A 113,413-nucleotide genomic window follows, 5' to 3' on the forward strand; every position below is an offset into this window, starting at 1 on the left:
GCGAGCCCCGCAACGACATACAGCAGGGGGCGTCGAATGTCCTGCACGCCGCGCATCCATCCGTTGCCCGCCATCGAGATCAGGATCAGCGGCACACCCAGCACCGCGACGCGCAGCCAAGGCAGCGCCTGGTCCGCGATATCGCCACCACCGGAAATCGCGTTGGTCAACGGCACGGCGAGCGCCTGCACGACTACCACGGTCAGCACCCCGACCGCCACCGCGATCCAGGTCGCCTGGATTCCCTCGGCCACCGCGCCCCGGTCGTCACCCGCACCGTGCCGTCGCGCGGCCCGCGCCGTGGTCCCGTAGGACAGGAACGTCAGTTGCGAACTGACCTGCACCAGAATCAATCCGCCCACCGCCAGCCCCGCCAGCGCCAACGCCCCGAGCCGCCCGACCACCGCCATATCGAAAAGTAGATAGATCGGCTCGGCGACAAGCACCCCGAGCGCAGGCAACGCCAACCCGAGTATCCGCCGCGGCCCCGCCACCACCGTCGCCATCCACCACCTCACCCACTACTCGACCGTCTCCACTGCATACAACACCACCCCACCGACAATTCCGCCTCCGTCGGCCACGAGGAACGCCGATGTCGACGAACCCCGAATCGGATCGGGAGCGCAGGGCCGACAGAAGCGCGCATTTCGCCGGTCACTGTGCTGCGCTGTCGGTGACTCCACACATGCGTTTGCGTGTGGGATGTCGCGAATCGACCTGTCAGGCGGGGTGGTGATCAGGGACGGCGTCGAGGTCGAGGTCGTGTTCGAGCAGGGCCTTCAGGGAGCACAGGACGGTGGTGAAGCCGCCGACTGTGTCGTTGACCCAGCGCAGGAGATCGTCGCCGGAGCCTTCGAAACCGCTTTCGGTGATCTCGACGAAAGTGCCGTCGGGGCGGGTGGTGAATTGCAGCTCGACCGTGGTCGGCTGGGTGGCGTTGCCCCAGAGGAAGCGGATCGATCGGCCGGGCCGGGCGGCCAGCACCTTGACATCGACACCGACGCCGTAGGTTTCCCACTCCCAGCGCAATTCGGCGTCCGGCACCATCGGACCGCTGCTGCGGCTGTACCAGAAACGGCTGGTGACGGCCGGATCGGCGAAAGCGCGGTACACCTCGTCGGTGGGTTTGCGCACCAGCATGCAGGCGTAGGCCGCGGGCGCGTGCGTGAGCTGGAAGGTGGGCATGGATCCGATCATGCACCGTTCGGCGCGGAATCCGGGTCAGCCGTGGGGGAGTGGCGCGATACCGCAGGTGAATTCGGCGGCGGCGAACAGATCGGGTGTCACCGCGACACCGCTGACGCGGTGGGCCAGAGCGAACGTGGCCTCGGTGTGCGCCTCGTAGTCACGATCGTCGCTGTCGCTGAGGTCGAAGCCGGACTCGAGCATCTGCGGGACCAGTTCGTCCGGATGACTCCCGTCCCGGCCGTTCGGGAACAGGGGCTCGAAATGCACGCGCAGCGTGCCGTTCTCATAGCAGTAGAAGTGATCGACCGCGTTGACATTCCGGAAGTGCGACACCACTGTGCGCCCACGTGACAGCGGCTGCGCGACCGCGCCGCTGACCCCGATGTATCCGTTGAACTCGACCATCAGCGCCCACTCGCCGACGGCGGTGACGCCGACGAACAGTTTGTCGCCCGCGTAGTCGTCCCACGCGTCGTAGCTCGGCTCGCGCAGGGCGGCCACACCGCGCAGGGTGGGCGCGGGCATCGCGTCCAGCTCGGAAAGCAGTGCGGCCGGAGTGATTCCACGCACCAGCGTGAGGCAGTACGCCTCCATCAGATGCGGATACTGCTCTTCCACCCACGTGTAGTCGGCTGCGGTCGGATTCTCGCTCACGCCTCCAGCCTCGCACGAGATACCGACAATGCGGTGCCTGTAGGAGCGGTCGGGCCACCATGCCTGTGTGGAAGAGGGCGAGGCTGGCCGCCACGACGGAGTAGGACTTACCTGGAAACGATATTCATCACTGGCAAGATGGGGGAATGCTGGAGAAACAGCCGGTGCGAGACCGGGTGTCGTCGACCTATCTGCTGGTCGGGTTGCTGGTTCTGGGTGTGCTCGTCCAGGCATGGCTCGCTTCGGCAGTCAGCGCGACCGCTCGATTGCAGACCGCGGTCACGGTGTTCACCGGAGTGTTCGTGCAGGCGGTGCCGTTCCTGGTGCTCGGCGTGCTGGTGAGTGGTGCGATCGCGGCCTTCGTCTCACCGGCGCTGCTCCGAAAGGTGCTGCCACGCAACGAACCCGCGGCCATCGGGGTCGCCGGGCTGGCGGGCATGGCGCTGCCGGGCTGCGAATGCGGCGCGGTGCCGGTGGCGCGCCGGCTCATGGACCAGGGCGCCCCGAGCTCGGTGGCGCTGGCCTTTCTGCTGTCGGCGCCGGCGATCAACCCTGTGGTCCTGGTGTCGACCGCGGTGGCGTTTCCGGGCGAGCCCGCGATGGTGGGCGCACGTCTGGTCGGCTCGCTGGCCACCGCCGTCATCATGGGATTGCTCTGGTCGCGGATCGGGCGACCAGGATGGATGCTGCCGAGCGATGGCCCGGAGCACTGCGTCATCGGCCGGACCCGCTGGGAGATCTTCACCGAAGCCGCCCGCCACGACTTCCTCCAGGCCGCGGCGTTTCTCGTGCTCGGCGCCGTAGCCGCCGCGGCGCTGCATGTCCTGGTACCACCGGCCTGGTACGAACAGCTCGCCGGTCGGATGCTGCTGGCGATTCTCGTGCTGGCCGTCCTCGCGGTGCTGCTGGCGCTGTGTTCGGAAGCCGACGCGTTCGTCGCCGCGAGCATGTCGAGCCTGCCGCTGCTGCCGCGGCTGGTGTTCCTGGTGGTCGGTCCGGCCGTCGATGTGAAACTGTTCGCCATGCAGGCCGGGAGTTTCGGTCGCTGGTTCGCGATTCGGTTCTCGCCGTTGACCTTCGCCGTCGCCGTCACCTGCGGGTCGATCGCCGGATATCTGTTCCTCGGCGGCGCTCGATGAAACGCGAGACCCAGAACCTGATGCTGCTGCTGGTCGGTGCGGTGGTCCTGCTCATCACACTCGATGGCACCTACCTGAATTACGTCAAACCCGAACTCGCCCCGTACCTGCTGATCAGCGGCGGCATTATCGTCGCGCTGGCGCTGACCGCCATGATCCGCGACATCCATGGCGCACGAACGAATTCACGGCGCACCGGCCATGAACACCCTGTGCGACGGACGCATGTCGCCGATCACGTGCACCTCGATCGTGCGCACGGCACGGACCATGTGCACGGCACCAACCATGCGCACGGCACCGGCCGTGCTCAGTGGCTGCTCCTGTTCCCGGTCGCGGCCCTGCTCTTCATCACCCCGCCCGCGCTCGGCGCGAGCGCCGCCGACACCGCCGCCCCGGTCCGCGCCGCACCGAATTCCCCGGAGCGGCCCGTGATGTGGCCGTTCCCGCCGCTGCCCGACGAACCCGCCCCGGCCCTGTCGCTCTCGGAACTGGTCGCGCGCGCCACCCTGGATTCGCAGCGTTCACTGGACAACAGGGACGTCACCCTCCGCGGTTTCGTCATGCGCGGCGATCTCGCTCGCGTGGCCATCACCTGCTGCGTCGCCGACGCCCGCTACGTTCTGGTCCATCTCACCGGGCTCCCGGAGACCTTCGCGGAGGACACCTGGCTCGAAATCCGCGGTCGCGTGGAACCCGGCAGTGCCCAACGGGACCCGGACCTGACTCCCACCCTCACCGTCGCCGAGTACCGGCAGATCGACCGCCCGGAGCACCCCTACGAACGGGTCCGCTGATCGCATTCTGATGCGGCGAGCGAAATACTCCCCGCGCGGCCGAACAGCCTGTTCCGCGAGTCGGCCGGTCAGGTGGACCGATGGCGCCGGACGACGACGCCCGCGGGCCGCACCGAACGTCCGGCCACCGTCAAGCCCGGCTGGACCACCGCGTCGATCGTGCGGTCGGCGGCCGCGTCGCCGGTGTCGAGGACGTCTGTGGCCTCCATGGTGAGCGAATCGAACGCGTCGCCGGGCCGAGGCGTGACGAGCACCGCACCGCGACCGGTGAGCAGCCGCTCGATCCGGGTCGCGAGTGCGCCGAAAGCCGCGCGCTCCCGATCGGATTCGGCGGTCGCGGCGCATGCGGCGGCATCGCCGTACAGGGCGAACATCTCGACGACGAGCGGCAGGTCCGCGCCGGCCCGCTCCTGTTTCGCGCGCAGCTTGGCTTCGTCGGTGAGCCGCTCGATGGTGCCGGCCTGGCGGGCGATCACCCGCGACAGATCACCGACCTGCTCGACCAGACGGGCCAGGGTGTGCTGCACGGTGTCGGCGGCTGGTTCCGGGACCCGCCGGATCGGACCGGTCGGCCCGTCGAACTCCTCGGCCTGCGCGACTGATTCAGACATAACCGCACCATAACCCGCGCCGGGCCGGAAGGCTCCGGCCGTCAAGTGAATTCGCCGCTCAACGCCGGAAAAGCTCGCACGACACGGACCCGGATCGGGCTGCTACCATCGCGTCCCATGGGGGTCTACGGAATCGACCTGGGCACAACGAACTCGGCCATCGCGCGCATCGACGCGGACGGCCGGCCAGAAGTCATGGTCGGGATGAACGGCGAATCCACCGTGCCCTCGGTGGTGCTCTTCGCCTCCGCCTTCGACCATCTGGTCGGCGAGGGCGCCCGCCGCCAAGCCCGCCTCGACCCGGAGCACGTGTGCGCGCTGGTGAAACGCCGCATGGGCGACACCGAGTGGCGGTTCACGGCACACGGCGAAAGCTGGTCCGCGCCCGCGGTGTCGGCGCTGATCCTCAAGAGCCTGGCCGCCGACGCCGAATTCGGCGGTGGCGAACCGGTGAAACGCGCGGTCATCACCGTGCCCGCCTACTTCGGTGACGAAGAGCGGCGCGCCACCATCCAGGCCGGGAATTACGCGGGCTTCGACGTGGCGGGCGTGCTGTCCGAACCCATCGCCGCCGCCCTGTCCTACGGCTTCGGCCGGATCGACGACAGCGTCGACGTCGGCAAGACGGGCGCCCGCGAGACGGTGCTGGTCTACGACCTGGGCGGCGGCACCTTCGATGCCACCGTCATCGAGCTCGCCGACCGGCGAATCTCGGTGCTGGCCGTGGAAGGCGACCACCAGCTCGGCGGCGCCGACTGGGACGAGCGCATCGCCCTGCACCTGTCACAACAGTTCTGCGCCGACAACCCCGACGCCGAAGACCCGCTGGACGATTCGGCCGGATCGCAGATGCTGGTGTTGGCCGCAGAGCGTGCGAAACACGAACTGAGCGAGGTCGAGCGCACCGATGTGGTGGTCGCGCACGACGGTGCTCGCGCTGTCATCTCGCTGACCCGCGACGAGGTCGAGGCGATGACGGCCTCACTCATGCGCCGCACCATCGACCTCACCAACGACTGCCTGACCGCCGCCGGCAAACGCGGTGTCGCCGCCGTCGACCGGCTGCTGCTCGTCGGCGGCTCCGCGCGGATGCCCATGGTGGCGCGCGAACTCCAGTCCGAACTCGGGCTCACCGGCGAGCTACGCGACCCCGACCTGTCGGTGGCCCGCGGCGCGGCGCTGTACGGCGAGAAGCTGGAAATGGAACGGTTGATCACCGCCGATCTGGTCACCCGCGGCCGCCTGCGGGACGGTTCGCCGCTGCGGGAAGCCGCGCCCGGCGATCTCGATCAGGCGGTGGCTCGGGTCGCCGAATCCTTCGGGCAGCCGGTCGGACTGGTCCGGCGCATGCTGGAAATCCAGGTCGACACCGTGGTGTCGCGCGGCTTCGGTGTGCTCGCGCTCGACACCCACTACGGGCTGTCCGCGGCCTGGCTGGTGCACCGCAACCAGACCCTGCCGGTGCGGGTGCGCAAGTCCTTCGGCACCATCCGCGAAGACCAGGATCAGATCGAACTCACCATCGTCGAACAGCAGGGCCAGGCCGCCTCGGTGCGACCCGAAGACACGAAAGTGCTGGTAGAAGGACGTATTCGAGGCATTCCGCCGGGCTATCCGGCCGGCAGCGAGGTGCGGGTCACCTTCGAGATGGGCTTCGATGGCGTCCTGCACGTCACCGCGTACCACGTCGACGCCGACCTGCCGTTGACACTGTCCGCGCAGACCGGAGCCACCCTGTCCCAATCCGATGTGGCCCGGGAACTGGACCAGGTGCAGCGCTCCCGACGCCGCGCGAGCTGAGCCGCCATGCACGCCTTCGTCCCCAACGACTACCGCAAGCGGGTACTCGCCGACGTCGAACGGCGTGGCGGGATCGACTTCTCGGATCCCTTCGAGCTCTACGACATTCCGCTCGGCGAAGCCGAAACCCTCAGCGATGCAGAGGTTTCCGCGCGCATCCAGGACGTGTGGGGTTTCTGGCAGAAACAGCGGGACCACCCGAAGTATCGGGTACTGGTCGGATTGCTGGTCGACAATCACGAGCGGCTGTCGGAGTTGTTGCTGCACAGCGGGTCGCGCCGCGCCGAAGCGGCGCGGGTGCGCAGCGAGCGGGAACAGCGTGATGCCGAACGTTTCGAGATGCTCGATATCGCGATCTCGCGGCTGGTGCAGCGCTACGGCGGCGTGCCCGCCGGGAAGGTGGCCGGGCTGGAGGAGATCGGGGCGATGGGCGGGCTCACCGCCGCCGAAGTCGCCACCCGGTTGCACCGGCACCGGGTGATCCAGGAGCAGGCGCCGGTCAGCGTGCTCACCGAACAGCGCCGCAAACAGATTCGCCAGCTGCTCAACGAATGGGAGCGACTGCTCGAAGGGCCGCCCACCCCAACCCTTTTCGCGCTGCTCCAGATCGATCCGGCGCAGGCCACGCACACCGGCGAGATCCGGTTGCGCGCCGAGGCCCTGCGCGCTCGCTCCCGCGAACTGCCGCCCGGTCGCGTCCGCGTGGTACTCGACGAACTCCTCGTGCACGTCCACGACCTGCTGGAAGCGGGCGGCGCGGCCACCGAGGAGTACGTCCGCTCGATCACCGAGGATGTCGCCGCCGAACTCCGCCCCAAGATTCGCGCCGCGGTCCTGGTCGAAGACCAGTTGATCGGCGACGACTACGAGTATCTGCTCGAAGAGGCGATCGAACTCGGACTCGACCGGGGTGAGGCGATCCGGTTGCTCGCCGAGATCGCCGGATCGCTCGGTGCGCGGATCGAGAACGCGCCATATTCGGGTGGGGGAGAGCCGTATCCGCACGGTTCGCAACCAGCGGGGGAGGGGCCGCACTCCGGGGGCGGCGCTTCGTACTCGTCAGGGGCGGGTGCTGGGTCGGCCGGAGGTCGCGGTCCGGATCACGCGTCCGGCGCCCATCACTCGGCGGCCGGTGGGCCGCACAGCGGACCGCGTTTCGACATGTCCCGCCGGTCGAGATCAGGTGTGCCGCACCATACTTCACGGGACTGGGAGCGGCCGCTGAAGGCCGCCCGCGCTGCCTTGCGCGGCGGCCGACCGCAGGAAGCCGCCCGTCATGTCGCCGAGGCCAGGCAGCTCGACGCGGGCGCGAACGGTGGCGCGACCCCCATCCGCCCTGTCGCCGACGAGGTCGAACGGGTCCTGTCCGAAGCCGCCGCCCACTGGCGTGAAGCCATCACGGCGTGTGCCGCAAGACGGTACGTCGCTGCCACCGAACACCTGGAGTTCTTGCGCCGCAACGCCTCCGACGTCCCACCGCCCACAGGCCAGGACACCTCCCTGGACCAACTCGTGGCCGAAGCCGAACAGGCCATAGCCACCGCCGACCGGTTGGTCTCCGAAGCCGCCACCTCCGCCGACCCGACCCGTGCTCTCCTCGCCGCCCAATCGGCCTGCGCCGACCATGCTCCCGCGGCCGCCGCCCTCGCCGCCACCCCCATCGATCCACCTCCTTCGGTCACCACTACCCGCCTCGCCAACGGCTCCGTGCTGGTCATCTGGGCTCCCTCGCCTACCGGCAACCCCGACTACAAGGTCACCCGCCAGCAACCGGATGGCTCCTGGCGCACCGTCGGCCGCACCCGCTCCACCGAGCTCGAAGACGGCGGCGCCCCACCGACCGGCACCCCCACCTACGCGGTGGTAGCCGCTATAGCCGGCCGCTACTCCACCGAAACCCGCTCCGACCAACCCGCCACCCCACCGATCTCCACGGCCCGGCCCCCGCGATCCCCCGATCCGACAATCCCGCCACCACCCACAGAACCGGCCTCTGACCGAACAACGCCCGTCGCCACGGCCGAGGCGATTCCGGCCGATTCCGCGTCGCCGAGCGGCCCGATTTCGATGGCCCGCCCACCTCGAGCTGGCGCGGGGACCACTCCGGTCACGCCCGGTGGAACCGATCCGTCGACACCCCGGTCGCCTTCTTCCGGTCCTGAGCGGTCCGTGTCTGATGTTGCGGCCGAGCTGATTCCGCCGGGGCCCGCGCCGCAGGGGCGGGCCGAGACATCGCCCGTACAACCCGTTGTCCCCGATACCGAGCAAGCCGCTGCCGCTGCTCCGCCCGAGGCGATTTCCTCCGGGTCCGCGTCGCCGGATCAGCCGAGCTCGGGCTCGCGGCCACCCGTGACCGAGGAGTCGGGGGTTCCGGCCCCGTCTGCCGGTGCTGATCGACCGATTTCGATGGCCAGGACATCGGTTGCTGGTGCCCAGCAGGTGGGTTCGGGTCTGCCGCAGGCGGATTCGATTCCCGCGCCGGAACCGCTCCCGGATGCGCCCGAGCCGGACGGCATTCCGACGGTCGGCAATCTCGCGTTGCGCGACGGGCAATTGACCTTCGATTGGCCCGCGGGGGTGACCGAGGTGATGGTAGTGGTGCGCGGGGACGCACCGGCGCGCACGCCGATGGACCCGCGGGCCACGTCGTGGAAGGTGACGAACTCGCGCTATCAGATCGATGGCGGAGTGCCGATCGGGCCCGCGTCGATGCCGTGTCATGTGGCGGTCGCCTCATGTCGTCGCGCCCCGAACGGCGTGCTGGTCGTTGCCTCGGCTTTCGCGGCAACAGCCCGCCTCACCCTCGGCTGAGCCGGCGACCGCCGCCGGGGCCGGGGCCGGTTTCGTGGAGGTGAGCGCGCCGGACCGGCGGACGTATGCCAATGTGGGTGTGGTGATACCCAAGTTGATGGCGGTGAGCGATGTTCATGTCGGGCACCAGGGGAATCGGCCGGTGGTCGAGCAGATCACGGCGGATTCGCCGGAGGACTGGCTGATCGTCGCCGGCGATGTGGGGGAGAAGACCGACGACATCCGGTGGGCGCTGGAGGTGCTGCGCGGCCGGTTCGCGAAGGTGATCTGGGTGCCGGGCAACCACGAATTGTGGACTACGCCAAAGGATCCGGTGCAGATGCACGGCGCCGCTCGCTACGACTATCTGGTGTCGATCTGCCGTGACCTGGATGTGCTGACCCCGGAGGATCCGTTCCCGGTGTGGACGGGTGCGGGTGCGCAGGAGTTCGGCGGTCAGGTCACACTGGCGCCGATGTTTCTGCTCTACGACTATTCGTGGCTGCCGAAGGGCGCCACCACCAAGGCCGAGGGCCTGGCCATCGCCCGCGAACGCAATGTCGTCGCCACCGACGAGTTCATGCTGTCCCCGGACCCGTATCTGACCCGGGATGCCTGGTGCCACGCCCGCGTCCAGGCCACGCAGCGCAAACTCGACGCGCTCCCGGAGGGCACGCCGCTGGTGCTGATCAATCATTTCCCGCTGGTCCGCCAGCCGACGGATGTCCTGTTCTATCCGGAGTTCGCGCTGTGGTGCGGCACCGACCTGACCGCCGATTGGCACACCAGCTACAACGTGGTGTGTTCGGTGTACGGCCACCTGCACATTCCGCGCACCTCCTACTACGACGGTGTCCGTTTCGAGGAGGTTTCGCTCGGCTATCCGCGCGAATGGCAGCGCCGCGGTCTTCCGGATCGGCTGCTCCGCCAGATTCTCCCGACCCCCGACTACCCACCGGGTTCGCTGAACAAGTTCGGCGGCCATTTCAAGCTCACGCCCGAAATGGAGCAGGCGGCTGCCGCGATGCGTGAACGCGCCGACCGCCGCCGCGGCGTGTGAGCACCGCTCGGATAGGCTCGTAGCCGATGATCGAGAACATTTTGCCGAGTGGTGTCGCCTCTGCTGAGCTGCTGGAGTTTCCGGAGGATCTGACGGCGCATCCGGCCGAGGAACATCTCATCGAGAAGTCGGTGGAGAAGCGGCGGCGAGATTTCATCGGCGCCCGGCACTGTGCCCGGCTGGCGCTGGAGCAGCTGGGTGAGCCGCCGGTGGCGATCGGGAAGGGGGAGCGGGGCGCGCCCGTGTGGCCGCGCGGTGTGGTCGGCAGTCTCACCCACACCGAGGGGTACCGGGCGGCGGCGCTCGCGCATCGGCTGCGGTTCCGGTCGGTGGGCATCGACGCCGAACCGCATGCGACGCTGCCCGAGGGCGTGCTGGATTCGGTGAGCCTGCCGGAGGAACGTGACTGGCTGGCCACGGCGCCGGTCGGCCTGCATCTGGATCGGCTGTTGTTCTGCGCCAAGGAAGCCACCTTCAAAGCCTGGTGGCCGTTGACGACCCGCTGGCTCGGTTTCGAGGAGGCGCACATCACATTCACGATCGACGAGCAGGCCGGCGGCACCGGCGCGGGCACCTTCCACAGCCGAATCCTGGTTCCCGGTCAGACCAATGACGGTGGCGCACCGCTGCTTTCGTTCGACGGCCGCTGGCTGATCGCCGAGGACCGCATTCTGGCCGCGATCGTGCACGCCTGATGGCGGGCGCGCTGGGCGGTCTGCTGATCGTCGACAAGGCCGGCGGCTGGACGAGTCACGATGTGGTGGCCAAGAGCCGAAGGTTGTTGCATACCAAGAAGGTCGGGCACGCGGGAACCCTGGATCCGATGGCTACCGGCGTGCTCGTGCTCGGTGTGGGGCGGGCCACGAAGCTGCTCGGCCTGCTCACCTTGACCACCAAGGCGTATACCGCGACGATTCGCCTCGGGCAGGCCACCGATACCGACGATGCCGAGGGCGAGGTCCTCTCGACCGTGTCGGCCCTGCATCTCACCGACGCCGAGATCGCCGCGCGGGTCCAGGTTTTGACCGGCGACATCGAGCAGGTGCCCGCGACGGTCAGCGCCATCAAGGTCGATGGCGAACGCGCCTACGCACGCGCCCGCGCGGGTGAAGAGGTGCGGCTGGCGGCCCGGCCGGTCACCGTCTCCCGTTTCGATGTGCTCGCCCGTCGAGATGTCTCGGCGGGGTTCGTCGACCTGGACGTGGAAGTCGAATGCTCCTCCGGCACCTACATCCGCGCCCTTGCCCGCGATCTCGGCGCGGCGCTCGGCGTCGGCGGTCATCTGACCGCCTTGCGCCGCACCAGGGTCGGCCCGTTCACCCTCGAACACGCCCGCACCCTGGACGAATTGGCCGCGGTCGCCGAATCCGATCCCGAGGCCCGCTTGCTCAGCCTGGAGATGGACGAGGCGGTGCGCACTGCCTTCCCGCACCGCGATATCGATGAATCGCAGGCGAACGATCTGCGCAACGGCCGCTGGCTCGACCCGGTCGGTATCTCCGGCGTCTACGCGGCCATCGATCCCGCCGGGCAGGCCATCGCCCTGCTGGAGGAAAGCGGTAAGCGTGCCGCCTCGGTCATGGTGGTCCGCCCGGCTAATCTCTGATTTCCGAGCGGGTCCCCACAAACCGCGCGCTGCCGTGTGGCCGGCCGGATCGTGCCGCGCGGCCGAAATTCCGGGCTCAGCGCCGCACGGTGTTCGCCTCGGCCGCGAGATCGGGGTGCAGCGGTTGCAGTGCCCCGAGCAGCGCGCCCGCGCTGATATCGCGGAGTTGCGCGCGGGTCATGGTGTGGTTCTCCAGCCATTCGACGGTGAGCACGCGCACGAAGGTGAGCCAGCTCATCAGTACCGCGGAGGCGGTGGTCCGGGCGGGTTCCTCGAGGCCGAGGACATCGAGGAGCCGTCGTCGCAGTTCGTCGAGTTCGCCGGTGATGATCGCCTGGACGGTCGGGTCCGTGGCGAGGACCCGGTTGGCGGCCAGGACCGCCTGCGGGTTGGCTTCGAAGTAGTCCAGGTGCGCGTCGAGCCCGGCGATCAGCTGGGCGGGCAGCGGCTGCGCGGGGTCGAATTCGGTGACGACCAGCAGTTGTTCGGAGGCCTGCTGGTAGACGGCGACGAAAAGGTCGCGCTTGCTGGGGAAGTGGCGGTAGAGCAGGGCCCGCGAGATGCCGGCCGCGGCGGCGACGTCCTCCATCAGGACCTCGGCGTACTGGCGCGCCGCGAACAGCCCGGCGCCGGTGTCCACGAGTTGTTGACGGCGTTCGTCGGGCGTGAGGCGGCGGCGAGGAGGCACACCGCCAGCTTAGTTGACGCGTGTCTACTTGTGGTCGTAGCCTCGCTCTAGTTGACATGCGTCTACTAATCGGTCGGGAGGACCCCATGTCGAAGCTGCTCAAGATCCTGACGCTGGTCATGGGCTACGCCTGTGTCGCGATCGGGTTCGCGCACATCCTGCTCGGCAACGACTCGGTCCCCGATATGGGCGACGCGGGCGTCACCGCCGACAGCCAAAGCCGTTTCTTCGGCGCGATTTTCGTGGGCTACGGCCTCGCGTGGGTCTGGGCCGCCCGGCAGACCCCGGTCGCCGTCACGGCCGTGCGCTGGCTCGCGGGCATCTTCCTGCTCGGCGCCGTCGGCCGGGCGGTGTCGCTGGCCGTGCACGGCTGGCCGCACTGGTTCCAAATCGTGCTCACCGTCATCGAATTCGTGCTACCGCCGGTATTCTTCTGGCTGGCCGCCGCCGAGGAGAAGCGCGTGGCGCGGTAAACGGTGACGAGGGGCGAGACGATGACTACACAGCCGGATTCGTTCGATCTGTGGGACCTGGACCGTGACGGCCTGGTCTCGGTCGAGGACATTCTGCTCGGCATCCGCGCCCACGACATCGAGGTCGACCGCGCCTCGGTCGAGCGCATGGTCGCCGCCGCCGACACCGACGGCGATTTCCTGATCTCCCGCGCCGAATTCGACGCCGCGCTGGTGGCCGGCCGGATCGAGGTCACCGATGCCGACGCCGCCTTTCAGGTCTTCGATATCGATCAGGACGGCAAGATCTCGGTCGAGGAACTCGAGCAACTCATCCGCCAGGTCGGGCAGGGCATGATCGACGGCCCCGCCGAGGCGCTGCTGAACGCCGCGGACGTCGACGGTGACGGGTTCCTGTCACCCGTCGAATTCCGCGCGCTGCTCGAGTTCCTGTCGCGCTGAGCGCCTGGAGCAATCCTCGAGGAAATCTCTAGATTCCGGGTCCATCCTGGTCTCAGCACCCGCCGAATGTCGCGGGTCGGAGGTTTCGAGCGGAAGGCCGAGGCGATGCGGTACGGAATCGCCCGCAAGACAATGATTCTCGCCGTCCTGGCGGTGGCGGCGGTGGGATGTGGCGACGGTACCGAGCCCGCCACCCCGATCAGTAGCCTGCCGGCGATCACGAGCAGCACCCCGGTCCCGAGCCAACCCGAGCCGTCGGTCACCACCGCGGTTTCGCAACCGTCCTCGCGGCCGCCCGCGGATCCCCCGCAGGAGATTCCGCCGTCGGCGACCGGCACCGCCATGGTCTTCACCCTGACCCAGGCCCAGCACCCCGTCCCGAACGTTCCGGTCGGCCTGCGCCAGGTCACCCCCTGCGATGCCGCCGGCCGGGACATCCCCGAAGGCGCCCGGGAGGTCCTGCGTTTCGACGGCGTCACCGACGCGCAGGGCCGCGCGGTCTTCACCGTCCCGGTCGGCTGCTATCGGATGATCATGGGTGAGCCTCCGGCGGGCACCCGCCCGGTGCCGGAAGGCATGCACGCGCTGTTCCTGACCCGGGCGGGCGAAACCGTCAAGGGCACCTTCCGATTCCAGGACGCGGGCTGGCCGCCGGTCTGCTCCGCCGAGACCATCGTCGCCGACCTGGCGGCGGGCGGTGAACTCTATCCGGGGCAGGCCGACCCGTCGTTCGCGCGGGTCCGCGAGTGCGAGGGCAGGTGGGGCATCGTCAGCTGGAACACCCCCGGCGACACCCAGCGCATCGTTCAGCACGACTTCGAGCGCTGGACCACCTACGTGGCCTTCCCGCATGATGTCTGCTGGTCGAAAGCCGCGAAAGAGGGTGTACCGCAACGTCTGGAGTCGTACTTCGGACAGTGCTGACCTACGCGGTGAGCCAGATCGCCTCGGCGGCCGGGCGGCCCAGGTCGATCGGCGTCGCCGCCGGGCCGATCCGCAGTGCGACGGTGCCCGCGAAGTCTCGGCGCTCGATCACGGTGATGCTGGTGTCCAGCGCGATGCCGACCGAGTCGAAGTAGCGCAGCATGTCCGGGTCGGCATCGGAGATGCGCGCGACCCGCCCGGATTCCCCGGCGCCGAAATCGCTGAGCTGCCGGGCGGGCGGGGTCGGCACCGCGCCGTCGACCGAGGGGATCGGGTCGCCGTGCGGATCCCGGTCGGGGAAGCCGAGTTTCGCGTCGATCCGGGCCATCAGCAGCTCCGACACCGCGTGCTCGAGCACCTCGGCTTCGTCGTGCACCTCGTCCCAGCCGTAGCCGAGCTCATTGACCAGGAACGTCTCGATCAACCGGTGCCGGCGCACCATGGCGACGGCGGCGCGGCGGCCGTGTTCGGTGAGCGTGATCGACCCGTACCGGGCGTGCTCCACCAAACCCTGGTCGGCGAGCTTGCGGACCGCCTCGGAGACGGTCGAGGCCGACACGCCCATGCGTTCGGCGAGTAGCTTCGTCGACACCTTCTCCTGCGACCACTCCTGCGCGGTCCAGATCACCTTGAGATAGTCCTGGGCGACCGAGGTCAGCTCGGGGGCCACCGTCACGGTGTCGCCGGGCACGGCGGCCGTCGGGGCCTGCTCGGCCAGCTCGCGTCGGGTGGCGATATCACGTTTACCGGGCACGTACCTGAGCTTATGCACTCCTTCGCCGAAGTACACATCACCGGGCCGGAGCCGAACGCCTGTTCACGATGTGGTCGCCGTGATGTGACTCGGGTGACGCCGGAATACTGTTCGCCACCTCGTTTGCGTACGCTGCAACCGTGCAGAGATGGCGAAGCCTCGAGGATGTGCCCGCCGATTGGGGCCGCTGCGTACTCACGATCGGTGTGTTCGACGGTGTGCATCGCGGCCATGCCCAGTTGATCAGCCGAGCGGTGAAATCGGCGGCGGCGCGCGGTGTTCCGGCGGTCCTGATGACCTTCGATCCGCACCCGATGGAAGTGGTGCGGCCCGGTTCGCATCCGGCGCAGCTGACCACGCTGCCCCGGCGCGCGGAACTGGCCGAGGAACTCGGCGTCGACGTCTTCTGCGTCATGCCGTTCACGCCCGAATTCATGAAGCTGACCCCCGAGAGCTACGTGCACGATCTGCTGGTCGAGCGCCTGCACGTGGCCGAGGTCGTGGTCGGCGACAACTTCACCTTCGGAAAGAAGGCCGCGGGCACCGTCGACACCATGCGCACGCTCGGTGAGCGCTTCGGTTTCGAGGTCGACGGGGTGAAGCTGGTGGGCGAGCACGCGGTCACCTTCTCCTCCACCTATATCCGTGCCTGCGTCGACGCGGGCGATATGGCCGCGGCCGCCGAGGCGCTGGGCCGCCCGCATCGCGTCGAAGGCGTCGTGGTGCACGGTGACGGCCGCGGCAAGGAGCTGGGGTTTCCGACCGCGAACCTCGCGCCCAGCGCCTACGCGGCGATCCCCGCCGACGGGGTGTACGCGGGCTGGTTCACCGTGCTGGACCCGGCGGGCCCCACGATCGGCGCGACGGCGCCGGGGGAGTCGGCCATGGCCGCGATCTCGGTGGGCACCAACCCGCAGTTCGACGGTGTGAGCCGCACCGTGGAGGCTTTCGTGCTGGACGGCGAGGCCGATCTCTACGGTCAGCGCGTCGCGGTCGACTTCGTCGAGCACCTGCGCGGTATGCGCAAATTCGATTCGCTGGAGGAATTGCTGGAGGCGATGGGCCGGGACGTGGAGAACACTCGCAAGGTGCTCACTGCCGCTGAATGACACCGATCGGGGGGCAGAATGCCCCCGATTCGGTGCAGCCGAACCGCTCCGGTAAAGTTGCACCCCGGGTTTGCTGCGGTCCGCGGTGGCGCCCAGCCCGGATAACCGGAACTTCGAGCGCGGAACTGAAATACAGGAGTGGACGCCGCATGGCTCTGACCACCGAGCAGAAGAGCGCAATCCTCAAGGAATACGGCCTGCACGAGAAGGACACCGGTTCCCCGGAGGCGCAGATCGCGCTGCTGTCCAAGCGCATCTCGGACCTGACCGAGCACCTCAAGCAGCACAAGCACGACCACCACACCCGCCACGGCCTGCTGGCCCTGATCGGTCGTCGTCGTCGCCTGTCGAAGTACCTGCAGGCCAAGGACATCAACCGGTACCGCTCGCTGATCGAGCGTCTCGGCCTGCGTCGCTGAGGCAGTCTGACACGCTGGTATTTCCAGACCAGCGATAAGCAAGCCAACGGGGAGACGTACAATCTCCCCGTTGGCTATTTGCGTATGCGGGGTGAACACCTCCCCGGCGCACAACATTGCACAGCCGTAAGCACCCGCCCGCGTGGCGTCGGTCTTCGGTAGTGGCCTCTCGGTTGCACCGACGGGCTTCGATCGATGATCGCCTCCGCGTCGCTCCGCCGCTGGAAGCTTCCAGCCCAGGAGAACCGGCCGGGTCTGCGCGTCGCAGCCAGGATGGTTGCCGCGTGTCCGTGCCAGGTACGGCTGACGACAGCCGGATCGCGCCCAGAAAGCGCTCGATCCGGCGAAGACGAGAGGTTGAGAGAAGAGAATGACCGAAACAACTGAACGCAAGTCCTCGGCCGTCGAGGTCGAGCCCGGTGTGTTCGAATCCGTCGCGCTGATCGACAACGGCAGCTACGGCACCCGCACCATCCGCTTCGAGACCGGCCGGCTGGCCCGGCAGGCGGCCGGCTCGGTCGTCGCCTACCTCGACGACGAGACCATGCTGATGTCCGCGACCACCGCGGGCAAGTCCCCCAAGGACCAGTTCGACTTCTTCCCGCTGACGGTCGACGTCGAAGAGCGCATGTACGCCGCGGGCCGCATCCCCGGCTCGTTCTTCCGCCGTGAGGGCCGCCCGTCCACCGACGCGATCCTGACCTGCCGCCTGATCGACCGTCCGCTGCGCCCGTCCTTCGTCGACGGCCTGCGCAACGAGATCCAGGTCGTGGTCACCGTGCTGTCGCTGGATCCGAAGGATCTCTACGACGTGGTGGCGATCAACGCCGCGTCCGCGTCCACTCAGATCGCGGGCCTGCCGTTCTCCGGTCCGGTCGGCGGCGTGCGCGTCGCGCTGATCGAGGGCCAGTGGGTCGCGTTCCCGACCGTGGAGCAGCTCGAGGGCGCCGTGTTCGACATGGTGGTCGCGGGTCGCGTGGTCGAGTCCGGCGATGTCGCGATCATGATGGTCGAGGCCGAGGCCACCGACAAGGTGATCGAGCTGATCGACGGCGGCGCGCAGGCGCCGACCGAGGCCGTCGTGGCCGAGGGCCTCGAGGCCGCCAAGCCGTTCATCGCCCGCCTGTGCCGCGCCCAGCAGGACCTGGCCGAGCTGGCCGCCAAGCCGACCGGCGAGTTCCCGCTGTTCCCGCCGTACGAGGCCGATGTGTTCGAGGCCGTCGACGGCACCGCCAAGCGGGAGCTGAACGAGGCGCTGTCGATCGCCGACAAGCAGGAGCGCGAAGCCAAGATCGACGAGATCAAGCTGGACGTGCTCTCGCGGCTCGGCGAGGATTTCGCGGGCCGCGAGAAGGAGCTGGGCGCCGCGTTCCGCTCGGTCACCAAGAAGCTGGTGCGTCAGCGCATCCTGACCGACGGCTTCCGCATCGACGGCCGCGGCCTGGCCGATATCCGCGCCCTGTCCGCCGAGGTCGCGGTCATTCCGCGCGCGCACGGTTCGGCGCTGTTCGAGCGTGGCGAGACCCAGATCATGGGTGTCACCACCCTGGATATGGTGAAGATGGCGCAGCAGGTCGACTCGCTCGGCCCGGAGACCTCCAAGCGCTACATGCATCACTACAACTTCCCGCCGTTCTCCACCGGTGAGACCGGCCGCGTCGGTTCGCCCAAGCGCCGCGAGATCGGCCACGGCGCCCTCGCCGAGCGGGCTCTGCTGCCCGTGCTGCCCAGCCAGGAAGAGTTCCCGTACGCCATCCGCCAGGTCTCGGAAGCGTTGTCCTCCAACGGTTCCACCTCGATGGGCTCGGTCTGTGCCTCCACCCTGTCGCTGCTGAACGCCGGTGTGCCGCTCAAGGCCCCCGTCGCCGGTATCGCCATGGGCCTGGTGTCGGACACCATCACCAACGACAAGGGTGAGGACGAGGTCCGCTACGTCGCCCTGACCGATATCCTCGGCGCCGAGGATGCCTTCGGCGACATGGACTTCAAGGTCGCCGGTACCCGCGAGTTCGTCACCGCGCTGCAGCTGGACACCAAGCTGGACGGCATCCCGTCGAAGGTGCTGGCCGGTGCGCTGAGCCAGGCGCACGACGCCCGCACCACCATCCTGGACGTGATGGCCGAGGCCATCACCAGCCCGGACGAGATGAGCCCGTACGCGCCGCGGGTCACCGCGATCAAGATCCCGGTCGACAAGATCGGCGAGGTGATCGGGCCCAAGGGCAAGGTGATCAACCAGATCACCGAGGAGACCGGCGCCAACATCTCGATCGAGGATGACGGCACCGTCTACGTCGGTGCGACCAACGGCCCGGCGGCGCAGGCGGCGATCGACCAGATCAACGCCATCGCGAACCCGCAGCTGCCGAAGGTCGGCGAGCGCTTCCTGGGCACGGTCGTCAAGACCACCGCCTTCGGCGCGTTCGTCTCGCTGCTGCCGGGCCGCGACGGCCTGGTGCACATCTCCAAGCTGGGCAACGGCAAGCGCGTCGCCAAGGTCGAGGACGTGGTGAACGTCGGCGACAAGCTGCGCGTGGAGATCGCCGACATCGACAACCGCGGCAAGATCTCGCTGGTTCCGGTGGAGGAGAACGCCGAGGAGCCTGCCGCCGACGACGCCGTTGATGCGGCGGCGGCGACCGAGTAGTACTTGTCTCTGTGACGACGACGAAGACAACCCCCTTGCTCACCACCGAGCAGGGGGGTTCGTCCCTCATCAGGACTGACGAATCCGTTTCGCACACCGTCGATTCCGGTGTGCGCCGTACCGTGCTGCCCGGCGGGCTACGCGTGGTCACCGAGCATGTGCCCGGTGTGCGCTCCGCGTCGATCGGGGTGTGGGTCGGCGTCGGTTCGCGCGACGAAGGCCCGACCGTGGCCGGCGCCGCGCACTTCCTCGAACATCTGCTGTTCAAGGCGACCCCGACCCGCTCGGCGCTGGACATCGCCCAGGCCATGGACGCGGTCGGCGGTGAGCTCAACGCGTTCACCGCCAAGGAGCAGACCTGCTACTACGCGCACGTCATCGACGAGGATCTGCCGCTGGCGGTGGACATGGTCACCGACGTCGTGCTGAACGGTCTGTGCCGGGCCGTCGACGTCGACGTGGAACGTCAGGTGGTGCTCGAGGAGATCGCCATGCGCGACGACGATCCCGAGGACATGGTCGGCGACGCGTTTCTGACCGCGCTGTTCGGCGATCATCCGATCGGGCGGCCGGTGATCGGATCCATCGAGTCGATCGAGGCCATGCGCGCGCAGCAGCTGCGGTCCTTTCATCTGCGTCGCTATCGGCCGGACCGGATGGTCGTGGCGGTGGCGGGCAATATCGATCACGAGCACACCGTGGATCTGGTGCATCGCGCCTTCCGCAACCGGCTCGATCCGGTGGCCACGCCGGCGGCGCGGCGCGAAGGCCGCTTCCGTCCGACGGGTGCACCGGAGCTGCTGTGGAACCACCGCGACAGCGAACAGGCGCACCTGACCTTCGGAGTGCGCGCGTTCGGGCGGCACGAGGGTGACCGGCGCTGGCCGCTGTCGGTATTGAACACGGTGGTCGGCGGCGGCTTGAGTTCGCGGCTGTTCCAGCGCATTCGCGAGGAGCGCGGCCTGGCGTACTCGGTGTACTCCAGCGTCGACACCTTCGCCGATACCGGAGCGTTCTCGGTCTACATCGGCTGCCAGCCCGAAAACCTCGGCGAGGTGGCGGCTTTGGCGCGTGGCGTGCTCACCGAGGTCGCCGAGAACGGCATCACCGATGCCGAATGCGCTCGCGCGAAGGGCTCGCTGCGCGGCGGTCTGGTGCTGGGCCTGGAGGATTCCGCGTCCAGAATGAACCGCATCGGCCGCAGCGAACTCAGCTACGGCAACCACCGCAGCGTCTCCGAGACGCTGACCCGGATCGACACGGTCACCACCGACGAGGTCTCCGCCGTCGCCCGCACCCTGCTCTCCCGGCCCTTCGCCGCGTCGGTCGCCGGGCCGTACCGGCGCACGAGAGAATTGCCGCTGGCGGTGCGCCGCCTCGTCGCCTAGGACGCCCGGTCGCCCTGCTCCGGGTGTCGGACGCCGTGTCAGCTCGGCGTCAGGTCCGTATCAGGCGGGCTCGCGAAAGTAGTCGCATCACACCGAACGACTACTCGAAAGAGCAGGGCAATGACCACTTCTCAGACTCCGATCACTGTTGCCGTCGAGATGTTCTCCGGCGACGTCCGCGCTCCGTACGCGGCCGCGTAGTCCGCGAGCGAAACCCATGGAACTCAGGGTGGATCGGGAGTGCTGCATCAGCGCCGGTATGTGTGCGCTGACCGCTCCCGCGATCTTCGACCAGGACCTCACCGAAGGGCGGGTCGTGCTGTTGCGCGCGCCCGGCCCCGATCAGGCGGCGGCGGTCCGGGAGGCGGTCCAGGCGTGCCCCTCCGGCGCGATCACTCTCGCCTGAATCATCTACTTACCGAAGGAAATTCCCATGACCAGAATCGTTCCCGTTCCCGACGGCCTGCCGCAGGATCGCGACGCCGGCCCGTTCGTACCGCCCAGCGCGATCTCCCGGCTGCGGGACGCGCATCCGGTCAGCCCGATGCACTTTCCCGACGGTCACCAGGGGTATCTGGTCACGGGATACAACGAGGTCCGCCAGCTGATGGCCGACACCCGCTTCAGTTCCCGGCAGGACATCGGCATCGTGCGGGTGCCGTTCGAGACGCCGGGCATGCCCGCCGCCACCGAACCTTCGCCGACCATGCCGGGCGTCTTCATCGCCATGGACCCGCCGGACCATACCCGGTTGCGCCGCAAGCTGACCGGTGCGTTCACCGTGCGCCGGATGAAGCAGCTCGAGGAGCGCGTCATCGAGATCACCGAGCAGCAGCTCGAGGCGATGGCGCGGCTGACACCGCCGGTGGATCTGGTCGCGGAGTTCGCGCTGCCGGTGCCGTCGCTGGTGATCTGCGAAATGCTCGGCGTGCCCTACGCGGATCGGGCGACCTTCCAGGTCAACTCCGCTCAGTTCCTGGTCAAGGACCAGACGCTGGAGCAGAAGATGGGCGCGCTGATCGCGATCAACACCTATCTGGCCGAGCTGGTCGTCGGCAAGCGCGCCGAACCCGGCGACGATCTGCTCTCCGACCTGGCCGGTGACCCGGATCTGAGCATCGAGGAGCTGGTGGGCATCGCCTTCCTGCTGCTGCTCGCCGGGCACGAGACGACCGCGAACATGTTGGCGCTGGGCACGTTCGCGCTGCTGGAGCACCCCGACCAGCTGGCCGAACTGCACGCCGATCCGGCCCTGGTCCCCGACGCGGTCGAGGAGCTGTTGCGTTACCTGTCGGTCGCCGACATCTTCTACCGGTACGCGACCGAGGACATCGAGCTCGGCGGTGAGCTCATCCCCGCCGGCTCGACCGTCGTGGTGTCGCTGCTGGCCGCCAATCACGATCCCGCGCGATTCGTTGAACCGGACCGGCTCGACGTGCATCGGCGGGCCCGCGGTCTGGTGGCGTTCGGGCACGGTATCCATCAGTGCCTGGGGCAGCAGCTGGCCCGGATCGAGATGCGGGCTGGTTTCGCCGGGCTGCTCCGCAGGTTCCCGACGCTCGCGCTGGCCGTCCCGGCCGGGGAGGTGCCGCTCCGGACGGACATGAATATCTATGGTGTGCACGCCCTGCCGGTCACCTGGAGTGTGTAGCCGTTGGTTCAGGTCTGGTTGGCGGCGCTGACGACGGCGGACAGCAGGCCGGGCAGCGCGGCGTCGACGTCGGCGCCGCGCAGCCGCTGATGGATCTGGCCGTCGATGACCAGACGCTCGATGAGCCCGGCGTCGCGCAGGATCTTGAAGTGGTGGCTGGCGGTGGATTTGTTGATCTCGTCGTAGAGCGCGCTGCATCGGACGGGTGCGGCGGTATTGCTGAGCCGTCGGATCATCTCCAGGCGGATCGGGTCCTGTAGGGCGGCCAGCACGGCGGGCAGGGCGGCGACCGGCGTGAGCGGTTCATTAGCCTCGGTCATGATTCACCTCACAGAAGGGTTCGATGTTCGTCGCGCCGGTTGTAGGGTCGAGTCGAGTTCGATCGACATCAAACTTACCTGATCGGAGCGATGATGGCAGCCGCAGTGGCAGTGTCCGCCGACGAGCGGACCGGGCAGCAATGGGCGTATCCGCTGGTCCTGGTGGCCAGCGGGGTCGCCCTCGGCGTCTCCGGTGTGCCCGCGCCGCTGTACGGCCTCTACGAAACGCAGTGGCATCTGTCTCCGCTCACCACGACCCTGGTCTTCGCCGTCTACGCCTTCGCGGCCCTGGCCGCGGTGCTGGTCTCCGGGCGGATCTCCGATGTCGTCGGCCGGAAACCGGTGCTGCTGGGCGCATTCGCCACCATGATCGCCGGACTGGTGGTGTTCGTGCTGGCCGACTCGGTGCCGATGCTGCTGCTGGCCAGAGCGCTGCACGGCCTGGCCGTCGGATCCACCGTGGTGGCCGGCGCGGCCGCGCTCCTGGACCTGCGCCCGCACCGGGGCGCGCGCTCCGGTCAGCTCACCGGCGTCGCCTTCAATGTCGGTATGGCCGTGGCGATTCTGGGTTCGGCGCTGCTCGCGCAGTACGCGCCGTATCCGCTGCGCACCCCGTATGTGGTGATCACCGTGGTGTGCCTGATCATCGGGGTCGGCGTGCTGGCGCTGCGCGAACCTCACCTGGCCCGGGCCGCCGGGCGCATCCGGATCGCGAAACCGGCGGTGCCACAGGAGATTCGCGCCGACTTCTGGTTCTCCGCGATCGGTGTGATGGCGGCCTGGTCGGTGCTCGGGGTGCTGCTGTCGCTGTATCCGTCGCTGGCCGCACAGCAGACCGGCATCCACAACCTGGTCTTCGGCGGCGCGGTGGTGGCCTCCACGGCGCTGTCCGGGGCGACCAGCCAGCTCTTCGCGACCGGCATTCCCGCGCGGCGCGCCGCGATACTCGGCGACACCGGCATGGCCCTGGCCCTGCTGCTGACCGTGCCCGCGCTGGCCACCCACAACTGGGTCGCCGTACTCGGCGCCGGCGTCGCCCTGGGCGCGACCTTCGGGCTCGGCTTCGGCGGCTCGCTGCGCCACCTGTCCGACGTGGTGCCCCAGCACAAACGGGGTGAGACCATGTCGGCGTACTACCTGCTGGCCTACTCGGCCATGGCGCTGCCGACCATTCTGGCCGGATGGGCGGCGACCACCTGGGGACTGGACGCCGTCTTCCCGTGGTTCGTCGGCGTGGTGGCCGTGGCCTGCCTGGCCGCCGCGGCGCTGGGCCTGCGCAGCCATCGCCGTGCCGACCGGTCGGCCTGAATGCCGGTGCGGGGCATTCAGATGGGTGACATCTGAAAACGCCTGGGGCACCGGCATAGCCGACTCTGTCCTATAGGCGTGACGCACCATCGGCGTTTAACATGCCCCTCATGCGATGGGGGCGGTTGGGCGACCGGATGCGCCGCGCGGCACTGTTCTTCGCGGTCTCGGCCGTGGTACTGCTCGGGCTCGCGCTCGGCGCGGTGACCTGGTGGCTGCTGCGGCTCGGCCTGGGCGTCCAGGCCGAACGACCGAATCAGGTGCAGCTCACCGCCATCGCGCTGGCCGTCCTCGCGGGGATCGGCGGCGCGGTCGCCGTCACCGTGGCCTACCGCCGTCAACGGGACCTGGAACGCGGACGGTTCGCCGAACTCATCGGCGGCGCGGTCCGCCAGCTCGGCGACGAAGACCCGGCGGTGCGGATCGCGGGCGTGTACGCGGTCGCGGTCATCGCCGACGAAGGCGCCACCCCGCGCCGCCGCCAACAGTGCGTGGACGTGCTCTGCGGATATCTCCGATTGCCCTACGAACCCGGTGACGGCTCGAATCACCTCGTCTCCCGGTCGGAATCGATCGCCGAATCCGGTAGCCGGGTGGAACGGGTCTTTCATATCCGGCGTGACGACCGGGAGGTCCGGCGCACCATCGTGCGGGTCATCGCCGAGCATCTGCGCCGCGCGCCGCAGGATTCCTGGTCGCGGCGCTACTCGGATGTCTCGTGGTCGCAGTGCGACTTCGACTTCACCGGAGCGGTATTCGACGACGCCGATTTCCAGGGCGTCGAGTTCGGCGGCCGCTGGACGCTGTTCGTCGGCGCCCGCTTCGTCGGCGACCTGCGCACCGATTTCCAGCGCGCCCGGTTCAGCGGGCGGCATGTCAGCTTTCACGGCGCCGTATTCGGGGAGGCGCCGGCGGTGTTCGATCGGGCCGAATTCCGGGGTGCGCACGCAGGATTCGACGAGGCGATCTTCAAATCACCGCAGACCTCGTTCGACGACGCGGTATTCGCCGGTGTCCGGACGGGTTTCACCGGGGTCAGATTCGTCGGTGCCGAAACCTCGTTCCGTGCGGCTCGATTCGGGGCGGAACTCACCTCGTTCGAGGGTGCGACCGTCGATGGTGAGCGGGTTTCGTTCGGGCATGCGGTCTTCGGCGGCGCGCGCGTCGCCTTCAGCGGGGCGCACTTCTGTGCCGCGAGTATCGAATTCGACGAAGCCCGCTTCGGCGGGCAGGGGCTGCGGCGATCCAAGAGCACCCGGGAGGTCGATTTCGCCAGGGCCCAGTTCCACGGCGCGGTCACTTTCGCGCGCACCGTCATCGGCGGCCGGGTCGCGGACTTCTCCGCCTGCGACTTCTTCGGTGACGTGTCGTTCGCCGGCGCGCGCTTCGTCGCCGGGCAGATCCGGTTCCAGAATCCGACGGCCTGGGTCGGTGTGCGCTTCGACTGGGATGATGTGCTCACCCGCAAACCCGTTGCGGTGCAACCGAACCCGTGGCCTCCGGCGCTGGAATCCGCGCCGGAGGCCTGAGCGGGCTACGCCGGCCAACCACCGTAGGGCACAGTGATCAATTCCAGGTAGTGACCGTTCGGGTCCTCGAAGTAGACGCCGCGACCGCCGTCATTGTGATTGATCTCGTTGACGCCGGCCTTGCGTGGATCGGCCCAGTGATCCAGCTGGTAACGCTGGATCTTGGCGTAGGCCACATCGAATTCGGCTTCCGAGATCAGGAAGGCGTAGTGCTGGGGCTGGATCTCCTCGATGAACGGCGGCACGTTCGCCAGATCGAAAGTGATACCGTTCGCGGTGGTCAACGGGATGAAATGACCCGCTTCCCGACCGATCTCCAATCCCAATAGGTCCGACCAGAATTCGGCGGACACTTGCTTGTCGCGACAACCGACAATGGTGTGATTGAACTGAACTGACAGGGGATTTCTCCTAGAATTCGTGGCGGTCCCGACCCTGGGCTCGGTACAAGGCGGCCGACAGGAGCACCGTCACGTCGACCGAGATTAGTGCGACCGCTGGGGATTTTTCAACCCTCGGGTGACGCAGGCCACCGGCGCCGGTAGCGTCGGGCCGATGAAGATTCGTGGTGCGGTTCTGGAACGGATCGCCGACCCTGCGCCCTTCGCCGAGTCGGCGCCGATCACCGTGTGCGAGCTGGATCTGGCGGAGCCCGGCCCCGGTGAGCTGCTGGTTCGGATCGAGGCGGCGGGGCTGTGTCATTCGGATCTGTCCGTGGTGGACGGTAATCGGGTGCGCCCGGTGCCGATGCTGCTCGGGCACGAGGCCGCGGGCCGGGTCGAGGCGATCGGCCCCGGTGACAGCGATATCGCCGTCGGGCAGCGGGTCGTGATGACCTTCCTGCCGCGCTGCGGGGAATGCGCGGGCTGTGCGAGCGAGGGCCGCACGCCCTGCGGGCCGGGCAGTGCCGCCAACAACGCGGGCGAGCTGCTGAACGGTGGGCGGCGGCTGCGCCGCGACGGCGCCGAGGTGCACCACCATCTCGGTGTCTCCGCGTTCGCCACCCACGCCGTGGTCGATCGGCGTTCGGTGGTGCCCGTCGACGACGACGTGCCGCCGGAGGTGGCCGCCGTTCTCGGCTGCGCGGTGCTCACCGGCGGTGGGGCACTGCTGAATTCGGCGCGGCCGGGGCCGGGGGACCGGATCATGGTGGTCGGTCTCGGCGGTGTCGGGATGGCGGCGGTGCTGGTCGGTGTCTCGCTGGGCCGGGAGGTGATCGCCGTGGACACCGTCCCCGAAAAGCTCGAGCTCGCGACGAAACTCGGTGCGACCGCGGTGCATACGCCCGGCGAGCTCGTCGAACAGGGGGTGCAGGCCGAGATCGTGGTCGAGGCGGCGGGCAATATCCGTGCGTTCGAGACCGCGGTCGCCGCCACCGCGCCCGGCGGCACCACCGTCACCGTCGGGCTGCCCGCGCCGGATGCCCGGGCCGCCATCTCGCCGCTGGCCCTGGTCGCGCAGGGCCGGTCCATCGTCGGCAGCTACCTGGGGTCGGCCATACCGTCGCGCGACATTCCCGAGTACGTGCGGATGTGGCGGGCGGGCAAGTTGCCCGTCGAACGGCTGGTGTCCGCCCACGTCGGGCTCGACCGGATCAATCACGCGATGGACGAACTGGCCGCCGGGCACGCGCTGCGGCAGGTCATCGTCTTCGACTGACCTGGACACTTACCGCCGAGGGGAGTACTCAACCGGAAAGTAGGTACTTGTCGGCCTCCCCGGCCGCCTCGAAGCTGGGTTCGTACCGACGAATCAGCTTGGGAGGCACAATGACCGGCACACCGGTGACAGTGATCGGAATCGGGTCGATGGGGCGCGCCGTAGCGGCAGCGTTCCTGGCCGCGGGGCATCCGACGACGGTCTGGAATCGCACGCCGGAGCGGGCGGCGGCGCTGGTCTCCGACGGTGCGGAGCACGCCGTGAGCATGGTGGCGGCGGTCGAGGCGAGTCCTGTGATCGTCAGCGTGCTGACCGGGTTCGAGGCCACGGTGGCCGCGCTCACCCCCGCCGCCGACGTGCTGGCGGGCCGCACCGTGGTGACCTTGAACAGCGGGAGCCCGGCCGCGGCCCGGGGCGCGGCCGCCTGGATCACCGGCCGGGGCGCGGGATTCCTCGGTGGCGCGATCAAGAATGTGCCCGCCGCCGTGGGTGCTCCGAACACACTCCTGTACTTCGGCGGCGAGCGCGCGATCTTCGACGACCAAGCCGATCTGCTGCGCGTGCTCGGCGGTGAGCTCGAGCATCTGGGCCCGGACCCCGATCTGGCCGCCCTCTACGAGGCCGCCGTCGGCGCCACCCTGCTCCCGGCCCTGCTCGGCTTCTTCGAGGGCGCGGCCGTCCTCGCGGCGCGCGGCATCCCCGCCGCCGCCATGGTCCCGTACTCCAGCAAGTGGCTCGGGATGATCGATTCCCTGCTCCCGCTCCTCGCCGACGAGATCGACACCGGCGACTACACCAAACTCGGTTCCTCGGTCGCCCTCTTCCACGAATCCCTCCCCTCCGACGCCGCCCTCGCCGCCGAAACCGGCGTCGACCTCTCCTGGCACCGTCCCATGCACGACCTCCTCGACCGCGCTGTCGCGGAAGGGTATGGGGCACAAAGTATTACGGCGTTGTTCGAACTACTGCGGAAGTCGGGCGATAAACTCTGACCAGAATGGTCTGAATGGTCGGAAGGAGTCCGCATGACGCAGGAGGAGCGGAAGAACCAGCGAGAAGGCAGCTTCGCGGAGTTCATGGCGAACTCCCCGCTTGCGGCCTCGGGTATCGAAATCTTCCGCCACGAAGAGCCCACGCTGCGGACGATGATCCGCCGATATCGCCGTGCCGTCGCGCGGATCTGGCGCACGTAGACACCACGCGATACGCTGAACTGACCAGAGTAGTCAGATTGGTCCGAGAGGTTGTTGCGATGGCGCGGAAAAAGGCAGAACCGAGTGGTTCGGAACGGCCGGATATCGCGTGGCCCCTCGCCGACGCGAAGGCCAAGTTCTCCGAATTGATCGACCGTGTGGAAAGGGAGGGACCGCAGGTGGTGACGAAGCACGGGCGCGAGGTCGCTGTCGTCGTGCCGATCGACGAGTGGCGGCGAAAGACTCAGCGTCAGGGGAGTTTCGCCGAGTTCATGGCTGTCTCCCCGCTCCGCGGGTTGGGAATCGAGGTCGAACGGATCGATCTCGAACTGAGGGATGTGGACCTGTGACGGGTTTCCTGCTCGACACATGCACGATCTCGGAGTGGATCAAGCCATTGCCCGACGCGGGCTTGATGGACTGGTTGCACGCGGCCGACGAAGATCGACTGCACGTGAGCGCGATTACCTTCGGCGAACTGCGAAAGGGTATCGAGTTGATGCCCGAGGGGGCCCGCAAGCGTCGCAGGATCGAATGGCTGACCGGCCCTCTGACACATCGGTTCGAGCGACGGTTGCTCCCCGTCGACGGAGTTGTCGCCGATGTTTGGGGGCGAATGGTGGCGCGAACGAAATTGGCAGGTCTGACCATCGGGGCAACCGATGTTCTGATCGCCGCTACCGCCGAAACCCACGGTCTGGAAGTCGTCACCCGAAACGTCAAGGATTTCGAGCCCACCGGAGTCGCTGTCGTCAGTCCGTGGTCCGGCTGAGTGATCGATGTCGCCCGGGCCGGAGCGTGGCGCGGGGGTCGGGCGCGCACGGGTGGCGATTAGGCTGGGTTCGGATGTGGGTGTGGAACGCCCCAGGACACAGGAGGTGCGGTGACCATTCGGGTCGGGGTGCTGGGAGCACGCGGGAAAGTCGGGCAGGCGATCTGCGCGGCGGTGGAGGCGGCGGCGGATCTCGAGCTGTCGGCGGCCGTCGACAAGGATGACGCGCTGGAGACCTTCACCGAGACCGGCACCCAGGTGGTGGTCGACTTCACCCATCCCGATGTGGTGATGGGCAACCTGAAGTTCCTGGTGGAGAACGGCATCCACGCCGTGGTGGGCACCACCGGCTTCGACGCGGCCCGTCTCGACGAGGTGCGCGGCTGGCTCGCCCAGCAGCCCGCCACCGGCGTGCTGATCGCCCCGAACTTCGCGATCGGCGCGGTGCTGTCGATGCGGTTCGCCGAGCAGGCGGCGCGATTCTTCGAATCGGTCGAGGTCATCGAACTGCACCATCCGAACAAAGCCGACGCGCCGTCGGGCACCGCCTACCGCACGGCGGGGCTGATCGCCCAGGCCCGCGAACGCGCGGGCGTCGGCCTCAGCCCCGATGCCACGACCACCGCATTGGACGGTGCCCGCGGCGCGGATGTCGACGGCGTGCGCGTGCATTCGGTGCGGCTGGCCGGTCTGGTCGCCCATCAGGAAGTCCTGTTCGGCACCCAGGGGGAGACGCTCACCATCCGCCACGACTCGATCGATCGCTCATCGTTCGCGCCCGGCGTGCTGCTCGGCGTGCGGGAGATCGCCGGCCGCCCCGGCCTCACCGTCGGCCTCGACCCGTTCCTGGATCTGTGACCACCCAGGGTTCCGCCGGCAGCGACGTCCGCAAGGTCGTCGCGTTCATCGCCGTCCTGGTGCTGGTGCTGGGATTCTATTTCCTGCTGTTGGGCCGGATCGCATTGGCGCTCCTCGGTTCCGGTGATATCGCCGCCATGGTGATCGGGCTGGGCGTGCTGATCCTGCCTTTCGTCGGCGTCTGGATCGTGGTCGCCACCGTGCGCGCCGCGCTGGATCATCAGCATCTGGCCCGGCGCATGCGGGAGGAGGGCCGAGAACTCGACACCTCCGCCCTGCCCCGGCGCCCATCCGGTCGTATCGAACGCGAGGCCGCCGACCAGTTGTTCGCCGAGGTCCAGCGGGAATGGGAGGCCGACCCGGACGACTGGCGGGTCTCCTACCGCCTGGCCCGCGCCTACGACTACGCCGGCGACCGCACCCGCGCCCGCGAAACCATGCGCCGCGCCGTCGCGCTCGAAAAGCTCGAACGCGAAAGCTGATCCGATGCCGCGGCTGCTGATCATCCACCACACCCCGTCGCCGTTCATGCAGGCGATGTTCGAGGCTGTGGTGTCCGGTGCGACCGATCCCGAGATCGAGGGCGTGGAGGTGGTGCGTCGTGCGGCCCTCGCCGTGTCATCGGCGGATGTGCTGGAGGCGGATGGATACCTGTTGGGTACCCCGGCCAATCTCGGCTACATGAGCGGTGCTCTCAAACACGCCTTCGATACCTTCTACTACCCGTGCCTCGATTCGACTCGGGGCCGCCCGTTCGGCCTGTACCTGCACGGCAATGAGGGTACGGAGGGCGCGGAGAAAGCGGTCACCTCGATCACGACCGGTCTGGGGTGGGTGCAGGCCGCCGACTATGTGGTGGTGTCGGGCAAACCGGCCAAGGCGGATCTCGAATCCTGCTGGGAGCTGGGGGCTACGGTGGCCGCGCAGCTCATGGCCTGAGAATGCGAAAGGGGCGGTCCCACACACGGGACCACCCCTGGTGCACGCGAACCTCAGGCGAGGCCCCAGGCGTGCAGGATGTAGGTGATGTTGGCCGCGATAGTGGTCACGACGTTCGCCAGGTCGAGGGCGGCGGAACCCAGATTGATGAGTGGCACGGTATTTCCTCGGGTCGATCGAACTACTTTCGACTCGACGGTAAGAGAGCTGGCAACTCATCGGCAAACCATTGGGCCCGCTTTATGAGGGAACTCACCGCCGCCTATCCGCGGTGAAACGGAACCGCCCCGCCGGCCGCGCCGAACAATCCGGCGATCCGGGCGAACCAGACGCCCAGTCGAGTGTCCGCGGTCCGCTCGACGGTCGCTCCGTGCGTAAGAGTGGTCATCGCTCAGTCTCCTGATCATCGAGCCGCGCCAACCCGGCCGCCATCGCCGTCCCGGTCAGAATTCCGAGAATGGTCATGGTGGTAACCGCGCCGACGACGGCGGTAACTGCTTGCATGGCAGTAAGTTTCGTTCAATCGATAAACTGCCACCAGTGGCACTATTGACACAGTTCGCAAAGATTCAGCCATTCATGCCTGGACCTCAGGGCGACCCGATTTCTGGTGTCTGACCTTTCGGCCCGTCCGCACGTCATACTCGACGTGACGTTGTAGCGGTGGGGACGTGTTGGCCGGGCTCCGGCTCGGGATGGGAGTGTCGTTTGATGAGCGCCGAAGGAGGCGAGATCACAGGCACCGCACGACGGATCGGGCTGGTCGAGGATCACGAATCCGTCGCGATCGGGCTGGCCGCGATGCTGGCGCCGGAACCCGACCTCGATCTGGTGCTGACGGCGGGCACCGTGCCGGAGCTGCTGGCCGAACCCGCCGCCGCCGAGCTGAATCTGGTGGTGCTCGACCTGCGCCTGGCGGACGGCTCCGCCCCGGAAGACAATGTGCGCGCCCTGCGCGACCGCGGCGTCGAGGTGCTGGTATTCACCGGCGCCGATAACGCGTTCCTGGTGCGCGCGGCCGCCCGTGCCGGTGTGCTGGGCGTGGTGCGCAAGTCCGAGGACGCTTCCACCGTGGTCGCGGCGGTGCGCCAGGCCGCGTCCGGCAATCAGGTCGTCACCACCGATTGGGCCGCCGCCATCGATGGCGACCCGCAGCTGTCCGACGTCGGTTTGAGCCCGCGCCAGGAGGAGGTGCTCACCCTGTACGCCTCGGGCGAGAAGGCCTCGCGCGTGGCCCGCCTGACGGGGTTGTCGGAGCAGACCGTCAACGACTATCTCGGCCGCATCCGCCAGAAGTACGCCGACGCGGGCCGTCCAGCGCCGACCAAGACCGACCTGTACAAGCGGGCGGTGGAGGATGGATGGCTGCCGGTTCCCGAGCGGCATCCCAGGGCATGACCGCGTCCAGCACGCTGGACACCACCACAACCGCGAGTGCCGCCTCGCTCGACCCGATCCGGGTCGCCCGCTGGCGTCGAGGATTCGCCGCGGTGTCCCAGGAGAGAGCATCCGAGCCGGCCTCGGATCGCATTCTGCGCCGGCTGGCGCTGACCTTCGGTATCGCCGGAGTGCTCGCCGTGCTGGCGGAGATCCCCGAGATAGCCGATCAGAGCCGTGCCGCGCCACTGGTCGGGACCGTGCTGACGGTGACGCTGGCGTTCGGCTGGTATCCGGTGCTCGCGATGGTGTCGATGACTGTGAACACCCGGATCATCCAATGGGTTTCCGGTGCCGCGGCGATCTGCTATCTGCTGGCCTTCTCGGTGGTTCCGTTCACTTACGGCGATCCGCGCATCGACGCGACCTCGGTGTGGCTGTATCGGTTGTTCGCGCTCGGCGTGCTCACGGCTGCTCTGGCCTGGCGTCCGCTGGTCGCGGTGGTCTATCTGGTCATCGGCGCGACGGCCTCGGCGGTGGCGAACATGTATGTGGTGCCGCACGATTCGGTCTGGACGCTGGCCGGTGATTTCGCCCGGGCGGCCGGTCTGTGCGTGCTGTTCCTGTGGTGTGCGATCTACGCCCGCGCCGCGGCGGCCCGAGTGGACCGGGAATCGGCGATCGCGAGCAGCCGGGCCGCCATCGCGGCGGGCGCCACCGCCCGCGATCGTGAGCGCGCGCGTTTCGCCGCGCTCATCCACGACGCGGTGCTGTCGACGCTGCTGGACGCGTCGCGGGCGGGCGCCGAATCACCGGTGCTGCGTTCGCAGGCCGAGCGCACGCTGACCCAGCTCGACGAGGCGCGCGGTAGCGCGGCCGAACCGGACCGGTTCAATGCCAAGCAGGCGATCGGATTTCTGCGCGGGGCCGTGCTGGAGGTGAATCCTGGTATCACCGTGACGGCCAGGCAGTGGCCGGGTTTCGACGATCTGCGTCTGCCGGTGCCGGCTGCCGGGACTATCGCGGCGGCGCTGGCCGAGGCGGTGCGCAACAGTCTGCGCCATGCCACGGTGCCGGGACGTGCGGTGCAGCGCACGGTCACGGTGACCGTCAGCGCGGGCGGTATCCGGGTGGTGTTCCGCGACGACGGCGCGGGTTTCGATTTGAGCCGGGTCCCCGTCGACCGGTTGGGTGTCTCGGTGAGCATTCTGGGACGCATGCGTCAGCTGGCCGGCGGCGCCGGGTTCGTGGAGTCCGAGCCGGGGGAGGGCACGACGGTGACGCTGGTCTGGGGCAGTGATGGCTGATACCGGAAACGAATTCGGCCTGCGTGATCTGCTGGGCCTGCGGGACGGATCGGCGTGGCTGTTCCTGATCATCCTGGAACTGACGATCGTGCTGTACATGGCGCGCAATCTGTCGCATGTGCCGTTACTGGCGGCGGCGACCGCGGCCGCGCTGCTGGTGGTGGCGGGAGTGCTGGTCCTGGTGATCCCGGTGGATCCGCTGCCTTGGCCCGCAACGGCTTTCGTGGCCACCTCGGGCCCGGTGGCTACGGCGCTGACCACCTTGGACGTGCAGAGCGGCTGGTCGCGGCCGGTGTGGACGGCGTTCGCGTCCTCCTATGTGCTGGCGGTCCTGGTGTTGCGTGGACGGCTGGGCGCGGCGTGGCTGGGCGTCGCGGGCATCGCCGCCGTGGTCCTGAGCGCGGGAGTGCTGGGTGATCTGCGCGCGGGCGTCATGGTCGGCTCGGTCGTGCCGGTCGCGACGGTGGCCGGTGTCTCGGTGTGTGCGGCGCTCATGCGCCCGACGCAGCATTCGCTGCGGCTGCTGCGCGAGGAGGCGACCATGCGCGCCGCCGCCGAGGCCAGCATGGAGGCCGAGAACAGTGAACGGGATCGTCAGCTGGCCCGGCTGGACAAGGTGGCGCGTCCGATCCTGGAGCGAATCGCCGAGGGCGCCGAGTTGAGCGCGGAGGAGCGCGAGCAGTGCCGGTTGCTGGAAGCCGAGCTGCGGGACGGGTTGCGCGCGCCGCAGCTGGTCACCGACGAGCTGAGCAGTGCGGCCCGCGGCGCCCGGTCCCGCGGCGTCGAGGTGGTGCTGCTCGACGACGGCGGTTTCGCCGGAGTGCCGCACTGGGTGCGCGAACGCGTGATCGAGGCGGCGACAAAGGAATTGGACGCCGCCAACGCGGGTTCGGTGACGGTGCGGGTGCTGCCGATGGGCCGCCGGATCCTGGCCACGGTGCTGGCCAATGCCCCCGACGCCGATCGCCGCACCGAGATCGATACCGCGGGCGCGGTGACGGTCATGACCGAGAGTTGCGAGGTGTAGCGGCCGATAATTGTCGTACCTCCGTGGCACAGTTCATCTGGTGCAGAGGATGAGTGCGGCGGCCGCGCGCCGAACGGCGTTGGCGGCACAGGGTTTCGGCAGGAAGCGCCCGGCGGTCGTGACCCGTCGCACGCTGGCGGATGTGCTCGGCCGGACGCAGCTACTTCAGATCGACTCGGTGTCCGCGGTGGTGCGCGCGCACTACGCCCCGGTGTTCAGCCGGATCGGCGCCTACGATCGCGCCCTGCTGGACGAGGCGTCCTGGAGTCACAGCGCGCGGCGCCCGCGGCGGCTGGTGGAGTACTGGGCGCACGAGGCGGCGCTGCTGCCGGTGCGGGATTGGCCGCTCATGCGCTGGCGGATGGTGAAGTACCGCGACGGCCGGTGGCAGTCGGCGAAGCGGGTGCTCGAACACAGTCCGACACTCGGCAAGGACATTCTCGATGTCCTCCGCGATGTCGGTCCGTCCACGGCCGGTGAGGTGGAGCGGCATCTGGAGCTGGACAAGCCGCGCCCCAAGGACCACTGGGGCTGGAATCTCAGCGACACCAAGATCATCTGTGAGCAGCTCTTCGCGACCGGCGAGCTGTCGGTGGACAAACGCGTCGGCTTCACCCGCTACTACGACCTGGCCGAGCGGGTCCTCCCGCCGGAGGCGCTGGCCCGCGAGGTCGACGACGACGAGGCCTACCGTGAGCTGATCCTGCGCGCCGCGACGGCTCTGGGCATCGCCACCGAACCCGACCTGCGCGATTACTACCGCATGCACCGTTCACAGACCGTGCCCGCCATCGCCGACCTGGTCGCGGCCGGTGAGCTGGAACCGGTCACGGTCACCGGCTGGGATCAGCCCGCCTACCTGCGCACCGGCGCCCGCACGCCGCGCGCGATCGAGGGCGCGGCCCTGCTCTGCCCGTTCGACCCGCTCATCTTCTACCGCCCGCGCACCGAGCGAATCTTCGATTTCCACTACCGCATCGAGATCTACACGCCCGAACCCAAGCGGGTACACGGCTACTACGTCTTCCCGTTCCTGCTCGACGGTGAGCTGGTCGGCCGGGTCGACCTGCGCGCCGAACGCGCCACCGGCCGCCTGCTGGTGCCGGGGGCCTTCGCCGAGCCCGGCCGTTGCACCCCGGAAACTGCCGCCGCCCTGCGGGATTCGCTCCGTGAAATGGCCGACTGGCTGGAGCTCGACGAGATCGTGGTCGGCGCGAAGGGTGACCTCGCGCCGCTGCTCTGAGCGATCAGTCCTCGCGCTTGCTCCAGCTGCCGTAGCCCATCTGATGCCGGAGCGCGTCGCTGACGGTGTTCTGCAACCAGCCGTTCAGCGACATCCCGCTCTGCTGCGCCGCTTCCTCGGCCTTGGATTTCAGCTGCTCGACCATGCGCAGGGTGACGCGGCTGATGTCACCGGTCATCTCCTCGAAGGTCGGTGGTTCGCTCGAGCCGGGGTTCTTGCGGACGTCGACCGTGGCGTCGGTGCCGTCGACCGAGACGTGCACGGTCCGGTCACCGAGTTCGGCGCTGACCTCGGCGGCCAGCTCGGACAGCGCGGCCAGCAGGGCCAGCCGGGCGGAGCTCTCGGTGGCCGTGGCCAGTGCGGCGGCGGTGGCCTGTGTCTTCTCGTCGCCGAGCGCGGCGGCCGCGATGAGGTCCTCGCGAAGGCGGGTGGTGTACTTCTCCAGATCCATGACACCAGTGTGACGTCACCAGTGATGTCATTCAAGGGCGAATTGATGCCACAGCTCGAGGAGTGGGAGGTTAATCACCGGTGCGGGCAGGCCGAACGGCGATCAGGATGTCGTTCCTGATCTCTGGACCGGGTAGCCTTTCTGACCATGACGAACGGTGAATCGACGCCAGCACCGCGGAGCGCGTCCGGCACGGTCGGTGTCGCAATGGTGACCCCCTTCAGTGCCGACGGCAAGTTGGATGTCGATACCGGCGTAGCGCTGGCCACCCGTCTGGTCGACCGGGGCGTCGATCTGCTCGCGATCTCCGGCACCACCGGTGAGTCGCCGACCACCACCGAGTCCGAGAAGTTCGATCTGCTGCACGCCGTTGTCGACGCCGTCGGCGACCGCGCCACCGTCATCGCCGGTGCCGGCACCTACGACACCGCGCATTCCATCGAACTCGCCCGCAACGCACAGCGCGCCGGCGCACACGGCCTACTCGTGGTCACCCCGTACTACTCCCGCCCCACCCAGGACGGCTTGATCGCGCACTTCACCGCGGTCGCCGACGCTACCGATCTGCCCGTCACGCTCTACGACATCCCGCCCCGCTCGGTCGTCCCGATCACCCCGGACACCATTCGCACGCTGGCCGAACACCCGAACATCGTCGCCGTCAAGGACGCCAAGGGCGATCTGAACGCCGGCGCGGACCTGATCGCCAGCACCGGTCTGCGCTTCTACTCCGGCGACGATTCGCTGAACCTGCCCTGGCTGTCGATCGGCGCGGCCGGGTTCATCAGCGTCATCGGGCACCTCGTGCCCGAGCGCCTGCGCGAACTGCATCGGGCCTACGCCGCCGGTGACGTGCTGCGCGCCCGGGAGCTGAATGTCAGCATGCTGGCCCTCAATACCGCGATGGCGCGCCTGGGCGGCGTCGCCATGACCAAGGCCGGGCTGCGCCTGCTCGGCGTGGATGTCGGCGAACCACGCCTGCCCCAGTTGATGCCGAGTTCCGAGCAACTCGACCAGCTGGCCGCTGACCTCCGCCTCGCGGGGGTCGAGGTCTGATGGAGCCCATTTCGCCTCGTCCCGCCCGCCGCCGCGCCGCCAGCCGCCCCGCGGGTGCGCCCGCTCCCGTGCAGCCCGACGCACCGAAGCGGATCGAGCAGTCCGCGCCCGCGCCGGAGCCCGCCACCGTCGCGCAGACCCGTCCCGAGCCGGTGATGCACGCCGAATCCGAGACCCCGCCCGCCCGTAAGAAGGCCAGAGCAGTCGACGACGCGCCCAAGCAGGCCAAGAAGTCCGACGGCGGCCAGCAGTCCAACGGCCGCGGTGGCCGCGGACGTCAGCAGGGCCGCGGCCGCCGCGACCAGGCGCCCGCGCCGACCCCGGTGAAGGCCGCCCAGGATCGGCTCGGCTTGCCGCCGAAGGCCCCGAAGAACGGCCTGCGGGTGTTCGCGCTCGGCGGTATCGGTGAAATCGGCCGCAATATGACCGTTTTCGAGTACGGCGGCAAACTGCTGATCGTCGACTGCGGCGTGCTGTTCCCCGAGGATCAGCAGCCCGGCGTCGATCTGATCCTGCCCGACTTCCGCCCGATCGAGGACCGCGTCGACGACATCGTCGCCGTCGTGCTCACCCACGGTCACGAGGACCACATCGGCGCGGTGCCGTTCCTGCTGCGCCTGCGCTCCGACATTCCGATCATCGGCGCCAAGTTCACCCTCGCGTTGATCGCCGCCAAATGCCGTGAGCACCGGTTGCAGCCGAAACTGATGGAGGTCGTGGAGGGTGAGACCACCATCCACGGGCCGTTCGAATGCGAGTACTTCGCGGTCAACCACTCCATCCCGGACGCGCTGGCCGTCTCGATCCGCACCCCGGCGGGCGTGGCCCTGCACACCGGTGACATCAAACTCGATCAGCTGCCGCTGGACGGCCGCCTCACCGACCTGGCCGGCTTCTCGCGCCTCGGCGACGAGGGCGTCGACCTGTTCCTGGTCGACTCCACCAATGCCGAGGTACCCGGATTCGTCACCCCCGAGCGTGAGATCGGCGGGGTGCTGGACACGGTGATCGGCAAGGCGAAGAACCGCGTCATCATCGCGTCGTTCGCCAGCCACGTGCACCGCATCCAGCAGGTGGTCGACGTGGCCGAGAAGCACGGGCGCCGGGTCTGTTTCATCGGCCGCTCGATGGTCCGCAATATGCAGATCGCGCAGGATCTGGGCTATCTGCGGGTGCCGGACGGCCTGGAGGTCGATCTCGAGGTCGCGGCCACACTGCCCGGCAATCGGCTGGTGCTGGTGTCCACCGGATCGCAGGGCGAACCGCTCTCGGCGCTGTCGCGGATGGCGCGCGGCGAGCACCGCCAGATCCACATCCGCTCCGACGATCTCGTGGTGCTGGCGTCCTCGCTGATCCCCGGCAACGAGAACTCGGTGTTCGCCGTGGTGAACGGGCTGGCCCGGCTGGGCGCCACCGTCATCACCCAGCAGAGCGCGAAGGTGCACGTCTCCGGGCACGCGTCGGCGGGTGAGCTGCTGTACCTCTACAACGCGGTGCGACCCACCAATGCCATGCCGGTGCACGGTGAATGGCGGCATCTGCGCGCCAATGCCGCGCTGGCCGTGGCCACCGGTGTCCCCGAGGACCGGGTGGTGCTGGCCGAGGACGGCGTGGTGGTCGATCTGGTCGACGGCATCGCCACGCTGGTGGGCCGCTACCCGGTCGGGCACGTCTACGTCGACGGTCTGTCGGTCGGCGATGTCGGCGAGTCCACGCTGTCGGACCGGCTGGTGCTCGGCGAGGGCGGTTTCATCTCGATCACCGTCGCGATCGATGCCACCACCGGCAAGGCGGTCAGCACGCCCGAGCTCAACGGGCGCGGATTCTCCGACGATCCGACGGCGCTCAGTGATGCCGCGGAGCTCGTCGAAGCGGAACTGCTGCGGCTGGCGGGGGAGAACATCACCGACACCCACCGCATCGCGCAGAGCGTGCGCCGCGTGGTGGGCCGGTGGGTCGCCGACACCTACCGGCGGCGTCCGATGATCGTGCCCACCGTCATCGGGGTCTAGCTCGAACGACGAAGCGCCGGGAAGCGATTCGCTTCCCGGCGCTTTCGTGTGTGTGTGCTACTTCGCCTGGCAGGCGGCCGAGTCCAGCTTGGCCGCGCGCACGATATTGCAGGTGAACTGGTTGGAGACCTTCCAGCCCTCGGTCTCGGCGACGAACTCCACGAAGGCGTTCTCGACCGGCGCGCCGTCGATGGTGACCTTGGCGTCGGCCTTCAGCTTGCCGTCCTTGGGTTCCTGCACGCCGGTGATCTCGACGGTCACCTTGTTCTTCTTGGCGGCGTCGACCAGCTTGTCGACCAGCTGCGGATCCTTCTCGGCGTCCTGCACCCAGCTGATCTTCTCCTGCTCACCGACCGAGGCGTCGAAGGCCTTGGTGATCTTCTCGTTGAGCTCGGCGACGGTCGGCTTGGGCAGGTCCGGCGGCGGCGTGGTGGTCAGCTCGCCGTCGGATTCGATGGCCTCGCCGGCTTTGGTGCCCTCTTCGTACTTCCCGGCGACCGTGGTCGTGGCGCTGGGGCTGGCGGAGTCGCCGCCGTCGGAGCTGCACGCGCTCAGCGCGAGTGCGGAGGTGGCTGCCACGAGGGCGACCATGGATCGAAGCGTCATGGTTCGGAGTTTCACGTGTTCCCCTGTATGAGAAGTGCGGTTCGGTTAGCTGTAGCCGTTGGTGCAACGCCAGGTGACGACGTGGCTACCCGACAGTCGAGACAGTGCGGCGTCGCGCGCGGCGCCGTAGCTGGACCGCGACGAGGCCTGCCAGGTGGTCGAACGCGGGTTCTTCCGCGCGACCAGCACCGCGCAGCCGTTGCGCCAGGACAGCAGCACCGAGCAGCCGCTACCGCAGGTGCGCACCGCGGCGCCCTCGGCCTCCGGGTAACCGTCGTAGTTGTTGGTGATGCTCCAGCGCCCGTTGCTGCCGGTGGCGATGGCTCCGTAATAGCCGCCGCCCTGCGCCTGCGCGGCAGGAGCCGAAACGGCAAGCGCCGCACCGACGGCCACCATGGTGGTTGCTGCGGTGATGAACTTCTTCACGTGTGAACGTCCTCCGTTGACTTGTGATCCGGACCCGCGGATCGTTTGACACCGTACATTCCGGCTCTGGACCGGCTACAGCGAATAACCCTCGGTGCATGCCCAGTGCCTGATGTATGGGTTCGGGCCGGGGTTGTTGGCCCGCGCGCGGTTGCTCGCGTCCCGGACCGACGCGCCCGAGCCGTAGCTCCAGTGGGTTGGTGAAATGGCCAGGGCGCCACAGCCGTTTCGCCAGGTCAGTACCGGGTGGCAGTCCGAGTTTCCGCCGAAGGTCAGGCACGCGCTGACGGCCATTTCCTGTGCCGTGCCGTGGCTCGATCCACCGGTATCGAATCCGAAGTGGTGGTTCGACATGGCTACCGCGATGCCGCCGTAGGTGCCGCCCTGTGCCTGCGCCGGTGCGGCGGTCATCATGAGTGACCAGAGCGCCGCGAGTAGCACGGCCGCGACCGTTGTCGACTTCTTCAAATCTCAACCCCCTCGATGGAATACGCGACAAACGTATATTTCGGGCACCCAAGATGCCAACCCGGATTTCGCCGAGCGCGGAATCGTGTGTCTGAGTCGGTGCTGTCCGGCGGGCCGGATCTGAGCTATGTTCGGCGGTATGAGCATGGCGCAGCGGGAGCGGGCGGCACTGGTGGTCGCGATGCGACAGGCGGGCCCGGCGGCGGCGACGCTGTGCGGGGCGTGGACCGTGCGGGATCTGGCCGCGCACTTGATCGTTCGGGAACGCCGGCCCGATGCCGCTCCCGGAATAATGCTCAAACCGTTTGCCGGACACCTGGATTCGGTCCAGCGGCGGACCGCGCGCCGGCCGTTCGAGGAGTTGCTGGAGCTGGTGCGGACCGGGCCGCCGTGGTGGTCACCGCTCAAGCCGGTCGACGCCGTGGCGAATCTGAGCGAGATGTTCGTCCATCACGAGGATGTGCGCCGGGCCGCGCCGGGCTGGGAGCCGCGCGTACTGCCCGAGGCCGACGAGAACACACTGTGGTCGCTGGTGTCCAAGATGGCCAAGATGGCCTACCGAAAGTCGCCTGTGGGACTGACGCTGCGCACACCCGACGGACGGGCGGCGGTCGCGAAGTCCCACTCCCTGCCGGAGGTGACACTGACCGGTCAGCCCTCCGAACTCCTGCTGCACGCCTTCGGCCGCGACGAGGTCCGGCTGGAAACGGCCGGTCCGGCCGAGGCCGTGCGTTCGGTGCTCGAACTCGACCGATCGGTCTGAAGCCGGGTTCGACCTGCGCGCGAGCGCCTTTTCGGGCAGCTGAGACCTCCGATGCCAGTGTTGCGGATGGTCTGGATGGTGCCTTTGCGGTTAGCCTGAAGCCATGGCAGGTAAGTCCCGCAACTCCGCGACGCCTCGGTCACGGGCGGGAACCGGGCGGGAAGCACAGCAGTCGGGAGCGGCCAGAGGGAGGACCACCACGTCTCGGTCTCGTTCGACCACAGCGCGTTCCACCCCCGCCCGCGCCACCGCGCGGCGCACCGGCCCGACGCCGCGTCCCCGCAGCGCCCCGCCGCGCCGCGCACCCGCGCGCGCGTCCAACACCGCGCCCCTGGCCGTATTCAGCCGCACCGTCTCCAGCGGCTGGAACATGCTCGCTCGCGGCCTCGGCGCCACCACCCGCACGCTGAGCCGGGCGGGCGATATCGAACACGGCCATCGGCGCGACGGTATCGCGCTGGCCCTGATCGCCGTCAGCGCGATCGTCGCCGCCGCGGTGTGGCTGTCGGCCGGTGGCCCGGTCGGCCGCTGGGTCGAGGAGGCGATCCGCTGGGTGGCGGGTTCCGCCTCGGCGGGGCTGCCGTTCGCCTGCGCGGGCCTCGCGGTGATTCTCATGCGCACCGAACCACATCCGGAGATCCGGCCCCGCCTGGTACTCGGTGGCATGCTGGTGAGCCTGCCGATGCTCGGTCTCTGGCACCTGGCCGCGGGCGCACCCGATGACGCGCACGGTCGTTCCCGCGCAGCGGGTTTCGTGGGATTCGTGGTCGGCGGCCCGATCACGCACGGTCTGACGGCGTGGTTGTCGGTCCCGATCCTGTTGCTGGCCATCATCTTCGGTGTGCTGCTGCTCACCGGCACCACCGTGCGCGAGGTGCCGCAGCGCCTGCGCGAATACTTCGGTACCGCCGCCGGTGGCGACGAGTACGGCGACTACCGCGGTGAACACGGCGAATTCGATCCCGCCGACTACGACGCCGAGGGATTCCCGCCGCACCGCACGCGGTCTCGCCGGCGCGGGCGTACTCCCTCGGAGAACTATCCCGCCGACGAGTTCGGTGATCCCGACGCGGTCACCGAGGCCCTGGGCGAGCCGCCGCTGCGGGACGCGAAAACCCTCGCCACCGCCGCGGAATTCGCGGCCGAGGAGCCCGAGCCGAAACCGCGCAAGCGGCCCGCGCCCAAGGTCACCGACCAGACGCCTCCGCCGCCGCCCAAGGAACCGGAGTTCGTGCCGGAGCGAGTCGTCGAAGGCGACTACACCCTGCCGCCGCTCACCCTGCTCACCGATGGTGAGCCGCCCAAGAAGCGCAGCGCTGCCAACGAATCGATGATCGAGGCGATCACCGAGGTACTGGTGCAGTTCAAGATCGACGCGGCGGTCACCGGTTTCGTGCGCGGCCCGACGGTCACCCGCTACGAGGTCGAGCTCGGGCCGGGCGTCAAGGTCGAGAAGATCACCGCGCTGGCCCGCAATATCGCCTACGCCGTCGCGACCGAGAACGTGCGCCTGCTGGCCCCGATTCCGGGCAAGTCGGCGGTCGGTATCGAGGTGCCCAACTCCGACCGCGAACTGGTTCGGCTCGCCGATGTGCTCAAGGCGCCCTCGACCCGCAACGATCACCATCCGCTGGTGATCGGCCTCGGCAAGAACATCGAGGGCGATTTCGTCTCCGCGAATCTGGCGAAGATGCCGCACCTGCTGGTCGCGGGTTCGACGGGTTCCGGTAAGTCGAGTTTCGTGAACTCGATGCTGGTGTCGCTGTTGCAGCGCGCCACACCGGACGAGGTCCGGATGATCCTGATCGACCCGAAGATGGTGGAACTCACGCCCTACGAGGGGATTCCGCATCTGATCACGCCCATCATCACCCAGCCGAAGAAGGCCGCCGCCGCGCTGGCCTGGCTGGTGGAGGAGATGGAGCAGCGCTACCAGGACATGCAGGCCAACAAGGTGCGCCACATCGACGACTTCAACAAGAAGGTGAAGTCGGGTGCGATCACGGCGCCGCTCGGCAGCGAGCGCGTCTACCGGCCCTACCCCTACATTCTCGCGATCGTCGACGAACTCGCCGACCTGATGATGACGGCCCCGCGCGATGTGGAGGACGCGATCGTCCGGATTACCCAAAAGGCGCGCGCCGCGGGCATTCACCTGGTCCTGGCCACCCAGCGGCCCTCCGTCGACGTGGTGACCGGCCTGATCAAGACCAATGTGCCGTCCCGGCTGGCGTTCGCCACCTCGTCGCTGACCGATTCGCGGGTCATTCTCGATCAGCCGGGGGCCGAGAAACTGATCGGCATGGGCGACGGTCTGTTCCTGCCGATGGGCGCGGGCAAACCCACTCGTTTACAGGGCGCGTTCATCAGCGACGAAGAGATCCACGGGGTAGTCGATTTCACCAAGAACCAGGCCGAACCCGACTATCAGGAGGGCATCACCGCCGCCAAGGCCGGTGAGAAGAAGGACGTCGATCCCGATATCGGCGAGGATCTCGATGTCTTCCTGCAGGCCGTCGAGCTGGTCGTCACCTCCCAGTTCGGTTCCACCTCCATGCTGCAACGCAAGCTCCGGGTCGGTTTCGCCAAGGCCGGTCGCCTCATGGATCTCATGGAGACCCGCGGCGTCGTCGGCCCCAGCGAAGGCTCCAAGGCCCGCGACGTCCTGATCAAACCCGACGAACTCGAGGGGCTGCTGTTCTCCATCCGCGGTGGCGACGCACCGGTCGAGGCCGACTGACGAAGCCGTCGCGCGCTAGCCGCGGGTGCGGCGGGTGAGCAGCCCGGCGAGTGTCAGCAGCGCCAGGAGAGCAGCGGCCAGCAGGACCTGGGGGTGCAGGCCCAGGACCATGTGATTGTCGAATTCGGGGTCCTGCACGGCGGTTTCGGGAAACAGCAGCGCGGCGAACAGGCCCAGCCAGGGTGTGGCCAGGACGGCGCAGGCGAGCCGGATCCGGGTGCGCGGGCCGCCCGTGCGCGCGGCAAGGAGCGCCAGAGCGAGCGCGCCGAGCAGGATCGACATGACGATGTACTGGGCGTCATGGAACTTCGCGTGGGCTGGCCAGTTGTCGTTGCGCAGATGCTGAACCGCGCTCGCCCGGACGATCAGGTCGGCCAGCAGCGCACCCGCCATGGTCACGAGTGCGACGCATGCGGTGACCAGCCGGGCGGCGCGGACACCGCGGGGATTCGAGCTCGTCATGTCAGGACATTCCTTGTTCGCGTGTGGGATGGGCGCGCAGGAAGTCGTCGATGACCGCCCGCACGTAGTCGAGGTCGAAGGTTCGGTGGGCCACCAGCCGCCGGAAGAACAGCGGGCCGTGCAGCTGGTCCACGGCCAGGTCGATGTCGAGTGCGGCGGGCAGCTCGGCGCGGTCGACGGCGGCGGTGAGGATCGCGCGGACCGCTCGCGTGCCGGACCGGTACAGCGCCTGTTTGAGCTCCGCGAATTTTGGTTCCACGGCGGCTCTTTCGATCATGACGCGCATCGCCTGCTCGGTGGTGGGTTCGTGCAGCATGGCGTGGGTCGCGGTGAGTTCGGTGAGCAGGTCGGCGCGGAGTTCGCCGGCGGGCTCGGATTGGGCCAGGGTGATGTGCAGCGTGACGGCGGCGCGCACCAGATCGGTGGGTTCGGGCCAGAGCCGGTACAGCGTGGCCCGGCTGATGCCGCTGCGGGCCGCGACCGCGCCGTGAGTCAGTCCGGCGAGTCCCTGTTCGGTCAGCAGTTCGCGTGCCGAGGTGAGCGCCGCCTCGCGACTGCGTAGCGTCCGTGGATCCAAGGGCCGCACGAAACCTCCTTCGATACAGTCTGTTTCAGAACTATGAAACAGACTGTATCGAACAATGCCGCATTCGGGAAGGAATGGTCGCGTGACCTGCTTCCCGCACGTGGGAACTCACCCATCTGGCCTGCGGCATACCGTTCGGCATGAAAAAGAAATGGCGGGCTGGGCTGTCGCGAACACTGGGCGCGCATCCCGTTTCGATGCGTACCGCGCCGGTGGTGCTTGTGCTGGACCGGACGGTGCGGCGAATCACGCAGGGGCGCGAGGGAATCCTCGACGTGGCGGGATTGCCGTCACTGGAATTGACCGTCGCGGGACGGCGCAGCGGGATCGCGCGCACGGTCTCGCTGCTCTACGTGCCGACTCCGCAGGACCGGGATACGTTCTTGCTCATCGGATCCAACTGGGGTCGGCCCCGCCATCCGGAGTGGTCGGCCAACCTGGCTCGGGCCGACCGCGCCGAATTACACCTGAGCGGTGCACGATTCGAGGTCACGGTGCGCGGGCTGGCCGGAGCGGAGCGGGAGCGGGCCTGGGCGCGGGCGGTCGCCTTCTGGCCCGGGTATGCCATGGAGCAGCGCCTGGCGGGTGAGCGGGTCTTCCGCTTGTTCGAGTTGCGTCGGGTGTGAGCTAGTCGACGGCTTCGTAGACGCGAACCAGGTCCTCGGCGATCACGCGGGCGGCCGCGCAGCCGCCGCTGCCCACCGACACCTCGATGGTGTCGAATCGCTTTTCTCCAGCCGCGAGGGTCGGGGTCGCGTGGCCGACGCCGATCCACAGTCGGCAACCGTCCGCGCCTACGGCCTTCGGCATCTCCGTGACGGGGGTGGAGCCGATATCGTTGCGGGGTTGCCCCGCACCGGCCTGCGTCGAGTACATCTCGCTGAGGAAACCGAACTCGATGTGATGTCGGAACTTGCTCGTGGCGTTGTCGATCGTGCTGGTGGGCACTTCGCCCACGAAGAAGGTGCATTTCGAGGGATCCCAGCCCTGGCCGATCGATACCCGCTGCTGCCCCTTGCCGACGACGCCGAGCGGCTGGCACGGGTCCATTCTGCTCAGCTTCGTCGCGGCGCTGGGATGCCGCGATTCGGTGCGCAGCGGACGGGTCGTGAGTGTCGGCAGCGAAGCCGCCGCCACCGCGGTGACGTCGTCACATCGATTGCCTTCACCGTAGACGCGATAGTTGATGGCGAGCTTGTCGTCGAAGGGCGCGTAGGCGTTGCAATGGTCCGCGGTCTCGCTGTATTCGTCGACATTCACGGTCTTGCCGCCACCGACATCGACCGGCTTCGCCAGACTCGACCACGCTTGATTGACCATTTCCACGACAACGAGCGGGACCGGGTTCCCGGTCGCGTATGCGATCTCGCAGCTGTTCAACCCGCTACCCGCCCCGAAGAATTCGGTTCGGCCGAGACGAGCCACTGCGGCTCCATCGACGAATCCACACGGGTCCAGCGGCCGAATCGAATCCAGATACTCGAGCTGTGCGCTCGCATCCGGAACCATCTCCCGATACGTCCGGTCGACGGCGTCACTCTTCGATTCTGTCTCCGCGCACCCCGCCAGCAAAGCCAACGCCGACACGAAAACCGCTACCCGCACCCTTTTCACCCTTCACAACCTAGGCGACTGGCGCGCGGCCGGGGAAACGGCTAGGTGGTGCGCCGCCGCGACTTCCACCACTGGTAGGCGAGCAGCACCGGCAGGATGAAAGCCTGGAAGAAGATCAGGTACGACCCGCTCTCGAAGACGAACGCCAGGTATCCGGCGTAGCCGACGTACAGGACACCGAACACGGTGTTGAGAATCTGCGCGAATTTGCCCTGCGCTTCTTCGAACGACATGGCCAGCATCGCGAGCCCGCTGCCGAACAGCAGCACCACGTACCAGGAGAACTCAGGGTCCGCGCTGAAGTCGAGATTCATCAATCCCCCACCAAAACAAAAGTCCGACATGACCGTTCGGTGGCACCCGAACGGCTTCCGAACGGTCGATATCCTGGCATCCCGGCCACCTGCCCGCAACTCGGTTATCGCGCTCCGGTCGGCCGCGGGGGCTCCGGCCCGATTCCCCGGGGCCGCATCGGCTTCGGGGATCGAGCCGCAGGTAGTCAGGCCGCCACCGCCGCCAAGGGTGCGCGGGTGGCGATCGCGCGTTCGAGACGGTCCAACTCCCGATGGGCGTTGACCGCGATGCGCCGACCACCGTGCCGTTCGCCAGGAACGCGACAGCGAACTCGTCGTCCTCGACCGCGCCGAAGACCACCCGTTCCTCGTCGGCGCGGTGGGGCAGGCCCGCGGTCTGGATGCGGGCGTCGTGGATGCCCTGCGCTGACCCGATCCGTCCCCTCGAATGCCGCTGCGCGCGTACCGGATACGAGGCCGACACCGTGGCGGGCGTGTAGGCCGGCCAGCGAGCGGGCGGCATGCACGCCGATCTCGGCCCGTAGCCGCAGGGCGTCGCCGAGGGTGCGCAGCGTGTGTACACCCACGGGATGCCGGCCGAGAGTGCGCGCCCGCACACCGGTCGCGATGACGAGCCCGTCGTAGTCCAGCTCGGAACCATCCTCCAGCACAATGGTTTTCGCCGCCACCCGCAGCGCCGCTGCCCGCGCAGCCATTCCGCACCGAGGGTTCCGCGCCCGGCAGCGAGACGTCATCGTCCCCGTCGAGCACGCTCTTCGACAGCGGCTGCCGATTGTAGGGCAGGTGCGTCTTCGCCCCGACCAGCGTGATCTCCCCCGAGCAGGCGCCGGACTCGTCGGCGGTGCTGGAGCTGGGTTTCGGTTGACCCGGCCGATACAACGGGTTTGATGGCGGAGTTCCTGGTGTTTCTTGGTGACAGCCCCGAAACAACGGGCGGGCAAACAAATCCTCTGACTGATATTGCCTGGTCAGGGGATTTTTCATGGTTCCCTCGACGAGATTCGAACTCGCAACAACCGACTCCTAATGTCGGCGCCTCTGCCAATTGGGCTACGAGGGAGCAGCTAACGAAAAGGGGCCACCGCGGCGGATTGCGCCGGGGTGACCCCATCAGGTCCGGGTGGCAGACCTCAGGGGCGGCTCCGGACGCGCGCGAGGCGGACCTGCCTGGTAGCCGATAGACGCGCGAAGCCGTGCCGGACAACGATGAGCGACGGGTACCGCACGGTCTGCCGGATCATGGTGTCGCCCTTCCGAGTTGGTGGGTTCGCGATGTTGCCGTCTAGCACGCTAACACTCGAAATCGGTACGCGGCACCTATTTTCCGGCGCGCCGTTTCAAATGTCCGGTCGAGTTTGCTGGCCGGATTTGCTGGCGCGAACCCGGGTATGCCCGGCTACCTGCGACGATGTGCAAATATGGACAGCAAACAACCCGCTAGCGGACAGAAATGGACAAATCGGGCAATATGGACATCATGAGATTCCACGCCGTTCGGGCCACCGTATGCACGTGACCGCCTTGACCTGGGGGATCACCGTCCTGGTGATTCTCGGGCTCTTCGTCTTCGACTTCTTCGCCCATGTCCGCACCCCGCACGAGCCGACCTTCCGCGAATCCGGGTTCTGGTCCGCGGTGTACATCGGCATCGCCCTGCTCTTCGGCGGCTTCGTCGCCTGGCAGTGGGGCGGCACCTACGCCGGGGAGTACTACGCGGGCTTCGTCACCGAGAAAGCGCTCTCGGTGGACAACCTGTTCGTCTTCCTCATCATCATGTCCACCTTCGCGGTGCCGCGGATCTACCAGCAGAAGGTGCTGCTCATCGGCATCGTGCTGGCGCTGGTCATGCGCGGCGCCTTCATCGCCGTCGGCGCCGCCGCGATCAGCGCCTTCAGCTGGGTGTTCTATCTGTTCGGCGCGTTCCTCGTCTACACCGCGATCAAGCTGCTCAAGGAGAGCGGGCACGAGGTGGAGGCGGAGGAGAAGCGCGACAGCCGCATCGTCCGGCTGGCCAAGCGGTTCCTGCCCACCACCGATCAGTACGACGGCGACAAGCTGGTGACCCGCATCGATGGCCGCCGCACGGTCACTCCGCTGCTGCTGGCACTGCTGGCCATCGGCTTCGCCGACCTGCTCTTCGCGCTCGATTCGATTCCGGCGATCTACGGTCTCACCGAGCAGCCGTACCTGGTGTTCACCGCCAACGCGTTTGCTCTGATGGGCCTGCGCCAGCTGTACTTCCTGATCGGCGGACTCCTGGACCGCCTGGTCTACCTGTCACACGGCCTGGCCGCGATCCTCGCGTTCATCGGCGTGAAACTGGTGCTGCACGCGCTGCACGAGAACACGCTGCCGTTCATCAACGGCGGCGAGCACGTCACGGTGCCGGAGATCTCGACCCCGATCTCGCTCGGCGTCATCCTCGGCATCCTGGTCGTGGCGACGCTGGCCAGCCTCGCCAAGACCCGCGGCGCGGCGAAATCCGGCTAGCGAACGAGAAAACCCGCACACCCTTCGAGAATCGAAGCGGTGTGCGGGTTTCCGGTGTGTCAGGCGCCGAATCGCTCGCCGATGGTCGGGGTCCACTCGACCACCCGGATCTCCTCGACCAGGCTCTCGCGTGCGAACGGATCCTTGGCCAGCAGTTCGCGCAGCGCGTCGGCGCTCTCGGCGCGGAACAGCAGCAGCGCGCCCGAACCGTCACCGTAGGGTCCGCTGCTCAGCATCACCCCGGCCTCGGCCAGATCCGCGAGCCAGGCCCGATGCTCCGGGCGGTGCATGTCCCGACCGGGCACGGTGGCCTCGGAGTAGGTGTAGTGGACGGCGAAGGTCGGCACAGGGATCTCTTTCTCTCAGAGGGTGAGCAACATGCGGGTGTTGCCCAGCGTGTTCGGTTTCACATAGCTGAGGTCGAGGAACTCGGCCACACCGGTGTCGTAGGACCGGCACATCTCGGCGTAGACCTCGGCGGTCACCGGGGTGCCGTCGATCTCGGCGAAACCGTGCCGGGTGAAGAAGTCCACCTCGAAGGTGAGGACGAACAGCCTGCGCAGCTCCAGCTGCCGGGCCACGGCGACCAGCCGCTCCACGAGCAGCCGCCCGACCCCCTGCCCCTTCACATCGGGGTGCACCGCGACCGTACGGACCTCGCCCAGATCGGCCCACAGCACATGCAGCGCGCCGCAGCCGACCACCCGTCCGCCGACCTCGGCGACCCAGAACTCCTGAACCGCCTCGTACAGCGTGACCAGGTTCTTCTCCAACAGGATCTTGCCCGCGTAGACATCGACCAGGCGTTTGATCTCGGGGACGTCGGAGGTTCGGGCGCGTCGCACCACCGGCACGGCAGGCTGCGCATCCACGGACGCGCCCGGATAGGCGTCGCTGGTCGAACCACCCTGTGGTCCCCGAGAGGTCATGGGGTGCACAGTAGTCGGGTCGGTTACCGATAGGCTGACCGTGTGCCGCACATCCCCTCGCCCCGCTCGTCTCGCGCTGCCCGCGTGTGGCCGGGGTATGCCCATAGATCCGGGGCGGAGGGGTGAGTGTGCAACCGGAGGAAATCGATCGGCAGTGGGGGGACTCGGCGCGCCCGCTGGTCGCGCCCGCCGAATCGGACGTGCCGCTGCTGAACATCGCGAACGTGCTGACCATGTTCCGGATCGCGATCGTGCCCGTGTTCGTCCTGGCGCTGTTCACCGCGGGCGGTCACCACACCGGGTGGCGGATCGCCGCGGCCGCGCTCTTCGGTATCGCCGCCATCACCGACCGATTCGACGGGCAACTGGCGCGCAAATACGGATTGGTGACCGATTTCGGCAAGCTCGCCGATCCCATCGCGGACAAGGCCCTGATCGGCGCGGCCCTGATCGGGCTGTCGGCGCTCGGTGATCTGCCGTGGTGGATCACCTCGGTCATCTGTGGCCGTGAGATCGGGGTGACGCTGCTGCGGCTGGTCGTGGTGCGGCGCGGTGTGATCCCGGCCGGGCGCGGCGGAAAGCTGAAGACACTGGTCCAGTCCCTGGCGATCGCGGTGCTGCTGCTGCCGCTGTCGGGTGGTTTCGTCACCGTGGGCATGGGTCTGATGTATGTGGCCGTCGCGCTGACGGTGCTCACGGGGCTCGACTATGTCGGTCAGGCCGCCCGGGTCTGGTTCGCCGGCGCGCACACCGGCCGATGAGTGCGGATCCGCTGACCGCCGCGGTACCGGCCGCCGATCTCGTCCGGGAGCTGGTGCTGCGCGAGCAGACCGTCGCCACCGCCGAATCGCTCACCGCGGGCCTGCTTTCCGCCGCCATCGCCGGTGTGCCCGGCGCCAGCGCCGCGCTGCGCGGCGGCTTGATCGTCTACGCCACCGAGCTGAAGCACACCCTCGCCGGCGTCGACGCCGATCTGCTGCGCACCGACGGCCCGGTCGCCGCGCGCACCGCCGAGCAGCTCGCCGTCGGCGCCCGGACCAGGTGTGATGCCACCTGGGGCTGTGGGCTGACCGGCGTCGCCGGACCCGACTCACAGGACGGTCACCCGGTCGGCACGGTGTTCCTCGGCGTGTCCAGTCCGTGGCACAGCGAGGTGATCCGGTTGCAACTCCAGGGCGACCGGTGGACGATCAGAATCGCCGCGACCGACATCGCGGTGCGGGAATTGCTCCGATGCGTCCGCGCGGACCGAACTCGGTGAGTTCGGAAAGCGCGGGAACTCATCGGGCAGCGTCCGACGTTGTGCCAGAAAGAACGGGTGCGCGTCCGGCGCCGGAGTTGCCGTGCGGGTCCGTTGGAGCGGTCGGCCGGGAACATGCCGGTCCGCCGCATACTGGGAGCGAAGGAGAACGTGATGACGCTGCTTCGAGAGGCGATCGGGGACAGTCTGCGGCGTGCACGCCTGGCCCAGCATCGGACATTGCGTGAGGTGTCCACCTCGGCCCGGGTGAGCCTGGGCTACCTGTCCGAGGTCGAGCGCGGTCGTAAGGAAGCCTCCAGTGAGCTGCTGGCCGCCATCTGCGCCGCCCTGGATGTGCCGCTGTCGCGGGTGCTCTGGGATGTGAGCACCCTCATGGCGGGCGCGGACGGTATCGCGACCCCGGCCGAGCCCGTGCCCGCGAGCGAAGAACGCACCGAGCCGGTGACCACGCCGGCCGGCGAGGGCGAACCCGCCACCGCGACCATGTCGGCCGCCCGGATCGCCGAGGACACTCGCATCGTCATCCCGGCGCCCAAGTCCGAGATGTTGATCCTGGTGAAGAGCAACTGAGAAGCGGATAAGTTTTCCGTGCAATAGGTGCGCACTCGGGCCGGGTTCGCCCGGTCCGAGCGGCATATGGTGGAGGATAGGCACAGACGGGTGCGTGACGGTCGCGCACCGACTACCGCGGGCCGCGGTAGGAGCACATGGAGGCGGGATCAATCGATGGCTAATCCGTTCGTCAAGGCCTGGAAGTACCTGATGGCCCTCTTCGACTCGAAGATCGAGGAGCACGCGGATCCGAAGGTCCAGATCCAGCAGGCTATCGAGGAAGCACAGCGCCAGCATCAGGCCCTCTCGCAGCAGGCCGCGTCCGTCATCGGCAACCAGCGCCAGCTCGAGATGAAGCTGAACCGGCAGCTGGACGAGGTCGAGAAGCTCAACGCCAACGCGCGCCAGGCCGTCATGCTGGCCGACCAGGCGAGCAACGCGGGCGACACCGAGAAGGCGATCCAATACACCAACGCCGCAGAGGCTTTCGCCGCGCAGCTGGTCACCGCCGAGCAGTCGGTGGAGGATCTGAAGGTGCTGCACGACCAGTCGCTGCAGGCCGCCGCGCAGGCCAAGAAGGCCGTCGAGCAGAACGCGATGATGTTGCAGCAGAAGGTCGCCGAGCGCACCAAGCTGCTCAGCCAGCTCGAGCAGGCCAAGATGCAGGAGCAGGTCAGCGCTTCGCTGCAGCAGATGGATTCGACACTGTCCGCGCCCGGCAACACCCCCAGCCTGGACGCCGTCCGCGACAAGATCGAGCGCCGCTACGCCAACGCGCTGGGTTCGGCCGAGCTGGCACAGAATTCGGTGCAGGGCCGCATGCTCGAGGTCCAGCAGGCCAGCATCCAGATGGCCGGGCACAGCAAGCTGGAGCAGATCCGCGCCTCCATGCGCGGCGAGTCCCTGCCCGCCGGTGGCGATCAGCAGGCCATCAAGCCCGCGCAACCGCAGCCCGCGCAGACCGAGGTGCGATACGAGAAGGGTCAGGCGTAAGGGTTCGGTCGACGCGCTAGGGATTCAGTCGATGAAGGTTTCGCCGGAGCCGGTTCGTCCGCCGCGGCGCGGTGCCGAGGGAACAGTATGAGCCGCAAGCGAATTCACCCGCAGTCCGGAGCACGGTTGCCGGTCGTGAATCCGGGATTCGGCGGTCCGCCCGCGAATCTGCCCGATTCGCTGCGTGAGGTGGGCGAGACCGCGCTGTCCGCGGTCCGCAAATGGGCCGACCCGCGCGAACGGGAACTCCGTAAGCGCCGTCGGGCGCGCCGCGCCAGCTTCCAGCTCGGCACCGCGTCCGGATTGACCACCGCGGGCACCGTGGGGCTCGCGGTCATCTCGGCGCCGATCGGCGCCGTGGTCTTCCTGGGCGGTGTCGCGGTCGCGCTGGTCACCGGGGCCGCCCTGTCCACTCGCCGCTATCTGCGGCTGCGCGGCGCACCACTGCCACTGGCCGCCTATGTGCCGCGCAAGCAGCCACCGCTCGGTTCGGCCGCTCGCCCGGCGATCGCGCGCCTGGCCCAAGCCGAGCGCGCCATGCACGGCCTGACCGCCGCGATCGGCCGTTCCAGCCGCCTGCCCCAGGACGAGTTCGCGGAGATGGTCGAGACGGCCGCCTCCGGTGCCGAGGCGCTGCACGCGCTGGCGGTCGACATCGTGCAGATGGAGCGCGCGCTGGTCGCGGTCGGGCCGGAGGCAGCGAACGCGCTGCGCGGCAATGTCGGCCTCGCGCTCACCCGCCTGGAGGCCGGCGTCGCGGAGTACGAACAGGTGGTCGCGGCCGCGGGCGGTGTGCTCGCGGTGCCCGAAACCCTGGTCGTAGCGCATCAATTCGATACCATCGTGGCCGATCTGCGGCACGCCGCCGATCGGCTCGACGGCTGGGCGCAGGCGCTGACCGAGGTCGCCGACCGGCCGCTGGGCGCGGGTGCGTTCCCGGGGCAGTGGATCGATCCGACCGTGCGGATCCAACGTCCGCCGGTCTGACCGATTTGTGAGTTCGCATATCGGCGCGACGGCCTGATCGTCGAAGCTCCAACGTTTCGGCGAGCGGCCCGGACCGGGCGAATCGGACACATATCGTTCGGTCGTGGTTGGTTCGAATCAGCGGTGGCCCGGGCAGCTACCGGCGGAAGCTACGCCGGAGCGGCGGCGTGGCCCGCTGCGGGCCGCCTTGGTCGCGGCAAGCTTGCTGACGGTGCTGGGCGTGGTGACAGTGGTGCTGGCGGTGGTCGCCGCGCCCGAGACCGCGCCGATCGCGCTGGTCGAGCAGGAACCGCTGTCGGCGGCGGGGACGGTCACCTACGAGGTCACCGCCAGCACCGGATCCGCGCACAGCGTGGCCTATGTCGGCGGCGACAATCTGCTGCGCACCGAGGTGGCCACGCCGCTGCCGTGGCGTAAACGCATACTCAGCCCGACCCTCGCACTCGCCCTGAACGCGCAGCGCAACGGGGTCGGGGACATCACCTGCCGGATCAGCGTGAACGGGCGCACGGTCGCCGAACAGACCGCGCACGGGCTGTACGCGGTGGTGAACTGCACCGCAACCGCACCCGGTAAGACCTCAGGGTGAACCCCGATCTTTCACCGATATCGCTGCTGACCTGGTGATTTCCCGGCTCGGAACTGTCAGGCTCGAAGAGCACGAGTTGTTTTTCGAGACATGTGGAGGCAGCAATGCTGTGGAAGATCATCGGTGTGGTCGCGCTCGTCTGGATCGCGTTCATGGTCATCGGAGCTCTCCTGAAGGGTCTGTTCCCGATCCTGATGATCAGCGCCGTCGTATTCGGTCTGTACCTGCTGTACAAGGCGGTCACCGGCGCGGAGACCAAGTCGAGCATCGACAAGGTCTGACCGGACGACCGAAGTGCTTGAATAGATTCCCGTGGAGCAGATTCCGGAGGATTGGCAGCGCGGCCTCGTCATCGTGGCGCACCCCGACGACATCGAATACGGCGCGGCCGCCGCGGTAGCCCGCTGGACCAGCCAGGGCAAGGACATTCGATACGTGCTGGTCACCAGCGGTGAGGCCGGGCTGGCGGGCGTCCCGCCCGCCACGGCGGGGCCGCTGCGCGAAGCCGAGGAGATCGCGGCGGCCGAGATCGTCGGGGTGCACCAGGTCGAATTCCTCGGCCACCCCGACGGTCGCGTGCGGGAGAGCTTGGAACTGCGCCGCGATCTGGCCGCCGCCATCCGCCGTCACCAGCCGGAAATGGTGGTGCTGTTCAACTTCGGTGACACCTGGGCGCCGGGCTTCGCCAACAGCGCCGATCACCGTGCGGTCGGCCGCGCCGGACTCGACGCCATCTCCGACGCCGGCAACGAGTGGATCTTCCCCGAGCTGGCGGATCAACCCGTATGGTCGGCGCGCTGGGCCGCTGTCGCCGGTCCGACGGTCACCCACGCGGTCGACGTCGGCGACCATCTCGACCGGGCCACCGCCTCACTCGCCGCGCACCGCCGCTATCTGGAGATCCTGAGTACCGAACCGGTCGAGGACCAGGTCCGCTTCATCGTCGATCGCGCCACCGGCCCGATCGAGGACTTCCCCGCCACCCACGCGGTCGGCTTCGAGCTCTATCACTTCAGCTGACCGCACAAGTGCACCGTCCCGGAAGCCGACCTCCGGCTTCACGGCAACCTCACAGCGCAGTGTGCGACCCCGCGCACCCGATCGGCTGTGTGAAGCGATGAGGTGCGGTGTGGTCACGCGCGTCGCGGTGTGAACCGAGCGGTCGGCCGAGGGCGGATCGCGTGGACCACGTTGATCGCGGGGAAACCCGGGTATGGGAAGGTGAGCGCCATGCGTGTAGCCGTTGTTGCCGGGCCGGATCCCGGGCATGCGTTTCCGGCGCTGGCGCTGTGTGAGCGGTTGCTGGACGCCGGAGACGAGCCGGTACTGTTCACCGGGCCGCGGTGGTTCGACGCGGCCCGGGACGCCGGAATCCCGGTGCGCAAGCTCAAGGGGCTGGCGCCGCGGGCGGGGGAGAACGACGGCGACGCGGGGCGGCGGATTCATGAACGCGCCGCGCACATCTCGACCGAGATCATGCCGGATCTGAGCGCGATGCTGCCCGAACTGGTGGTATCGGATGTGCTCACGGCGGGCGGCGGGATGGCGGCCGAACGGCTCGGCGTGCCGTGGGTCGAACTCTCCCCGCATCCGCTGTATCTCCCGTCGAAGGCGTTGCCGCCCATCGGAAGCGGCCTCGCGGTCGGGACGGGGCTGCGCGGGCGCGTCCGGGACAACCTGCTGCGCGGGCTGTCCGCGCGCGCTGTGCGCAACGGTCTGCGGCAGCGAGAACAGGCCCGGGCCGGCGTGGGGCTGCCCGCTACCGATCCCGGCCCGGTCCTGCGTTTGCTGGCTACCCTGCCGGCGCTGGAGGTGCCGCGACCGGACTGGCCGGACAACGCGCACGTCATCGGGCCGCTGCTGTGGGAGCCCACCGAGGCGATTCTGTCCCCGCCGCCGGGAGATGGGCCGTTGGTGATGGTCGCGCCGTCCACGGCGCACACCGGTGTCGCGGGCATGGTCGACACGGTGTTGCAAGCACTCGACGGAACCGGTGTGCGCGTAGCGATTTCGATGCTGGACACACCGCCCGCCGATCTGCCTGACTGGGCTACCGCCGGACTCGGCCGCCAGGACGACCTGCTCGCCCGGGCGGCGGTCTGCATCGGTGGCGGCGGCCACGGGCTCCTTGCCAAATCCCTGCTCGCCGGTGTCCCGATCGTCACGGTCCCCGGCGGCGGCGACCAGTGGGAGCTCGCCAATCGGGCTGTCCGCCAGGGCAGTTCGATCCTCGTCCGCCCATTGAGCGCGCCCGCGATCCGGGACGCCGTGCAGTCCATGCTCGATCATCCGCGCTACACGGCCGCCGCTGAGGCCGCCGCGATGACATCGGCGGAGGTGCAGGATCCGGTCGAGCTGTGCCACCGGGCGCGGCAGGCCCGCCTTTGAGTGGCAGATCCACGCGCTTTCCACCGGCTCGGCAGCCACTTGTCCGCTGCCTGCGGGGTGTGCGTGGAGTTGTCGTCGGTTCGGAAGGGGCTCGTCCTTCGCTCGCGGGGTGTGCGTGAAGTTGCCGCTGGCTCGGAAGGGGCTCGTCCGCTGCCCGCCGGGCGTGTGATGTTGCCGCCGGTGGACCGAGCCGCCGACCGGTGCCTGCCGGAGTTACCGCGGTAGACCAGGCGGAGTGGGGCGGCGCACCGCGCGCGAGTATCTTGAACACGGTGCGGTTGACTGAGTTCCAGGAACTGTTGCATACCGAGTTCGGGACGGCGCGCGGTGATGTTCTGCTGCGTGATCACGTGATACCCGGGCTGGGGCGGACCGGCGCGGACGCGATCGAGGCGGGGGTGGACCCGCGCGAGGTGTGGCGGGCGCTGTGCGCCGAGTTCGATGTGCCGAAAGTGCGCTGGTGACGGCGTCACGGTTCGACGAGCGGCAGGGAATGATCCCCGTGGACCGCGCGGGCTTGACGGCGCGGGTGGCGGCGGCCGCGCCGCGGGATTTCGCCGGGTTCCGGCAGACCGGGATCGAGTTGATGCTGCTCGGGCGTTTCGAGGAGGCGCTGGATCATCTGGATCGAGCGCTGGAACTGGCCGACGCCGACGCCTCCGACGGATTGGGCTCACCTGGGCAACGCCGGATCTCGGTGTGGCTGAATCTCGGCGATGTCTACCGGTATCAGGGCGATCTCGGCACCGCCGAGCGGCTGTACCGGCGGGCGGTGGAAGCCTCTCGCGAGTGCGCGCCCGCCCCGGAGCTGCTGTCGTTCGCGGTGCAGCATCTGGGCAAGGCACTGGCCGAGCAGGGACGGCTGGACGAGGCACGTGCGCTGCTCGCCGAAGCACAGCAGCTGCGCATCGCCGAGGGTGACTCCGAGCTGATCGAGTCGACTCGCGTCGCCCTGGAAACCCTGGATCAGTCGCCGATTCCGCTGCCGCCCGCCATCGCGTCGCTGCTCGGGGACGCGCCCACGTTCTCCGTCGAGCACGAAGGGCTGAGCGGCGGTGTGGCTTTCGTCAACGGCGTCTACTGGATGAAGCGCGGGCCGCGCGCAGCCGCCGAGCACGATCGGCTGATCTGGTTGCGCGGCAGGGGTATCCGGTTGCCGGAGATCGCGGCCTTCGACTCCGATGTCCTGTTGCTCGCCGATGCGGGAGTGGCCAGCCTGGCCCGTGCTGCCGTGCCCGCGACCGTCGGCGCGACCATGGGCGCGCTGCTGCGCCGACTGCACGGCATCCCGGTGCAGGAGTGCCCGTTCGACGGCCGCCTCGCGACCACGCTTGCGCAGGCGCGCCGTGCGGTGTGCGAGGGGCTGGTCGATCCGGAGGATTTCGACGCCGACAATCAGGGCAGCACACCCGAGCGGATCCTGGCCCGGCTGCACGAGCAGCGGCCCCAGGAATCGGATCTCGTTGTCACGCACGGGGATTTCACTCCGGCCAATGTGCTCGAGGGCGCGATTCTGCTCGATGTCGGTGCGCTCGGAGTGGCGGATCCCTACCGGGATCTGGCGCTGGCCGTCCGCGATCTGGGCGATGACTTCGGTCCCGAAGCGGTGGCCGCTTTCTGGACCGCTTACGGCCTGGACTCGCCGGATCAGCGCCGTCTGGACTATTACCGACTGCTCGACGAGCTCTTCTAGTTCTTTCGCGCCGAATAGTGGCGGGCCGCTTTCGTGCGGTTCCCGCAGGTCGCCATGGAGTGCCAGCGGCGGGTGCCGTTCTTGGAGGTGTCGAAGAAGAACAGCACGCAGTCCGGGTGCGCGCACTGCCGGATTCGGTCCGGCGCACGTTCGAGCAGGTGCAGCAGGTTGTCGGCAGCGAGCCAGCCGGGCAGCCAGGCGCTGTCGGCGACATCGGGGATGCCGGTCGGTCCGGCGTCGGTGAGTTGTCGGCGGATGCGGCCGTGCTCGAGGATCGCGTTGAGGGCGGCGTGGTCGGTGTGCTGTACGGAGTCGTAGACGGCACTGCGGGCGGCGAGTACCGCTTCGAGGGTGCGTTCGTCGGCGGTGGCGTCGATTCCGGCCGTGGACAGCCAGATTTCCAGACCTGCCCGGTCGATGAGCAGGTCCCGGGGTCCGTTGTCCATCCACCTGGTGTTGAGCAGGTCCAGCGCGAGCGGTTCACCGAGGTGGGGGCGTGGATCGAGCATGCCTGAGATTAGCGGGCTCCTTCTGGGTTGCGCGGTAGCGGCCATCGACTAACTATTGAAAATGATTTTACTGGTTGACGGAGTAGACGGCCAGGGTTAGGTTCTAACCGTTCAACTGAAAATAATGGTTACATCGACTCTGGAGGACCTTCCATGACCGTGCAACTCGCCACCGGCCACGTCGGGCTCAACGTCTCCGACCTGGACCGCTCCGTCGAGTTCTACCGGCGCGCACTGGGTTTCGAGCAGCTCGGGGTCAGTGCCGACGCGGAACAGCGCTGGGCCTTCCTCGGCGTCGGGGGCAAGCTGCTGGTCACGCTGTGGCAGCAGTCCGCCGGCGCGTTCTCCACCGCCACGCCCGGCCTGCACCACCTGTCGTTCCAGGTCGACAGCATCGAGCAGGTGCGGGCCATCGAAGCCGGGCTGCGCGAACTGGAGGTGAGCTTCGCGCACGACGGTGTGGTCGCGCACGGTGAGGGCGCGTCCTCCGGCGGCATCTTCTTCGCCGATCCGGACGGCATCCGGCTCGAGATCTACGCGCCGTCGGGTGCCGAAGGCGCGCCCGCCCCCAGCGGCGCCGCGCCGACCTGCGGCTTCTTCTGAACCCACGACCGGAGGTAATGCCATGTCGCCCTTCCACTCCGGCGAGCTCGCCGTACAGCGCCGCACAGGGCAGGATCGAATCGCCGAGCGGGTGGGCCGCATGATCCGCGCCGAGATTCCCGCGGTGGCGGCGGATTTCCTCGTCGCGCAGCCGATGATCGTGCTCGGTGCGGCGGACCCGCAGGGGCGGGTGTGGGCCGGCCAGCTCGCGGGCCCACCCGGCTTCGTGCGCGCAGTCGACGACGAAACCCTCTGTGTCGACGCCGAATTCGCGCCGGGGGATCCGTTGCGCGCCGCGCTGCGGGCTCCCGCCCGGATCGGCGTGATCGCCCTGGAGCCGCAGCGCCGTCGCCGCATGCGGCTCAACGGCCGATCCGCGCCCGTCGACGGCGGTCTGCGGATCGCGACCGACCAGGTGTATTCCAATTGCCCGAAGTACATCGCGCGCAGGCGAATCGAGTCCTACGATCCGTCCGCCGTGCGGTACGGCTCGCGCACCGCCGAACTCGACCCGGCGCAGCAGGCGGCGATCGCGGCCGCCGACACCTTCTTCGTCGCCTCCGCCGACGCCGCGGGCAATGTCGATGCCTCGCATCGCGGCGGCAATCCCGGCTTCGTCCAGGTGCTCTCGGCGACGCGACTGCGCTGGCCCGACTACCAGGGCAACTCGATGTTCATGACCCTGGGCAATCTGGCGGTCGACCCGCGCTGCGGGCTGCTCATCCCGGATTGGAGTACCGGGACGGTGCTGCAACTCACCGGTACCGCCGAACTGAACTGGGATTCGGGCACATTCGCCCGCGGATCGCAGTGCTCGATCGACTTCACCGTCACCGGCGTGGTCGAATCTCGCGGACCCCTGCGGTGGGGTTCGCCGGAATTGTCACCGGTCAACCCGCCGGTGGAATAGACAGGAAGGACACGCTCATGCGACCACCTCTGCCCCCGTTCGACCTGGACTCGGCGCGCGCCAAGGTGCGCGCGGCCGAAAACGCCTGGAACACCCGGGATCCCGAACGTGTCGCCGCCGCCTACACCGCGGATTCGGTGTGGCGCAATCGCGACGAGTTCTTCACCGGCCGAGACGCCATCGTCGACTTCCTGACCCGCAAATGGGCCACCGAGAACGGCTACGCGCTGCGCAAGGACCTGTGGGCCTTCGAAAGCAATCGGATCGCCGTGCGCTTCCAGTACGAATGGCACGACGAGGCCGGGCAGTGGTGGCGCAGCTACGGCAACGAGCAGTGGGAGTTCACGCCGGAGGGCCTGATGTCGCGGCGCGAGGCGAGCATCAACGACGTCCGGATCGAGGAGGCCGACCGCCGCATCTTCGGCCCCCGCCCGCCCGAGGAGGATGATGTCCCGCTGCCGCAGTGGTAGCCGTCCGGGGGCTTTGCGTGCGGGTTGCCGCGTGTCGGAAGTCGCGGGGTGTGTCGCGGGGCGCGTCGCTTGACTCGAACAGGTGTTCGTCTAATCTGTCCTTCAGAACTTGTCGGTGCCGCCCTCTAATGTGGGCGCCAACCAAGCAACGACGCACCCATTGGAAAAGGGGATCAGGACATGGCACCACAGGCGTACGACCGCGACAAGGCCCTCGAGCTGGCACTTGCCCAGGTGGAGAAGAGCTTCGGCAAGGGTGCGGTCATGCGCCTGGGCGAGGAAGCTCGCCAGCCCATCTCGGTGATCCCCACCGGCTCCATCGCGCTCGACGTGGCCCTGGGCATCGGCGGTCTGCCGCGTGGCCGCATCGTCGAGATCTACGGTCCGGAATCCTCGGGTAAGACGACGGTCGCCCTGCACGCGGTGGCCAATGCCCAGGCCGCCGGCGGCGTCGCCGCGTTCATCGACGCCGAGCACGCGCTCGATCCCGACTACGCCCGCAAGCTCGGCGTCGACACCGACGCGCTGCTGGTCTCCCAGCCGGACACCGGTGAGCAGGCGCTCGAAATCGCCGACATGCTGGTGCGTTCCGGCGCTATCGACATCATCGTCATCGACTCGGTCGCCGCCCTGGTGCCGCGCGCCGAAATCGAGGGCGAAATGGGCGACAGCCACGTCGGCCTCCAGGCCCGCCTGATGAGCCAGGCGCTCCGCAAGATGACCTCGGCGCTCAACAACTCCGGCACCACCGCCATCTTCATCAACCAGCTGCGCGAGAAGATCGGCGTCATGTTCGGTTCGCCGGAGACCACCACCGGTGGTAAAGCGCTGAAGTTCTACGCGTCGGTGCGTCTGGATGTGCGCCGTATCGAAACCCTCAAGGACGGCACCGACGCGGTCGGTAACCGCACTCGCGTCAAGGTCGTGAAGAACAAGGTCTCGCCGCCGTTCAAGCAGGCCGAATTCGACATCCTCTACGGCTTCGGCATTTCCAAGGAGGGCTCGCTCATCGATATGGGTGTCGAGCACGGGTTCATTCGCAAGTCCGGCTCCTGGTACACCTACGAGGGCGACCAGCTCGGCCAGGGTAAGGAGAACGCCCGCAAGTTCCTGCTGGAGAACACCGACATCCGCGACGAGGTCGAGAAGAAGATCAAGGAGAAGCTCGGTATCGGCGCCGATCTCACGGCCGAAGCCGACGCTCCCGCGGACTTCTGAGCCGGGCGCCGAGTATGGGCACAGCAGCGTCAGGCCCGCAGGGGCCGAAGCGCGATCGGTCGGCCGATCCCGTCGCGGAGATGCGGCGGCGGCTGGCCCAGCTCGGTGTCGAAACCCCGTCGAGTGCACGGGAACCCGAACCAGTCCGGTCGGCCGCAGGTGGTAGCGCCGCGCCGGACTCCGCGGGGACCCGGTCGAGCGATCCCGATCCGCAGCGGGCGCGCTCGACCGGGTTCACGCCCCCGGCCCGACCGGCGCGTACACGCCGGTCGCGCGCTTCGGATACCCCTTTCGGGGATACCGAATCGAAGCGCGCACGCCGGACCAGGAATAATCACAGCGCGGATCCGGTGGCGGCCGGATCCGATGGGAGCGGTTCCGCCGCGGACGCCGATTCCGGTCGGCCCCGCAAAGACCGCACCCCGCAGGGCGGGACGGTCGAGCAGGCAAAAGAGGCGTGTCTTCGCCTGCTCGCCGTCCGCGCTCGCAGTCGTGCCGAACTGGTGCAGCGGCTGGCGGCCAAGGGCTACACCCCGGAGATCAGCGATCAGGCACTGGATCGTCTCGCCGAGGTCGGCCTGATCGATGACGCCGCCTTCGCCGAACAGTGGGTGCATTCCCGCCACACCTTCTCCGGCAAAGGCAAACACGCCCTCGCCCAAGAACTTCGCCGCAAGGGCGTCGCTCACTCGGACGCCGCCGCGGCCCTGGACGCCATCACCACCGACGACGAATCGGTCCGCGCCACCGAACTCGTCCGCCGCAAACTCCGCACCCTCCCGGCGACACTGGATCACGACAAACGCCTGCGCCGCCTGACGGCCATGCTCGCCCGCCGGGGTTACCCCCAGTCTCTCGCCTTCACCATTGTCAAAGCCGAACTGGCCGCCAACGACGAATAATGCCCGTCGACGGTAGTCGAATCGGGGTCTTTCAAGATCGGATGCCCTGATAACTCTTCCGTGGACGACGGGCTATGCGGGGGTATCGAGCCAGCGGGCGGCGGCGTCGTAGGTGTTGGACGGGGTGGTGTTGAAGGCGATGGCGGCGGCCGGTGCGTGGCGGCGGATGAGGTTGATGGTCTGCTCGAAGAGGGGGAGTAGGTCCGCGTCGGTGCGGAGGCCACCGCCGACAATGACGCACTCCCAAGGATGACTGCGCAGGGCGCTGGTCAACAGCGCGGGGATGTCGTCGCTGCCGTCGAGACCGAACAGGCAGGTGTGGACGCCGACACCGTTTTCCGCGAATCGGTCGAGCCCCGCCGCGATGGCGTCGGCTACCGGGGCCGGATCCCAGGGGCCGGGCACCCGCTGCGGGTCGAGGCCGATCACCAGGACTCGGAGTGCCGGAGACGTTCCCATGCGCTGGACCTTACGTCGCACGCACTCCGAGCGCTATGGACGCTCGGGCGCGCCCGGCCGCATCCGGTTGGGTCCGACAGCTGCGCCCGGTTGGGTCCGACAATCGCACCCGCTCACGTCCGAGGCGGATGGCGCGTTCGACCGGGCGCGGTCCGGTCCGTTGCGGGCGTCGGTGGTCCCGGGCTGTCCCGGACTGTCCCGGGGGTTCGGCCGCCGAGAAATTTCGGCGGTGTGCGAACCCTTTCGGCATCGGGCACCCTCTAATGGTCGTGACTGTTCGAAATGCGAGACCTGACTGGGCCGGGGCACGGCTGGTGGCCGCGGCGCAACGCGGGGACCCCGAGGCGATCGCCGCCGTCGTGCACGGGGCGCACCCGCATGTGCGGCGCTTCGCCTTCCATCTGTGCGCCTCCTCCGACGATGCCGAGGACGCCGCGCAGGAAGCCCTGATCATCCTGTACCGCAAGATCGGAACGCTGCGCGCCACCGGCGCGATCGCCTCGTGGATGTTCCGGATCGTGCGCAACGAATGCCTGCGCCGGGCCCGAGCCGTCCTCGACCCGCCGGAGTTCGATCCGGTCGACCTGGTCGCCTCCGCCGAGGAGGAAGCACTGCGCCGCCTGGACGCCGACCAGCTCACCCAGGCGATCGTCGACCTGCCCGCGGTACAGCGCCGGGTGCTGATCATGCGCGATGTGCTCGGCTACTCCGGCCGCTCCACCGCCGACGCGCTCGGCCTGAGCGTCGCGGCCATGAAATCGCAGCTGCATCGCGCTCGCACCGCGGTCCGCACCAGCCTCCCCACTTCCTGAAAGAAGAACAATGCTCACCTCCGGAACCCGCCTGCCCCGCATCGAACTCGAAGACACCGCCGGTCGCCCCTGGGAGCGCGCCGGTAGCGTCCTGCTCTATTTCATGCGCTCGACCTCCTGCCCGCTGTGCAACCGGCACGTGCGCGATCTCGTCGCCCGGCGCGACCACTTCGCCGGTAGCGGGATAGATATCGCCGTCGTGGTACCCGAAGACCGTGCCACCGCGGTCGCCTGGAAGGCCGAGCGCGGCATACCGTTCCCGGTCCTGGTCGGCCCCGCCGGCAGCCCGCACGAGTCGATCGGGTTGACCCGCAAGATGTTCGGTTCGATGCAGCAGTCGGGCACCGTTCTGGTCGGGCCGGATGGTGTGGTCCGGCACGCGCACGGCGCGACCCTGCCCGCCGCGGCATACGACCGGAAAGGGATCGACGCCGCTGTCGAAGCGCTGGTCGACGCGGCCTGATCTGCGAAAACGGCGGTGCGCCAACGGTTTCGGTAGCGTGGCGAACGACAGCGGGCGGGGCACGGCGAAGTGAGGGCGGCATGGGCGAGATCGGATTCGACGAACCGGTCAAGAGTGTGGACAGCGACTTCTATGCGGATCCGCACCGGTACTACGAACGCTGGCGTCAGGACGGGCCGGTGCACCGTGTGCGGCTCGCGAGCGGTGTCGCGTCCTGGGTGATCATCGGGTACGCGGAGGGCCGGGCGGCGCTGGCGGATCCACGGCTGCGTAAGAACGTCACGGACATGTACGAGCTGTTCCGGCGCAAGGATGCCGAGATACTCACCAACGAGTCGTCGCAGGCGCTCAACTCGCACATGCTCAACAGCGACCCGCCCGATCACACCCGGTTGCGCAAACTCGTCACCAAGGCGTTCACGCCACGCCGGGTGGCGGCGCTGCGTCCGCGCATCGAGGCGATCACCGCCGCGCTGCTCGACGAGATGGCCGAGCACGACGAGGTCGACCTGCTACAGGCGTTCGCGAATCCGCTGCCGGTCACGGTGATCTGCGAACTGCTCGGTGTGCCGTTCGAGGATCGCACCGACTTCCAAGCCTGGACCAGGGTGCTGGTCGGCGCGGTCGACACGCTCGAGGACCGCGCCGCGGCCACCCTGGCCATGGCGAAGTACCTGACCGAGCTGATCGCGGCCAAACGCGGTGCGCCCGAGGAGGATCTGCTGTCGGGGCTGATACAGCCCGCCGACGACGGTGACCGCCTCGAAGAGCAGGAGCTGGTCGCGATGTCGTTCCTGCTGCTGGTCGCCGGCCACGAGACGACGGTCAACCTGCTCGCCAACGGTATCTACCACCTGCTGCGCGACCGCGCCCAGTGGGACGCCCTGCGCGCCGACCCCTCGGGTATCCCGGCGGCCGTCGAGGAGTTCCTGCGTCACGAGGGCCCGGTGGGCTGGTCCACCATCCGGTTCACCGCCGAGCCGGTCCAGATCGGCGAGATCACCATTCCCGCAGGCGAATTGGTATACGTGGCGCTGTCGGCCGCCAACCGCGACCCGGCCCGCTTCGCCACCCCCGACACGCTCGACGTCACCGCCAATGCCTCCGGCCACCTGGCCTTCGGCCACGGCATCCACTTCTGCGTCGGCGCCCCACTGGCCCGCATGGAAGCCGAGATCGCCTTCTCCGCCCTACTGACCCGTTTCCCCACCCTCGATTTCGCGGACCCGGCCTACACCCCGGACTGGCAGCACAGCATCCTGTTCCGCGGCCTGGCCGACCTCCCGGTCCGCCCGAACCCCTGAAAACCGTTCAGCCCCTGCCGGATTCGGCAGGGGCTGAAGGGCGGATCGATCAGTTCTTGCCGATATCCACTGTGCTGATATCCACGCCCGGTGCGGCTTCGGTGAGAACCGAATCCGCGGCGACAACCGCCGTTCCCTTCTTCGACCGGGTCCGCAGCCGGGTCTCGAGCTTCGTGGCCAGTAGCGTCAGCATGCTGTTGAAGAAGATCATGATCACACCCACCACCAGCAGTGCCGGAATAGTGTTCTGGAGCGCTGCGCCCATCTGGAAGCCGGAGCGCACCAGTTCGGTGTAGAGGATCAGGTAGCCCAGCGCCGTATCCTTCAGCGCCACCACCATCTGCGATACCAGGGCGGGCAGCATGGCGGTGATCGCCTGAGGTAGCAGCACCAGCCGCATCAGTTGGTTCTTGCGCATACCCAGCGCGACGGCGGCCTCGGACTGTCCCCTGGGCAGCGACCGGATGCCCGCGCGCACGATCTCGGCGATGACCGACCCGTTGTAGATGACAAGCGCCGACACCACTGCGGCCAGCGTGCGCTGATCGGAGTCGAACACCTTGTATTCGGAGAAGACCGCGTACAAGAAGATCATCAGGATCAGCACCGGAATGGAGCGCGCCACCTCTACGATCGTGCCCGCGAAGCCCCGCATCACACGGTGGTCGGAGAGCCGCAGGATGCCGAAGATCATACCGACGATCAGGGCGAGCACGATGGCCAGCGCCGCGGCGACGAGGGTGCCGCGGACACCGGGAAGCAGATACGTCTCCCAGACTTCGGCGTCGGTGAAAGGCTTCCACTTGGCAGCGGTGAACTGACCTTTCTCCTGGAACTTGAGGAACACCCAGATTGCCGCCGCGAGCACGGCTGCGACCACGACGACCGAATAGACGAGGTACCGGACCTGCGCCTTCGGGCCGGGCGCGTCGAACAGGACGGAAGCGCGCTTGGTCATCGGGCCACCTCGAATCGCTTGGCGAGCCAGCCGAACAGCAGGCCCATCGGCAGGGTCAGCACCACGAAGCCGAGTGCGAAGATAGCGCCGATGGCGATCAGTGCGGCCTCGATCTCCAGCATTTCGTACATGAGCAGCGCGGCTTCGGAGACGCCGATCACCGCGGCGACCGTGGAGTTCTTCGTCAAAGCGATGAGCACGCTGCCCAGCGGAGCAATGACGGAGCGGAAAGCCTGTGGTAGCACAATGAATCGCAGGTTCTGGCCGAAAGTCAGGCCGAGCGAGCGGCCCGCCTCGGACTGGCCGAGGGAGACGGTGTTGATGCCTGAGCGCAGCGATTCACAAACGAAGGCACCGGTGTAGATCGCCAAGCCGATGATGGCCCACCGGTAGTTGATGTCGGTGATGACATCGGTGCCCAGTGTCCAGCCGAGCGTGGAATACAGGCCCAGCGAACAGAACACGAGAATCAGCGTCAGCGGAGTATTGCGGAAAACAGTGACGTAGGCGGTTCCGACCGCGCGCGCGATCGGCACGGGGGACACGCGCATGGCGGCGACGATGGTGCCCAGGACCAGCGCGCCGACCCCGGCGAAGAAGGTCAGCTTGATGGTCACCCAGAAGGCTTCCAGGATCTTGGTGTCGTACCGCGAGATCAGGTCGAACACGTGGGCGCGGCCCTCCGATCGGATGTGGATTTGCTAATCGGTTGGAACTGGACGCGGGTGGTTCGAGGATCGCCCGAACCACCCGCGGGGGAGAACTCAGTAACGGTTGACCGTCGGCTTCGAAGCGGCCTGGAAGCCGGAGGCACCGACCGTCGAGGCCAGGGCCTTGTCCCAGGAACCGTCGGCGATCATGGCTTCGATGGCGTCGTTGACCTTGTCGCGAAGTTCCTTGTCGCCCTTCTTCAATCCGATGCCGTAGTTCTCGGTGGTGAAGCTCTTACCGACGACCTTCAGCTTGCCCGGCGACTGGGCGGCGAAACCGGCGAGGATGATGTCATCGGTGGTCAGTGCGTCGACCGAACCGTTGAGCAGCGCCTCGACACACAGCGAGTAGGTGTCGAACTCCTGCAGCTGAACGTCCTTGGCGTACTTCTCCTTGACGTTCTGCGCCGGAGTGGAACCCTTCACCGAGCACAGCTTCTTGTTGCCGGTCAGCGACTCCGGGCCGGTGATGTCGGTGTTCTCGGACTTCACCAGCAGGGACTGTCCGGCGACGTAGTACGGGCCCGCGAAGTCGACCTTGTCCTTGCGCTTGTCGGTGATCGAGTAGGTGGCGACGATGAAGTCGACCTGGCCGTTCTCGATCAGCGACTCACGCTGCGGGGTCGGCGACTCCTTGAAGGTGATGCTTTCCGGCTTCACACCGAGCTTGCCCGCCACGTACTTGGCGACCTCGACGTCGAAGCCCGAGAACGAGCCGTCCTTGTTGCGCAGGCCGAGGCCGGGCTGGTCGTACTTGATGCCGACGGTCAGCTTGCCGTCCTTGGCGTTGTCCAGAGCGGACTTCTCGTCGCTGCCGCCGCAGGCGGAGGCGGCCAGCGCCAGGGCGAGCGCCCCGACACCGAAACGAAGTGCACGGGTGATCCTCATCGGGTTCCTAACTCTCTTTGTTTTCGAGATGGGTCAGTGGCTCAAGATCTTGCCGAGGAAATCCTTGGCGCGCTCGGATTTCGGGGCAGTGAAGAAGACATCCGGCGTGGCGTCCTCGACCACTTCGCCGTCGGCCATGAACAGCACCCGGTTGCCGGCGCGGCGCGCGAAGCCCATCTCGTGGGTGACGACCAGCATGGTCATCCCCTCCTTGGCCAGCGACACCATCACATCGAGCACCTCGTTGACCATTTCCGGGTCCAGCGCCGAGGTGGGCTCGTCGAACAGCATCACCTTGGGGTTCATGGCCAGCGCGCGGGCGATCGCCACACGCTGCTGCTGACCGCCCGAGAGCTGGGCGGGGTACTTGTCGGCCTGGTTGGCGATGCCGACCCGCTCCAGCAGTTCCATGGCGCGGGTGCGGGCCGCGTCCTTCTTGATCTTGCGCACCTTGATCGGCGCGAGCATGACGTTCTCGAGAATGGTCTTGTGCGCGAACAGGTTGAACGACTGGAACACCATGCCGACGTCCGCGCGCAGGGCCGCCAGCGCCTTGCCTTCGGCGGGCAGCGGTACGCCGTCGATGGCGATGGCGCCGGAGTCGATCGGTTCGAGGCGGTTGATGGTGCGGCACAGTGTCGACTTGCCCGAGCCGGAGGGCCCGAGCACGATCACGACCTGTCCCTTGGGTACCTCGAGGTTGATGTCCTTGAGGACGTGCAGGTCACCGAAGTGCTTGTCCACCGCCTTCATGGAGATCATCGGCGGGCCGCTGGCGGCCCCCGGCTCCGTGGGCGAGGCGTCCTTGGTCAGCGTCGGCGGCGCGGAGGTGGTAGCGCCATCGTCCCCGTTTGAAGCGTCCCCGTTTGTGTCGGGCGCGGCAGCGGCGTCGGTCATGGTCCAAGACCTTAAGGGGAAAACGTTCTTTTGCCCCGATTTCAGCGACATGCCGTGAAAACACGCCGGTCCGTCACACAGATGTAACAACCCGACCTGCGAGTTTCGGTGAGTCAGCCGCCATGCAGCCACTGTTCTTTGAGCAGCCAGTGGTTGGCCCACCATGCGCGGATGAGCTCCGGGTCGGCGTTCCACGGGGGTGGTGGTGATTCGCCGGGGAAGAGCCAGTTGCCGTCGGGCGCGCCGACCGTCGTGCGAGGTGGGGGAGCGTCGGGGGTGGGTTCGGGTTCGGTTGGTTCCGGTGTCTGCGACGGGGTTCGGGGCGGATCGGAATCCGGTGGTTCAGCAGGTCGTTCCGCGCCGGAATCCGGCAGATCAGCGGGTGACTGCTGGCCGGTGCCAGGTTGGGGTGTGGGGGGTTGCTGGCCGGGGTTCGGGTGAGGTGTCGGGAGCTGCTGGTCAGGGCCGGGCTGGGGTGTGGGGAGTTGCTGGCCCGGGTTCGGGTGAGGTGTCGGGAATTGCTGGCCAGGGCCCGGCTGGGGTGCGGGGAGTTCCTGGTCGGCGCGCGGCAGGTTTGCGGGTGGCTGCGGCACCGAGTCCGGGACTCGCGCCTCGGGCGCCCGACCGGACGTCGCTGTGGTCGGCGGCACGGGCACTGTGGTGAGTGCGCTCGTGGTATCGGGGGACGACTCGTCCCGCAGCGCGCTCAGTGCCAAGGCTCCGGTACCCAGCACCGTCGTGGCAACCGCCGCGGCCAGGAGCCGGCGCGCTCGCCGCGGATCGGGCGGCGCCGCCGGCGCCAGTCGCCGAAGCTGTTCGGCGGCAACCAATGCCGCGCCCCGGGACGCTGCGTCCGCGTGATAGGGGATCAGCGTGATCGACGACGCGAGGCCGCGGCGCAGCGCGGTGGTCAGGCCGGGATCGCCCGCGCCGGCACCGCACAGCACCACGGCGTCGGGCGGGGTGGCGACCGCGTGCAACACCGGCAGGATCGCCGCGGCGGCGTCGGAGTCGACCGAACCGAACGCCCACGAGTCGGCCGAGAGGGTGTCGCGATCGGGCCCGAGGCAGACGTAGGAGGTGTGTCCGTCGAGCACCTCCAGGACCAGCACCGTGCCGAACGCGTGGAAACCGGCTTCGGCGCGGGTCAGCGCCGCCAGCGCGGTCCGATCCGATACCAGCGAGGCCGTCGCCCACGTACTCGTGGCCAGCTGGGTGAGGATCGAGCGGCGCTCGTTCACGGATCGATAGACGATCGCGACATCGGCGAGCCGGACGCCGGGTTCGGCGGCGAACTCGTCGAGCACGCCGATGATCACCGGTCCGGCCGGATCACCCGGCCGGCGCGTACGGGTGGCTCGCGACACGATAGCCGGAGGTTCACCACGCAGGACCACCCCGCGCACCACGGTCCGTTCGACAGATATCCCGACTGTGGCCATACCGAACACCTCTGCTCGCGAACAACTCTCATCGATGGTTCGGCACGAGTGCCTCCGCCGACGGCACAACGGCCCGATTTCTCAGAAAAATGTGCCGTGCCGCCGCGGTGGCCTGGCGGCAAGTCCGGTTTGCATACCCCCGTACCCTGGATGGGTGGATTCGAACGTAGACACGCGCAGTTACGAGGTCCGCACCTTCGGTTGCCAGATGAACGTGCACGATTCCGAGCGCTTGTCCGGCCTGCTCGAGGATGCGGGCTATGTGAAGGCCGCGCCCGGCGCGACGGCCGACCTCGTCGTCTTCAATACCTGCGCGGTCCGGGAGAACGCCGACAACAAGCTCTACGGCACGCTGGGTCACCTCGCGCCGATCAAGGCCGGTCGGCCCGGCATGCAGATCGCCGTCGGCGGCTGCCTGGCCCAGAAGGACCGCGACACCGTGGTGCGCAAGGCGCCGTGGGTGGACGTGGTGTTCGGCACCCACAACATCGGATCGCTGCCGGTGCTGCTGGAACGCGCCCGGCACAACGAGCAGGCCCAGGTCGAGATCCTGGAATCGCTGGAGGCGTTCCCGTCCACGCTGCCGGCCAAGCGCGAATCCGCGTACGCGGGCTGGGTGTCGATCTCGGTGGGCTGCAACAACACCTGCACGTTCTGCATCGTCCCGTCGCTGCGCGGCAAAGAGGTGGATCGACGTCCCGGCGATGTGCTGGCCGAGGTGCAGGCGCTGGTCGACCAGGGGGTCCTCGAGGTCACGCTGCTCGGTCAGAACGTGAATTCCTACGGCGTGAATTTCGTCGACGAGTCCGAGCCGCGCGACCGGTCGGCGTTCGCGAAGCTGCTGCGCGCCTGCGGCGCCATCGACGGATTGGAGCGGGTGCGCTTCACCTCGCCGCATCCGGCCGAGTTCACCGACGACGTCATCGAGGCCATGGCCGAGACCCCCAATATCTGCCCGCAACTGCACATGCCGTTGCAGTCCGGCTCGGATCGGGTGCTCAAGGCGATGCGGCGCTCCTACCGCAAGTCGAAGTTCCTCGGGATCATCGAGAAGGTGCGTGCCGCCATGCCGCACGCCGCCATCACCACCGACATCATCGTCGGTTTCCCCGGTGAGACCGAGGAGGACTTCCAGGAGACCCTGGATGTGGTCCGGCAGGCCCGTTTCACCAGCGCGTTCACCTTCCAGTACTCCATCCGGCCCGGCACCCCGGCCGCCGACATGCCCGACCAGCTGCCGAAAGCCGTTGTGCAGGAACGCTACGACCGGCTGATCGCGGTGCAGGAGGAGGTGTCGCTGGCCGCGAACCAGGCCCTGATCGGCACCGAGGTGGAACTGCTCGTCGCCGAGGGCGCGGGCAAGAAGAACGCCGCCACCGCGCGGATGAGCGGTCGCGCCCGCGACGGCCGCCTGGTCCACTTCCGGCCCGACGGCAGTGCCATCCGCCCCGGCGACCTCGTCACCGTCGACATCACCGCCGCCGCCCCCCACCACTTGATCGCGGATTCGGCGATCAAGTCGCATCGCCGTACCCGCGCGGGTGATGCCCACGAGCGGGGCATCACGCCCAAGACCGACCCGATCGGCGTCGGCCTCGGCCTGCCCCGTATCGGCGTGCCGGCGCCGGAGCCGGTCGCGGTGTCGGGGTGCGCGACAGGTTGCGGTAGCTGATCGCGGGTGCCTGTTTCCGGGCTGGTGGTAGCTGATCACGCTCGCGAGTGGTATCACCGGGAACATGGGCAGCGAATCCGAGGATCGGGACGACGCTACTACCGGACGTAGTGGGGCGGGCGATCCGGCCGGCGGCGGGGATGGCACAGTGGACCCGCCAGGTGCCGCCGATTCAGCCGAAGGAGACGAGGGTTCTGTGAGCTCGGTCGAGAACAGCAAGGATTTCGAGCAGTTCCGCGCGGAACTCGACGCCGTCGAACGGCGCATCGCCGGTGAGATCGATCCGGGTATGCGCGCGATGGTGGTGGCCGGCGCGGTCTTCGTGCTGTTGCTGTCACTGGTGCTGCCGCACACGGGTGCGGCACGCGGTTTCGACGTGCTGCTCGGCACCGAGGTCACCCGGCTGGAGCACATCGGCCTGCCCTCGCGTGTCTTCGTCTGGTTCGCGGTGGTGTTCGGTGTCGGCTTCTCACTGCTGGCCCTGATGACGCGCCGCTGGGTGCTGGCCTGGCTGGCGGTGGCCGGCTCGGCCATCGGCTGCGCGTTCGGTGTCTTCGCCATCTGGCATCGTCAGACGCCGGGCGTCGGCAATATCACCGGCTCGGGTCCCGGGATCGGCCTCATCGTCGGCACCCTCGCCATCATGGTGCTCACCTTCCACTGGATCCGCGTCGTCTGGAGCCGCACCGTGCTGCAACTGGAGGCCGAGGAGCAGCGCCGTATCGCGGCGGCCGAATCCGAAGCCCGCGACCGTCGGCGGCTCACGGGCGAGTAGGGCCGCTGCGTCGCCCTCTCGGCCGGGGCGCGGTGCGGATTGCCGGGACGTGCGGCGGGTGCTCGCCGATGTCTGCTCGGGGAGTGCTCATCCGAGCCGGGCGAGAATTCGTGTGCTGTAGGCGGAGCCGCGGCGGGCGGCGTGGCGGCGGGCGAGGTAGGCGCCGAGGCCGGCGCCCGTCATATTCATCAGTACGTCGTCGATCGAGGTGTAGCGGCCCAGATCCAGTGCGTACTGAGCGATTTCGAGCGATGCCGACAGGACGGCGCCGAGCAGCGTGATCCCGAGGACGCTCGCGCAGCGCGGAAACCGCAGGGGCAGCAGGAAACCCAGTGGCAGGAACAGGATCAGGTTCGCGGCCACCTGGATGACGGTGTTGGCCGACGCCTCGGCGATCGTTTCGAACAGGTCCCGCAGCGGCACCAGGATGAGTTGTCGTTCGCCCTCGGCGGGCGTGAGGATCATCCACACCCAAGGCAGGGTCCCGCCGAGCATTCCGGCCTCCGCGACCGTGTGCCGGAACGCCACCGTCGGGTCCTGCCCCCACCGCACCCGCCACCGGAACACCAGCACGGCGCAGCCCGCCAATACCGGCATCGCCAGCCCCCACACGGTGAGCACGTCGCCCCACGAATTCCATACTTGCCGCACCACATTCACGCTATCGGCCCGGACCTCGATCGCGTTGCGCGCCGACAACACACACCCGGACTCTCCACAATTCCCGCACAAACGCAGACCTGCGGCCGATGACCGCACAGCGGTGCGCGTGGTTGTGCGGGTGGTGTCGCGGGTTGCCTTGGGGAGAGTGGCCTATCCGTCAGCGGTTGCTGACCGCGCCTTCCGCGGCTTCGGCCCATTCCCGCCACTGCTTGGCCTGTTCCAGGGCCTTCTGTGCGTCGCGCTTGTTGCCGGCGGCCTCGGCCTTGGCGGCCTGCTCCTCGAATTGGGCGACCCGTTCCCGGAATTGGGCGGCGCGGGCCATCGCTTCGGGATCGCTGCGACGCCACTGGGCGTCGGCGGCCTCGCGCACCCGCTTCTCGATGGCGCGGAGTTTGCCTTCGAGTTCCTGGATGCGCTCGCGTGGGACCTTGCCGAGCGCGTCCCACTTGTCCTGGAGTTCACGCAGGGCGGCGCGGGCGGCGTCCAGGCCGTTGGCCGGGTCGATGTGCTCGTAGGCGCGCAGCAACTCCTCCTTGGCGGCGGCATTGTGCTCGAACTCGGCGTCGCGTTCGGAGACCGCGGCATTGCGCGCCGCGAAGAAGACGTCCTGGGCGCTCTTGAACCGGCGCCACAGCGCTTCATCGGCTTCGCGCGGGGCTCGACCGGCGGCTTTCCATTCGGTCAGCAGGTCGCGGAAGACGGCGGCGGTACCGCTCCAGTCGGTGGAGCCGGACAGCTCCTCGGCGCGCACGCACAGCTCGTCCTTGCGGGATTTGGCGGCGGCGCGCTCCCGGTCCAGCTCGGCGAAGTGGGCGCCACGGCGCCGGTTGAACGCCTCGCGGGCCTTGGAGTACCGCTTCCACAGCGCGTCGTCGACCTTGCGGTCGACACCGCGGATGGACTTCCACTCGTCGAGGATCTCGCGCAGCCGATCACCCGCGGCCTTCCACTGGGTGGAGTCGGCGGCGATCTGCTCGGCCTCCAGGCACAGCTGTTCCTTGCGCTCGGTGTGCTCGTGCTTGGCCCGCTCCTTCTCTTCCTTGGCGTGCGCGGCCGCCTCTTCGGAGTGCTCCGCGATCGCCTGCAAGCGCCGGGCCAGCCCGTCCACATCGCCGATGACGGCGGCGGTCGGCAGCGACTCGGCCAGGGCCACGGCGGCGGCCTTGGTCTTGCGGGCATCCGCGCCCGCGGCCAGCCGGGCCTCCAGCAACGCCACCTCGGTGGCCAGATCATCGAAGCGGCGGCCGAAATGCGCCAGCCCCTCGGCGGCGTCACCGGCCTGCCAGGAGCCCACGACGCGTTCGCCCGCAGCGGTTTTCACCCAGGCGGTGCCGTCGTCGTCGACCCGTCCCCAAGCACTGGGATCTGTGACGGTAGGCACGACGACGGGATGCGGATGCGGCTGAGCCGGGCCGGGAGCGGGTTTGGTCGCATGCGGTTTGGGGTGGGCGCCGCCGGGCTTGGGTGCGCCGGACGGGCGCGGGCCGGGGGTGGGAGCAGCCGAGCCCCCGGGGGTGGCGGCCGCGGGAGCTTGCGGAGCCGGCGGGGTGGGGGAACTCGGCTGCGTGGCCTTCGCGGTTCCGTTGCTGTCGCTCATTGCTCTCCGTCCTTTGCCGCGCGCCACGGCTGCCTGGTTACGCCTTAGCTCATTCCATTGAACCCGGTCCGAGCTCTTCGAGACCATCGATCCACGCTTCTCCTCCGGTGGATTCCGGTGGATAGCAACCCGTGATGACCTGGGTTGTAGCACCTCGAGACTATCAATCCCCGGCCGGTAACGGCGCAGAGACACTCGAGGTCGCTGCGCGAGCGGGCCCGGGCCGTCGCCACGGTGGTGCACAGGGGCGTTGACGGCAGCGGCTACCGTTTACCGCGTGTTCTCCCTAGCGGCCCTGGTCCCGTCGCCGCCGATCCTGGTTCCCGAGCTCGGTGGCGCGGTGGCGCGCACCGATTCGGACCCGGCCGCGCCGTTGCGCGCGGCCGCCCTGAAGGCGGTGCGCACCCTGGACGCGGCGGGCGAGTGGCTCGTCGTCGCGGTCGGTGACCACGAGCCCGGGGTGGACAGGTCGAGCGGGGTCGGTACGTTCCGCGGCTACGGTGCCGACGTCCGGGTGGCGATGTCGGACGGGCCGCTGCTGGGCGTGCCCGAGAGTGTCCCGGACCCGGCGTGGCCGTTGCCGGCGCTGGTTGCCGGGTGGCTGCGGGCCCAGGTCGCGCACGAGGCGAACGTGCGGGTGATGTTCGTGGACCCGGAGTCCTCGGTCGAGGAGTGTGTGAGTTTCGGCCGCGCCGTTCGCGCCGATCTGGACGGCACGCGTCCGGCCACCGGCGTGCTGGTGATTGCCGACGGCGCGGCGACCCTGACCACCAAATCGCCCGGCTACCTGAACCCGCGGGCAGTCGCCGTGCAGGCCGAACTCGACGCGGCTCTGGCCGCCGGTGACGTGCCCGCGTTGCGGGCGCTGGATCCCGAGCTGTGCGCGCAGGTCGCGATCGCGGGCCGCGCGGCCTATCAGGTATTGGCCGGACTCTTCGCCGACGACCGGCCGATCGCTGAAACCCTGTACCAGGACGCGCCTTTCGGCGTCGGCTACCACGTCGGCACCTGGCGGCCGGACGGTGCGCGGTGAAACCCGTCGCGGTGGTCGGCCCCACGGCGACCGGCAAATCGGATCTCGGCCTGGAGCTGGCGCAGCGGCTGGGCGGCGAGATCGTCAATATCGATGCCATGCAGCTCTACCGCGGCATGGATATCGGCACCGCGAAACTACCGGTGGCACAGCGTCGCGGTATCGCGCACCACCAGCTCGACGTCCTCGATGTGACCGAATACGCGACGGTCGCCGCCTACCAGAGCGCCGCCATCGCGGACGTGGAGGCGATCACGGCGCGCGGGCACGTCCCCGTGATCGTCGGCGGTTCGATGATGTATGTCCAAGCGCTGCTCGATAATTGGGAGTTCCCGGCGACCGATCCGACCGTGCGGGGGCGCTGGGAGGCTTTTCTCGGCGAACACGGTGTGGCCGCGGTGCACGCGGAGCTGACCCGCGTCGATCCGGCGGCGGCGGCCACCATTCTGCCGTCCGACGGGCGGCGCATGGTGCGCGCGCTGGAGGTGGTGGAGCTGACCGGCCGCCCGTTCGCGGCATCCGCACCCACCATCGGCGAACCGCGCTGGGGCACAACGATTATCGGCGTGGACCGGGAGACCGCGGAACTCGATGCGCGAATCGAATCGCGGACCGAGCTGATGTTCGAGACCGGTCTGGTCGAGGAGGTCCGCGGGCTGATCGACCAGGGCCTGCGCGACGGTGTCACGGCTCGTCGCGCCATCGGCTACGCCCAGGTCCTGGCCTATCTGGACGGCGAATCGGATCTGGACCACGCCAAGGAGCGCACCCTGATCGGCACCCGCCGCTACGTCCGTCGCCAGCGCTCCTGGTTCCGGCGCGACCCCCGGGTGCGCTGGGTCGACGGCGCCGACCCGGATCTGCTCGCGACCGCGCTCACCATCCTGGCGGAGGACCTGCGCGGCGCCGCGACGGATGGTTCGGCGCGATGAGCCGGACCTCGAGGTGCCGTGGTGGTGTTCGAAGCGACCGCGATTCGACAGTTTTCGGCCCGACGGAACGGACAGCGCAGTGAACCAGCACTCTCGGCACCGACCGGACGGCAAACGGGTGAGCACCCGCAATGCGTCGGTCCAGGTCTGGCAGGCGTATCTGACCAATCGTGCCACCCGCAACCGCGACTCCCGCTTCCTGGTGCAGGGGGTGCGCCCGATCACCCAGGCGATCGCCGCCGGCTGGCCGCTGGAGACGCTGCTGTATCGCCTCGGCGGCGCCGAATTGTCGAGCTGGGCAAGGGAACTGCTGGACACGGCGCCGGTGCCGTGCGTCGGCCTGGTCCCCGAGCTCATGGCCGAACTCGGCGAGAAGTCCACGGGGACACCGGAAGTCGTCGCGGTAGCGATGTCGCGGCAGCAGAGCCTGGAGACCTTCGAACCGGGTGAACCCGGCGAGACTCCGCCCGTGGTCGTCGTTTTCGACCGCCCCAACTCGCCCGGCAATCTCGGTACCCTCATCCGGTCGGCCGACGCCTTCGGCGCCAGTGGCGTCATCGTCACCGGCCACGGCGCCGACCAGTACGACCCACAGGCCGTGCGCGCCTCCACCGGGTCGCTGTTCGGCCTGCCGGTACTGCGCGCCGCCGGCGCCGCCGAGGTCCTGGCCTTCCGGGATCGCCAGATCCAGCGCGGCATACCGACCCGCATCGTCGGCACCGACGAACGCGGCACGCACGCCATCTTCGACCAGGATTTCGCCGAGGCCACCATCCTGGTGGTCGGCAACGAGACCAGCGGCATGAGCCAGGCCTGGCTGGGGGCGTGCGACGATCTGGTGTCCATTCCGATGGGGGGTACCGCGAGTTCGCTGGGCGCGCCGTCCGCGGGCGCGGTCGCCCTCTACGAAATATCCCGGCAGCGCCGGACGTTTGCCCGATGAGTAGCGAGGAGACGAGGAACGTGGCCGACATCGAGTTCAGCAAGGGACACGGCACCCAGAACGATTTCGTGGTGTTGCCCGACCCCGATGTGCGCCTCGAGCTGACCGTCGATCGGGTGTCGGCCCTCTGCGATCGCCAGCGCGGCATCGGCGCGGACGGTGTGCTGCGGGTGGCGCGGGCCGGTGCGCTGCGTGCTGCCGGTGTACTCGACACGATTCCCGACGGGATCGCCGCCGAGGACTGGTTCATGGACTACCGCAACGCCGACGGATCGATCGCCGAGATGTGCGGCAACGGTGTCCGGGTGTTCGCCCACTATCTGGCCGCCAAGGGGCTGGAGACCCGCACCGAGTACGTGGTCGGCAGCCGCGGCGGGCCGCGTCCGGTCACCGTGCACGCCGCCGACGCGGTGCACGGCGAGGTCACCGTGGCCATGGGCCCGGTCCGCGAGCTCGGCCCCGCCACCGCCACCGTCGCGGGCGGTGCGTACTCCGGGATCGGGATCGATGTCGGCAACCCGCACCTGGCCTGCGTCGATTCGAATCTGACCGCCGACGCGCTGGCGAAACTCGATCTCAGCGTCTCCCCGGGGTTCGACCCGGAGTTGTTCCCGCGCGGGGTCAATGTCGAAATCCTGACGGCGATCGGTTCGGACTGCGCCGTCGACATGCGCGTCTACGAGCGCGGTGTCGGCGAAACCCGTTCGTGCGGAACCGGAACCGTCGCCGCGGCCGCGGCGGCCTTGGCATACCGGGGTTTCCGGATTCAGCAGGACACCGGCGAGGTGATCGTCCGGGTGCCCGGTGGTCAGGTCACGGTCGCGTTGACCAGCGGCTCGGCGACGCTGCGCGGTCCGTCGGAGCTGGTGGCGACGGGCGTGATCGCGGCGGACTGGTGGGACGCGCTCTGACCGGCGGGGGTTAACGAATCGCCGTCGCCCGGCGACGAACCAGGGGGGCGGCGACCTCGCCGCGGCTCGAACGGCACGTGCACCACACCATCCGGGAAGGAACACGCCATGTCCAGCCGATCCACACTTCTCGCCTGTTCGTTCGCGGCGGCGGCCGCGGGGGTCTGCATTACCGCCGCACCGGCCGCGGCCGACGGAATCGACGACTACACGCCGGTGAACTCCGCCGACTATCTGCTCTCGGACCCGGACCGTCCGGGCACCGCGTTCTTCAAGACCCCCGACAACCGGTATTGCGCCATCTACTGGAACACCGGCTACGTCGGCTGCGACGCCGTGTCGATGGACGCGCCGCCCGGAACGAATCAGTTGCGCGCGGCCACCTGGGAGGCGGCCGGGTTCCGGTTCTCCGATCAGCCGAACTTCACCCACCCCGACGCCCGGGTGCTGCCCGAGGGGCACCGGCTCACGTGGGATTCGGCGACCTGCGGTGTCGGCTACCAGGGCACCGTCACCTGCGCGGCGGGTCCGCACGGGTTCACGCTCTCGGCCGTCTACAGCGTTCTGCACTGATTCCTCGTCGGCCCAGGACGCACCACGAATAATCGGCGTGCGTCCTGGCGTGGCAACGTGGCAGCATAGAAGGCGTATGACGAACTCAGAGACTTTTGACATGACTCCGGTCGACGGTGACGATCACGCCGACGAGGCTGCCGACACCCGCGATGCCGTCGCCGAGCACGCCGCCCGGATGGCGGCGCGCGAGGAGCGGTTGAAGGGCACCGCCCACGCCGGATGGGCCGCCGAGCCCAGCGGCCACGAGCCGACCCGCGGCGAGATGCAGCTCGACGAACGCAGTTCGCTGCGCCGTGTCGCCGGGCTGTCCACCGAGCTCACCGACATCACCGAGGTCGAGTACCGGCAGCTGCGGCTGGAACGCGTGGTGCTGGTCGGCGTCTGGACCGCCGGCACGGTCGCCCAGGCGGAGGCGAGCATGGCCGAGCTGGCGCTGCTCGCGGAGACCGCGGGCTCGGAGGTGCTGGAGGCGCTGATCCAGCGCCGCGACAAGCCCGACCCGGCCACCTACATCGGTTCCGGCAAAGCCGAGGAATTGCGCGCCGTCGTGCTCGACAGCGGCGCCGACACGGTGATCTGCGATGGTGAACTGACCCCGGCTCAGCTGACCGCGCTGGAGAAGGTGGTCAAGGTCAAGGTGATCGACCGGACCGCCCTGATCCTGGATATCTTCGCCCAGCACGCCACCTCCAGCGAGGGCAAGGCGCAGGTCGCGCTGGCCCAGATGGAGTACATGCTGCCGCGACTGCGCGGCTGGGGTGAGTCCATGTCCCGGCAGGCCGGTGGCCGTGCGGGCAGCAATGGCGGCGTGGGTCTGCGCGGTCCCGGTGAGACCAAGATCGAGACCGATCGCCGTCGCATCCGCGAGCGAATGGCCAAGCTGCGCCGCGAGATTCGGGAGATGAAGACCGCGCGCGATACCAAGCGGTCGCGGCGCACGGGCAGCGGTATCCCGTCGGTCGCGATCGTCGGCTACACCAACGCGGGTAAGTCCAGCTTGATGAACAGCCTGACCGGCGCCGGTCTGCTGGTGCAGGACGCGCTGTTCGCCACCCTCGATCCGACCACCCGCCGGGCCGCGCTGGACGACGGCCGCGAGGTCGTGTTCACCGACACCGTCGGCTTCGTGCGGCATCTGCCCACCCAGCTGGTCGAGGCGTTCCGCTCCACGCTGGAGGAGGTGACCGGCGCCGACCTGCTGCTGCATGTCGTCGACGGATCCGATCCGATGCCGTCCGGTCAGATCAAGGCGGTCCGTGAGGTGATCACCGATGTGATCAAGGAGCAGGGCACGGCCGCGCCGCCGGAACTGCTGGTGGTCAACAAGATCGACAATGTGGAGCCGATGGAGCTGACCCGCCTGCGCGCACTGCTGCCGGACGCGGTGTTCGTCTCCGCGCACACCGGCGCGGGGCTGGCGGAGCTGCGGGCTCGGCTGGCCGAGGTGCTGGGTGGCCTCGATGTGGAGGTCAGTGTGCTGCTGCCGTACACGCGCGGGGATCTGCTGGCGCGGGTGCATGCGGACGGGCGCATCATCGGGTCGACGCACGAGGAGGGTGGTACGCGGGTGCACGCCCGGGTGCCGCATGCGCTGGCCGCGGCGCTGTCGGAGTTCGCGCACGCATCCACGAACGGGATCGCTTCGGAATAGGTGTCGGTCGGCGGGATTTCGCGCGGGGGGTCCGCCGAAATGCCGCCGACCGTCCGCGTTTCGGCCGGAAACAGCGCGAGTGGGGTCGCTACGGGCTGAATTGCAACCGGTTCCAATTCATGCGCTACCCTCGAAACAGCCGCACCTGAGTTGTGGCGCAGGGGACAGTAATTCCACTACGACGACGTGCTGGGATCCGACATTCGATGGGGACACCGATGCCTGAATCCTTGACCGATGGCGCGCCGCTCGAGGTGCGCCTGAGCGCGGCCGACAGACTCGTGATCGAGGCGATCACCGCGCCGACCCGGGCGTGGACCAGCCCGATCTTCCACGGGCTGGACAATATTCCGGCCGAAGGCCCGGTGCTGCTGGTCGGCAATCACACGCTGACCGGCGGTTTGGACGCGCCGCTGCTGCTGCCCGAGGTATTGCGACAGCGTGGGCGGCTGCTGCGCGGCCTCGCCGAGGACGTGCTGATCCGGGTGCCCGGACTGCGAGAGTTCCTGCAGCACTTCGGAATCGTGCGCGGCAATCGGCGCAATTGCATGACCTTGCTGCGGCGCGGTGAGGCTCTGATCGTGTTCCCGGGCGGCGGTCGCGAGGCGGTCGGCCGCAAGGGGGAGCAGAAGTACACGCTGGACTGGCGGGGCCGAACCGGCTTCGCGCACATGGCGATCGAGACCGGCGCCACCATCGTGCCGATCGCCATGATCGGCGGCGATGATGTCTACGACATCGTCTTGGACGGGCGGCATCCGATGATGACGCCGCTGCGGAAGGTGGTCGAGGCGATCGGGCTGAAATCCGATCTGACGCCACCCCTCATCCGCGGAATCGGTCCCACCCTGATCCCGCGCCCGGAACGTTTCTACTTCTCCGCGGGCGCGCCGATCGACCCGGAGCCGTGGCGCGCCGCGGACAACCCCGAGGCCGCGGCCACCGAACTCCGCGATGTCGTGCGCAAGGCGCTGGAGGAGGAGATCCGCTTCCTGCTCGCCGAGCGGGCGAAGGATCCGGGCCGGACCCTCGCCGGCCGCCTGCGGGGGCTATTACCCCGATAGGCCGCTTCCAGACGTGATTCCCGTCGCAATTCCGCACCGCATCCGTTCCGGCATCCACGGCCGAAGCCTGTTTCGACCGTGGGTTCGCCGGATCGTTACGGCGTGCGCCTAATGGTCTGCTGAGAAATCTCTGGCAGCCTCTCAGCAAGCGTTTCGTACGGTGATCGCCATGTTCTGGAGCAGGAAAGTGGCAGTGCTGGCGGCGGTAGCGGCGATGGGATCCGGTGGCGCCACGGCCTACGCGGCGACACCGCAGGACCCGATCATCGCGTCCGGCAATCTGCTGGCCACGCCGCGGTCCGCCGACGGTTCCCGCATCGCGAGCTACGACATTCTCGACGAACGCAGTGTGCGGCTCCAGGTCTACTCGGCCGCGATGGACAAGAACATCCAGATCGACGTGCAGCGTCCGCGCGACGCGTCGACGCCGCGCCCGACCCTCTACCTGCTGGCCGGCGCGGGCGGTGGCGAGGACAAGGCGACCTGGGCCGCGCAGACCCAGGTGCCGCAGTTCCTGGCCGAGCAGGACGTGAATCTCGTTCAGCCGGTCGGCGGCAAGTTCAGCTACTACACCGACTGGATCGCCGAGGACCCGGAACTCGGCGTCAACAAGTGGAAGACCTTCCTCACCGAGGAGTTGCCGCCGCTGATCGACGGCGCGTTCGATACGACCGGCGTCAATGCCATTGCCGGACTGTCGATGTCGGGCACCTCGGTGCTCCAACTGGCCGAGGCGAAGCCGGGGCTGTTCCGATCCGTCGCCGCCTACAGTGGCGCGGCGCAGATCAGCGACCCGGTCGGCTACGACTTCGTCAGCACGGTGGTGCGCGCCGGTGGCGGCGATCCGGACAACATGTACGGACCCGAGGACGACCCGCGCTGGGCCGAGAACGATCCGCTGGTGCACGCGGAGCGGCTGCGCGGCACCCACCTGTTCATCTCGAGCGGTTCCGGCCTGCCGGGGCAGTGGGACACCCTCGACGGCGAGTTCGCGCTGCCCGGCCCGGGCGGGCTCGCGAACCAGCTGACCGTGGGCGGCGCGCTGGAAGGTGCGACCAACTGGGGTTCGCACAATCTGCAGAACCGCTTGAACGAGCTCGGCATCCCGGCCACCTACGACTTCACCCCGGTCGGCACCCACTCGTGGGGTTACTGGCAGGACGCCTTCCTGCCCCCCTGGCCGGTGCTCGCTCAGGGGCTCGGCCTGCCCGCCTGATTCCGTCTTCCCACTTCAATTGCCTCATCTGGTGAATGGATGACCAGGTGGGGCAATTGTTTCCTGCCCAGAAGTGAACTGTCGTTCTCGTTCGGGGTACCGTATGGGGGAAGCGACGGGTAGGTGTGGACCGCCCGGCTGTGGTCACTAGGAGGTTGGTGTGGAGCGCACACTGTTCGAGCCCGAACACGATCTGTTCCGCGAGTCGTTCCGCAAGTTTCTCGATCAGCATGTGGCCCCGAACCACGCGAAGTGGGAAGAGCAGGGCATCGTCGACCGCGATGTCTGGCTCGAGGCGGGAAAGCAGGGCTTCCTCGGCATGGCCGTGCCGGAAGAATTCGGTGGCGGCGGCGTCAAGGACTTCCGCTACAACGCCGTCATCACCGAGGAGTCGGTGAAGGGGCAGTACTCCGGCCTCGGCTTCGCCCTGCACAACGATGTCATCGCGCCCTACCTGCTGGAACTGGCCAATGACGAGCAGAAGCGGCGCTGGCTGCCCGGCTTCTGCACCGGCGAGATCATCACCGCCATCGCCATGACCGAACCCGGCACCGGCTCCGACCTCCAGGGCATCAAGACCCGCGCGGTCCGCGACGGTGACGACTGGATCCTCAACGGCGCCAAGACCTTCATCACCAACGGCATCAACTCCGACATCGTCATCGTGGTTGCCCAGACCGACCCCGAGAAGGGCGCGCTCGGCTTCAGCCTGCTCGTCGTCGAACGCGGTATGCCCGGATTCGAACGCGGCGCCAACCTGGACAAGCTCGGCCTCAAAGCCCAGGACACGGCGGAGCTGTCGTTCACCGATGTCCGGGTTCCGGGTAAGAACCTGCTCGGCGTCGAAGGGCAGGGCTTCATCCACCTCATGCAGAACCTGCCGCAGGAACGCATGTCCATCGCCGTCATGGCCGCCGCGGCGATGGAGGCATGCCTGGACATGACCATCCAATACGTCCGGGACCGCAAGGCTTTCGGCAAGCCGATCGGCGCGCTGCAGAACACCCGATTCGTGCTGGCCGAGCTCGCCACCAAGACCACCGCGGTGCGGATCATGGTCGACCGGTTCGTCGAGGACCTGAACGCGGGCACACTGTCGGTCGAGGACGCGGCCATGGCGAAATGGTGGAGCACCGAGGAGCAGGTCGATCTGATCGACCGCTGCCTGCAATTGCACGGCGGCTACGGCTACATGAAGGAATACCCGATCGCCAAGGCCTACATGGACGCTCGCGTGCAGACCATCTACGGCGGCACCACCGAGATCATGAAGGAGATCATCGGCCGCTCGCTGAATTTGAGCTGATCGATCTCGAGATATCCACGGCCGCACGGTATTCCGTGCGGCCGTCGGCGTCAGCGGGGATCGTCCTCGGCGGGATTCCACGGTGTCGCCGCCGGACGATACTTCGACGACCGCTTCGTACGAGGCTTGCCCGGCGCCGGTTCGGGCGCCCAATGCGGCCGCTGAAGCGGGGGCAGATTCAGGCTGTTGTGCGCTGGGAGATCCAGACTTCCGAACCCCGCGTCGGGCGGAAGTGACTCGGGGGCCCGGAAGTCGCCGATCAGCGGCTGAACATCGCCTACCGGGGCGCGGTTACCGCCGGCCCGCGCGCGGGTGCCGCCGGACGGGATGGGGTTGCCGTCGGCGCGCGCACGGGTGTCGCCCGGAGCGCGAGTGTCGCTGGGAGGCGCTGGAATCGGATTCCGGAATCCACGCGGTGAGGTATCGACGACGCTATGGTCCGGAACCCGCGGAAATTGCGGCCCTTCGACTGTGAGCGGTTCGGTGACCTGATCCGCGCCCCAGTCACCGGCGGCCGTCCGAGTCTCCGCCTGCTGCGGTGACCGAGGTTGCTGTGCGGGCGTGGTGTGCGTCGGCGTATAGCCATGGCCGAGCCCTGGCGGCATATTCGGTGTGCGGTCGCTGCCGGGCGCGAGCGGGATATGCGCGGCCGGGTGGCTGCCGGGCGGAGTGCGTGTGGATCCGTGGTGGTCGGGGGTTGGTGGGATGTGCGCGGCTGTGTGGCTGCCGGGTGGGGTGTGCGGGGCGCTGTGGCCGTCGGGAGCAAGTGGGATGTGCGCCACTGGGTCGACGCCCGGCGGAAGGTATGTGCGGCCCCCTGGTACGTGAGAGGTGTCGCGTGCTGTCGGAAAGGTATCGGGCGACTGGCGTTTCGGTCGCGCTGGAGGCGCGTTGTCGATCGGGTAGGCCGAGTGGCCGGGATGGATGGCAGCGGGCTTCGGCTGCGGCGTCGGGGTAGTCGGCGGACCCGAAGTCGATTCGCCGCTGCCGCGGGATGAGAATGCCTGCCCGCCCGAGAGTCCGGCACCCGACTCGATTCCGCTCTCCGCCGGTCGAGCCCGGTCGGCCTCCGGCTCGGTTCGGGCTTTCGATGGCCGGGCGGTGCGGGATGCTGCCCCGGTCTTGCTGTCCGGTCGCGGGGGCGCTGGTTCGGACCCGGTGGTCGGTGTGGGATGTGTCGGTTCGGTGGGTGGCTGCTCGGTGGAAACCGGGGTGGGTGGGGTGGTTTCGTCGGCGAGTAGGGCGCGTTCGGCTCGGAGTTCGGCGTCGGTGGGTTGGTAGCGGCCGATGTGGGGGTTGTAGTGGCCTGCGAAGAAGGGGTCGCGGGGGAGGGGGCGGCCGTCGTTGTGGTGGGCGATGTAGGTGTGGATGGCGGGGTTGTGGCCGGGGCGGTATCTGGGCGCGAGAGGGTCGCCGATGTGCTCGTGCTCTGCTGCCTGCAATGCCCTACCCCCCGAATCCGCCCGCCAGTCCGGCGAACAGAAAACTACCTACCCTCTATAGGACGTATTCAACCCCGGTCGGGTTCCCGCGATTCGAGATTTGGCGCACATGCGAAAAGCGCCCGCACCGAGCCGGTGCGGGCGCTGACGCGACGGTGTCAGAGGTTTGCGCCGAGCACGCCGCCGACCGCGCCGCCGACGACCGCGCCGCCGACAGCGAACGGGATACCCGCCGCGGCCGCGCCGGCGACGCCGCCGAGCACGCCGCCGACGGTGCCGCCGACGGTGACGGCGACCCACGGGTTCACGATCCATACCGGCGCGGTGGCGACGGTGCCGATGAGCGTGCCGGCGGCTGCGCCCGCCACGCCGCCGACGATGGCGGCGGGGACACCCGCGCCGACCGCGCCGACCGCGGCGCCGGCGAGCACACCGGCCGCGATCTTGTCGGCGCGCGCGGGATCGATGCCGATCGACCGGCCGCCGGTGGAGATCGCGGCTTCGATATCGGCGGCGGTGGTGTTGACCGGGTCGAGGATGGTGTCGGGGACGCTCTCGGGCACCGGCTGGGTGAAATCGCCGAGGCGCAACGTGCGCGGCGGCGGCGCGATCGGCGCGACGGGGGTGACCGGGGCGGGCAGGTGCAGGGCCTGCACATCGAGCGGCGGGGCCTGGGTGGGCGCGGGGATCGGGCGCCGATGCTGCGGGACGGCGTAATCGAGCGGACGCGGCGGGGCGGTGATGCCCGGCTGTACCGGAGCGGTGATGCCCGGCTGTACCGGGGCCGACCGTTCTACCGCCGGTCCGGGCTGCACGACGGTGACGCCGGGCTGGAACGCCGAGTAACGAGGCGCGGGGCGGTCGGGGGCAGGCTCGGAGTGCGGCGCGGGGGCGGGGGCGGCGGGGCTGCTGGGCCGGGGCGCCGCGCTGCTGCTGGGCGCCGGACTGGGCGCGGCCTGCCGCGGTTCGGTGGTGCTGGTGCACGCGACCGCCACGGCGAGCGGGAGCACGCCCGCGACCAGGGGACGGAGGGCGCGCCGCGACGCGCCGGACTGAACTTCTCGTTGCCGACTCACGTCGAAAAACCTCACCGGGATTGATGGTTGATTCCTCTCGGCCGAGCGGGTCGGCCGATCGCCGGTGATAGTAGCTGAAAGAAAGCTGAGTAACGCGACCTGGGTTGCGATGTTCGCAGCGGAGAACCTGCTGGGGGTCTTGTGCGTCGCGGGCCTGCGCCTCCGTGGATCGATACGGAGCCGACCGCAGCCGGTCGAATGATCGGCTGACTATTTGCCAGCGGTCAGAGAACGACCACGTAGGTGTTCATGCCGCGCTGGCGATGTTCGCCGACCGAGCACCAGAACTGATAGACGCCCGGCGCCAGATCGACCGTCACTTCAGCCGTATCGCCGGGGCGGACGACCGCGGTGCGCGCGATCTCCGTGCCGAGCAGATCGGAGACCACCAGATCGTGCGGCGCGTGCCCGGTGTTGTTGGTGGTGAATGTATGTGTGCCGGGTGGCAGCCACATGGGTACGGCGACGCTGTACTCGTATTCGTCGATCGTGACGCGACTGTCCTCGTGTACCGCGTGGGGTTCGGCGGGTGTCGGTGGTTCGGCCGGAACCGGTGTCACGCCGAGAATCGCGGAGCTGGAAAGGGCGGCCAGGATGCCTGCCGTGTACCGCCTCGTCTGTGTTTTCATCGCCCGCTCCTCAGGGGTTGTGGGGCGTAGACGCGCGCAATGCTGCGTAGTTGGAAGCCTACGCCGCTCGGGGGTGTGTCGACCCTGGCGGCGGACGTGCCCATTGCACTCTTACTCAGGTTAGGCTAACTTTACCGACGCCTGCCGGGTGGTAGCCACGGCAAGCGCGAACGAATCGGTACGAGTGAGGGATAGGTACAGCACGATGAGGATGAGGAACTTCGCTGCGGCGTCGATGATTACGATCGCCGCGTTGACGGTCGCCGGCGGCACCGCCGGCGCCGCACCGGCTCCGGTCGCACCGCAGGGCGGGTTCACCGTGCCGATCGTGCCCGGTGTGATCAACTACACCACGAACAACGACGGCAACTCCGCCGTCGTCACCACCGACGCGGGCAGCCTGGTGGTCAAGGATGGACAGTTCCAGATCCTTTCTCCCGCAGGCGATATCGTCGGCGGCGTGCCGCTCGAGGTGAACGTCGAGGATATCGTCTACCCGGTGCGCGCCACCATCGAGGGCAATCGGGCGACGCTGACCCCGGTCGTCGAGGCCGCGTTCTACCGTCCGGCCGTGTTCGCTCCCAAGCAGGTCGCCGCGTCGACTCCGGAGCAGCGGGAGCAAGCGGCCTGGTCCAAGTTCGGTAGCCGGCTGTCGGTGGGCGCCGCGGTCGGCGCGATCATCGGCGCCATCGGCGCGGGCGTCGTCGGCTGCGTTGCCGGTGGTGTGCTCGGTCTCGGTCTGACCCTGCCGGTGGCGCTGCTGCTCGGCGGCGGTCCGATCGCCGGCTGCCTCGCCGGTGCGATGACCCTGGGCCCGCTGGGCGCGATGGCGGGCACCATCGTGGTGGGCGCGCCGGTCGCGATCGCCGCGGCGATCGAGTACTTCAACGCCGTCAACGCGCCGCTGGCTCCGGAGGAGCCGAAGAAGTAGCCCGATGTGGTGAGTTCGGTTTCGGCCGGTGTGTCCCGTGACGGGCGCACCGGCCGCGGCCGTTTGCTGAGTAGGAGAGATCGGTGGTCGAAACACCCACGGTCGCAACGGTATCCACCGCGGCGATGGCACGGCGGACGCTCTGGTTGCTGATCGGGGTCGGGGTGCTGGCGGGGGTCTGTGTGCTGAGCCTGATGATCGGGGCCCGCGATATTCCGATGGGCACCACCTGGGATGCCCTGTGGCACTTCGACGGATCCGACGATCAGGTGGTGGTCCGGACGCTGCGGGTGCCGCGCACCGTGCTCGGGCTGATCGTCGGTGCGGCACTGGGCGTTTCGGGTGCGCTGATCCAGGCGATGACCCGCAATCCGCTGGCGGATCCCGGAATTCTGGGCGTCAACGCGGGTGCGGGCTTCTTCGTCGCGCTCGGCGTGGCGGTGTTCGGGCTGACCAGCGTGTGGTCCTACGTGTGGTTCGCGTTCCTGGGCGCGGCCGTGGTGGCGGTGGCGGTGTACGCCCTGGGCTCGCTGGGGCGCGGCGGCGCGACGCCGATCCGGCTGACGCTGGCCGGTGTGGCGCTGGGCGCGGTGCTGACCGGCGTCACCATGGGCCTGATGCTGCTCGACCCGGACACCTTCGACCAGATGCGTTTCTGGAACGCGGGTTCGGTCGAGGGGCGCGGCATGGTCATCGTCTGGCCGGTGGCGTGTTTCGTCGCGGTCGGTCTGACCGTGGCGCTGGCGGTGGCGCGCCCGCTGAACGCGCTCGCGCTCGGTGAGGATCTGGCGCGCACACTGGGCACCGATATCGTCCGCACCCGGGTGCTGGCCGTGATCGCGGTGACCCTGCTGTGCGGTGCGGCGACCGCGGCCGCCGGGCCGATCGGCTTCGTGGGCTTGATGATTCCGCATGTGGCCCGCTGGTTCGTCGGCGCGGACCAGCGCTGGATTCTGCCGTATTCGATGGTCGGTGCGCCGATTCTGCTACTGGTCGCCGATATCGTCGGCCGCCTGGTGGTGCGGCCCGATGAACTGGCGGTGGGGATCGTGACCGCGTTCGTCGGCGCGCCGGTGCTCATCGCCCTGATCCGCCGTAAGAAAGTGAGTTCGCTGTGACCGCCTGCCCGATTGCCGCGCCGAGATCGGCGCGACCGCGAGGGCAGGGGGCCCCGTGGTGAAGTCCTCCTCGCGAATCGATTTCGGGCGTCGAACGGTGGTCTTGCGCGTCGGCGAACGGGTTTCGGTGCGGATCGGGCTGCGCACGCCGGCCGTGATCACGATCCTGGTCGCGGCCGGTGCCGTTGTCGCGGTGCTGGCGCTGGGCACCGGCGACTACCAGTTGGCGCCGGCGACGGTGGTGCGGGCCGTGTTCGGGGATTCGAGTCGGCTGGCCGAGTTCGTCGTGATGGATCTGCGGATGCCGCGGGTGCTGCTGGCGATCATGCTCGGCGCGGCGCTCGGCGCGAGCGGCGCGATCTTCCAGTCGCTGACCCGTAATCCACTGGGCAGTCCCGATGTGATCGGTTTCAACACCGGGGCCTATACCGGCGCGCTGGTGGTCATGCTGATCTTCGGGGGCGGCTACCGGCAGACCGCGCTGGGCGCGCTGGCCGGCGGCATCGCCACGGCCGCACTGATCTACCTGCTGTCGTTGAAGGGGGGCATGCAGGGCTTCCGGCTGATCATCGCGGGCATCGCGATCAGCACCATGCTCCAGTCGGTCAATGTGTACCTGCTGATGAAGGTCGATGTGAATACCGCCATGGCCGCGGCGGTCTGGGGCTCGGGTTCGCTGACCGGGCTGGATTGGACACAGGTCACGCCGGTCGCGCTCGCGCTCGCGCTGCTGCTGCCGGGGGTGCTCTGGCTGTCCTATCGGATGCCGCTGCTCGAACTCGGTGACGAGACCGCGCAGGCGCTGGGTCTGCGGCTGGAGCCGACCCGGCTGACGGCGGTGCTGGTGGGTGTCGCGCTGACCGCCGTGGCCACGGCCGCCGCCGGCCCGATCGCGTTCTTGTCCTTGGCCGCACCGCAATTGGCGCGCCGGCTGACCCGCTCGGCCACGGTCGCCCCCGCTCCGGCGGCAGCACTGGGCGCGCTGCTGCTGTTGCTCAGTGACTGGATCGCCCAGCGGGCCTTCGCGCCGACGCAGTTGCCGGTCGGTGTGGTGACGGTGTCCATCGGCGGTGGGTACTTCGTCTGGCTGCTCGCCCGGGAAGCACGTCGGTAGCTTCCGATTTCCGCTCGCAATAGTTTAGGCTCAATTTAGTTAGGGTTGCCTATCTACGGTGATCGGGTGTCGAAGGATGAGGAGTTCGGTGTGGGTGCGCTGCCAGGTGTGGATTCCGAAACCGGTGGCGTGCGGCTGCTTTCGCTGACCGGTGCCCAGCTCGGGATCTGGAACGCCCAGCGCCTGGACCCGGAATCGCGCAGCTACCTGGTCGGCGAGGTACTCGAGATCTCCGGCGCGGAACCGATCGACATCGACCGGCTCGGCGCCGCGATCGGGCGGACCATCGGCGAAGCCGAGACCATGCGCCTGCGGATGATCGAAACACCGGACGGACCACGGCAATTCGTGAGCGACGCGACTCCCGAGCTGCGCCCCCTCGCCGACCTGCGCACCGAGGCCGACCCGGTCACCGTGGCGCACGCCCTGGTCGATGCCGAACGCGCCCGGGCCTCGGAGTACTGCCGCCACATGGTCGAGCGCCAGCTCTACACCTACCAGCTGATCCGGCTCACCGACCGGGAGGTGTGGTGCGTGCAGCTCTACCACCACCTCATCGTGGACGGTTACAGCGCGGCCATGCTCTCGCGTCGCGTGGCGGCCCACTACACCGCGCTGATGCGCGAAACCGAGGTCCCGGCAGTCGGATTCGGTTCCATCGAGACCCTGATCGCCGAGGACGAGCAGTATCGCGCGGGCGAGCGGTTCGAGCAGGACCGCGCCTACTGGCGGGATCTGCTCACGCCACTACCCGCCCTGGACGGTCGCGGCGAGCGGGCCGACGGACCGGCCGAGCGCACCATCCAGGCGCGTGCGGTCCTGTCCGCCGCCGACCTGGATCGGGTGCGCGCGGTCGCCACGGCCACCGGCACCACCTGGGCCGAAGTGCTCATCGCCGGGTACGTGGGATTCGTGCATCGGCTGCTCGGCGAATCCGATGTGGTGATCGCCATGCCGTTGATGGCCCGGGTCGGGCGCACCGCGCTGACCACACCGGCGATGGCCGTCAATGTGCTCCCGCTGCGGGTGACCGTGCGCGGTCACGACACGCTGGCCACGCTGACCGAACGGGTCGCCGCCGCCATGCGCGCCATGCGCGCGCACCAGCGGTATCGCGGCGAGAACCTGGCCCGCGATCTGGGTGCCGCCGGCACCGGGGCGCTGCTGCACGGAATCGGCATCAATCTCAAGGCATTCGACTTCGCGCTGGACTTCGCGGGCGCGGTGGGTGTGCTGCGGAATGTGGCGGGCGGGCCGCCGGAAGACCTGGGGCTCACCGTGACTCCGATCGCGGACGGTGCGGTGCAACTCGGATTCGAGGTCGACGCGCGCACCAACGATCGGGAGACCGTGCGGCGGCGGATGGCCGGGCTGGTACGAATCATCCAGGGGCTCAGCGAGACCGGGGAAACGGCCATCGGCCGGGTCGAGATGTCCGAAGGCGGAGCGGGCGAGCGGATCCTGCTCGAACGGGCCGCGCCCGCGCTTCCGGGCGCACCGCGGAATGTGCCCGATGCGCTGAATCGGCTGGTCGAGCGGTCACCGGAGTCGGTGGTGCTGGTCAGCGGTGCGGCACGGCTCACCGCCGCCGAACTGGGGAGCCGGGTGCACCGTTTGGCGCGCTCGCTGCGTGCCCGCGGCATCGGGCCCGACGACCTGGTAGCCCTCGCGCTGCCGCGCACCGTGGATCTGGTGGTGGCGCTGCTCGCGGTGCTCGATGCCGGCGCGGCCTACGTGGCGCTGGATCCGGAGCATCCGGTGCGGCGGCTGCGAGCTGTCATCGAGGACGCCCGCCCGCGGCTGGTACTCGGCGATGCCGCGCTCGCCGCCGAGCTCGCGGGCGACGGATTGCCCGAACCGCTTCGGCTGGACGCGGATTCGTTCCTGGCCGAACTCGCGGACCGGTCGGGCGGGCCGCTGGCCGAGGAGGAACTCGCGGCCGCACGGCATGACGAGCACCTGGCCTATGTCATCTACACCTCCGGTTCCACCGGTGCGCCCAAAGGTGTGCTGGTGCGCGCGGGTGGACTCGCGCACCTGCTGCACCATCATCGAGCCACGATCTACGCCGACGCCGCGGCACACGCCGGAGACCGGCAGTTGCACACCGCGCACACCGCCTCGTTCGCCTTCGACGCGTCCCTGGATCAGCTGCTGTGGCTGCTGGCCGGGCATCGCGTGCACGTCTACGACGCCGAATTGCAGCGCGACGCAGCGGCTTTGGTGGCGACTTTCGCGCGCGACGCCATCGATGTCATCGATACCACGCCGTCCATGGCGGCCGCGCTGGTCGACAACGGCATGCTGAGTGTGGCGCGCCCGCGGTTGCTGGTGATCGGTGGCGAGGCCGCGCCGCCCGCCCTGTGGGACACCATTCGTGCGACCGGCATCGCGGCGCACAACCTGTACGGGCCGACCGAGGCCACCGTCGATGCGATCGGGTCCGTGATCGACGGTGTCGCGCCGCGCATCGGCTATCCGCTCGCGGGCACCCGAGCCTACTTGCTCGACAGCGCGCTGCGGCCGGTCGCCCACGGCGAGCGCGGTGAGTTGTATTTGGCCGGACCGCAATTGGCGCGCGGATACCTGGGCCGCCCGGTCGCCACCGCGGACCGATTCGTCGCCGATCCGTTCGGTGCGCCCGGTGAGCGCATGTACCGCACCGGCGATCGGGCTCGCTGGGTGCCCGGGCTGGGCTACGAGTTCCTGGGCCGGGGCGACAAGCAGGTCAAGATTCGTGGCCATCGCGTCGAATTGAGCGAGGTGGAGGCGGTGCTCGGCGCGCTGCCGGGTGTCACGGCCGCCGCCGCGGTGCTCACCACCACCGCTCCGGCCCAGCTGATCGGCTATATCGTTGCCGCGAAGGGGATTACACTGCCCGCCGCCGACGAACTGCGCCGTTCCCTGGCCGCCGAGGTGCCCGATCACCTGGTGCCCGCGGCGCTGGTACTGCTCGACGAGCTGCCCGTGACGGTGAACGGCAAGCTCGACCGCGCCGCACTACCCGCACCACAGCTGGATTCGCACGGCCGGGCGGCGCGCACCGACCGGGAGCGCGTGCTGTGCGAGGTGGTCGCGGAGGTCCTCGGCCGCCCCCGCGTCGGCATCGACGACGACTTCTTCGGCCTGGGCGGCGACAGCATCACCGCCATCAGCGTCAGCAGCCGCCTTCGTGCCCACGGTCTGATCCTCCAGCCGAAAGAGCTGCTCGCCCAACGGGATCTGGCCGCACTCGCCGTCCAGGCGGTCGCGGTCGAGGCCGGCGAGGCCCCACGCACCCCCGATGTCGCCACCGGCACGGTCGCGATCCCGCCGATCGTCCGCGCCCTGCTGGACCGCAACCCGGACCCGGCCGCCACCGCGGCCTACGCCCAGTGGACCGCCATTCAGGTCGACGAGCCGTTGACCATGGCGGATCTCACCACCGGTCTGCAAACCCTGCTGGACCGCCACGACGCCCTGCGCCTGCTCCTGCGCCGCGCCGCGGACGGCACAGCGGATCTGATCATCCGTGATGTGGGTGCGGTAGTCGCCGGGGACATCGTCAGTGAGCGGCACCTGGATGGTCACTCGGCGCGCGCACTGGATTCGGCCGTGGACGGGCGCGCCGCGCTGGCGGAGCAGGCTTCGGACACCGTAGCTTCCGGCTCGGTCACCGGCATTGTCGCGCCGGTGGACCAGCGGTCAGGCACCGCGGCGGCAACCGGGGACGCGGCGTCCGTGGATGCCGCAGTGCGGCAGGTGGCGGAGCAGGCGGCCACCGAGCTCGATCCGCACGGCGGGGTGCTGCTGCGGGTGGTGCTGCTGCGCGGTGCCGATCGGGTGATCGTCGTGGCGCACCACCTCGTGGTGGACGGCGTGTCCTGGCGGATTCTGGTGCCGGACCTGCACGCGGCATGTGTGGCGGCCCGGGAGCGGCGCGCGCCCAAGGCGATTCCGGCCGGGAGTTCCTGGCGGCGGCATGCGGGTTTGCTCGCCGAGCAAGCAGCGGCCGGAGTCCGCCGGCCGGAGATGAGCTACTGGCAGGACGTGCTGACGGGCGGCGGCTCGCTGGGAGCGCGATCCTTGTGCCCGACTCGCGATACGGTCGAAACAGCGGTTCGGACACGTACTCTCGCGTCGCCGGAGCTGACGGACGCGCTGCTGATCACCCTGCCCGCCGCGTACCGCGCTCGGGTCGACGAGGTGCTGCTGGCCGGGTTGATGCTGGCGCTGCGATCGTGGCGGCAGGCGCGCGGGGAACAGATGATGTCGGGACAACTCGTCGCGGTGGAGGGCCACGGGCGTGACGCGCTCACCGCAGACACCGATTTCGCCCGCACCGTGGGCTGGTTCACCAGTGAATACCCAGTGCGAGTGCCGACCGAGGCGATTGCCGATGATGCCGCGCTGGCCGACGCGCTCGACGGTGGCGCCGCGGCCGGTCGGCTGGTACGTGCGGTGAAGGAAGCCAAGCGTGCGGTGCCCGATGGTGGCGTCGGGTACGGGGTGCTGCGGTACCTGGATCCCGAGACCGCGCCGGTGCTCGCCGAATACGCGCCGCCGGAACTACTTTTGAACTATCTCGGGCGGTTCCCCGCGCTACCCGCACGTGGGTGGCGGCTGCCCGAACAGGATCCGTTCGCGGTGTACGAGCCGCCCGCGAAAGCACTCTCGGAAGTGCTGGCGCTCAACGTCTTCGTGCACGGGGCGGGCCCCGAACGGCTGGCGGTCGAATGGACCGCCGCGAGCGCCGTGCTGGCTGCCTCGGAGGTGGCGGCACTGCAAGAGCATTGGGAGCTGGCACTGGAGGCGCTGGCCGCGCACGCGGTGCTGGCACCGGGCGGTTTGACGCCGTCGGACTGCGCGGAGCTCGCGGTCGATCAGGACGGCATCGACGAACTGGAAGCGGTGCACGGCCCGCTGGCCGACCTGCTGCCGCTCTCGCCGCTCCAGGAAGGTCTGCTGTTCCACGCGGTGCGTGATGGCGCGGACGACGTCTACACGCTGACAGCGCGTTTCGATCTCGCCGGTCCACTCGATGCCGAGCGACTCATGCGCGCCTTCGACCAGGTGCTGGCCCGGCATCCGAATCTGGGCGCGGCCTTCCATTACGAGGAGTTCGAGCGTCCCGTTCAGGTGATCCCGCGCACGGTGCGGGTGCCGTGGCGACAGGTCGATCTGTCCGCGCTGCCCGCTCGGGCCGCCCTCCGTTCCGCGGATCGGCTGGAAGACGAAGCGGCGGCACAGCTGTTCGAGGTGCGCACCGCACCGTTGTTGCGGGCCTTGCTGATTCGGTTGCCCGGCGACGCTCATCGACTCGTGCTCAATGCCCATCACCTGCTCACCGACGGCTGGTCCACGCCGATCATGGTCCGGGAACTGCTGTCGCGGTATCACGAGACCGGCGCGTTGCCTTCGCCCGCGCACTACCGTGACTACCTGCGGTGGATCGGCAGCCGAGATCGTGCGGTAGCGCAACGGGTGTGGGGTGAGCGCCTGGGCGGCCTGGCCGCCGCGACACTGGTGGGCGCACCCGGCGCGCGCGGCGCCCGTGCCGCCGTGCGGATTCCGCTGCCGGAGGACACCGCCGCGGCCCTGAGCGCGCTCGGCCGGGCGCGCGCACTGACCCTGAACACGCTGGTGCAGGGCGCCTGGGCGGCGCTGCTGTCCGAACTGACCGGCCGCGCCGACGTGGTGTTCGGCGCGACCGTGTCGGGACGTCCCGCCGACCTGCCCGGCGTCGAAACCATGGTCGGCTTGTTCAGCAACACCATCCCGGTGCGATTCACCGTCGATCCCGACCGCCCGCTGCTCGACCAATTCATCGGCCTCCAGGACGCCCAGTTCGCGATCCAGGAGGTCGAGCACACCGGTTTGGCCGAGGTAGAGCGAGTCGCGGGCCTCGGTACCCTGTTCGACACCCTGGTCCTGTTCGAGAACTTCCCGAATTCCGGGCCCGGACAACCGGAGTCGCACGAACTTCGCGTCACCGGATTCACCAACCGCGGTGTGACCCACTACCCGATCACCCTCCTGGCCCCGCCGAGCACCGGTCTGGATCTGATCCTGGATCACGACACCACGGCCGCCCCGGCCGAATTGGTGAACCGGATCGCCCCTCGGCTGGTCGAACTACTCACGGCGCTGGTCGAGAATCCGGACCAGCCGGCCGCCGACCTGCTGAACAGCGCGCCGGACCCGGTAGTGCTCGGCCACATCGACGCTCGCGCCGATACCCCGACGGGTGCACCCCGGAAAGCGGCTGTCGCCGTTGTCGAGCCGGGTGCGAGCAGCCTCGGCCGAGGTGAAATCACCTCCCGGAACCCACAATCCGGCAGCCCCGTTTCCGAGGCGGTAGCGACCACCGAGGCGGTGGCCGTCACCGAAGCGCTGGCGGTCACCGGGCCGGTAGCGGTCACCGCGGCGGTCGAAACCGCCTCCCGGTACCCGGAATCCGCGCTGATCGACGCCGTGCGGTCCTGCGCTGCCCGGGTACTCGAACTCCCGGCGATCGCCGCCGACGACGACTTCTTCCAGCTGGGCGGTCACTCCCTGACCGCCATGCGCCTGGTCGGCGCCCTCCGCAAACTCGGCATCCGAATCATCGTCGCGGACATCTTCGACGCCTCGACTCCCCGAACCCTCGCCCGACGCGCCACGATCGACCCGGCCCGCTGGTCACGCACGAGCGAAACCGTTTCGCCCGCAGTCGATCCGCTGGATCCTGACCAGAGGCGGGCCGGACCGACGGGTGGTACCAGCACGCTGAACACCTCGTATGCCGTTGCCGCGCAGTCCGGTCGCGTCGCCCGAGCAGCGCGCTCGACGACCGGGGCACCACTTCCGATCGACAACTCGCCGCATCCCGGTGGATCGGTTGCCGACGGCGAAGCGGTCGGCCATACGGATCCTGCCCGGCGCGGTGCAAGACCGGCTGGGGTCGCGGTCGAGTTCGCGGAGCAGGTGCGGCGTACGCCCGATACAGTGGCCGTCGTCAGCGGGGGAGCAGAGTTCACCTATCGAGAACTCGGAGCCAGGGTGGACGAGTTGGCCCGGCGGTTGTATGCCGCCGGCGCCGGTCCGGAACAGGTTGTCGCCGTGGCACTCCCACGGTCGGCCGATCTCGTGGTGGGCCTGCTCGCCGTCCTGCGGGTGGGTGCGGCATACCTGCCGCTGGACGTCGACTACCCGGCCCAGCGCCTCGAGTACATGCTGGCCGACGCACAGCCGGTCTGCGTGCTGACCGACACGGCGGTCGCCGACCGGCTACCCACCGGGGCCGGGGGCAGTACCAGGACGACCGGCGGTGCTGAGGCGAATGGCAGTGCCGAGACAGTCGGTGGTGCTGCTGCGATCAGCGGTGCTGAAGCGGGCGACTGTGTCGAGGCAGTCAGCAGTGCTGAGGCCAACGGCAGCGCCGCCGCAGTCGGTAGTGCTGATGTGAGGGGCAGTGCGCAGACGGGCGCTTCTGGTGCGGCGGGCGGCAGTGCGGACGACGTCCGCGTGGTGCTGATCGACGCGGTGCAGGACGATTCGACGGTCGTACTGCCGGAGCCTGCCGTGGCGGGAGCGCATCTCGCGTATGTCATTCATACTTCCGGGTCGACCGGTAACCCCAAGGGGGTGCTGATCAGCACCGCGAACCTGGCGGCGTTCGCGGACACGGTGGTGGCGGACAGGTGGGTGCGGCCGGGGGATCGGTTCGTCGCGGTGACGACGGTGTCGTTCGATATCGCGGTGCTGGAACTGCTGGTGCCGTTGACGGCCGGGGCTACCGTGGTGGTCGCCGATCGGCCGACGGTGCTGGACCCGGATGCGTTGTACGCCTTGATCGCCGAGAGCGGCGCTACGGCGATGCAGGCGACGCCCTCGCTGTGGCGGGTGCTCGTCGAGCACGAGGACGCGGCCCGGCTCGGGGCCGTGCGGGCACTGGTGGGTGGTGAGGCGCTGCCTGCGGATCTTGCCGCGGATATGGTCGCCCGCTGCGGCGCGGTGCGAAATGTATACGGCCCCACGGAAGTAACCGTGTGGGCGACGTGCGCGGAACTGGCGCAGGATGATCCGGTGACGATCGGCGCGCCGTGGACCGACGTGCACACGCGGGTTCTCGATGCCCGGCTCCGGCCGGCGGCCGAGGGCGAACTGTATCTCGGTGGCGCACAGGTGGTCCGGGGCTATCTGAATCGGCCCGCGCTGACCGCCGAGCGGTTCGTCGCCGACCCCGATCACCCGGGCCAGCGCCTTTACCGCACCGGAGATCTGGTGCGCCGCACCGAGAGCGGCCTGCGTTTCCTGGGGCGCGCCGACGACCAGGTGAAGGTGCGCGGATTCCGGATCGAGCTCGGCGAGGTCGAGACCGCGCTGCGCCGGGTCCCCGGCGTGCGCGCGGCCGCGGCGTGTGTCCGCGCCGACTCCGCAGGGACCGGCCGCCTGTTCGGCTATGTCGTCACAGTGGACGGATCTCCGCTCGATCCGGCAGCGGCGCGTGCGCACCTGGTGACCACCGTGCCGGAATACATGGTCCCGCAATCGATCACGACCGTTGCGAAGCTCCCGCTGACGTTGAACGGCAAACTCGACCGGAAGGCGCTTCCGGATCCGACACAACCGTCGACGGGTTCGCGGACCCTTCCGGGAGCTGCCCTGCGCAATCGGAGCACCGACATCGTCCCGCTCGCGAACAGCGGTGAGATCACGACGGTGCGTCCGCTGCTCACCCTGGACCCCGCAGCCCGAGCCCGCTTGAGCGCCCTCTGCCCGACCTGGGTCGAGGCGCTACCGGTGTCCCCATTGCAGGAGGGCATGTACTTCCAGTCGGTGCTGGACAGCGCCGTAGGCAGCGACGCCTACCACATGCAGCCCCGATTCACCTTCGCCGCAACGGCTTCGGTCGATGTCGCGGCTCTGCGGGCGGCCGCTGACGCGCTGCTGCGCCGGTACCCGAATCTGCGAGCGGGGTTCACCCACGGCGGCTTCGCGCATCCGATCCAGTTCATTCCGGCGGTGGCGCGCGTGCCGCTGCGGGAGGTGGATCTCACCGCGGAAACCGATATCGAGTCGGCGCTGCGGGAGCTGGCGGCCGCGGAGTTCGCGATCCCGTTCGACTATCTCGCACCACCGTTGATCCGGATGACGCTGGCGTGGCTGCCGGGCGGTGGCGCGCACCTGGTGTGCACCCAGCATCACCTGCTCACCGACGGCTGGTCGCAGACCCTGATGTATCGCGAACTGTTCACGCTGTACGAACACGCCCGCGCGGGTGGTGAGTTGGACGCTGTCCTGCCCGCACCGGCCGACTTCCGCGATCATCTGCGCTGGCTCGCCGAAACCGACAGTGACGCGGCCGAAGCCGCGTGGTCGGCCTATCTGAGCGAGCTGGCGCAGCCGACGCTGCTCGCCACGCGGCAGCCGGCCGAGCAGGCGGCGCTGCCGATCTTCACCCGGACCGCCCTGTCGGAGTCCACGACGCGGGACCTGCATGCCTTCGCCCGCGCTGCCCGGGTCACCCTGTCGACGGTGCTGTCCACCGCTTGGGGGCTGGCGCTGCGGACCAGCACCGGCTCCGATGACGTGGTGTTCGGCACCACGGTCTCCGGTCGATCCCCGGAGGTCCCCGACGCCGACCGCATCGTGGGCCTGGCACTGAACACTGTCCCGGTGCGGGTCCGGACCGGCCCGGGTGAGCTGGTGTCCGACCTGGCGCGCCGCGTCTTCCGCGAGCAGGGCCGGCTCACCGAGCATCATCAGCTCGGGCTCGGCCGGATCCAGCGCGCGGCGGGTGTCCCCGCCCTGTTCGACACCCTGACGGTCTTCCGCAATGTCCCCCGCGACCAGGCCGCCCAGTCGGAGATGTTCCAGCGCAACGGAATCACCGGCTTCGACGCGATCGACGGCACGCACTACGCGATCACTCTCGATATCGAACCGGGTTCGCCGAGCGCGCCGCTGAGGATCACCTGCGAGCATCGCCCCGATCTCGTCACGGACGACGACGCCGCCGCGCTGCTGGACCGGTTGGTCGCCGTTCTCGAGCTAATCGCCTCGAAAGAGGCTGTGCGCGTGGCAGATACGGCGATCCCGGCGGCGAGCACGCCGCTGGAGTTCGCGCCCGCCCGGGTCGAGGTCCCGGTGCCCGGCCAACCGGGCGGCAGCGTCGATGCCCTCCTGCGGGAACGCGCCCGGGCGACACCGGATGCGACGGCCCTGGTGTGCGGCGCGGTCTCGCTCACCGCCGGTGAACTCGACACCCGCGTGGACCGGCTGGCCCGGCTGCTCGCCGGCACCGGCGTCGGCGCCGGCGACACGGTCGCGCTGGCCCTGCCGCGGACGGCCGATCATGTGGTGGCGATCTTCGCGGTCATGCGCACCGGCGCGGCCTACCTGCCGTTGGACCTCGCGCATCCGCCGGCCCGCCTGCGTGACCTGATCGCCGACAGCGCTGCCGCGGCGGTGATTTCGACGATCGCCGAGTCGAGCACGCTGTTGGCGGACACGCACCGGGCGGTCCTGCTGGACGATCCCGCCGTGGCCGCCGTCCTGGACGGTCACCGCCCGCCGCCTGCGGTCGCGGTGCCCGGCCCGATCAGCGCCGATCAGCCCGCCTACGTCATCTACACCTCGGGTTCCACGGGCAAGCCCAAGGGCGTGGTGGTCGGTCATCGGGGCCTGACCGCGATGTATCACAACCACGTCGACGAGATCTTCCGGCCGACCGAGCGATCCGCGAACCGTGGTCGCCTGCGGATCGCGCACACGGTGTCGTTCTCCTTCGACATGTCCTGGGAGGAGCTGTTCTGGCTGCTCGCCGGGCACGAGGTGCACGTCATCGACGAGCGGGCACGGCTGGAGCCGACGGCGCTGGTGCGTCACTATCGCGCGGTCGGCATCGATGTCGTCAACGTGACCCCGTCGTACGCGCGGGAACTCATCGCGGGCGGGCTGCTCGACGGCGAGTACATCCCGGCGCTGGTGATCCTCGGGGGTGAGGCGGTGCCCGCCGATCTGTGGACCCGCCTGCGCGAACAGCCGGGGGTCGACGGCTACGACCTGTACGGCCCGACCGAGTTCACGATCAACGCCATGGGCTCGCCCGTAGGCGGCTCGCGGACGCCGTGCCTGGGCCGCCCCGTCCGCAACGCGCATGCGCGGGTACTGGATTCGGGATTGCGCGAGGTGCCGCTGGGCGCGGTGGGCGAGCTGTACATGTCGGGTGACGGCGTCGCGCAGGGCTATCTGGACCGCCCGGGCCTGACGGCCACGGCGTTCGTGCCCGATCCGTTCGCCGCCGACGGCGCCCGCATGTACCGCACCGGAGACCTGGTGTGGCGCAGGCGCGATGGGCAGTTGCAATACCTCGGTCGCGGTGACCACCAGGTCAAGATCCGCGGCGTCCGAATCGAACTGGGCGAGATCGAAGCGGCGTTGACCGCTTGCGAGGGCGTGCGCCGGGCCGCGGCTACCGTGCGCCGCGACCAGGCCGGGGCCGCGCGACTCGTCGGCTATGTCGTCCCCGAGCCGGGCGCGGCCCTGCCCGACCTGCGTCCGGAACTGCGCAAGCGACTGCCCGCCCAGCTGGTGCCCTCCGACATCGTGGTGATCGCGTCGATCCCGCTGACCCCCAACGGAAAACTCGATCGCGCCGCGCTGCCCGCACCGCCCGAGCGCGCCGGGAGCAACCGACCGCGCACCGCCGCCGAACACGCCCTGTCCGCGGTGTTCGCCCGCGTACTCGGCGGCGCCGAGGTCACCGATGTCGAGGACAGCTTCTTCGATCTGGGCGGCGACTCGCTGCGGGTGATGCGCCTGGTCGGTGAGTTGGAGCGCGAATTCGGCGTCACCCTCGCCGTCGGCACGGTCCTGGCCGCTCCGACGGTCGCCGATCTCGCCGCGGTCCTCGAGTCCACCCGAGCCTGAACCCCCGGCCGCCCGGCCGAGCACAACTAGGAGAGAAATGAGTTCATCGATCACGCCGCCCGTGCGGCGAACCGCCGCGCTGCTGGCGCTGCTGCTCGTCGCCCTGGCGGCGCTGCTCGGGTGCGGATCCGGCACCGATTCCGCGGCCGCGGACGGTGCGACCCGGGTCGTGCAGACCGAACGCGGACCGGTCACCGTGCCCGCGCAGGCCAAGCGGATCGTCGTGCTCAGCGGCGGCCTGGCCGGCTATCTGTTCGCGCTGGACGCACCGGTGACGGCGACCGACACCCGGGTGCTCGGCGTCACCAATTTCGACGGCGGCTTCCCGCCGTCGTGGGCGGCGAAGGCCAAGGAGCAGGGCACCACACAGCTGCCCGCCGGTGAGGAACTGAATATCGAAGCCGTCGCCGCGGCCGCGCCGGATCTGATCATCGGTGGCGGACAGGGCATTACGGCCGTGCAGGCCGAGAAGCTCTACGACAAGCTGACCGTGATCGCCCCGACGGTTCTGGTTCCCAAGACCGTGACGGCCTGGCAGGACCAGTTGCGTCAGGTCGCCGAGGCCGCCGGTCGCAGTGATCGGGTGGAGGCGATGATCACCGCCTATCGGGCGAAGGTCACGGCGGTGAAGTCCGCGATCAAGGTCCCGGCCGGCAATTTCGCCGTGCTGCTGTCGCTGCCCAGCAACGAGCCGTACTTGATCCCGCCGGCCGCCGCGCTGCCCGCGCTGCTCGGCGAACTCGGCTTCACCGCCGACGATGTGCTGGCCAAGGCCGGCAACCCGAAGCTGTTCGGCTCCGGCGACTCTTTCGTGGTCAGTCCGGAACTGCTGTCCAAGGCCGCCGACGCGCCGCAGGTGTTCGTGCTGCCGGTGGGTGGCCGCTCGGTCGAGCAGCTCAGGCAGGACCAGGTGTATGCCAACCTGCCGTCGTTCAAGAACAACACGCTCTACGAACTGCCCGCTACCAGCTACCGCCCCGACTACGACGGCGTCATGGCGACCCTCGACGTCATCGCGAAGCGGTTCGCGTGAGAGGTCAGGCCCGGAGGAGGCAGCGTGCGTAACCATGTAGGGCCCCGATCACGCGCAATGGAGACAGCGTGAGACGGCTGGGTGGGCTGGTCATCGACATCGCGCCGCTGCGATCCAGCCGCGCGTTCCGCTACGCCTTTGCCGCACGGCTGATCTCGCTGCTCGGCATCGGATTGCTCATCGTCGCGATCCCGGCCCAGATGTATCAGCTCACCCGGTCGAACCTCCAGGTCGCCGCCGTCTCCGTGGTACTGGCGGCGGCCATGTTCGTGGGCAGCCTGGCCGGTGGCGTGCTCGCCGACCGGTTCGACCGACGGCGCACCATCCAATTCTCGCGCACCGCAGCGGGATTGGGCTTCCTGGTGCTCGGCGGTAATGCGCTGCTGGATGATCCGGCGGTCTGGGTGATCTACGCCGTCGGCGTCGTCGACGGGCTGGCCGGTGGGGTGAGCAGCACCGCGCTGATGGCACTGACTCCCGCTCTGGTCGGGCGGGACAAGATGGCGGCCGCGGGAGCGCTGGTCACACTGACCACCGATCTGGGCACCATGATCACACCCGCGCTGGCGGGGATGATCATCGCCGCGGGCGGTGTCGCGGTCACCTATTTCGTCGCGGCCGCCGCGACCGCGGTGACGGTCACGCTCTTCCAGGAGGTGGGGCCCGCCGCACCACCGGAGACGGCACGGGAGACGCCGTGGCGGGCGTTGCGCACCGGGCTGCGATTCGCCATGGGGGAACGCACTGTTCGAGGTGTGCTGCTCGTCGGGCTGGTGGTCATGCTGGCCAGCGGGCCGACGGTGCTGCTGCCCGCGTTCGTCGACCAGGTACTGCACGCCGGTCCGGCCACCCTGGGCCTGCTCTACGGCGCGCCCGCGGTCGGTGCCGTGGTGGGCACCCTGAGCAGCGGGTGGACCGGTGGCGTGCGCCGCAGCGGATTCGCGCTGCTGGCTTCCATGGCCGCCCTGCCGCTCGGATTCCTGATCATGGGTGGCGCGGGGCGGGTGACGGTCGGCGCGGTTGTTGTCGCCTTCCTCGGCATGGCCGGATACGGCCTGGCCCGCGCCGTCAACGACATCTTCCGGTTCGCCGTGCTCCAGCACAGCACACCGGACGAACTACGCGGCCGTGTCTCCAGCCTGTGGCTGATCCAAGCGGTGGCGGGCACCGCGCTCGGTTCGATGACGGCGGGACTGCTGGGCCAGTACTTCGCGCCGGATGCCGCGCTGCTGGTCTACGGCGTCATCGTCGCCGTGGTCAGCGTGATCCTGTTCGCCACGCTGACCGCTGTCCGATCCGCCACCGCACCGGAACTCCTCACCACGTGACTGCCGAGGTGGCGTGCACGAGCCGCCGCCCGCGTGCGCTCTGTCGTCCCGGCCGCGGGCCGGGACGACAGAGGACTGTCAGCGAGTAGAGCGTTCGGAAAGAGCCGCGCGCAGTGCGCGGCGGCTGGTCTTCCCGACGCCGGTTTCCGGGAAGCTGTCGACCACTCGGACCAGATCGGGCAATTTCCACGTCGCTACGCCACGCTCCCGCACGAACTTTCGTAGTTCGGCCAGTGTCGGCTCGGCTTGCGGATCCGTGGCGACCACGAACGCGCAGGTGCGCTCGCCGAGCGCCGGATCGGGGACCGAGACGATCGCGACGTCGCGCACGGCCGGATGCTCGAGCAGGTGCTCTTCGAGCTCCTCGGCCGACACCTTCTCCCCGCCGCGATTGACGCGGTCGCCGTCTCGGCCCTTGACCACCAGGTTCCCATCGGCTCGCAACGCGACGACGTCTCCGGTCCGATACCACCCGTCGGCGGTGAAGGAGCGGGCGTTCGCCTCGGGATTGTCGTAGTATCCGCGAATCGTGTACGGCCCCTTGGTGATCAGCATTCCGTCGGTGCCCGGTGGCACCGGGTTGTCGTCGGCGTCGACCACCGCGACCTGATCGAGATCCGACATCGGCCGTCCCTGCGTCCCTAGGATCACCTCCTCGGGATCGTCCAGGCGCGTGTAGCAGACCAGCCCCTCGGCCATGCCGAATACCTGCTGCACCGTGACCCCGAGCGCGGGGCCGATCCGGCGAGCCAGCTCGTCCGGGCAGCGCGCCCCGCCCACCAGCAGTACCCGCAGACTGGAAAGATCGTGCGGTGTACCGGCTTCGGCGCGCTCGGCCCACACCCGGGCCAGCGGCGGGACCAGACCGGTGATGGTCACCCCGAATCGCTCGATCGCGGCGAAGGCGGTGCTGGGCGTCGGGTCGGCGGCCAGCGCGACGGTTCCGCCGGCCCACAGCGCCCCGAGAATGCCCGGCGAGCTCATCGGGAAGTTGTGCGCCACCGGCAGCGCGGCGAGATACACGCTGCCGGAGTCGAGTTCGCAGAGTTCGGCACTGCGCCGCACGCTGTAGAGATAGTCGTCGTGGGTGCGGGGGATCAGCTTCGGAATCCCGGTGCTGCCGCCGGAGAGCTGGAGGAACGCGACCTCGGAGGCGTCGACGGCCGGGAATTCGCCCGGGGCCCTGCGTAAATCGTCCAACGAGACCGTGCCTTCGGGCGCGGGGGCGCCACGGTCGGGCACGACGATGACGTGCTCGAGATCCGCGGCGGCGGCCCGCACGGCAGTGGCCAGTGCGGCGTGATCGAAGAGCTGGTGGTGGTGACAGGTGATCACCGCCACCGCGCCGCTGGCCTGCGCGATCGGGATCAGTTCGGCCTGTCGATGCGCGGGCAGGCCGAACACGGGCAGCGCCCCGGCCTGGAACAGGCCGAAGATCACCTCGACGAATTCGGCGATATTGGGTAGCTGAACCAGTACCCGGTCGCGTGGGCGAATGCCGATCTCGGCGAATCCGGTGGCCAATGCCTGTGCCCGGGAGTGCAATTCGCGGTAGGTCCAGCGGTTCGCGGTATCGATCACGGCCACGGCATCCGGGCGTTCGGCGGCTCGCGCGGCGAGCATGCCGCTGAAGGTTTCGCCGGTCCAGTAGCCCAGCGAGCGGTAGAGCTCGGCGTCGGCGGGCGGCCAGGGGGTGCAGCCGGGGAGTGCGGAGTCCACTATCGAACCCTTCCATCTGACATTGTCATTCGCGAGAAAGTCAGTATAGGCTAACCTTATGTCGCAGAGCTGGGAAGCGTGTGGTCCGGTCGTCGTCACCGGCGCGGCGGCAGGGATCGGGCGCGCGGTCGCGGAACTCTTCGCGGCGCGCTCGGCGCCGGTGTCGCTGTGGGACACCGATCCCGCCGTCTTTCGGGTGCGTACCGAAATCCGGGCCGCCGAAGGCGATTTCGTCGGGCATGCGGCTCGGGTCGATGTCGCCGACGCGGACGCGGTCGCGGCGGCCTACGCCGACGCCGCCCGCGCGCTCGGCCCGGTGTCGGTCCTGGTGCACGCCGCGGGCGTACTGGAAACCGGCGATGCCGCGGAATTGACGGCGGCGCAATGGGATCGATGCCTGAGCGTGAACGCGACCGGGACGATGAACGTCACCCGCCAGGCCGCGCTGGCCATGTCCGCGAACGGCGGCGGCGCGATCGTCGTCGTCACCTCCAATGCCGCCAGTACGCCCCGGGCGGGCATGGCCGCCTACGGTGCGTCCAAGGCGGCGGCGGCCGCGTTCGCCCGATCGCTCGGCCTGGAGGTCGCGGCGCTGGGGGTCCGGGTCAATCTCGTCTCACCCGGCTCGACCGATACGCCGATGCTGCGCGGCATGCACGGCGACGACATGGCACTGGCCGAGCTCGCCCGTGAACGCATCATCGCCGGTGACCCCGATCGCTACCGCGCCGGAATTCCCCTGCGGCGGATCGGTCTTCCCGAAGACGTGGCCGAGGCCGCCTACTTCCTGGCCTCGCCCGCCGCCCGGCACATCACGCTGCACGATCTGCGGGTCGACGGCGGCGCCACCCTCGACATGTAACTCCCGCTGTCATTTCCGAGAGGATCCTGCTTTGGCCATTCCGCCGATCGCCCCGTATTCGCTGCCCACGCCCGAGGAGGTGGTGGACAATCAGGTGCCCTGGTCGCTGGACCCGTCGCGCGCCGCGCTGCTGATCCACGATATGCAGCGCTACTTCATCGACGCATACCGCGCCGATCAGGAGCCGATGGTCTCGGCGCTGGCCAATATGCGGCGACTACGCCAATTCTGCACGGCGGCGGGCATTCCCGTGATCTACACGATGCAGCCCGGAGATCAGCACCCGTCCCGGCGCGGCATCCTGGCCGACTTCTGGGGCACCGGTCTGGAGAACGGGCCGCAGGCCGAGGTGGTACCGGAGCTGGCGCCCGCGCCCACCGACATCCAGGTCACCAAGTGGCGGTACTCGGCCTTCCAGCGCACCGATCTGCGCGAGCTGCTCGGCCATTACGGTCGCGACCAGCTGATCGTCACCGGCGTCTACGCGCACATGGGGTGCATGCTCAGCGCGGCCGAAGCGTTCATGAGTGATGTGCGGCCGTTCTTCGCGCTCGACGCGACCGCGGACTTCACCCGGGAGGATCACCTCATGGCGCTGAACTATGTGGCGCGCCGGTGCGGCGTGGTGGCTACCACCGCCGAGCTGGAATCGAGTCTGCGTCAGGTGCGTGCGGCCTGAGCGCGTGACTCGGGTCACTTTCCACCAAACTCGATCAAGTATGGTTAGGGTGTCCTTACCTTTCCGGTCGGAAGGGTAAGGATCGGAGAACGGCGAGGTGACATAGCAGTGCCGATGATGACGTGGATCGCGCGAGCGGCCGAGGGGACAGCGGACGCCCACGACCGGCCCGCGATTATCGCCCTCGACTGCCTGCACACCTATGGTCTGCTCGCCGAAGCGGTGGAACTGTTCGCCGAGGAGCTACGCGCGGCCGGAGTCGGCGTCGGCGATCGCGTCGCGGTCTACATCCATTTCGGCTACGAGGCGCTGCTCGCGGTGCTCGCGGTGAATTACCTGGGCGCCGTGGTCATTCCGCTCGATATCCGGGAGCCCACCGCCGACACCGAACGGGCGCTACGCAGCGCGGGCGCGCGGCGGGTGCTCGGGCACAGCGCCGACGACCACATCGTGGAGGAGATCGCCGGTCCCGGCGATCGAGCGGCACGCAGCGTCGCGGGTGACTACACGCTGATCGAATTGTCCGATGCCGGACCGCGATCGGAGCAGCCGGCCGGCTTCGTCTTCTGCGCGCCGGGTGGCGCCGCCTGCCGGGTGGTCGAGACCACGGTGCTGGCGGACAGCGGCGCGGCCCTGGCCGGGCAGTGGGGTCTGGACACCGGCGACACCGTCGCACCCGGCCCGGAACTCGGTGTGTTCGAAGCGTTCGCCGCCGCCACGGCGACCCTGCTGGCCGGCGCGACCCTGTGTCTGGACGGGCAGTGGAGTTCCGCCTCGGTCCTGGTACGTGCCGACCGTACCGCGAACGAGCCACCGCCGGATCGACTCGGTGCGGCCCGGTTCGGCCGCTGGGCGGCCGACGCCGCGGGATCAGCCGACGGCGAGGTCCGCCAGCTGCGCTTCCCCGCGCGCACGCAGGGCCTCGCCGACAGTGGCCGGATCCGTCGCTGCGGGTAACCAGATCGCTTCGGCGAGTGCGGCACCCAGTTGGTCCGCGGGCAGTCGCCCGGCCCCGGAATGCCCGGTCGCGGCCAATGCCCGGCGCAGGGGATCGCCGCCGGCCGACGCGCGTACGGGAACCACGTCGAACCGTGGACCGGACGGGCCCGGCGCGAATTCGAGGAACACTTCCGCACCGGCGGACAGGCCGAGATCGTCGATGAACCGCTTGATGGTCCCGCAGCGGGCCTGGACCGACACCCACAGGATGGCCTGCGGGCCCAGGCGGCTCGCCAACTCCACCGGATGATTCGGGCCGACCCCGATCATTCCGGCCAGTGCCGAGGGCAGATTGAATGCCGATCCCTTGAGATGGGCCGCGGCGATGGTGGTGCGCCAGCGTACGACCTCGCCCTCGCGGTACAGGCCGCGCGTCTTGGTGGGCGACTTGCGCGGTGTGTACCCGCGTTCGCGCCGGGTCACCACCCCGGCCGTGGTCACGTATTCGCCGGTCGCGGCGTAGGTTCGGACACTGACCTCGCGGACATCGAAACTGCGCGTCACCTGGCGGATCAGCTCCTCGAGCTCGATCCGCCCGCCGTTGGCGTCCAGGATGCGGCCGATCTGACGGTGGATCGGCTCGTACCGGGCGCCCCACCGGATCAGGCCCCAGCGGCTGCGGTCGGCCTTGCCGAAGCGGTCGTCGGCCACCATGGCATTGCGGATACTCGACACCGACCGGCGTGGAATCACCTGCGCCTGGATCTCGGCCACGGTCATCGGCTCGCCGCCCAGGGCGAGCACGGCCGCGATCGCATCGTGCACCGAGGCCGACCGGATCAGCACGTGCCGCTGCACGACCCGGTAGCCCAGGTAGGTCAGCATCCGGGTGGCCTCGTCCACCGGGACCTCGAAAGAGGCTGCCGCGGAGGCCGTTTCGACCAGGCCCTCCGGCGTCGCGGCCACCGTCAGGATCTTGTGCACACGTTGGCGCGCCGCTTCCGGGGAGGTGTCGAGGATCCAGTCGTCGACCACGTCGATCCGATCGTCGAGCCGGATCAGCACCTGCCACAGGCACAGCCCGAGCCCGGGTACCGGGGCGGCCAGATCCGGCTCGGCCGCGCAGACCCGGGCCAGCGCCGCCATCGGCCGGGCCGCGGCGGCAAGAACATCGGCGGCCCGGCGCAACTCGTGCGAACCACGGAACATGGCGCGCACCTGTTCGCGCAACCTGGCGTCGAGCTGGTTCACCCGCTCCCGGGAAATGCCGAGTTCGGCGCCGCAGGCGCTCAGCGTCATCGGTTTCGCGGCCAGCACCCGGGCGGCGAGCAGAAAACGGTCGCGCGCGCCGCGCGCAGCGAGGAAATCCTCGAATTCGGCGACCGCCGGGGCCGTGGAGCGCACCGGGATGCTCGAGCGCACCAGCGCGGCCCCGATCTCGGCACGTGCCGCCGGGCCGATGCCGGGCAGTGCCGCCAGCTCTCGCATGGTGAGCGCGCCGAGCGCGGACATATCGGCGTGCGTGCCGAGCGCGATCCGGACTTTCGCGCCCAGACCCAGATCGGCGAAATCGGTGGCGGCGAAAGCAAACGGAAATGCGGTCGCCAACGGTATATCCCGGTGCTGAGTGAGGAAGATCGCGGCGATTCGGCGGCATACCTCATCGAGGAATTCCGGCGGCACACCCACCTCGAGGGCGTCCGTCGACATCCACGCATTCGGAATGAGCTCGTTCTCACCCAGGATCGACGGGCCCGCGCGGTGCGCACTCAGCCACGGCAGGAGCGTCAGCCAGGAATGGCCCGCGTCCGGGCGCGAGGGGAGCCGCACTGTCGCGGCAGCGCTGGGCGAACCACTCACTGGCCGTTTACTCCTTGCTATGCCCGCCGCTGGTGAACAGGGTCGATCATAGGCGTACCGGGTGAATTCACCGCGCGGCCGCGGTGCTCACCGCTGGGAAACGGCGTGTCCGGTCACGGCAGTCGCGCACCCAGTGCGGTCAGCATTGTCCCGAATTTCGTTGTGGTCTCGGCCAGCTCGGCCGCCGGATCGGATTCGGCGACAATTCCGCCGCCCGCGTAGGCCACAATCGAACGGCCGTCGGCCGACAATTCCGCGCACCGGATACTGACCATCCATTCGCCGTCGCCGTCGGCGGCCGCCCAGCCCACCGCGCCGGCGTAGAAGCCGCGATCGCCTTCGATTCCGGCGATGAGCTCGCGGGCCGCGACGGTGGGGGTGCCGCATACCGCGGGGGTCGGATGCATGGCGAGTGCCAGATCCAGAGCGGTGATCGCCGGATCGCGGACGACGGCGGTGATCGGTGTGCCCAGGTGCCAGAGTTTCGGGGTGCTGGTGAGTTCGGGGGCGTCCGGGATGACGACCTCGGCGCACAGTGGGGTCAGGGCGGCGCGCACCTGGTCGATGACGAAGGCGTGCTCACGCCGGTTCTTCGGCGAATCCAGCAGGGCCGCAGCGGTTTCCCGGTCGAGCGCCGGGTCCGGATGCCGGGGCGCGCTGCCGGCGAGCGGATGGCAGGAGACCGTCTCGCCGCTGCGGCGGACCAGCACCTCGGGGGTGGCGCCGACCAGGGTCCGGCCGGTGTAGGCGGTTCCGGCCGCCGAGAGATCGACCCGGAAGCCGTTGCCGAACGCGTCTCCGGCGACGAGCCGGTCGAGGATCTGCTCGGCGGCGACCGGCGCGGCGGCGG

General features: G+C 68.9%; 109 protein-coding genes and 1 tRNA gene (2 of these 110 cut by a window edge). 75 read left to right on the forward strand and 35 right to left on the reverse strand.

From position 1 onward, the window contains the following. The 3 genes from ACFVMC_RS21120 to ACFVMC_RS21130 all read right to left on the reverse strand — a co-directional run. Positions 1-506: the start of an MATE family efflux transporter gene (locus tag ACFVMC_RS21120; protein WP_379212652.1), read on the reverse strand. 826 nt of this gene lie to the left of the window's left edge; only the first 506 of its 1,332 coding nucleotides appear in the window; its start codon is at positions 504-506; its stop codon lies beyond the left edge, outside the window. Positions 507-723: 217 nt separating this feature from the next. Then, the gene (locus ACFVMC_RS21125; protein ID WP_379212654.1) at positions 724-1,188 is read right to left on the reverse strand and encodes an SRPBCC domain-containing protein; all 465 of its coding nucleotides are present in this window, start codon (positions 1,186-1,188) and stop codon (positions 724-726) included. 36 nt (positions 1,189-1,224) lie between these two features. Further along, on the reverse strand, positions 1,225-1,845 hold the full coding sequence (locus ACFVMC_RS21130) for a DUF6461 domain-containing protein (protein ID WP_379212656.1): 621 nt from the start codon (positions 1,843-1,845) through the stop codon (positions 1,225-1,227). Positions 1,846-1,991: 146 nt separating this feature from the next. On the opposite strand from ACFVMC_RS21130, the gene ACFVMC_RS21135 reads away from it, so the two are divergent. After that, positions 1,992-2,984, forward strand: a complete 993-nt coding sequence (locus tag ACFVMC_RS21135; RefSeq protein ID WP_379212658.1) for a permease — start codon at positions 1,992-1,994, stop codon at positions 2,982-2,984. Further along, the gene (locus tag ACFVMC_RS21140) at positions 2,981-3,781 is read left to right on the forward strand and encodes a TIGR03943 family putative permease subunit (RefSeq protein WP_379212660.1); all 801 of its coding nucleotides are present in this window, start codon (positions 2,981-2,983) and stop codon (positions 3,779-3,781) included. The genes ACFVMC_RS21135 and ACFVMC_RS21140 overlap by 4 nt, the downstream gene beginning before the upstream one ends. A gap of 68 nt (positions 3,782-3,849) precedes the next feature. Here the strand turns inward: ACFVMC_RS21140 and ACFVMC_RS21145 are convergent, their stop codons facing one another. Further along, on the reverse strand, positions 3,850-4,392 hold the full coding sequence (locus ACFVMC_RS21145) for a nucleotide exchange factor GrpE (protein WP_379212662.1): 543 nt from the start codon (positions 4,390-4,392) through the stop codon (positions 3,850-3,852). 117 nt (positions 4,393-4,509) lie between these two features. On the opposite strand from ACFVMC_RS21145, the gene ACFVMC_RS21150 reads away from it, so the two are divergent. From ACFVMC_RS21150 to truB, 5 genes are all read left to right on the forward strand, one after another. Next, positions 4,510-6,192, forward strand: a complete 1,683-nt coding sequence (locus ACFVMC_RS21150; RefSeq protein WP_379212664.1) for an Hsp70 family protein — start codon at positions 4,510-4,512, stop codon at positions 6,190-6,192. A gap of 6 nt (positions 6,193-6,198) precedes the next feature. Further along, positions 6,199-9,003 carry a hypothetical protein gene (locus tag ACFVMC_RS21155; RefSeq protein WP_379212665.1) on the forward strand — a complete coding sequence of 935 codons (2,805 nt, stop codon included), beginning with the start codon at positions 6,199-6,201 and terminating at the stop codon, positions 9,001-9,003. A gap of 97 nt (positions 9,004-9,100) precedes the next feature. Then, a complete protein-coding gene (locus ACFVMC_RS21160; protein WP_379213243.1) occupies positions 9,101-10,042 on the forward strand; it encodes a metallophosphoesterase family protein in 942 nt (313 codons plus the stop codon). Positions 10,043-10,068: 26 nt separating this feature from the next. Continuing rightward, entirely contained in the window at positions 10,069-10,737 is a 669-nt protein-coding gene (npt, locus tag ACFVMC_RS21165) for a 4'-phosphopantetheinyl transferase Npt (protein WP_379212667.1), read from the forward strand. Beyond that, positions 10,737-11,648 carry a tRNA pseudouridine(55) synthase TruB gene (gene truB, locus ACFVMC_RS21170; protein WP_379212669.1) on the forward strand — a complete coding sequence of 304 codons (912 nt, stop codon included), beginning with the start codon at positions 10,737-10,739 and terminating at the stop codon, positions 11,646-11,648. The genes npt and truB overlap by 1 nt, the downstream gene beginning before the upstream one ends. Positions 11,649-11,724: 76 nt before the next feature. Here truB and ACFVMC_RS21175 read toward each other — a convergent pair whose 3' ends face one another. Beyond that, the gene (locus ACFVMC_RS21175; RefSeq protein WP_379212671.1) at positions 11,725-12,336 is read right to left on the reverse strand and encodes a TetR/AcrR family transcriptional regulator; all 612 of its coding nucleotides are present in this window, start codon (positions 12,334-12,336) and stop codon (positions 11,725-11,727) included. An 86-nt stretch (positions 12,337-12,422) separates the two neighbouring features. Between ACFVMC_RS21175 and ACFVMC_RS21180 the strand changes: the two genes are divergently transcribed. From ACFVMC_RS21180 to ACFVMC_RS21190, 3 genes are all read left to right on the forward strand, one after another. Continuing rightward, entirely contained in the window at positions 12,423-12,809 is a 387-nt protein-coding gene (locus ACFVMC_RS21180) for a DUF4345 domain-containing protein (protein ID WP_379212672.1), read from the forward strand. Between the two features lie 21 nt (positions 12,810-12,830). Continuing rightward, positions 12,831-13,250, forward strand: a complete 420-nt coding sequence (locus ACFVMC_RS21185; RefSeq protein WP_379212674.1) for an EF-hand domain-containing protein — start codon at positions 12,831-12,833, stop codon at positions 13,248-13,250. A gap of 66 nt (positions 13,251-13,316) precedes the next feature. Next, positions 13,317-14,174, forward strand: a complete 858-nt coding sequence (locus ACFVMC_RS21190; protein ID WP_379212676.1) for a hypothetical protein — start codon at positions 13,317-13,319, stop codon at positions 14,172-14,174. A 1-nt stretch (position 14,175) separates the two neighbouring features. On the opposite strand, the gene ACFVMC_RS21195 is transcribed toward ACFVMC_RS21190, so the two are convergent. Further along, a complete protein-coding gene (locus ACFVMC_RS21195) occupies positions 14,176-14,850 on the reverse strand; it encodes a metal-dependent transcriptional regulator (RefSeq protein ID WP_379213245.1) in 675 nt (224 codons plus the stop codon). 218 nt (positions 14,851-15,068) lie between these two features. On the opposite strand from ACFVMC_RS21195, the gene ACFVMC_RS21200 reads away from it, so the two are divergent. The 6 genes from ACFVMC_RS21200 (at position 15,069) to ACFVMC_RS21225 (ending at position 22,142) form a co-directional block, all read left to right on the forward strand. Then, positions 15,069-16,037 carry a bifunctional riboflavin kinase/FAD synthetase gene (locus tag ACFVMC_RS21200; RefSeq protein WP_379212678.1) on the forward strand — a complete coding sequence of 323 codons (969 nt, stop codon included), beginning with the start codon at positions 15,069-15,071 and terminating at the stop codon, positions 16,035-16,037. Positions 16,038-16,186: 149 nt separating this feature from the next. Continuing rightward, positions 16,187-16,456, forward strand: coding sequence for a 30S ribosomal protein S15 (rpsO, locus tag ACFVMC_RS21205; protein WP_379212680.1), 270 nt, complete (start codon positions 16,187-16,189; stop codon positions 16,454-16,456). Between the two features lie 370 nt (positions 16,457-16,826). Beyond that, a complete protein-coding gene (locus ACFVMC_RS21210) occupies positions 16,827-19,103 on the forward strand; it encodes a polyribonucleotide nucleotidyltransferase (protein WP_379212682.1) in 2,277 nt (758 codons plus the stop codon). 68 nt (positions 19,104-19,171) lie between these two features. After that, a complete protein-coding gene (locus ACFVMC_RS21215) occupies positions 19,172-20,491 on the forward strand; it encodes a M16 family metallopeptidase (RefSeq protein ID WP_379213247.1) in 1,320 nt (439 codons plus the stop codon). Between the two features lie 217 nt (positions 20,492-20,708). Continuing rightward, entirely contained in the window at positions 20,709-20,897 is a 189-nt protein-coding gene (locus ACFVMC_RS21220) for a ferredoxin (RefSeq protein ID WP_379212683.1), read from the forward strand. A 27-nt stretch (positions 20,898-20,924) separates the two neighbouring features. Next, positions 20,925-22,142 (forward strand): cytochrome P450, encoded by a 1,218-nt coding sequence (locus ACFVMC_RS21225; RefSeq protein ID WP_379212685.1) that lies wholly within the window; start codon positions 20,925-20,927, stop codon positions 22,140-22,142. 8 nt (positions 22,143-22,150) lie between these two features. Here the strand turns inward: ACFVMC_RS21225 and ACFVMC_RS21230 are convergent, their stop codons facing one another. Then, entirely contained in the window at positions 22,151-22,462 is a 312-nt protein-coding gene (locus ACFVMC_RS21230; protein ID WP_379212687.1) for an ArsR/SmtB family transcription factor, read from the reverse strand. Positions 22,463-22,555: 93 nt separating this feature from the next. On the opposite strand from ACFVMC_RS21230, the gene ACFVMC_RS21235 reads away from it, so the two are divergent. Next, positions 22,556-23,770 carry an MFS transporter gene (locus ACFVMC_RS21235; RefSeq protein ID WP_379212689.1) on the forward strand — a complete coding sequence of 405 codons (1,215 nt, stop codon included), beginning with the start codon at positions 22,556-22,558 and terminating at the stop codon, positions 23,768-23,770. 110 nt (positions 23,771-23,880) lie between these two features. Further along, entirely contained in the window at positions 23,881-25,299 is a 1,419-nt protein-coding gene (locus ACFVMC_RS21240) for a pentapeptide repeat-containing protein (RefSeq protein WP_379212690.1), read from the forward strand. Positions 25,300-25,304: 5 nt separating this feature from the next. On the opposite strand, the gene ACFVMC_RS21245 is transcribed toward ACFVMC_RS21240, so the two are convergent. Beyond that, positions 25,305-25,700, reverse strand: a complete 396-nt coding sequence (locus ACFVMC_RS21245) for a VOC family protein (protein ID WP_379213249.1) — start codon at positions 25,698-25,700, stop codon at positions 25,305-25,307. Between the two features lie 154 nt (positions 25,701-25,854). Here ACFVMC_RS21245 and ACFVMC_RS21250 point away from each other — a divergent pair, with 154 nt between their 5' ends. From ACFVMC_RS21250 to ACFVMC_RS21285, 8 genes are all read left to right on the forward strand, one after another. Continuing rightward, entirely contained in the window at positions 25,855-26,958 is a 1,104-nt protein-coding gene (locus ACFVMC_RS21250) for an alcohol dehydrogenase catalytic domain-containing protein (RefSeq protein WP_379212692.1), read from the forward strand. A gap of 110 nt (positions 26,959-27,068) precedes the next feature. After that, entirely contained in the window at positions 27,069-27,950 is an 882-nt protein-coding gene (locus ACFVMC_RS21255; RefSeq protein ID WP_379212693.1) for an NAD(P)-dependent oxidoreductase, read from the forward strand. Between the two features lie 33 nt (positions 27,951-27,983). Beyond that, on the forward strand, positions 27,984-28,151 hold the full coding sequence (locus ACFVMC_RS21260) for a hypothetical protein (protein ID WP_379212695.1): 168 nt from the start codon (positions 27,984-27,986) through the stop codon (positions 28,149-28,151). 59 nt (positions 28,152-28,210) lie between these two features. Beyond that, on the forward strand, positions 28,211-28,501 hold the full coding sequence (locus ACFVMC_RS21265; RefSeq protein WP_379212697.1) for a type II toxin-antitoxin system Phd/YefM family antitoxin: 291 nt from the start codon (positions 28,211-28,213) through the stop codon (positions 28,499-28,501). After that, entirely contained in the window at positions 28,498-28,923 is a 426-nt protein-coding gene (locus ACFVMC_RS21270) for a type II toxin-antitoxin system VapC family toxin (protein WP_379212698.1), read from the forward strand. The genes ACFVMC_RS21265 and ACFVMC_RS21270 overlap by 4 nt, the downstream gene beginning before the upstream one ends. Positions 28,924-29,034: 111 nt before the next feature. Beyond that, positions 29,035-29,781, forward strand: a complete 747-nt coding sequence (gene dapB, locus ACFVMC_RS21275) for a 4-hydroxy-tetrahydrodipicolinate reductase (RefSeq protein ID WP_379212699.1) — start codon at positions 29,035-29,037, stop codon at positions 29,779-29,781. Then, positions 29,778-30,263 (forward strand): hypothetical protein, encoded by a 486-nt coding sequence (locus tag ACFVMC_RS21280; RefSeq protein ID WP_379212700.1) that lies wholly within the window; start codon positions 29,778-29,780, stop codon positions 30,261-30,263. The genes dapB and ACFVMC_RS21280 overlap by 4 nt, the downstream gene beginning before the upstream one ends. A 4-nt stretch (positions 30,264-30,267) precedes the next feature. Further along, positions 30,268-30,720 carry a flavodoxin family protein gene (locus ACFVMC_RS21285; protein ID WP_379212702.1) on the forward strand — a complete coding sequence of 151 codons (453 nt, stop codon included), beginning with the start codon at positions 30,268-30,270 and terminating at the stop codon, positions 30,718-30,720. Between the two features lie 262 nt (positions 30,721-30,982). Here ACFVMC_RS21285 and ACFVMC_RS21290 read toward each other — a convergent pair whose 3' ends face one another. Beyond that, positions 30,983-31,108: a hypothetical protein gene (locus tag ACFVMC_RS21290; protein WP_379212704.1), complete on the reverse strand. Its 126-nt coding sequence runs from the start codon at positions 31,106-31,108 to the stop codon at positions 30,983-30,985. A 323-nt stretch (positions 31,109-31,431) separates the two neighbouring features. Between ACFVMC_RS21290 and ACFVMC_RS21295 the strand changes: the two genes are divergently transcribed. From ACFVMC_RS21295 to ACFVMC_RS21310, 4 genes are read left to right on the forward strand one after another with little or no spacing between them, the layout of a single operon-like run. Beyond that, entirely contained in the window at positions 31,432-32,118 is a 687-nt protein-coding gene (locus tag ACFVMC_RS21295; RefSeq protein WP_379212706.1) for a response regulator, read from the forward strand. After that, complete coding sequence (locus ACFVMC_RS21300; RefSeq protein WP_379212708.1) at positions 32,082-33,404, forward strand: sensor histidine kinase; 1,323 nt, start codon at positions 32,082-32,084, stop codon at positions 33,402-33,404. Before ACFVMC_RS21295 ends, ACFVMC_RS21300 begins: the two co-directional genes overlap by 37 nt. Beyond that, complete coding sequence (locus tag ACFVMC_RS21305) at positions 33,397-34,431, forward strand: hypothetical protein (RefSeq protein WP_379212709.1); 1,035 nt, start codon at positions 33,397-33,399, stop codon at positions 34,429-34,431. The genes ACFVMC_RS21300 and ACFVMC_RS21305 overlap by 8 nt, the downstream gene beginning before the upstream one ends. A 40-nt stretch (positions 34,432-34,471) precedes the next feature. Then, the gene (locus ACFVMC_RS21310; RefSeq protein ID WP_379212711.1) at positions 34,472-35,674 is read left to right on the forward strand and encodes a winged helix-turn-helix domain-containing protein; all 1,203 of its coding nucleotides are present in this window, start codon (positions 34,472-34,474) and stop codon (positions 35,672-35,674) included. 4 nt (positions 35,675-35,678) lie between these two features. On the opposite strand, the gene ACFVMC_RS21315 is transcribed toward ACFVMC_RS21310, so the two are convergent. After that, positions 35,679-36,125 (reverse strand): hypothetical protein, encoded by a 447-nt coding sequence (locus ACFVMC_RS21315; protein WP_379212712.1) that lies wholly within the window; start codon positions 36,123-36,125, stop codon positions 35,679-35,681. Positions 36,126-36,272: 147 nt separating this feature from the next. On the opposite strand from ACFVMC_RS21315, the gene dapA reads away from it, so the two are divergent. Together dapA and ACFVMC_RS21325 are read left to right on the forward strand one after the other, a co-directional pair. Continuing rightward, positions 36,273-37,181, forward strand: a complete 909-nt coding sequence (gene dapA / locus ACFVMC_RS21320; RefSeq protein WP_379212713.1) for a 4-hydroxy-tetrahydrodipicolinate synthase — start codon at positions 36,273-36,275, stop codon at positions 37,179-37,181. Between the two features lie 155 nt (positions 37,182-37,336). Further along, entirely contained in the window at positions 37,337-39,193 is a 1,857-nt protein-coding gene (locus ACFVMC_RS21325; RefSeq protein WP_379213251.1) for a ribonuclease J, read from the forward strand. A gap of 57 nt (positions 39,194-39,250) precedes the next feature. Here ACFVMC_RS21325 and ACFVMC_RS21330 read toward each other — a convergent pair whose 3' ends face one another. From ACFVMC_RS21330 to ACFVMC_RS21340, 3 genes are all read right to left on the reverse strand, one after another. Next, positions 39,251-39,799 carry a hypothetical protein gene (locus ACFVMC_RS21330; protein ID WP_379212714.1) on the reverse strand — a complete coding sequence of 183 codons (549 nt, stop codon included), beginning with the start codon at positions 39,797-39,799 and terminating at the stop codon, positions 39,251-39,253. Positions 39,800-39,844: 45 nt separating this feature from the next. Next, on the reverse strand, positions 39,845-40,225 hold the full coding sequence (locus tag ACFVMC_RS21335; RefSeq protein ID WP_379212716.1) for a DUF4189 domain-containing protein: 381 nt from the start codon (positions 40,223-40,225) through the stop codon (positions 39,845-39,847). Between the two features lie 75 nt (positions 40,226-40,300). Continuing rightward, positions 40,301-40,693: a DUF4189 domain-containing protein gene (locus ACFVMC_RS21340; protein WP_379212718.1), complete on the reverse strand. Its 393-nt coding sequence runs from the start codon at positions 40,691-40,693 to the stop codon at positions 40,301-40,303. A 139-nt stretch (positions 40,694-40,832) separates the two neighbouring features. Between ACFVMC_RS21340 and ACFVMC_RS21345 the strand changes: the two genes are divergently transcribed. Further along, a complete protein-coding gene (locus ACFVMC_RS21345) occupies positions 40,833-41,456 on the forward strand; it encodes a TIGR03085 family metal-binding protein (protein ID WP_379212719.1) in 624 nt (207 codons plus the stop codon). Between the two features lie 103 nt (positions 41,457-41,559). Continuing rightward, positions 41,560-44,196 carry a DNA translocase FtsK gene (locus tag ACFVMC_RS21350; protein ID WP_379212721.1) on the forward strand — a complete coding sequence of 879 codons (2,637 nt, stop codon included), beginning with the start codon at positions 41,560-41,562 and terminating at the stop codon, positions 44,194-44,196. A gap of 15 nt (positions 44,197-44,211) precedes the next feature. Here ACFVMC_RS21350 and ACFVMC_RS21355 read toward each other — a convergent pair whose 3' ends face one another. Continuing rightward, the gene (locus ACFVMC_RS21355) at positions 44,212-44,658 is read right to left on the reverse strand and encodes a DUF6640 family protein (protein WP_379212723.1); all 447 of its coding nucleotides are present in this window, start codon (positions 44,656-44,658) and stop codon (positions 44,212-44,214) included. Position 44,659: 1 nt separating this feature from the next. Then, the gene (locus ACFVMC_RS21360) at positions 44,660-45,244 is read right to left on the reverse strand and encodes a TetR/AcrR family transcriptional regulator (protein ID WP_379212724.1); all 585 of its coding nucleotides are present in this window, start codon (positions 45,242-45,244) and stop codon (positions 44,660-44,662) included. Between the two features lie 140 nt (positions 45,245-45,384). Here ACFVMC_RS21360 and ACFVMC_RS21365 point away from each other — a divergent pair, with 140 nt between their 5' ends. Continuing rightward, positions 45,385-45,870 (forward strand): nitroreductase family deazaflavin-dependent oxidoreductase, encoded by a 486-nt coding sequence (locus ACFVMC_RS21365; RefSeq protein ID WP_379212726.1) that lies wholly within the window; start codon positions 45,385-45,387, stop codon positions 45,868-45,870. 1 nt (position 45,871) lies between these two features. On the opposite strand, the gene ACFVMC_RS21370 is transcribed toward ACFVMC_RS21365, so the two are convergent. The 4 genes from ACFVMC_RS21370 to ACFVMC_RS21385 all read right to left on the reverse strand — a co-directional run bounded on the left by ACFVMC_RS21370 (position 45,872) and on the right by ACFVMC_RS21385 (position 48,232). Then, the gene (locus tag ACFVMC_RS21370) at positions 45,872-46,849 is read right to left on the reverse strand and encodes a hypothetical protein (protein WP_379212728.1); all 978 of its coding nucleotides are present in this window, start codon (positions 46,847-46,849) and stop codon (positions 45,872-45,874) included. Positions 46,850-46,899: 50 nt separating this feature from the next. Then, positions 46,900-47,172, reverse strand: coding sequence for a hypothetical protein (locus tag ACFVMC_RS21375; RefSeq protein ID WP_379212730.1), 273 nt, complete (start codon positions 47,170-47,172; stop codon positions 46,900-46,902). 185 nt (positions 47,173-47,357) lie between these two features. Further along, entirely contained in the window at positions 47,358-47,867 is a 510-nt protein-coding gene (locus ACFVMC_RS21380; RefSeq protein ID WP_379212732.1) for a hypothetical protein, read from the reverse strand. A gap of 288 nt (positions 47,868-48,155) precedes the next feature. Then, positions 48,156-48,232 (reverse strand) — tRNA-Leu (locus ACFVMC_RS21385). Between the two features lie 446 nt (positions 48,233-48,678). Here ACFVMC_RS21385 and ACFVMC_RS21390 point away from each other — a divergent pair. Next, positions 48,679-49,662, forward strand: coding sequence for a TerC family protein (locus ACFVMC_RS21390; protein ID WP_379212734.1), 984 nt, complete (start codon positions 48,679-48,681; stop codon positions 49,660-49,662). A 59-nt stretch (positions 49,663-49,721) separates the two neighbouring features. Here the strand turns inward: ACFVMC_RS21390 and ACFVMC_RS21395 are convergent, their stop codons facing one another. Together ACFVMC_RS21395 and ACFVMC_RS21400 are read right to left on the reverse strand one after the other, a co-directional pair. Further along, positions 49,722-50,009: a YciI family protein gene (locus ACFVMC_RS21395; protein ID WP_379212736.1), complete on the reverse strand. Its 288-nt coding sequence runs from the start codon at positions 50,007-50,009 to the stop codon at positions 49,722-49,724. Between the two features lie 15 nt (positions 50,010-50,024). Continuing rightward, the gene (locus ACFVMC_RS21400; protein WP_379212738.1) at positions 50,025-50,591 is read right to left on the reverse strand and encodes an amino-acid N-acetyltransferase; all 567 of its coding nucleotides are present in this window, start codon (positions 50,589-50,591) and stop codon (positions 50,025-50,027) included. 122 nt (positions 50,592-50,713) lie between these two features. Here ACFVMC_RS21400 and pgsA point away from each other — a divergent pair, with 122 nt between their 5' ends. From pgsA to ACFVMC_RS21455, 11 genes are all read left to right on the forward strand, one after another. Next, positions 50,714-51,352 carry a CDP-diacylglycerol--glycerol-3-phosphate 3-phosphatidyltransferase gene (gene pgsA, locus ACFVMC_RS21405; RefSeq protein ID WP_379212740.1) on the forward strand — a complete coding sequence of 213 codons (639 nt, stop codon included), beginning with the start codon at positions 50,714-50,716 and terminating at the stop codon, positions 51,350-51,352. Beyond that, a complete protein-coding gene (locus ACFVMC_RS21410; protein ID WP_379212742.1) occupies positions 51,349-51,852 on the forward strand; it encodes a CinA family protein in 504 nt (167 codons plus the stop codon). Before pgsA ends, ACFVMC_RS21410 begins: the two co-directional genes overlap by 4 nt. A gap of 150 nt (positions 51,853-52,002) precedes the next feature. Beyond that, the gene (locus tag ACFVMC_RS21415; RefSeq protein WP_379212744.1) at positions 52,003-52,422 is read left to right on the forward strand and encodes a helix-turn-helix domain-containing protein; all 420 of its coding nucleotides are present in this window, start codon (positions 52,003-52,005) and stop codon (positions 52,420-52,422) included. 156 nt (positions 52,423-52,578) lie between these two features. Next, on the forward strand, positions 52,579-53,397 hold the full coding sequence (pspA, locus tag ACFVMC_RS21420) for a phage shock protein PspA (RefSeq protein WP_379212746.1): 819 nt from the start codon (positions 52,579-52,581) through the stop codon (positions 53,395-53,397). A gap of 87 nt (positions 53,398-53,484) precedes the next feature. Continuing rightward, positions 53,485-54,384, forward strand: a complete 900-nt coding sequence (locus tag ACFVMC_RS21425; protein ID WP_379212747.1) for a hypothetical protein — start codon at positions 53,485-53,487, stop codon at positions 54,382-54,384. Between the two features lie 103 nt (positions 54,385-54,487). Further along, a complete protein-coding gene (locus ACFVMC_RS21430; RefSeq protein WP_379212748.1) occupies positions 54,488-54,973 on the forward strand; it encodes an MmpS family transport accessory protein in 486 nt (161 codons plus the stop codon). 104 nt (positions 54,974-55,077) lie between these two features. Continuing rightward, positions 55,078-55,254 carry a hypothetical protein gene (locus tag ACFVMC_RS21435; RefSeq protein ID WP_379212750.1) on the forward strand — a complete coding sequence of 59 codons (177 nt, stop codon included), beginning with the start codon at positions 55,078-55,080 and terminating at the stop codon, positions 55,252-55,254. A gap of 31 nt (positions 55,255-55,285) precedes the next feature. After that, positions 55,286-55,993 carry a PIG-L deacetylase family protein gene (locus ACFVMC_RS21440; protein WP_379212752.1) on the forward strand — a complete coding sequence of 236 codons (708 nt, stop codon included), beginning with the start codon at positions 55,286-55,288 and terminating at the stop codon, positions 55,991-55,993. Positions 55,994-56,203: 210 nt separating this feature from the next. Beyond that, positions 56,204-57,361 (forward strand): glycosyltransferase, encoded by a 1,158-nt coding sequence (locus ACFVMC_RS21445; RefSeq protein WP_379212754.1) that lies wholly within the window; start codon positions 56,204-56,206, stop codon positions 57,359-57,361. Positions 57,362-57,633: 272 nt separating this feature from the next. After that, on the forward strand, positions 57,634-57,825 hold the full coding sequence (locus ACFVMC_RS21450; RefSeq protein ID WP_379212756.1) for a DUF3046 domain-containing protein: 192 nt from the start codon (positions 57,634-57,636) through the stop codon (positions 57,823-57,825). Next, a complete protein-coding gene (locus tag ACFVMC_RS21455) occupies positions 57,822-59,054 on the forward strand; it encodes a phosphotransferase (protein ID WP_379212758.1) in 1,233 nt (410 codons plus the stop codon). Before ACFVMC_RS21450 ends, ACFVMC_RS21455 begins: the two co-directional genes overlap by 4 nt. Here the strand turns inward: ACFVMC_RS21455 and ACFVMC_RS21460 are convergent. After that, the gene (locus ACFVMC_RS21460) at positions 59,051-59,563 is read right to left on the reverse strand and encodes a CGNR zinc finger domain-containing protein (RefSeq protein ID WP_379212759.1); all 513 of its coding nucleotides are present in this window, start codon (positions 59,561-59,563) and stop codon (positions 59,051-59,053) included. The genes ACFVMC_RS21455 and ACFVMC_RS21460 overlap by 4 nt on opposite strands. Before the next feature lie 153 nt (positions 59,564-59,716). Between ACFVMC_RS21460 and ACFVMC_RS21465 the strand changes: the two genes are divergently transcribed. From ACFVMC_RS21465 to recX, 5 genes are all read left to right on the forward strand, one after another. Then, positions 59,717-60,166 carry a VOC family protein gene (locus tag ACFVMC_RS21465; protein ID WP_379212761.1) on the forward strand — a complete coding sequence of 150 codons (450 nt, stop codon included), beginning with the start codon at positions 59,717-59,719 and terminating at the stop codon, positions 60,164-60,166. Positions 60,167-60,188: 22 nt separating this feature from the next. Then, positions 60,189-61,076 carry a pyridoxamine 5'-phosphate oxidase family protein gene (locus ACFVMC_RS21470; protein ID WP_379212763.1) on the forward strand — a complete coding sequence of 296 codons (888 nt, stop codon included), beginning with the start codon at positions 60,189-60,191 and terminating at the stop codon, positions 61,074-61,076. 17 nt (positions 61,077-61,093) lie between these two features. Further along, complete coding sequence (locus ACFVMC_RS21475; protein WP_379212765.1) at positions 61,094-61,546, forward strand: nuclear transport factor 2 family protein; 453 nt, start codon at positions 61,094-61,096, stop codon at positions 61,544-61,546. Positions 61,547-61,726: 180 nt separating this feature from the next. Further along, entirely contained in the window at positions 61,727-62,764 is a 1,038-nt protein-coding gene (gene recA, locus ACFVMC_RS21480) for a recombinase RecA (RefSeq protein WP_379212766.1), read from the forward strand. 350 nt (positions 62,765-63,114) lie between these two features. Then, complete coding sequence (gene recX / locus ACFVMC_RS21485) at positions 63,115-63,666, forward strand: recombination regulator RecX (protein WP_379212768.1); 552 nt, start codon at positions 63,115-63,117, stop codon at positions 63,664-63,666. A gap of 72 nt (positions 63,667-63,738) precedes the next feature. On the opposite strand, the gene ACFVMC_RS21490 is transcribed toward recX, so the two are convergent. Continuing rightward, complete coding sequence (locus ACFVMC_RS21490; protein WP_379212769.1) at positions 63,739-64,125, reverse strand: hypothetical protein; 387 nt, start codon at positions 64,123-64,125, stop codon at positions 63,739-63,741. A gap of 269 nt (positions 64,126-64,394) precedes the next feature. Here ACFVMC_RS21490 and ACFVMC_RS21495 point away from each other — a divergent pair, with 269 nt between their 5' ends. From ACFVMC_RS21495 to ACFVMC_RS21505, 3 genes are all read left to right on the forward strand, one after another. Then, positions 64,395-64,937 (forward strand): RNA polymerase sigma factor, encoded by a 543-nt coding sequence (locus ACFVMC_RS21495; RefSeq protein ID WP_379212771.1) that lies wholly within the window; start codon positions 64,395-64,397, stop codon positions 64,935-64,937. Between the two features lie 10 nt (positions 64,938-64,947). Then, positions 64,948-65,400: a peroxiredoxin family protein gene (locus tag ACFVMC_RS21500; RefSeq protein ID WP_379212773.1), complete on the forward strand. Its 453-nt coding sequence runs from the start codon at positions 64,948-64,950 to the stop codon at positions 65,398-65,400. A gap of 80 nt (positions 65,401-65,480) precedes the next feature. After that, positions 65,481-66,704 carry a cytochrome P450 gene (locus tag ACFVMC_RS21505; protein WP_379212774.1) on the forward strand — a complete coding sequence of 408 codons (1,224 nt, stop codon included), beginning with the start codon at positions 65,481-65,483 and terminating at the stop codon, positions 66,702-66,704. Positions 66,705-66,753: 49 nt separating this feature from the next. Here the strand turns inward: ACFVMC_RS21505 and ACFVMC_RS21510 are convergent, their stop codons facing one another. The 5 genes from ACFVMC_RS21510 to ACFVMC_RS21530 all read right to left on the reverse strand — a co-directional run bounded on the left by ACFVMC_RS21510 (position 66,754) and on the right by ACFVMC_RS21530 (position 71,599). After that, positions 66,754-67,662, reverse strand: a complete 909-nt coding sequence (locus ACFVMC_RS21510; RefSeq protein WP_379212776.1) for an amino acid ABC transporter permease — start codon at positions 67,660-67,662, stop codon at positions 66,754-66,756. Next, positions 67,659-68,330: an amino acid ABC transporter permease gene (locus ACFVMC_RS21515; RefSeq protein ID WP_379212778.1), complete on the reverse strand. Its 672-nt coding sequence runs from the start codon at positions 68,328-68,330 to the stop codon at positions 67,659-67,661. The genes ACFVMC_RS21510 and ACFVMC_RS21515 overlap by 4 nt, the downstream gene beginning before the upstream one ends. Before the next feature lie 96 nt (positions 68,331-68,426). After that, positions 68,427-69,260, reverse strand: a complete 834-nt coding sequence (locus tag ACFVMC_RS21520) for a glutamate ABC transporter substrate-binding protein (RefSeq protein WP_379212780.1) — start codon at positions 69,258-69,260, stop codon at positions 68,427-68,429. A gap of 33 nt (positions 69,261-69,293) precedes the next feature. Further along, on the reverse strand, positions 69,294-70,022 hold the full coding sequence (locus ACFVMC_RS21525; RefSeq protein ID WP_379213253.1) for an amino acid ABC transporter ATP-binding protein: 729 nt from the start codon (positions 70,020-70,022) through the stop codon (positions 69,294-69,296). A 248-nt stretch (positions 70,023-70,270) separates the two neighbouring features. Beyond that, on the reverse strand, positions 70,271-71,599 hold the full coding sequence (locus ACFVMC_RS21530; RefSeq protein ID WP_379212782.1) for a hypothetical protein: 1,329 nt from the start codon (positions 71,597-71,599) through the stop codon (positions 70,271-70,273). Between the two features lie 34 nt (positions 71,600-71,633). On the opposite strand from ACFVMC_RS21530, the gene miaB reads away from it, so the two are divergent. Both miaB and ACFVMC_RS21540 read left to right on the forward strand, forming a co-directional pair. Then, positions 71,634-73,271, forward strand: a complete 1,638-nt coding sequence (gene miaB, locus ACFVMC_RS21535; protein WP_379212784.1) for a tRNA (N6-isopentenyl adenosine(37)-C2)-methylthiotransferase MiaB — start codon at positions 71,634-71,636, stop codon at positions 73,269-73,271. Between the two features lie 196 nt (positions 73,272-73,467). Further along, positions 73,468-74,046, forward strand: coding sequence for a hypothetical protein (locus tag ACFVMC_RS21540; protein WP_379212786.1), 579 nt, complete (start codon positions 73,468-73,470; stop codon positions 74,044-74,046). An 87-nt stretch (positions 74,047-74,133) separates the two neighbouring features. Here ACFVMC_RS21540 and ACFVMC_RS21545 read toward each other — a convergent pair whose 3' ends face one another. Further along, positions 74,134-74,697 (reverse strand): VanZ family protein, encoded by a 564-nt coding sequence (locus tag ACFVMC_RS21545; RefSeq protein WP_379212788.1) that lies wholly within the window; start codon positions 74,695-74,697, stop codon positions 74,134-74,136. 169 nt (positions 74,698-74,866) lie between these two features. Beyond that, the gene (locus ACFVMC_RS21550; protein ID WP_379212790.1) at positions 74,867-76,306 is read right to left on the reverse strand and encodes a DUF349 domain-containing protein; all 1,440 of its coding nucleotides are present in this window, start codon (positions 76,304-76,306) and stop codon (positions 74,867-74,869) included. Between the two features lie 277 nt (positions 76,307-76,583). Between ACFVMC_RS21550 and ACFVMC_RS21555 the strand changes: the two genes are divergently transcribed. The 9 genes from ACFVMC_RS21555 to ACFVMC_RS21595 all read left to right on the forward strand — a co-directional run bounded on the left by ACFVMC_RS21555 (position 76,584) and on the right by ACFVMC_RS21595 (position 85,938). After that, a complete protein-coding gene (locus tag ACFVMC_RS21555) occupies positions 76,584-77,339 on the forward strand; it encodes a hypothetical protein (protein ID WP_379212792.1) in 756 nt (251 codons plus the stop codon). Further along, entirely contained in the window at positions 77,336-78,271 is a 936-nt protein-coding gene (miaA, locus tag ACFVMC_RS21560; protein WP_379212794.1) for a tRNA (adenosine(37)-N6)-dimethylallyltransferase MiaA, read from the forward strand. Before ACFVMC_RS21555 ends, miaA begins: the two co-directional genes overlap by 4 nt. A 79-nt stretch (positions 78,272-78,350) precedes the next feature. Then, positions 78,351-79,214: a TrmH family RNA methyltransferase gene (locus ACFVMC_RS21565; protein ID WP_379212796.1), complete on the forward strand. Its 864-nt coding sequence runs from the start codon at positions 78,351-78,353 to the stop codon at positions 79,212-79,214. Positions 79,215-79,243: 29 nt separating this feature from the next. Then, the gene (dapF, locus tag ACFVMC_RS21570) at positions 79,244-80,125 is read left to right on the forward strand and encodes a diaminopimelate epimerase (protein WP_379213255.1); all 882 of its coding nucleotides are present in this window, start codon (positions 79,244-79,246) and stop codon (positions 80,123-80,125) included. A gap of 108 nt (positions 80,126-80,233) precedes the next feature. After that, positions 80,234-80,698: a hypothetical protein gene (locus ACFVMC_RS21575; protein WP_379212798.1), complete on the forward strand. Its 465-nt coding sequence runs from the start codon at positions 80,234-80,236 to the stop codon at positions 80,696-80,698. A 178-nt stretch (positions 80,699-80,876) separates the two neighbouring features. Continuing rightward, positions 80,877-82,352, forward strand: coding sequence for a GTPase HflX (hflX, locus tag ACFVMC_RS21580; protein ID WP_379213257.1), 1,476 nt, complete (start codon positions 80,877-80,879; stop codon positions 82,350-82,352). Between the two features lie 218 nt (positions 82,353-82,570). Beyond that, positions 82,571-83,416, forward strand: a complete 846-nt coding sequence (locus ACFVMC_RS21585; protein ID WP_379212800.1) for a lysophospholipid acyltransferase family protein — start codon at positions 82,571-82,573, stop codon at positions 83,414-83,416. A 169-nt stretch (positions 83,417-83,585) separates the two neighbouring features. Beyond that, positions 83,586-84,632 carry an alpha/beta hydrolase gene (locus ACFVMC_RS21590; protein WP_379212802.1) on the forward strand — a complete coding sequence of 349 codons (1,047 nt, stop codon included), beginning with the start codon at positions 83,586-83,588 and terminating at the stop codon, positions 84,630-84,632. A 160-nt stretch (positions 84,633-84,792) separates the two neighbouring features. After that, positions 84,793-85,938, forward strand: a complete 1,146-nt coding sequence (locus ACFVMC_RS21595) for an acyl-CoA dehydrogenase family protein (protein ID WP_379212804.1) — start codon at positions 84,793-84,795, stop codon at positions 85,936-85,938. A 1,600-nt stretch (positions 85,939-87,538) separates the two neighbouring features. Here the strand turns inward: ACFVMC_RS21595 and ACFVMC_RS21600 are convergent. Continuing rightward, the gene (locus ACFVMC_RS21600; RefSeq protein ID WP_379212806.1) at positions 87,539-88,456 is read right to left on the reverse strand and encodes a hypothetical protein; all 918 of its coding nucleotides are present in this window, start codon (positions 88,454-88,456) and stop codon (positions 87,539-87,541) included. Positions 88,457-88,680: 224 nt separating this feature from the next. Continuing rightward, positions 88,681-89,085 carry a cupredoxin domain-containing protein gene (locus ACFVMC_RS21605; RefSeq protein WP_379212808.1) on the reverse strand — a complete coding sequence of 135 codons (405 nt, stop codon included), beginning with the start codon at positions 89,083-89,085 and terminating at the stop codon, positions 88,681-88,683. A 211-nt stretch (positions 89,086-89,296) separates the two neighbouring features. On the opposite strand from ACFVMC_RS21605, the gene ACFVMC_RS21610 reads away from it, so the two are divergent. The 6 genes from ACFVMC_RS21610 to entS all read left to right on the forward strand — a co-directional run bounded on the left by ACFVMC_RS21610 (position 89,297) and on the right by entS (position 106,504). Continuing rightward, positions 89,297-90,016 (forward strand): hypothetical protein, encoded by a 720-nt coding sequence (locus ACFVMC_RS21610; RefSeq protein WP_379212810.1) that lies wholly within the window; start codon positions 89,297-89,299, stop codon positions 90,014-90,016. A 125-nt stretch (positions 90,017-90,141) separates the two neighbouring features. Next, complete coding sequence (locus tag ACFVMC_RS21615; RefSeq protein ID WP_379213259.1) at positions 90,142-91,134, forward strand: iron chelate uptake ABC transporter family permease subunit; 993 nt, start codon at positions 90,142-90,144, stop codon at positions 91,132-91,134. A 58-nt stretch (positions 91,135-91,192) separates the two neighbouring features. Beyond that, positions 91,193-92,248: a FecCD family ABC transporter permease gene (locus ACFVMC_RS21620; protein ID WP_379213261.1), complete on the forward strand. Its 1,056-nt coding sequence runs from the start codon at positions 91,193-91,195 to the stop codon at positions 92,246-92,248. A gap of 66 nt (positions 92,249-92,314) precedes the next feature. Continuing rightward, positions 92,315-104,143 (forward strand): amino acid adenylation domain-containing protein, encoded by an 11,829-nt coding sequence (locus tag ACFVMC_RS21625; protein ID WP_379212812.1) that lies wholly within the window; start codon positions 92,315-92,317, stop codon positions 104,141-104,143. 37 nt (positions 104,144-104,180) lie between these two features. After that, complete coding sequence (locus tag ACFVMC_RS21630) at positions 104,181-105,176, forward strand: ABC transporter substrate-binding protein (protein WP_379212814.1); 996 nt, start codon at positions 104,181-104,183, stop codon at positions 105,174-105,176. Between the two features lie 68 nt (positions 105,177-105,244). Next, positions 105,245-106,504 carry an enterobactin transporter EntS gene (gene entS, locus ACFVMC_RS21635; RefSeq protein WP_379212816.1) on the forward strand — a complete coding sequence of 420 codons (1,260 nt, stop codon included), beginning with the start codon at positions 105,245-105,247 and terminating at the stop codon, positions 106,502-106,504. A gap of 78 nt (positions 106,505-106,582) precedes the next feature. Here the strand turns inward: entS and ACFVMC_RS21640 are convergent, their stop codons facing one another. After that, a complete protein-coding gene (locus ACFVMC_RS21640; RefSeq protein ID WP_379213263.1) occupies positions 106,583-108,127 on the reverse strand; it encodes a (2,3-dihydroxybenzoyl)adenylate synthase in 1,545 nt (514 codons plus the stop codon). A gap of 154 nt (positions 108,128-108,281) precedes the next feature. Between ACFVMC_RS21640 and ACFVMC_RS21645 the strand changes: the two genes are divergently transcribed. From ACFVMC_RS21645 to ACFVMC_RS21655, 3 genes are all read left to right on the forward strand, one after another. Then, positions 108,282-109,085 carry an SDR family oxidoreductase gene (locus ACFVMC_RS21645; protein WP_379212818.1) on the forward strand — a complete coding sequence of 268 codons (804 nt, stop codon included), beginning with the start codon at positions 108,282-108,284 and terminating at the stop codon, positions 109,083-109,085. A gap of 31 nt (positions 109,086-109,116) precedes the next feature. Then, positions 109,117-109,764: an isochorismatase family protein gene (locus ACFVMC_RS21650; protein WP_379212820.1), complete on the forward strand. Its 648-nt coding sequence runs from the start codon at positions 109,117-109,119 to the stop codon at positions 109,762-109,764. A 114-nt stretch (positions 109,765-109,878) separates the two neighbouring features. Beyond that, positions 109,879-110,721 (forward strand): AMP-binding protein, encoded by an 843-nt coding sequence (locus tag ACFVMC_RS21655; RefSeq protein WP_379212822.1) that lies wholly within the window; start codon positions 109,879-109,881, stop codon positions 110,719-110,721. On the opposite strand, the gene ACFVMC_RS21660 is transcribed toward ACFVMC_RS21655, so the two are convergent. Continuing rightward, positions 110,635-112,563 carry a hypothetical protein gene (locus ACFVMC_RS21660; protein WP_379212823.1) on the reverse strand — a complete coding sequence of 643 codons (1,929 nt, stop codon included), beginning with the start codon at positions 112,561-112,563 and terminating at the stop codon, positions 110,635-110,637. The genes ACFVMC_RS21655 and ACFVMC_RS21660 overlap by 87 nt on opposite strands. Before the next feature lie 113 nt (positions 112,564-112,676). Next, positions 112,677-113,413: the 3' portion of an isochorismate synthase MenF gene (locus ACFVMC_RS21665; protein WP_379213264.1), read on the reverse strand. 403 nt of this gene lie beyond the right edge of the window; the window shows 737 of its 1,140 coding nt (coding positions 404-1,140); its start codon lies off the right edge, out of view; it ends in the stop codon at positions 112,677-112,679.

Source organism: Nocardia sp. NPDC127579 (assembly GCF_042672005.1).
Classification (GTDB): domain Bacteria; phylum Actinomycetota; class Actinomycetes; order Mycobacteriales; family Mycobacteriaceae; genus Nocardia.

Excerpts from the sequence above, each read along its gene's own strand:
- ACFVMC_RS21435 (WP_379212750.1), top strand. The coding sequence starts at position 55,078 with ATGCTGTGGAAGATCATCGGTGTGGTCGCGCTCGTCTGGATCGCGTTC.
- ACFVMC_RS21210 (WP_379212682.1), top strand. The coding sequence starts at position 16,827 with ATGACCGAAACAACTGAACGCAAGTCCTCGGCCGTCGAGGTCGAGCCC.
- ACFVMC_RS21615 (WP_379213259.1), top strand. The coding sequence starts at position 90,142 with ATGGCACGGCGGACGCTCTGGTTGCTGATCGGGGTCGGGGTGCTGGCG.
- ACFVMC_RS21400 (WP_379212738.1), bottom strand. The coding sequence starts at position 50,591 with ATGACCTCTCGGGGACCACAGGGTGGTTCGACCAGCGACGCCTATCCG.
- ACFVMC_RS21445 (WP_379212754.1), top strand. The coding sequence starts at position 56,204 with ATGCGTGTAGCCGTTGTTGCCGGGCCGGATCCCGGGCATGCGTTTCCG.
- ACFVMC_RS21135 (WP_379212658.1), top strand. The coding sequence starts at position 1,992 with ATGCTGGAGAAACAGCCGGTGCGAGACCGGGTGTCGTCGACCTATCTG.
- ACFVMC_RS21390 (WP_379212734.1), top strand. The coding sequence starts at position 48,679 with ATGCACGTGACCGCCTTGACCTGGGGGATCACCGTCCTGGTGATTCTC.
- ACFVMC_RS21325 (WP_379213251.1), top strand. The coding sequence starts at position 37,337 with ATGCACGCCGAATCCGAGACCCCGCCCGCCCGTAAGAAGGCCAGAGCA.
- ACFVMC_RS21585 (WP_379212800.1), top strand. The coding sequence starts at position 82,571 with ATGCCTGAATCCTTGACCGATGGCGCGCCGCTCGAGGTGCGCCTGAGC.
- ACFVMC_RS21655 (WP_379212822.1), top strand. The coding sequence starts at position 109,879 with ATGATGACGTGGATCGCGCGAGCGGCCGAGGGGACAGCGGACGCCCAC.
- ACFVMC_RS21460 (WP_379212759.1), bottom strand. The coding sequence starts at position 59,563 with ATGCTCGATCCACGCCCCCACCTCGGTGAACCGCTCGCGCTGGACCTG.
- ACFVMC_RS21300 (WP_379212708.1), top strand. The coding sequence starts at position 32,082 with ATGGCTGCCGGTTCCCGAGCGGCATCCCAGGGCATGACCGCGTCCAGC.
- ACFVMC_RS21250 (WP_379212692.1), top strand. The coding sequence starts at position 25,855 with ATGAAGATTCGTGGTGCGGTTCTGGAACGGATCGCCGACCCTGCGCCC.
- ACFVMC_RS21155 (WP_379212665.1), top strand. The coding sequence starts at position 6,199 with ATGCACGCCTTCGTCCCCAACGACTACCGCAAGCGGGTACTCGCCGAC.
- truB (WP_379212669.1), top strand. The coding sequence starts at position 10,737 with ATGGCGGGCGCGCTGGGCGGTCTGCTGATCGTCGACAAGGCCGGCGGC.
- ACFVMC_RS21575 (WP_379212798.1), top strand. The coding sequence starts at position 80,234 with ATGTCCAGCCGATCCACACTTCTCGCCTGTTCGTTCGCGGCGGCGGCC.
- ACFVMC_RS21630 (WP_379212814.1), top strand. The coding sequence starts at position 104,181 with ATGAGTTCATCGATCACGCCGCCCGTGCGGCGAACCGCCGCGCTGCTG.
- ACFVMC_RS21345 (WP_379212719.1), top strand. The coding sequence starts at position 40,833 with ATGAGCATGGCGCAGCGGGAGCGGGCGGCACTGGTGGTCGCGATGCGA.
- ACFVMC_RS21425 (WP_379212747.1), top strand. The coding sequence starts at position 53,485 with ATGAGCCGCAAGCGAATTCACCCGCAGTCCGGAGCACGGTTGCCGGTC.
- ACFVMC_RS21185 (WP_379212674.1), top strand. The coding sequence starts at position 12,831 with ATGACTACACAGCCGGATTCGTTCGATCTGTGGGACCTGGACCGTGAC.
- ACFVMC_RS21605 (WP_379212808.1), bottom strand. The coding sequence starts at position 89,085 with ATGAAAACACAGACGAGGCGGTACACGGCAGGCATCCTGGCCGCCCTT.
- ACFVMC_RS21350 (WP_379212721.1), top strand. The coding sequence starts at position 41,560 with ATGGCAGGTAAGTCCCGCAACTCCGCGACGCCTCGGTCACGGGCGGGA.
- ACFVMC_RS21510 (WP_379212776.1), bottom strand. The coding sequence starts at position 67,662 with ATGACCAAGCGCGCTTCCGTCCTGTTCGACGCGCCCGGCCCGAAGGCG.
- ACFVMC_RS21220 (WP_379212683.1), top strand. The coding sequence starts at position 20,709 with ATGGAACTCAGGGTGGATCGGGAGTGCTGCATCAGCGCCGGTATGTGT.
- ACFVMC_RS21150 (WP_379212664.1), top strand. The coding sequence starts at position 4,510 with ATGGGGGTCTACGGAATCGACCTGGGCACAACGAACTCGGCCATCGCG.
- ACFVMC_RS21640 (WP_379213263.1), bottom strand. The coding sequence starts at position 108,127 with ATGCTCGCCGCGCGAGCCGCCGAACGCCCGGATGCCGTGGCCGTGATC.
- ACFVMC_RS21410 (WP_379212742.1), top strand. The coding sequence starts at position 51,349 with ATGAGTGCGGATCCGCTGACCGCCGCGGTACCGGCCGCCGATCTCGTC.
- ACFVMC_RS21525 (WP_379213253.1), bottom strand. The coding sequence starts at position 70,022 with ATGATCTCCATGAAGGCGGTGGACAAGCACTTCGGTGACCTGCACGTC.
- ACFVMC_RS21505 (WP_379212774.1), top strand. The coding sequence starts at position 65,481 with ATGGGCGAGATCGGATTCGACGAACCGGTCAAGAGTGTGGACAGCGAC.
- ACFVMC_RS21225 (WP_379212685.1), top strand. The coding sequence starts at position 20,925 with ATGACCAGAATCGTTCCCGTTCCCGACGGCCTGCCGCAGGATCGCGAC.
- ACFVMC_RS21475 (WP_379212765.1), top strand. The coding sequence starts at position 61,094 with ATGCGACCACCTCTGCCCCCGTTCGACCTGGACTCGGCGCGCGCCAAG.
- ACFVMC_RS21145 (WP_379212662.1), bottom strand. The coding sequence starts at position 4,392 with ATGTCTGAATCAGTCGCGCAGGCCGAGGAGTTCGACGGGCCGACCGGT.
- pspA (WP_379212746.1), top strand. The coding sequence starts at position 52,579 with ATGGCTAATCCGTTCGTCAAGGCCTGGAAGTACCTGATGGCCCTCTTC.
- ACFVMC_RS21315 (WP_379212712.1), bottom strand. The coding sequence starts at position 36,125 with ATGGATCTGGAGAAGTACACCACCCGCCTTCGCGAGGACCTCATCGCG.
- ACFVMC_RS21465 (WP_379212761.1), top strand. The coding sequence starts at position 59,717 with ATGACCGTGCAACTCGCCACCGGCCACGTCGGGCTCAACGTCTCCGAC.
- hflX (WP_379213257.1), top strand. The coding sequence starts at position 80,877 with ATGGCGGCGCGCGAGGAGCGGTTGAAGGGCACCGCCCACGCCGGATGG.
- ACFVMC_RS21500 (WP_379212773.1), top strand. The coding sequence starts at position 64,948 with ATGCTCACCTCCGGAACCCGCCTGCCCCGCATCGAACTCGAAGACACC.
- ACFVMC_RS21285 (WP_379212702.1), top strand. The coding sequence starts at position 30,268 with ATGCCGCGGCTGCTGATCATCCACCACACCCCGTCGCCGTTCATGCAG.
- ACFVMC_RS21255 (WP_379212693.1), top strand. The coding sequence starts at position 27,069 with ATGACCGGCACACCGGTGACAGTGATCGGAATCGGGTCGATGGGGCGC.
- ACFVMC_RS21160 (WP_379213243.1), top strand. The coding sequence starts at position 9,101 with ATGGCGGTGAGCGATGTTCATGTCGGGCACCAGGGGAATCGGCCGGTG.
- ACFVMC_RS21355 (WP_379212723.1), bottom strand. The coding sequence starts at position 44,658 with ATGACGAGCTCGAATCCCCGCGGTGTCCGCGCCGCCCGGCTGGTCACC.
- ACFVMC_RS21240 (WP_379212690.1), top strand. The coding sequence starts at position 23,881 with ATGCGATGGGGGCGGTTGGGCGACCGGATGCGCCGCGCGGCACTGTTC.
- npt (WP_379212667.1), top strand. The coding sequence starts at position 10,069 with ATGATCGAGAACATTTTGCCGAGTGGTGTCGCCTCTGCTGAGCTGCTG.
- ACFVMC_RS21330 (WP_379212714.1), bottom strand. The coding sequence starts at position 39,799 with ATGACGCTTCGATCCATGGTCGCCCTCGTGGCAGCCACCTCCGCACTC.
- ACFVMC_RS21550 (WP_379212790.1), bottom strand. The coding sequence starts at position 76,306 with ATGAGCGACAGCAACGGAACCGCGAAGGCCACGCAGCCGAGTTCCCCC.
- ACFVMC_RS21260 (WP_379212695.1), top strand. The coding sequence starts at position 27,984 with ATGACGCAGGAGGAGCGGAAGAACCAGCGAGAAGGCAGCTTCGCGGAG.
- miaB (WP_379212784.1), top strand. The coding sequence starts at position 71,634 with ATGGTTCGGCACGAGTGCCTCCGCCGACGGCACAACGGCCCGATTTCT.
- dapA (WP_379212713.1), top strand. The coding sequence starts at position 36,273 with ATGACGAACGGTGAATCGACGCCAGCACCGCGGAGCGCGTCCGGCACG.
- ACFVMC_RS21235 (WP_379212689.1), top strand. The coding sequence starts at position 22,556 with ATGGCAGCCGCAGTGGCAGTGTCCGCCGACGAGCGGACCGGGCAGCAA.
- recA (WP_379212766.1), top strand. The coding sequence starts at position 61,727 with ATGGCACCACAGGCGTACGACCGCGACAAGGCCCTCGAGCTGGCACTT.
- ACFVMC_RS21365 (WP_379212726.1), top strand. The coding sequence starts at position 45,385 with ATGAAAAAGAAATGGCGGGCTGGGCTGTCGCGAACACTGGGCGCGCAT.
- ACFVMC_RS21125 (WP_379212654.1), bottom strand. The coding sequence starts at position 1,188 with ATGCCCACCTTCCAGCTCACGCACGCGCCCGCGGCCTACGCCTGCATG.
- ACFVMC_RS21490 (WP_379212769.1), bottom strand. The coding sequence starts at position 64,125 with ATGGGAACGTCTCCGGCACTCCGAGTCCTGGTGATCGGCCTCGACCCG.
- ACFVMC_RS21530 (WP_379212782.1), bottom strand. The coding sequence starts at position 71,599 with ATGGCCACAGTCGGGATATCTGTCGAACGGACCGTGGTGCGCGGGGTG.
- ACFVMC_RS21590 (WP_379212802.1), top strand. The coding sequence starts at position 83,586 with ATGTTCTGGAGCAGGAAAGTGGCAGTGCTGGCGGCGGTAGCGGCGATG.
- ACFVMC_RS21520 (WP_379212780.1), bottom strand. The coding sequence starts at position 69,260 with ATGAGGATCACCCGTGCACTTCGTTTCGGTGTCGGGGCGCTCGCCCTG.
- ACFVMC_RS21230 (WP_379212687.1), bottom strand. The coding sequence starts at position 22,462 with ATGACCGAGGCTAATGAACCGCTCACGCCGGTCGCCGCCCTGCCCGCC.
- ACFVMC_RS21305 (WP_379212709.1), top strand. The coding sequence starts at position 33,397 with ATGGCTGATACCGGAAACGAATTCGGCCTGCGTGATCTGCTGGGCCTG.
- ACFVMC_RS21645 (WP_379212818.1), top strand. The coding sequence starts at position 108,282 with ATGTCGCAGAGCTGGGAAGCGTGTGGTCCGGTCGTCGTCACCGGCGCG.
- ACFVMC_RS21140 (WP_379212660.1), top strand. The coding sequence starts at position 2,981 with ATGAAACGCGAGACCCAGAACCTGATGCTGCTGCTGGTCGGTGCGGTG.
- ACFVMC_RS21265 (WP_379212697.1), top strand. The coding sequence starts at position 28,211 with ATGGCGCGGAAAAAGGCAGAACCGAGTGGTTCGGAACGGCCGGATATC.
- ACFVMC_RS21295 (WP_379212706.1), top strand. The coding sequence starts at position 31,432 with ATGAGCGCCGAAGGAGGCGAGATCACAGGCACCGCACGACGGATCGGG.
- ACFVMC_RS21290 (WP_379212704.1), bottom strand. The coding sequence starts at position 31,108 with ATGACCACTCTTACGCACGGAGCGACCGTCGAGCGGACCGCGGACACT.
- ACFVMC_RS21610 (WP_379212810.1), top strand. The coding sequence starts at position 89,297 with ATGAGGAACTTCGCTGCGGCGTCGATGATTACGATCGCCGCGTTGACG.
- ACFVMC_RS21470 (WP_379212763.1), top strand. The coding sequence starts at position 60,189 with ATGTCGCCCTTCCACTCCGGCGAGCTCGCCGTACAGCGCCGCACAGGG.
- ACFVMC_RS21380 (WP_379212732.1), bottom strand. The coding sequence starts at position 47,867 with ATGGCTGCGCGGGCAGCGGCGCTGCGGGTGGCGGCGAAAACCATTGTG.
- rpsO (WP_379212680.1), top strand. The coding sequence starts at position 16,187 with ATGGCTCTGACCACCGAGCAGAAGAGCGCAATCCTCAAGGAATACGGC.
- ACFVMC_RS21190 (WP_379212676.1), top strand. The coding sequence starts at position 13,317 with ATGTCGCGGGTCGGAGGTTTCGAGCGGAAGGCCGAGGCGATGCGGTAC.
- ACFVMC_RS21180 (WP_379212672.1), top strand. The coding sequence starts at position 12,423 with ATGTCGAAGCTGCTCAAGATCCTGACGCTGGTCATGGGCTACGCCTGT.
- ACFVMC_RS21375 (WP_379212730.1), bottom strand. The coding sequence starts at position 47,172 with ATGAATCTCGACTTCAGCGCGGACCCTGAGTTCTCCTGGTACGTGGTG.